Source organism: Synechococcus sp. CBW1108, from assembly GCF_015840335.1.
Taxonomy (GTDB): Bacteria; Cyanobacteriota; Cyanobacteriia; order PCC-6307; family Cyanobiaceae; genus Cyanobium_A.
Genome location: NZ_CP060395.1, coordinates 602674 through 713255, shown reverse-complemented (window position 1 = coordinate 713255; position 110582 = coordinate 602674). Strand labels below are relative to the sequence as shown.

Below are 110582 nucleotides of genomic sequence, written 5' to 3'. Positions count from 1 at the left end.
CGGTTGCGGTTGTCGGTGAAGGCCTCCACCAGCACCGCCACGCCGCCGGGGCCGTAGCCCTCGTAACGCACGGCTTCAAAGGCTTCGCCGGAGCCGCTGCCCTGGCCCGAACCCTTGGCGATCGCCCGCTCGATGTTGGCGTTGGGCATCCCGGCGGCCTTGGCCTTCTCGATGGCTGTGCGCAGCTGGAAGTTGCCGGTCGGATCGGCACCGCTGCGGGCTGCCACCGTGATTTCCCGCCCCAGCCGGGTGAATACGGCCCCCCGCTTGGCATCGACCACGGCCTTGGTGCGCTTGATCTGGGCCCACTTGCTGTGGCCGGCCATCGGAGTGGGGGGGAGAATTGAGCGAGGGGGCTGGTCTGGTTCAGGTGGGCTGGTTCAGCCGGTCTGGTTCAGCCAGCAGCGTTGAACACCAGCTTGGGTTGCAGCAGGCCTTCACCTCTGGCGCGGGCCATGCCGGCCAGGTTGCCATCCTGGCTAAGCACCACCACCGCTTGTCCGGCCTCCAGGGGCAGGATCTGGCCGATGGCCCGCCCGCAGCGCCAGTCCGCCTGCTCCGCCTCGGCCAGCTGCCGGCGGGGTAGATGGGCCAGGGCCGCCAGGGGATCCAGTAGGGGCGGCAGGGGGAGCTGATCGAGGCATGCCAGGGGCACGGCCTGCTCCAGGTCAAAGCCCAGGGCCCCGGTGCGGCGCAGGCTGGCCAGGGCACCACCGCAGCCCAGGGCTTCCCCCAGGTCCCTGGCCAGGGCGCGGATGTAGGTGCCGGCCGAGCAGGCCACCTCCACCTCCAGGGCTCCACTGGCGGGATCCCAGCCCAGCAGTTCCAGGCGATGCACCGTCACCGGCCGGGCTGCCAGTTCCAGTTGTTCCCCCTGGCGCACCCGCTTGTAGGCCCGTTGGCCGTCTACATGCACGGCCGACACCTGGGGAGGCACCTGCTGGATCTTGCCCCGGAAAGCCGCCAGGGCCGCAGTGAGATCCCCTGCCTCGAGGACAGGCACGGCGGCTCGGGCCAGCACCTCCCCCTCGAGGTCGTCGCTGACGGTGCGCACCCCCAGTTGCACCACGCCCCGGTAGGTCTTGTCCCCCTCCAGGTAGGGCAGCAGCCGGGTGGCGGGCCCCAGGGCGAGCGGCAGCACCCCGGTCACGGCTGGATCGAGGGTGCCGCCATGGCCCACGCGCTTGAGCTTGTAGGCGCGCCGCACCCGGGCGACACAGGCGTGGGAGGTGAGGCCCGCGGGCTTATCGAGCACCAGAAAGCCGCAGGGCTGGTCAGGCATGGATGGGAGCGTCAGCCTTGCAGGGTCCCATGATCCGCTTCGATGACCCTGCAGCAGCGCCGGGACCTGACGTTTTTGGTGCTGGCCGGGATTTTCCTGGGCACCATGGGCATGCTCAATATCCTCGGTCTCACTCGCTTTCTCCAGCTGGGCACGATCGGCTCCTGGCCGATCGTGGTGGCGGTGGGGGCCCTGCCCTATCCGGTCACCTTCCTGTGCACAGACCTGATCAGTGAGCTGTGGGGTGAGCAGAAGGCGGGCCAGCTGGTGTGGGTCGGGCTCGCCCTCAATGGCTGGATCGTGCTTATTCTTTGGCTTGGCGGCATCCTGCCGGGGGTTGCCGGTGCGCCGGACGCCACCTTCTTCGAGGTGCGTCGTCTGGCATTTGGGGCTGTCGGGGCCTCGATGGTCGCCTACCTGGCGGCCCAATTCACCGATGTGCGGCTGTTCCATTTCTGGAAGCGCTTCAGTGGGGGCAAGGCCCTCTGGCTGCGAAACAACGGCTCCACCCTGGTGAGCCAACTGGTCGATACCAGTGCCGTGGTGCTTATTAGTCACTACGCCAGCCATGTGTTGCCGGTGCGGCCCGGCGAGCCCGTCTGGCCCCAGCTGGTTTCTTTCATTGCCAGTGGCTACCTGTTCAAGGCCCTGGCCGCTTTGGTTGACACCCTGCCCTTCTACGGCCTGGTGGCCTGGTTGCGCCACTGGCTGGAGGTGCCCGAAGCGGGGGCCGAGCTGCCTGACTGAGCGATGGGGCTTCCGCCCCCTGACCCTTAGCTTGGCCCTGCACTGCTCAGGGTGACTTTGGCCATGGCGGAGACGGGGCTGGGGGTTGGGCGCTTTCTGGCCGATGGTTTTGGCCTGCGCGCCCAGCTGGCCGCCTTCCTGGCGATAGCGCCCGAAGAGCTTGAGGGCCGCCTGCCCAGCAGCACCGACGATCTGGCCGCCCTCCATCCAGGCTCCTTCGATCCCGAGCGGGTGGAGCAGTTCTATGAAGATGCTGTGGGCACCGGCCACCTGCTGGAGCTGGCGGCCTGGCACCTGGGCAGTGCCGACTACATCGCCGACACCCTGCGCCTGCAGCAGCTCTTCGCCCAGGGGCAGCTGCTGGACTTCGGCGGCGGCATCGGCAGCCATGCCCTGGCGGCGGCGGCCCTGCCCCAGGTGGAGCGGGTGTGGTTCGTCGATCTCAACCCCCACAACCGCGCCTTTGTGGAGGCCCGGGCCACCGAGCTGGGCCTGGCGGCGAAGCTGGGCTGCTACCGGGATCTGGCTGATCCGGCTCTACCGCGGTGCTTCGACACGATCGTGTGTCTGGATGTGCTCGAACATCTCCCCGATCCCTCAGCCCAGCTGGAGATCTTTGCAGACAGGTTGGGCCCGGCGGGGACCGCCCTGCTCAACTGGTATTTCTTCAAGGGTTTTCAGGGGGAATACCCCTTCCATTTCGACGCCCCGGAGCTGGTGGAAAGCTTTTTCCGCACCCTCTCTGGCCGTTTCCTGGAGGTGTTTCACCCCTTCTTGATCACTACCCGGGCCTACCGGTTGGCCTAAGCCGACCTTTAGGCGACGGCGATGTTGATGCGTTTGCGGTTGCGCAGGCCGCGCTTGATGCTTTCGAATTTCACTACCCCAGCCACGAGGGCATAGAGGGTGTCGTCCGAACCCCGGCCGACGTTGACGCCGGGCAGCACGGAGGTGCCGCGCTGGCGGATCAGGATCGAACCGGCGCTGACGGTTTCACCGCCATAGCGCTTGACGCCGAGGCGCTTGGAGTTTGAGTCGCGACCGTTGCGAGTGGAGCCTGTGCCTTTCTTGTGGGCCATGGATCGGAGAAATCAGGGGGAATGGAAATGGAAACTTGCTTCAGGCGATCGGCTTGCCGCTGACGCTGATCGACTCGACCATCACCCGGGTCAGTTCTTGACGGTGGCCGTTTTTACGCCTGGTTTTCTTTTTGGGGCGCATCTTGTAGACGATGATTTTTGTGCCGCGGCGATGGGCCATCACCTTGAGCTCCACGGTGGCCCCTTTGACGTAGGGCTGGCCCAGGGTGGTCGCCTTGCCGTCGTTTACCAACAGCACGTTGTCGATGGTTAAGGTGCCGTCCACCTCCAGGGCGATCCGGTCGAGGTCGTAGTAGCGGTTGGGTTGCAGCCAGAACTGCTGACCTGAAGTTTCAACAATGGCGTAGGGGCCGGTTGGGGCCCCAGCAGCTGGGCTGGGCAGCTCGGCTGTGGACGTGTTTTCGGACGTGTTTCCTGGAGTTGAGCTCATGGCGGCAAGGGCGTGGCCAGGCTGACGGAGGCTCCTTGACTAGCGAAGGAGCAGGCCGTCATTGGGCCTGGCGCACAAAATGGGAAAACAAACAACAATCTTCCCGTTTCGGCCTTCCTTTAGTCAACATTTGGTGGCCTTTGCTGCGGGTTGTCCCGCCGTTGAAGCGGTCCATGCCCGAACCGGCTCTCACCATTGCTTCGCTGATCCGCGATTCTTCTCTCCAGGAGGCTTGCGGCCGCTGGCTCGCCGGCGGCCGCTGGCGGATGGTGTGGCTCGATCCCGACGCCAATCCTGTGGCGCAGCTGGAGCTGCGCCGCGAGGAGTTTGATGCCCTGGTATTGGAGGAGGGCGCCCTGGAGAGCCAGGCCTATCAGGCCCTTTCAGACCTGGGCCTGCAGCTGCCAGCAGTGGTGATCGGTGCGGTCAGCGGTCAGACCGAATTCCATCAAGCGGAGGTGCACCTGCCCCCAGATCAGCTCGAGCAGCTCAGCTACAGCCTCGATGCCGCCATCTCTCGGGTCCTCCAGCGCGGCCCTAGGGCTGGGGCTAGCCCGCCCCTCGGGCAGACCAAGCCCGAGACCCCGGAGGGCTGGAAGCTGGCCAATCGGCTGAAGGGCCGCCTGGGCTATGTGGGAGTTTTTTACAAGCGCGATCCCTCCCGCTTTTTGCGCAACCTGCCCGAGCTGGAACGGGAAGAGCTGTTCCATTCGCTCGAACGCACCTACCGAGACCTGCTGCTCAGTTACTTTCGGGATCCGGCTGCTGCCAACCAGGCCCTGGAAAGCTTTGTGAATACTGCTTTTTTTAGCGATTTGCCAATTACAAAAACTGTTGAGATTCACGTGAATCTCATTGATGCTTTCTCGCAGCGCCTCAAGCTGGAAGGACACAAGAACGATTTTCTTCGGGACTATCGATTAGCCCTCCTTGATGTGATGGCCCATCTCTGCGAGATGTATCGCCGCTCCATCCCACCCGATGCTCCCTTGGCAGCCATCCCGCTCCAGGCAACCGGCCAGCCCACAATGGTTTGAACCAGGACGCTCCTGAAACATGACTCCCCGCAAGACCTACATCCTTAAGCTTTACGTGGCGGGCAATACGCCAAACTCGATGCGCGCCCTCAAGACCCTGCGCAACATTCTGGAAACGGAGTTTCTCGGCGTCTATGCCCTCAAGGTGATAGATGTGTTGAAAAACCCCCAGTTGGCTGAAGAAGACAAAATTCTGGCCACCCCCACCCTGGCCAAGATCCTGCCCCCCCCCGTGCGCCGCATCATTGGCGACCTCTCAGATCGGGAGCGGGTGTTGATCGGCCTAGATCTTCTCTATGAGGAGCTCAGTGAAGATGGCTCGGACGAGCAGGGGCCAGAGGAAAATCCAGCCTGAGCCCCGCCCACGGCTCCTATAGATCTTCTCCCTTCTCATGGGCCGCTGCCTTGAGTAGCTTTTGATCAGACCCTAACTGTCGATGCAGGAACCAAGCCCTACCAGTAATGCCCTGATGCAGGTTCAGAAGCTCCCGACTGGGATCGAGGGCTTCGATGATGTCTGCCATGGGGGCCTGCCCATTGGCCGCTCCACCCTGATCAGCGGTACTTCCGGCACCGGCAAGACAATTTTCTCGCTCAATTTTCTCTACAACGGGATCCGCCAGTACAACGAGCCTGGCATTTTTGTGACATTTGAGGAATCGCCTCTGGATATATTGCGCAATGCGGCTAGCTTTGGCTGGGATCTTCAGAGCATGGTTGAGCAGGATAAGCTGTTTATTCTTGATGCCTCGCCGGATCCCGAGGGCCAGGATGTGGCCGGCAGTTTTGATCTCTCGGGCTTGATCGAGAGAATCAACTATGCCATCCGTAAATATAAGGCAAAGCGGGTTGCGATTGATTCGATAACCGCCGTTTTTCAGCAATATGATGCGGTTTCGGTAGTGCGGCGTGAAATCTTCAGGTTGATTGCCCGGCTCAAGGAGATTGGCGTCACTACGGTGATGACCACCGAGCGAATTGATGAATATGGTCCGATTGCCCGCTACGGGGTGGAAGAATTTGTTTCAGACAATGTTGTGATTTTGCGCAATGTGCTCGAGGGTGAGCGGCGGCGGCGCACGGCTGAGATTTTAAAATTGCGGGGCACCACCCATATGAAGGGTGAATTTCCCTTCACCATGGGTGGCCATGGCATCAGCGTTTTCCCCCTGGGTGCCATGCGTCTCACCCAGCGATCTTCCAATGTGCGCATCAGCTCCGGGGTGCCCAAGCTCGACGAGATGTGTGGTGGCGGTTTCTTCAAGGACTCAATCATTCTGGCCACTGGTGCCACCGGTACGGGCAAGACCCTGCTGGTTTCCAAGTTTGTTGAGGATGCATGCCGCAGCAGGGAGCGGGCGATTTTGTTTGCCTATGAGGAATCCCGGGCCCAGTTGCTGCGCAATGCGACCAGTTGGGGCATTGATTTTGAAAAGATGGAGCAGGACGGCCTGCTCAAAATCATCTGTGCCTATCCAGAATCGACTGGCTTGGAAGACCATCTCCAAATAATTAAAACGGAGATCAGCCAGTTCAAGCCCTCGCGTATGGCGATTGATTCGCTCTCCGCTCTGGCGAGGGGTGTCAGTCACAATGCCTTTAGACAGTTTGTTATCGGTGTGACTGGCTACGCCAAGCAGGAGGAGATCGCCGGTTTCTTTACGAACACCTCTGAGGAGTTCATGGGCAGCCACTCGATTACCGACTCCCACATATCCACCATTACGGATACGATCCTGTTGCTGCAGTACGTGGAGATTCGCGGTGAGATGGCCCGCGCCCTCAATGTGTTCAAGATGCGGGGCTCCTGGCACGACAAGGGTATCCGTGAATTTGTGATCACCAGCAATGGCCCTGAGATCAAGGATTCCTTCTCAAACTTCGAGCGGATCATTTCCGGTGTTCCCCACCGCATCACCACCGATGAGCGCAGTGAGCTCTCCCGCATTGTGCGGGGAGTTGCTGACGATGCGCTCTAGTGTGCCGTCCCGGAGATTTGCGAGCAAAGTCGCTGGAGCTTCTCCAGGATTGAGTCGGCGTGGGCGGTCCACTTGAACGGCACCTTGGTCTTGTCGTAGGCCGCCACGAACTGCTCGATCTTGTTGATCAGCTCTTTGACGCTCGAGAAGCTGCCGCGCCGAATCGCCTTCTGGGTGATGATCCCAAACCATCGCTCCACCTGGTTGAGCCAGGAGGCGTAGGTGGGGGTGTAGTGGACGTGGAAACGAGGCCGCTGCGCCAGCCAGGCCTTCACTTTGGTGTGCTTGTGAGTGCAGTAGTTGTCGACGATCAGGTGCAGATCGAGCTCCTTGGGCACCTCCTTGTCGATCCTTCGCAAGAAGCTGAGGAACTCCTGGTGCCGGTGCCTGGGCTTGCATTCGGCGATTACCGCACCGGTGGCCACATCCAGTGCGGCGAACAGGGTGGTGGTGCCGTGGCGGATGTAGTCATGCGTCACACCTTCCACGTAGCCCAGGCCCATGGGCAACAGCGGCTGAGTGCGGTCTAGGGCCTGGATCTGCGTCTTCTCATCAACGCAGAGCACGACAGCGTTCTCGGGTGGATTCAGGTACAGGCCAACGATGTCGCGGACCTTCTCAACAAAGAACGGATCGGTCGGCAATTTGAAATGCTTCTGCCGATGCGGCTGGACCGAGAAGGTCTGCAGCCAGCGGTGAACGGTGGTTTTTGAAATTCCTGTGGCGGCTGCCAGAGAACGCGCTGACCACTGGGTGCTGCCATCGGCGGGCTTGGTCTGCAGGGCCCGGTTGATCACCTCGGCAACCTTGTCGTCCTCGTAGGTGCGCGGCCGGCCGGGGCGGAGCTCGTCGTGCAGACCTTCCAAGCCCAGCTCCCGATATCGCTTGCGCCATTTGCCAACGGTCATTCCGGTCAGGCCCATCCGTCTGGCGATAGCGGTGTTGGTTTCACCAGCGCCGCAGGCCAACACGATCTGGGCGCGCTGCACGATCGAATGCGGCAGGGATCGGGAATGGGCAAGGGCCTGCAACTGCTGAACTTCGTCCCCTGTGAGGACCAGCGGCGGCATCGGACGGCCGACGGCCATGGAAAGACTCCCCCGGGAGACACTTCATATTCTATCAGTTATTTGCGGGACTGAACACTAGGAGTTGGCTGGCTCCAGCTGGTCGTAACGCCGTCGTTCGGAGAGGAGTCGAAGTTCGTCGTTGTCGGAACCCTCAAGCGGCAGGTCGAACCAAAAGGTGGAGCCCGTGCCCGGTTCGCTGGCCATGCGCACCTGGGTCCCATGTTTTTCGAGAATGCCCCGCACGATCGAAAGGCCCAGTCCTGTTCCAGCTTCGGTGTGCACCGCGTTTTCGACCCTGTAGAAGCGCTCGAAGATGCGCTCCTTATCGGCCTCGCTGATGCCACAGCCGCTGTCGGAGATTTCGATGCGCAGCCTGGGCAGGGGTGAGGTCAGCTCACAGCTCGGACTTTCGCTATTCGGTTCGGTGCCTGGGGTGAGCTGGCAGAGATCTGGCCAGGGATAGGCCCGCAGCTGTAGCCTGCCACCCTTGGGGGTGAATTTGAGGGCATTGCCCACCAGGTTGTCGAACACCTGCAACAGCAGGTCCCAGTTGCCCAGAATCCGAGGCAGTTGGGGGTCGGCGTGAAAGTCCAGGGCCACCTCCTTTTCATCCGCATTGAGCCGATAGGTACGGAGGGTCTGTTCGATGGCGGCAGTCAGCTCCATCGGTTCGAGGGTCCAGACCCGTTCCGATTCCAGCCTGGAGAGGTCGAGCACGTCGTTGACGAGCCGGGTAAGTCGATCGGTTTCATCGTTGGCGATGCCCAGAAACTCCTTTTTTTCCGCTTCTGTGAGCTGGTCGCCCAGGTCGTGGAGGGTTTCCACGTAGCTCTTGATATTGAACAGGGGTGTGCGCAATTCGTGGGAGACGTTGCTGATGAAGCGGCTCTGGGCGGCGTTCAATTCCACCTCGCGGCTGAGGTCCTGGATGGTGACGGCGATTCCCTTAAGGCTTTCGCCGGTGGCATCCCGCACTGATTGCAGCACGATCCGCAGGGTGCGGGGCGGTTCGCCAAATCGGCAGCGCACATCAGCACTGTCGCGGGCGCTGCAGATCAGACTCTCCAGAGCTGACTGGAGCTCCATCGCCAACCTTTCGGGCAGTTCGGCGATCAGGTCGCTGCCTTCGAGCTTGCGGCCCTCCCAGCGGAACAGGCGGCGGGCGGTGGGATTGGCCAGCACTATTGCCCCTTCGGCATCGAGCAGTACGGCCCCATCTGCCATGGTGGCAATCAGGGATTCCTGCTTCACCTGGGCCGCGGTCAGCTCCTCGATGTTGGCGGCCTTGTAGTCCTCCAGCTGGGCCGCCATGGCGTTGAAACCCTCGAGCAGCTCGCCAAGCTCACCGCCCACCGGCAGGGCAAGCCTGGTTTCAAAGTTGCCACCGGTGATTGAGCGCACCCCCTGGAGCAGCTCCTTGACCGGGCGGGTGATGGTGAGGGCGTTGAACACGGCCCCCAGGATCACCAGCACCCAGATCGAAATGAACACCGCCACGGTCACCTCCCGGGTGAGGGCAGCACTGGCCAGCAGGGTCTCATTGGGGTTGATGCCCAGGGCCATCACCCCCAGATATTTCCCCTCACTCACCATCGGCACGAAGACGTCAGTCACCTGGCCATCTGGGCTGAGGTGCTGGCGAATCAGGGGGGTGTCCGGGCGCTTGCGTAGATCCTCCGGCAGCTCCAGCCTGCGGCTGAGCAGCAGTTCGCTGCTGCCCGAGCTGGCACCGATGGGGATGCCCAGGTAGATCACCCCCTCAGGGTCGGCAAAGAAGACATACCGAAGGCTGCGGCTGGAGCGCCAGAAGCGATCGGCGACTGCCGCCAGCTCCCGGTCATTGCCCTCCGCCACCAGCGGGGTCACGTTGGCGGAGAGCAGCAGGCCCAGGTCACGGGCGTAGCGGGTGTCACCCAGCTGGGCGTCCCGTTGAATGCCGTTGAGGGCCAGGAAGGTGATGCCCGTCATCAGCAGGCTGACCACCAGGGTCGCCACCGCCAGCAGCTTGGTCTGCAGGCTGAACTCCTGCCACCAGCGATTCAGGGCCTGGCGCCAGCTCATAGGCTGCGCACCTGGTGGCCGATGTCCCGCCGGTAGGTCATGCCCTCAAAGTGAACCTGGGCCAGGCCGGCGTAGGCCTGCTCGAAGGCGGCATCAAAGCTTTCGGCCTGGGCGACCACGGCCAGCACCCGGCCGCCACTGGTTTGGCAGCTGCCGTCGCCGCTGCGCCGGGTGCCCGCGTGGAACAGTTGCAGGCTGTTGCTGCTAACCAGTTCACTGCGCACCACATCGCCGCTGCGGATCTCGCCGGGGTAGCCCGCGGCGGCGGCAATTACACAGGCGCTGCAGCCGGGATGGATGGTGAGTGGCGGAGCCTGGTCGAGCTGGCCGTTGGCACAGGCCAGCAGGATCTGGGCCAGTTCCGGCCCGAGTAGCGGCATCAGGGTCTCGCATTCCGGATCGCCGAAGCGGCAGTTGAATTCGATCACGCTGGGCCCATGTTCGGTGAGCATCAGGCCGGCATAGATCACCCCGCGGTAGTCGATGCCCCGGGCCCGCAGGGCGGCCACGGTGGGTTCGAGCACCAGGCGCTTCACCTGCTCCAGCCCCCCCCCATCCAGCAGCGGCGCCGGTGCATAGGCGCCCATGCCGCCGGTGTTGGGTCCGGTGTCGCCCTCACCTATTCGCTTGTGGTCCTGGGCGCTGGGCAGCAAAACCAGCCGCTGGCCGTCACAGAGCGCGAACACCGACACCTCGGGCCCATGGGTGCGTTCCTCAAGCACCAACCTGGCGCCGCCGCCCTCGCCGAAACGACCGGCAAAAATCTCCTCAATCGCCGCACGGGCCTCTTCCAGGCTGGCAGCCACGGTCACCCCCTTGCCAGCGGCCAGGCCATCGGCCTTCACCACCAGCGGTCTGCCTGCGGCCTCCAGCACCTCCAGGGCCTCCTCCCGGCTGCTCGCGCTCCAGTAGCCGGCGGTGGGTATCCCGACCTCCAGCATCAGGGCCTTGGCCCATTGTTTGCTCGCCTCGAGCTGGGCCCCATCTGCCCCGGGCCCGAACACCGGGAAGCCGGCTTCGCGCAGCCGGTCCGCCAGGCCGGCGGCCAGAGGTGCCTCTGGGCCCACCACCACCAGCTCGACGGCGTGGTCACGGCAGGCGGCGAGCAGGCTCCCAGGGTCGGATTCGGCGATTTCCAGCTGGCTGCAGCCTGAAATTTCAGCAGTGCCCCCATTCCCCGGTGCGATCCAAACGGCCTCCACCCCTGGGCAGCGGGCCAGGGCCCAGCCCAGGGAATTTTCGCGCCCGCCAGAGCCGACCACCAGGATCCTGGTGGGAGCTGGGCAGGGAGAGGGGCTGGGAGCTGGAGCCATGGGGCCTGGACGTTCCGGAATGGGGGTGGATTGACGCAGAAGCTCTTCTAGGTTGGACCTTGCCTGATGGGTCCGTGGGCCCAGCCCCAGCAGATGCCGGCAAGCCCAGCGCCATTCTCCCCCCGCGCCCGGGCGCTGCTGGCGGCTCTGGCCTCGGTTTCGGTCTCGCTGGCCCTGGTCCTGGTTGGGTCCGCCCCCAGTGGGGCGGCTGTCAAGCCAGTGGAGCTTGATCCTGCCCTTAAGACCCTGCTGGCCAGTGGGAACCTCAGTGATTTTGACGGGGCCTGCGCCACGGCCGTCGAGCAGGGAGATGGGCCCCGCCTGCGCTTGCTGCAACAGCGGTTGCTCGGCCTCCATCCCGCCCCCCAGCCCCTGGCTGTGGTGTTTGCCAATGCAGAGGTTCTGCTGCGCTGCGAGGCCCCGGATGGGGCCCTGCAGGTGCTCGCCCGGATCAGCCCAGCAGCCGGTGCCGAGCGGATCCAGTGGCTGGTGATGCAGTGGCGGGCTGCCCAGGCCGGCCTGAACCACCAGGTGGCGGCCAATGCCCTGCGGCGACTCGCGGCTGGGAACCTGGCCCAGCTGGAGGCACTTGAGCTGCCGGTGAGCCGGCGGCAGGACGGCACCGCGGTGACGCGCTCGGCCCTGGATCTGCTGGCGGGCCACCTGGAAAGCCTGGGCCAGCGGCAGCGGGCCGCCCAGGTGTTGCTGAGTGGAACCCAGCCGGGGGCCGTCAATGCGGCGCGCCTTGCCCAGGCGGTGGCGTTGTTCGATGGGCTCCCAGCCGTTGAACAGGATCGGCTGCTGGAACTCGCCCTGGAGCAGGCAGCCACCGCCGGGGCCTGGGGCCTGGTGGGCCAGATTCTCGATCAGCAGCTGGCCCTGGGCCAGGGCACCCCGGAGCGGACCGAGCGGGCGGCGGAGCGGCGGCTGCGGCTCAGCCGTGGCATCGACGATGCCTACGCAGAATGGCTGCTGGGTCGTACGGCCCAGTCCCGTCAGGCCGAGTTGGAGCGGCAATTGCGCTCGCCGCGCTCCCCTGGCGGCCATGCCCCCCAATCGTTCTCCGATCCCCAGCCATGACGGCCTACTGCCTCGGTTCGCTTCTATACGAAGGCAAGGCCAAGCGGGTCTATGCCACCGATCGCCCCGACCTGGTGGCGGTTGAGTTCAAGGATGACGCCACGGCCTTCAACGCCCTCAAAAAGGCCGAACTGGCGGGCAAGGGGGAGCTCAACTGCCAGATCTCGGCCCGACTGTTTGAGTACCTCGCCGCCCGTGGGGTTCCCACCCACTATCTGGGCGTGGGGGACACCCGCTGGATGCTCGTGCGTCCGGTGCGGGTGATTCCAGTTGAAGTGGTGATCCGCAATGTGGCCGCCGGATCCCTTTGCAAGCAGATGCCGATCGAGCTGGGCACCTGTCTGGAGCCCGCCTTGCTGGATCTCTATTACAAGGATGATGCCTATGGCGATCCCCTGCTCACCGAAGCGCGGCTGGAGCTGCTTGGGCTGGTGAATGCCGATCAAAGGCGCCGCCTCGAAGAGTTGGCTCGCCAGGTGAACCGGGAACTGATAGCCCTGTTCAGCTCAATCGGCCTACAGCTGGTGGATTTTAAGATCGAGCTGGGCTTTACTGCCTACGGTGAGCTGGTGGTGGCGGATGAGATCAGTCCCGACACCTGCCGGCTCTGGGACCGGGCCGTGGCTGATGTCAGCGACCGCATTCTCGACAAGGACCGATTCCGCCAGGATCTTGGCGGCGTTGTCGAGGCCTACGGGGAGGTCTGCAAACGGGTCCAAGGGGCATGTCCCCAACCCATGGTCTACGGGTAAGGTCGTCGGCATTTGCGGCCTTGCCGCTCTGCCCCCCCATCACATGGCTGGTTTGCTGGGTCTAAAGGCTGCGGTGTCCCTGCTGGGCTTTGCCCTGTTCGCTGCTGGTCCGGCCCTTGCCCAGTCTGGGGATGCAGCGCCGCCAGGCGGGCAACCCCAGCCCGCTGCTCAGCAGCTGGACAACCCACTGGCCGATCCTGCGTCCCCAACCCCAACCCCAACCCCAGCCCCGGCCCAAACCTCCCCAGCCGAAACCTCCCCAGCCCAGCAGCCGGCCGCCAGCCCCGCGCCAGCTGCCAGCACCGAGCCAGCACCCAAGGCCGAACCCAAGGTCCTGATCGCCGAGGTGGCGATCGAGGGGCTGCAGGACCATCCCGAGCGGGAGCGGCTCGAACTGGCGGCCTATGCGGCCATGGCGGCCACCCCGGGTTCCCTGGTCACCCGCACCGAGCTGCAGACGGATCTCTCGGCGATCTACGCCAGCGGCTGGTTCTCCGATGTGCGCATCCAGCCTGTCGATGGCCCCCTGGGTGTGCGTCTGGTGGTGGTGGTGGTGGCCAACCCCGTGCTCCAGCAAATCAAGCTCGATCCGGCCGATCTCAAGCTGCCTGCCCAAGTGGTTAAGGACACCTTCGCGGCCGACTACGGCAAGACGCTCAATCTCAACACCCTGCAGTCCCGCATGCAGGAGCTGCAGCGCTGGTATGCAGACCAGGGCTATTCCCTGGCCCGCATCACCGGCCCCAGCCGGGTCAGTCCCGAAGGTGTGGTCGAGCTGTTGGTGCGCCAGGGCACCGTGGAGGGCGTTGAAGTGCAGTTCCTCAATAAGGAGGGCTCAGCCACCAACGACAAGGGTGAGCCGATCCGCGGCAAGACCAAACCCTGGGTTGTGACCAGGGAGGTGTCCCTTCGCCCGGGCCAGGTGTTCAACCGCCGGGAGCTGGAAGAGGACATCAAGCGGATCTATGGCACGGGCCTTTTCAGCGACGTCAAGGTGACCCTCAGGCCGGTGCCAGCTGAGCCCGGCAAAGTTGTGATCATGCTGGGCATCGTCGAGCAGTCGAGCGGCTCCCTATCTGGTGGTATTGGCTATAGCCAGAGCCAGGGTGCATTTGCTCAGATTCAGTTGAATGACAGCAACCTCTTCGGCCGCGCCTGGGACCTCGGCACCAATATCTCCTACGGCCAATACGGTGGTCTCGGTGACATCACCTTCACCGACCCCTGGATCAAGGACAACAAATATCGCACCTCCTTCCGGGCTCGCGTTTTCTTCAGCCGGGAAGTGCCCCAGCTCTTCCAGAGCGAAAATTCATCGTTTAGCTATCAGCTGCAAAACTATACCGGCTCTGATTTCGACGTAGTTACCTCGTTTGATGAGAACCCTGCAGGCTCTAATCAGGGCACGGGCACAACGAACTTTGACACGGTTGCAATTCAGCGAGTCGGTGCAAACGTGCAGTTTGTGCGGCCGCTTAATCGTGGTAACCCCTTCAAGAAAGCTCCCTGGAATCTGATTCTCTCCTTTGGTGGCCAGGAGGTCACCCCCATGGATTTCTCTGGGTCCAAGTATTCAAGGGGCGTGGTGGGCAATCTTCAGCCCGATGGGGGTTTTAACACCAGCAACGGTGCTTCGGTGATTTGCCTGGCCTACAACTGCGCCTCGGAAAACCAGCTGGTGAGCTTCCGGGTTGGAGCCACCTACAGCACCCTCAACGATCCCCGTAATCCCACTAAGGGCAATTTCCTGAGCCTGGGCACTGAGCAGTTCATCTCGGTGGGTGAGAACTCCCCCACCTTCAACCGACTGCGGGGCAGCTTCACCCACTACATCCCTGTGGAGTGGTTGAAGATCTTCAAGGGCTGCCGGCCCAAGCCCGGTGAAACCAAAGACTGCAAGCAGGCCCTGGCTTTCCAGGTGTCGGCAGGAACCCTGGTGGGTAGCGATATTCCTCCCTATGAGGCCTTCTGCCTTGGAGGCGGCAACTCGGTGAGGGGCTATTACGACTGCGATCTCGGGGTTGGCAAGAGTTTTGCCGAGGCGACGATTGAGTACCGCTTTCCTATTTTCAGCATCATCAGCGGCGAGATTTTCTTTGATGCAGGCACCACTTTCGGCAGCCAGAGCGGTATCCCAGGTAACCCGGGTGGGCTGCTTGGTAAATCAGGTGAGGGCTATTCACCTGGGGTCGGACTGATTGTCACCACCCCGGTGGGCCCCCTGCGCCTGGAGGTTGCCACCCAGGATTTCTCCAGCGAGTGGCGCTTCAACCTCGGTGTGGGCTGGAAGTTTTAGATGATGCAGTGGCCCGCCGATTACTCCGGCCGCTGGACCATTCAAGACCCGGTGGAGCGGCGGGGGGTTGGTCTGCACGGCGGTCTTGAGACCACAGTTCGGCTCCAGGCCTCTGAGCGTTCCGGCTTCTGGGTCGGCTGGCTCGACGCTCCCAAGCTGCCCCTCTGTCGCCTCACCCCAAGCCAGGTTAGTGATACCCGCCTGTGTACGGCCCTGCAGCTGGATCAAAGGCGTCTGGCCACCGTGGAGCATCTGCTGGCTGCTCTGGCCGGCACCGGGGTTACCCAGGCCGAAATCCTGGTCAACGGCGAGGAGATTCCCCTGCTGGATGGCTCAGCCCTCCCCTGGGTGCAGGCTTTGGCTGAGGCGGGGCTCCAGGTCCTGCCAGGTAGCTCCGGGGGACTGGAGCTGGACGCGCCCATCACTGTCTGCAGTGGGACCAGCTTTGCAACTGCCCTTCCCCATGCGGGGCTGCGTCTGGGCGCGGCCATTGAATTTGCCGATGCGGCGATCGGCCGCCAGTTGTTTTCCCTGGACCTGAGCCCCACCAGTTTCGTTGAGCAGATCGCTCCGGCTCGCACCTTCGGTCTGCGCTCCCAGGTGGACCAGTTGCGCTCAGCGGGCTTGATTCGGGGGGGGTGCCTGGAGAATGCCCTGGTATGTGACGGCGATCAGTGGCTCAATCCACCCCTGCGCTTCGTCGAGGAGCCGGTGCGCCATAAAATTCTGGACCTAATGGGGGACCTTGCCCTTGTGGGCCTGCCAAGGGCCCAGGTTTTCGCCTATCGCGGTTCCCATGGGCTCCACACCTCGATGGCGGCTGTTCTGGCTGGTCTGCCGGCAGTCAATTCCCCCTCCAGCCCCAATTCCGCCCATCCCTCTCCCGGTTGATGCCCTTGTCTGAATCCAGCGCTCCCCAGCCCCCTTTATCTCCAGCCGACACTGAACTTCCAGCAACCAGCGGGGTGATTCTGACCAACGAGCAGATCCAGGGCTTACTTCCCCACCGCTATCCCTTTGCTCTGGTCGACCGGGTGATTGAGCATGAACCGGGCAAACGGGCCGTGGCCATCAAGAACGTCAGCTGCAACGAGCCCCAGTTTCAGGGGCATTTCCCCGGTCGCCCCCTGATGCCAGGTGTGTTGATCGTCGAGGCGATGGCCCAGGTGGGTGGGTTGATCGTCACCCAGATGCCCGATCTGCCGAACGGCTTGTTTGTCTTCGCGGGAATTGATGGAGTGCGTTTTCGCCGGCCCGTCGTGCCTGGCGACCAGTTGCTGATCAGCTGTGAGCTGCTCAGCCTCAAGCGCAGGCGCTTTGGCAAGGTGAAGGCTGCAGCCACCGTGGAGGGCAAACTTGTTTGCTCCGGAGAACTGATGTTCTCGCTGGTGGACTGATGGCGACGTTGATCCATCCCACCGCCGTTGTGGATCCCAGGGCCCAGCTGGCCGATGGGGTTGAGGTGGGCCCCTACGCCGTGGTCGGCCCGGATGTGGAGATCGGAGCCGGTTGCTGGATCGGGCCCCATGTGGTGCTCGACGGTAGGGTGCGTTTGGGTAGGGGCAATCGCATCTTTCCAGGGGCCTGCATCGGCCTAGAGCCCCAGGACCTCAAGTACACCGGCGATCCCACCGAGGTGGTGCTGGGCGATGACAACACCATCAGGGAGTGCGTCACCATCAACCGCGCCACCACCGGCAACCAGCAGACCCGCCTGGGCAGTGGCAACCTGCTGATGGCCTACACCCATCTGGGCCACAACTGTGAGCTGGGCGATCGGATCGTGATTGCCAATGGGGTCGCCGTGGCCGGCCATGTGGTCATCGGAGATCGGGCTGTTATCGGCGGAGTGCTCGGCATTCACCAATTTGTTCACATCGGCACCCTGGCGATGGTGGGGGGGATGAGCCGCATCGAGCGGGATGTGCCCCCCTTCACCCTGGTGGAGGGCCACCCCGCCCGGGTGCGGGCCCTCAACAGGATCGGTTTGCAGCGCAGTGGTTTGATTGACCTCGATGGTGGCCAGGAGTTTGAGCAGCTCAAGCGGGCCTGGACCTTGATCTATCGCCGTGGGCTCACCCTTGCCGAAGCCTTGGGGCAACTCACCCTGGAGCCCCCCCGGGGCGCCGTCGCCCAGCTCTGTGCCTTCCTGGAGGCCTCCCTGGGCCCCTCCCGCCGCGGCCCGATTCCGGGGGGGCGCTGATGCTGCGCCTGCTGGTGAGCACGGGCGAGGTGTCTGGGGATCTGCAGGGAGCGCTGTTGGTCAAGGCACTGCACCAGGAGGCCAGCCGCCGCAAGCTGGATCTGGAGATCGTGGCTCTGGGCGGCGAGCGGATGGAAAGGGCCGGTGCGGAACTGCTGGCCAACACGACCCGGATGGGGGCCATTGGCCTGCTGGAGGCCATTCCCTTTGTGCTGCCCACCCTGAGGTTGCAGCGCCGCCTGAAGCGCTGGTTCAGCACAGACCCGCCCGATGGGGTGGTACTGATTGATTATATGGGCCCCAATGTGAGCCTGGGCTTGCGGCTCAAGCGGCGCTTTCCCCGGGTGCCGGTGACTTATTACATCGCCCCCCAGGAATGGGCCTTCAAGTTTGGCAATGGGGGCCGCTCCAATCTGATCGGCTTCACCAACCAGATCCTGGCGATTTTCCAGGAGGAAGCCCGCTTCTATCGCTGTCGCGGCGCCAAGGTCACCTACGTGGGGCACCCGCTGGTAGATACGCTCGGCGAGCTCCCGAGTCGCCAGGAGGCCCGCCGCCAACTCGGGCTGCTCGATGCTCCGGTGCTGTTGCTGATGCCTGCTTCCAGGCGCCAGGAAATCCGCTACATGCTGCCCCACATTGTCGCTGCTGCTGCGGAGCTGCAACGCCAGCGCCCGGAGCTCCAGGTGGTGGTGCCGGCTGGGCTGCCCGGCTTCGAAGCCCATCTGTCCCTGCAGTTGAGCCAGGCCGGGGTGCGCGCCGAGATCATCCCCGCCTGCGACTCCGATGAACTCAAGGCCTGTCTTTGCGCAGCTGCCGATCTGGCCTTGGCCAAGTCGGGAACGGTGAACCTGGAGCTGGCCCTGCGGGGCGTGCCCCAAGTGGTTGTATACCGGGTCAGCGCCGTCACCGCCTTTGTGGCCCGCCACATCCTGCGCTTCAGCGTGCCCCACATTTCGCCGGTGAACCTGGTGCTGGGCGAGCGGCTGGTGCCGGAACTGCTCCAAGAGGACCTCTCGGCAGCGGCGATCGTGCGGGAGGCCCTGCCCTTACTTGATGGCGGCAATGCAGCTCGCCATACCATGCTCGAGGGCTACCGCAGGCTGCGGCTGGAGCTGGGCGAGCCCGGCGTGACCCAGCGGGCGGCAGTGGCCATCTTTGACCAATTATTGGCAGCCGGATGAAGCGATGGGTGAGGCCGATGGCCTGGCTGCTCGGCCTGGTGCTCTTGCTGGCCAGCTGGGCGCCAGCTCCGGCTCTGGCAGCACCTACTCAGGAAGCCGTGCTGGCGGGGGGCTGCTTCTGGTGCCTGGAGCACGACCTCGAGGTTCTTGCCGGAGTGCTGGATGCCCAGAGCGGTTACAGCGGTGGCTCGCTGGAGAACCCCACCTACGGCCAGGTTTCGGCGGGGGGGACCGGCCACCAGGAGGTGGTGCTGGTGAAGTTTGATACGGCCCGGATCAGCTACGGCGACCTATTGCGGGCCTACTGGCGCAATATCGATCCCCTTGATGGGGGCGGCCAGTTCTGTGATCGCGGCAGCTCCTACAGCCCGGTGATCTTTGTCAAAGGGGATCAGCAGCGGAGCCAGGCCCAGGCCAGCCTGCGTGCGGCTGCAGCCGAACTTCGGCGACCTGCTGAGGCGCTGAAGGTGCAGATCAAACCCCTCAAGCGCTTCTGGCCGGCAGAGAACTATCACCAGGATTACGCCGAGCGCAACAAGGTCAAATACAACTATTACCGCTGGGCCTGCGGCCGCGATCGGCGCCTCGACTCAGTGTGGGGCTCCCGGGCCCGCAGTGGCAGGGCCTGGATCGTGCCAACGGCTAAAACCTGACACCCACCTAGGGCTTGCGGCCCGGATAGCCCCGCAGCAGGCCGCTTTCGATCATCAGGCCCACGCCCGCATTGATCAGAATCAGGCCGAAGGTGCCATACCAAAACCAGGGGCCGGGTGTGGTCAGGGTCTCAACCTTTCCCGTCGCCGCCAGCACCTGGACGCCCTTGCGGATCACGGCCTCACCGAACAGGCAGAGCCCGGCCGGCAGCAGCAGCACACCGAGCTGGGCTTTGACGTACCAGCGGATTTTCTGAGCGGCCATCAAAGGAGCTGGGAGGCAAGGCCCCAAACCTAGGCCGCGGTTCCGGAGGTCGCTCCGGAGCAGATCCAGTGCACCAAAGTGCGCACCCCAAACCCCGTTGCGCCGGCTGGATCCGCGCCCCGGCCCTTGTCGCTCCAGACGGTTCCGGCAATGTCGAGGTGGGCCCAGGCCAGCTTCGGGGTGACGAAGTCCTGCAGGAAAAGGGCGGCGGTGATTGAGCCCCCCGGGCGGGGGCCGGTGTTCTTGAGGTCGGCGTACTGGCTTTTAAGCCCCGCCTTGTAGGAGGAGCGCAGCGGCATGCGCCAGAGGTCCTCCCCTTCCGCCTGCCCCGCAGCCAGCAGGGCATCGGCCAAGCCATCACTGTTGGACCACAGGCCGGCCATCTCCTCGCCTAGGGCGATCACGCAGGCCCCGGTGAGGGTGGCCAGATCGACCACCGCATCCGGTTCGAGTTTGCAGGCGTAAACCAGGGCGTCGGCGAGGGTGAGGCGGCCCTCGGCGTCGGTGTTGTTGATCTCGATGGTCTTGCCATTGGAGGCGGTGAGGATGTCGCCGGGGTGCACGGCGCCGCCGCTGATCATGTTTTCGCAGGCGGCCACGATCACATGCACCTCCACCCCGTCGGGCTTCAGCTCGGCGAGGGCCCTGGCGGCCCCCAGCACCGCAGCGCTGCCGCCCATGTCGTATTTCATCATTTCGATCTGGGAGCCCGCCGTCTTGAGGTTGTAGCCGCCGGAATCGAAGGTGAGGCCTTTGCCCACCAGCACAACCCGGCGCTGCACCGACCCGGCGGGCCTGTAGGTGAAGTGGATGAATTTCGGGGCCAGGTCGGAGCCCTGGGCAACGCCGAGGTAGGCCCCCATGCCAAGGGCTTCGCAGTCGGCGCGCTCCAGCAGCTTCAGCTCCCCGCCAAAGTCGCGCGCAATGGCGGCGGCGGTGTCGGCCAGGTGCTGGGGGGTGGCCACGTTGGGTGGGGCGGCCACCAGTTGCCGCGCCAGTTCAACTCCGGCGCAGATGGCCCCCACCCCGGCCAGTGATTGCTCGAAGGAGGCGGCCACCCCGATCAGGCTGATGGTTTCGGGCAGGGTGCGGGGCTCGGTCTCGCCTTTGAAGCGCAGGTCGCTGTAGGGGGCCAGCCGGGCTGCTCCAGCCATCGCTTGGGCGGCAGCTCCCGCCTCCAGGGCCTCGAGGGGCATGGCCAGGGCCAGATGGCGGCAACCTGCCGCAACGGCCGCCTGGCTGGCGGCGGCGCAGGCCTGGCGCAGGTCGGCGAGGCAGAAACTGGCCGGTTTGCCCAGGCCCACCAGGATCAGGGTTTGGGGTGTGGCTCCCAGGCGATCGAAGCTGAGCGATTCCCCCGGCTTGGCCTTGAATCGTCGCCGCTCGAGCGGCTCGGCCAGGGACTGGCCCAGGGCAGCTGTCAGCTGCTCGAGCTGGGGCTGGTCAGGCCCGTCTTCAGACCCCTGGAACAGGCCTACGGCTAGGCAGTCGCCCTGCCAGTGCTCAAGGGCTGTGGGCAGGGCGTCGGGGATGCAGCGAAACTCCATGGGCCGGCCGGGGTGAGGGGGGATCGTAGCCAGCGCCGCTAGGCCGGATCGGCCTGGAAGGGTGTGGCCCAACGGCTGCGGGTCTCCTTGTTAAAGGGCGGCAGCCAGCGGCGGATCAGCGCCTGTTCGAGGGCGCGGCGAGCTCCTAGGGCGCTGGGCACATCCAGCCAGAAGCGGATGCTGAGCTGGCACACCAGGTTGGCCTTGAGCAGGGCTTCGCCGTAGGCGGCCAGGTAGGCCTTGCAATCGTGCTCGCCTTTCCAGCGCTGGTCGGCCCGGCCGGTTTCACCCACGTAGAGCAGCAGGGGCTGGCCCAGGCCTGCTGGCCGATCGGCCACGAAATAGAGGGCACAGCCGTGCTGGGGGGCGGCTGGCCAGCGCCAGAAGCTGAGGGGTTGGGGCTGGAGGCTCAGGGGGTTGAAGTGCTCGGCTTGCTGCTCGGCCGTGTCGCCCCTGCTGCCGAATAGGGAAATCTGTTCGGCAGCAGCCTGCTGGTTGGCGAACAGGGGCCCTTGGTGGCAGGCCAGCCGCCCCTGCCATTGCTCCAGTTGGTGGGCCAGCAGGGGGATGGCCCCGGTCCCTATCTGGCCCACTTCACCAAGCTGCGATCTCCCAAATAGTTCTCCCTGACGTGCCATCGGCCTAGGGCCCCTTACTGGCCGCTCCTTTAGCGGCGGGCGGCAAGATAGGTCCGGCGGGGCCTGGACTGAACTGCACCCGGCCAATCCAGCTCTCCACCAGGGCGGCCGGAAGCTGGAGCCGCTGTTGCAGATCGGCCAGGTCGAGGAAGGGAGCGCGGTTGCGTTCGAGCAGCAGCCGGCCCAGCCGTTGGCTGTCAAGGCCCAGCGATTGGAGTTCCCCCGCCGCTGCCCGATTGAGATCGATCCGCTTGGCGGGCATTGCTGGCGGGGCGGGCTCGCTGTACCAACGGAACTCCAGCAGCGGTAGCCAGGTTTGCACCAGGGATTCGGGCAGCTCCAGCACCCGCTGCAGGTCTTCGCTGCAGCTGAGCTGGATTCCACTTGCCTGGAGGCGCAGCAACAGATCCACCTGGGAGGCCGCCATCCCTGGCAAGCGCAGCCAGTCGGAGGCGGTGGCGCGGTTCACATCCAGGCGCCAACCCAGGGCAGAGGCCCGCTGCACCGCATTGGCATCGTTAAGCCGCAGGCCTGGATTCTGCTGCAACTTGAGGGCGAGCAGCTCACGCTCTACCTCCTCTAAGGCCAGGGCCTCAGGCTGGGTGGGTTCGCCCTGGGTTGGCCTGGTCTGGGTTGGTTTGGTAGGGCTCCCTTCGGGAGGGTTGGGCTGCCGCGCTGCCGCTGGAATTTGACCGGTTGCCCGTAGCAGCTGACGCGCCAGGGGGTCCAACCAGTGCCTCTGGGCCATGGCGGAACGCTGCCGATTCGAATTGCACCGAACTTAGCTGGGGTCTTAGTCGTTCGGCCAGTCGATCAGCCCCAGACGCAGGCCAAGCACGGCCGCGTGGGTGCGATCCCGGGCCCGGAGCTTGGCGCTCAGATTGCGCAGGTGGGTTTTGACCGTGTTCCATTGTTGTTGCGCCACGGACTGTAATGATGGAGGGAGTTCTGGGGTGCTAATGCCATCGACACGGCAGCGCCGGACGGCTCCGTTTGTGACGGTTGAGAGTCTGGCGGCGCCCGTCGCTTTCAGTTACCAGCGGGTCAGCAGTGGCCAGCAGGTCGTCGGCCATGGCCTTGATCGGCAGGCTGATGCAGCGGCGCTCTGGTGTGCGGCCAACGGCCACCAGCTCGATCAGCAGCTGGCATTTTCTGATCGCGGCAGGAGTGCATACAGCGGCCGCCACCTCAAGGGTGCTTTGGGGCACTTCCTGGAGCTGGCGCAGTTCGGGCAGCTCGGTCCCAGTCCCGTGCTGCTGGTCGAGGCCATCGACCGGCTCAGTCGGCAGGAACCGTTGGATGCCATTGAGACGATCTTGAGCGGGCTGGTCGGCAGCGGCGTGCGGGTCATCACCCTGGAGGACCAGCAGGAATACAGCCGGGTCACCATTGCCGCCGATGCCAGCAAGCTTCTGGTGCTGGTGGTGAAGATCCAGGCGGCGCACGAGTTCAGCAAGCGCAACGGGATGCGCAGCAAGGCCAACTGGGCCAAGCGCTATGAGGCCATCAAGGCAGGCCAGAAGGACCCATCGCCACGTTGCAGGCCGTTCTGGCTCGACTGGGATGGCGCTGCTGGCGACTTCAAGTCCAACGCCAGCACGGCGATGGTGCAGCGGTGTTTTCAGCTCAGCGAGCAGGGGCTGGGTCACGCCGCGATTGGCCGACAGCTCACGGCTGAGGGTTTCACCAACACCGCCGGCAGCACAGTGACGGGCGCCACCACTGGCCTGCTCCTGAAGGATCGCCGGGTGTTGGGGGAGCGTGAGATCACTGATCCAGACGGCAACACCGAGACGCTGCAGGGTTACTTCCCGGTGATCGTCAACCTCGGTCAATTCGACCGCTGCCGTGCTCTGGCCACGGCGAGAGATACGGCACCAGGGCGAGATCGCAACTCGATGCGGGTGCGCAACCTGTTTGCCGGGGTGCTGAGATGCCCCTGCGGCCTGCCATTGGGGCATCGCGCCAGCCATGGCGGCAGGTACGAGAAGCTTCTTTGCCAGGGACATCTCGATCTGCGTTGCGCCGAGCAGGTCGGTTGGCTCAACTACGACGAGGAAGCGTTGCTGCTGTCCTTCATGGCGCAACGGTGGGACAAGTTCTTCAGCGTTAAGGCCGATACGCGCCAGCAGCGGGAGCTTGAGGGGCAGCGCCTTACGCTGCGGACCACGTTGGCCAAGCAGCAGCAGCAGGCCGCTAACGCGGAGGGGAACGCTTCACGGCTCCTTCTCGATGGCCAGCTGGGTAAGGACACGGCGGACATGTTGGCTAGCACCGTGCGGAAAGCCACGGCAGCCGCAGATCAGACCAAGCGCCAGCTACTGAAGGTGGATGCAGCGCTGCAGGCGTTGCTGTCTAAGCCCAGCGGCAAACAGATGGGCGAGCAGATCAAGACCAAGGTGAAGGCCTTCCTGGCGGATGGTCGTCAAGATCCTTCGGAGCGGCAGCGATTCAATGGCTGGTTAAGGAATCTCGGTGTGCGGATGAGACTCCAGGGCCGACACCTCAGCTGCCTCAGCTGGCAGGAAGGCGACCGTTGGGGTGAGGCTCACGTCTACCGGGCGGGGGCGGGAAAGGTGGTTTCTGACGAGACCCTCGCTGACATGGCCGTCCTTGGCTTCAGCGAGGTCGATAGGGAAGTGCGGTTGGGGGAGATCAAGGCTGAGAAGCAAATGGCCGCAAAGGTTGGCCGGCCGCGACGGCAAGCCAAGCCTGTTGCGCATTCTGTGGGGATGCTCCAAGGCAAGGCGGTAAAAAATGCAGCCCAGGTCTCCAGTCCCACGTCATCACCGTGACCGCGGCCCGACAACGGCCTGGGTGCCCGCCTACCTAATTGTCGCCGTGCAGGGACTGTCACACCGCTGGCGAAGGCGTTTCTGCAGGGGCTAGGCAGTTTAAAGGCCGCTGCTGCGATTGAGCTGCTCGGTACTGCCTTTTTTTTTGGGGGGGGGATTGTCTGAGCTATCGCTTCTCGGCTTACAACCACCTGCCCAACAGCAACGCCAGCTGTGCTTGGCGCACCTGGTTCGCGATCTAACGGCCATCGCCGAACGCCCGGGCGCCGGCGCTCAATTCGGAGCAAAGCTGCTGGACCTAGAGCAGCAGCTGTTTGGCCACTGACACCGCTACAAGAAGGAAAAGATTGACTGGTCCTCCTTGCAGCAAAGCTGCCTGCCGATTCGCCGTGCATTTGAGACCACGCTGCAGCAGGTAGTGGTGCTGGGGCTACCAGCACGGCGAGCTGACGTCTTGGGCCAGCACAGTGCGGAAATGCCAGTGGCTCCAGAAGGTTACAGGCGGCCTCTGGACCTTCCTGGAGACGGGGGAATCGAGCCCACCAACAACGCCGCAGCCGCCTACTGACGGTTACCGCCACCCTGCGGCAACAGGGCCGCGACGTCTGGGAGTTCCTCGAGCAGGCCTGGATCGCCCATCACCGCGGCGGGGTGATGCCGTCACTGCTGCCAGATCCCTGAGAGCAGAAGAAAGTGCCGCAATGCATCTTTGCCCACTCAGGGATAGCTATGAGGCGCGTATTCGCGCGGCGTAGCGACCCGACCCCTGAATGCTTACAGGAATTTATCGGGGTGGCCATAAGCTGAGCCTTGACATCGTCATACAATAAGAGACAGCAGATGGCTTTCAGCTTTATGCCTTTACTCGTCTTTGTCATCGCAGTAATCTTGATTGGTTTGCCAGTAGCCGGCACGCTTATACATGCCAAGAATGTACGAGCTGCCAAATCCATTTTGCCCAGTCTCCGGCAGACATTTGTAGGATTGCATGGGATTCAGCAAACTGACCAAGTAAGGTGCATTCGGATCGATGAAATTGGCATAAGTGAATTTCCACAAGGGACAGATGTAGGCACAGACTTCTTGACACTCTTTTGCTCAGTCATCGAGCCTGATCTTGGTCAATCAAATGAATTAGTGAATTTCACAACTGCAACTGGAGGCGTCCTCGGCGGTCGCTTTTCATTTAGAATTGAACCAGGGCGATGGCATTTAATCGACTTAAGCTTCTTAAGTTTCCCCCCAATTAGAAGGTGGCCTTCTATTCCGCTATTCAATGCAAGCCTGGATAGGTTGTGTCGACAAGGCTCTGTCTCTTTTTTTGGACAAGGCTCACTTGACGCGGAGGTATGTAGTCTGATGTTTCTTAATCTTCCCGAAGCTCAATGGGCGTGCAAAGCAGCAGCAGAGCTGGAGGCCACGCTTGAGCCTATAACTGCTACATATTATGCATCATTATCAAATGAGCTGCTTTCGGGAAATAGTAAGCAATTGCTAAAGATGATCAATGTATTGCAAGCTGAACACGAATCGCTATGCGCCTATGCCAGAGAAGCGCAAGATGCCATGAGAAAGGCGCACGAGTATTTGTCGGTTCCAAGCATGCTTAAAGATTTAGGGGCAATCAATATAGACAGTCTTAGAGTTTACTCGAGAAGAAAACACATAAGAGATGCGTTTAATTCAAGCGTTGCTACCAAGGCTGAATATGACGAACTTCGGAGCAGCGCATTGTAAATCAAAGTTCGCTCTCTAGGGGTGAAGGATCTCTGGATATGTGACACTATTCATGATAGGTCCAATGAAGCCTTGGTACTCCACCCGTGTATGCCCCCCCCCCTAATAAAAAAACTTAGCGGCCCTGGCTGGAGAGAAGCCAGAGGTCTTCCTGGACGTCTCCAGACATCTCCGGAGATGGCTCTGGTCCCTGCTCCCAGCCAGCCTCTTCCCCCGTTGCTGGAGGAGCCCGAGGAGGACCAGGAGGCTCCGGAGGAGCTGGTGGCCGCGGCCGTCTCCCACCTGGATGGTCTGCTCTCCTTCCTGACGAAAGCGGCCCGAAACAGCTGGGAGCTTCCCACCTCCCAGGTCCAGCTTCTGGTGGGGGCCAAACCCCGCGGGACCACCTTCTCCAGGTATGGGTTCAACTTCCGGCCGGCTGGGAAACACGGCCAGGAGACCAGCTTGCCCGGTGTCAACTACGAAGGCGCCCGCCTACCTAATTGTCGCCGCGTAATTAGCTGGAGGGTAGAGCGGTGAGCTTTAAGGCCTTTCGGGCAGATGTCCGCCGCTGCATGGTGGTGAACACTCCCTGAGCTGCCGAGTAGGCACTGACCCCCCCGCCGCGAGGCTTCTCTTAACCGCACCACCCCCCATGAAACGTCTCCCTCTTTCCATAGCTGGCCTGGCGCTGGTTTCGGTCCTGACCGCCTGCGGTGATCCCTCCACGACCAACTCGAGCGACACCGGCGCTTCGGCCCCGTCGTCGCTGGCGACCAGCAGTCACAAGGCTGATATTCCCGACTACGTCCTGAGCCCCTACACCGCAGACCAGTACCCCAAGCTGTTCGCCGCCTTCGGCAGCCGCATTGACGACGTGGAGCGCCTGCGTCGCGCTGCCGCCGAGAAAGCCGCAGCGTCACCGACCTGTGATCGCGTCGAAGTCGTCGAGCTTTCCCAGGTTCGCAGCAGCCTGAGCGACCTGAACTACTTCGTGGACTGCGCCAACAGCACCCGATTCCGTTTCTCCGAGACAGAACTTGCTAGTGCCGGCCCTGTTGCTTCTGAGACCCAGAAGGCTTGGGGCGAGGCTGAGGCCCGCAGCGCCTGCGAAGAACTGATCCGCCAGAGCGCCTCGATCCCCACCAGCGTCAAGGTTCATAGCTTCCTAGGTACAAGCGTCTACAAGGCCCCGAGCACAGGCAACGTGGTCGTTACCTCTGACTTCGATGCCAAGAACGCCTTCGCCACAGAGATCGGATATCGCGCCAAGTGCTACTTCGAGCCTGGCGTAGCCACAGGCAAAGTCGAGATCAGCCAGCGCCTCAGGTAGGGGTGGCCGGAGATCCTTGATCGGGATGGAGAGCAGTGGAGCGGTAAGACAGGAAGACGATCTGATTTCTGGAGGGCGTACCTGGAGAGGCAAGGAGAATTTTCTCCAGGGCCAAAGGATCCTCCACTTATTGGCCAGCCTGGGGAACCCTCTCTTTCGTGTGATCCCCCCCCCCCCCTGGCGCAGCAGCGGCCGCAGCAGGTCGCCGTCGTTGATCCCGTGCTGGCGCAGGCGATTGCCGCTGACCCGCATGTAAAAGGTGCAGACCGGGTTGGGAACCAGAGCAGCATGGAGATCTAGGTCCTCAGCGAATGAGTCCTGGCGGTAGGGGACAGGTTCGCCAATGGGCAGGTCGGCCAACATCCAAGCTTCGGCAGCAGTACGGCTGTTCTACTCCTGGTGAGGGTCGGCATGGCGCTGATCTGGAGCCGCTAGGAAGCAGCGCGGACTGACATACATTCCCGGAGCTTGCGCTGATGCCATTGCTGGCCGCGGTTGTGCCATTGGTTGCGCGGCCCTGTCGCCTTCTGCGCTGGCGGAGCGGGCCGGCGCGATCAGGCTGGCGGGCAGCACTTTCAGCCAACGCCATGCTCCGCATCCACTGCGATCGCAACAGCCTGCTGGCAGCCCTTGCTGCCCACTGGGTCGACCAGCAACTGCAGATCCCGCCTCCGCTCAGGCCACAGATGCGGCCGATCCGCCGCCTGCCAGGGCCGCTGCGCTGAACAGGCTGCAAGCCATCCGCGAACGGAGGTGCCAACCTGGATGTCATCAGTCCTTTAGTTGGAGAGCGCCGGTGGGAATCGCGATCGAGCTCAGTGACCAACAGGCCCAGGCCTTGAGCGAAACAGCACGTCGGCTTCACGTCAGTGAGGCCGATCTCGCTTCTGCTGCAGTGCGGGATCTGGTTGCTCGGCAATCGGTTGATTTCCAGGCCGCTGCGGATCGGGTGGTCAACAAGAACCAGGAGCTCTATCGCCGGCTGGCCTGAGCCTGGCGGAGGCATGCCCGGTCTGCGGGACCTGGGCCTGCTGGAGTCCTCCATCGCCCAGCCCCACCAGAGCTTTGGCGGTGTTGATCTTTACCCAGGACTGAATGCCAAAGCAGCAGCGCTGGGGGTCTCCCTGATCCAGAACCAGCCCTTCGTGGATGGCAACAAGCGGATCGGCCATGCCGCCATGGAAACGACCCTCGTACTGAACGGCGTCGAGTTGATCGCCACAATCGATGCTGCAGAGGGCGTTGTTTTGGCAGTGGCCAGCGGCGAGCTTGATCGCGAGGCCTTCTCGCGCTGGGTCGCAGATAACCAGCAGACGACCAAACCGCTCTGATCCGTATCAGCAGCAGGTTAAGGGCGGACTTGATTACCCAGCTCGCTCCGCGCACCGCGAGCCTGGGCCGTAGACTGGTACGCACATACCAGTTCAGTCATGGCGCGCAACGTCATCCAGTTCCAGAAAGGCCTTTCACTGCCTGACTTCCAGCGGCTCTACGGCACCGAGGAGCAATGTGAGGCTGCTTTGGAGAAGGCGCGCTGGCCCGGTGGGTTCCGCTGTCCCCGCTGCAATGGCCATGAGCATGGGCTGGTCTATGGCCGCAGGCTCAAGTGTCCGCCGACAATGAAGTTGGCCGGTCGGCGACAAGCTCGTTGGCCGGTGGGGTGAGTGCTGGAGACCCTGGTGCCGATGCGCAGGGACCAGGGGATGCCGGCACCACTGACAAGCCACCAACGCAACCTGTTCATGACGAAACGACGAGGCGGCAGCAGCCAGGAGGCTGCTGCCGCGGCGGCGGGCATCTCAGTGCGCAGTGCTCGCCGGATTGAATGCAATCAGCTGCAGCCGCGGGCGAACCAGCCCCGTGGCCGCACCCGCCCCGATCCGCTGGTGGGGGTATGGGAGGAGGAGCTGGTGCCGTTGCTGCAGCGTTCACCCGCGCTGACGCCGATCACGCTCCTGGAGCATCTGCAGCAGCAGAAACCTGATGTGGACTGGATTCCGCTACAGCGCACCCTGCAGCGTCGGGTGCGGGAGTGGAAGGCACTGCACGGCCCGGCGCCGGAGGTGATCTTCCCTTTGAGCTATGAGCCTGGCGAAATTGCCTTCTGTGACTTCACCCAGCTCAAGGGGGTGGAGGTGACGATCGCCGGCCAGGTGTTCCCCCATCTGCTGTTCCACTACCGCCTGGCCTGGAGCGGCTGGAGCTACGCGCAGGTGGTCCAGGGCGGCGAGAGTTTTGCCGCCCTCTCCGAGGGTCTGCAGAACGCTCTGGCTGCCTGCGGCGGGGTGCCAGGTGAACTGCGCACCGACCGGTTATCAGCAGCGTGCCGTAACCGCAACGGCAGTTTTAGCTCCGACATCACCCGCCGTTATCACGCCCTCTGCAGCCACTACAGCCTGGCCTACAGCCGCAACAACCTGGGGGTGGCGCATGAGAACGGCCGTGTGGAGAGTCCCCATGGCCATCTCAAGCGGCGGATCGAGCAGGCGTTGCTGCTGCGCGGCAGCAGTGATTTCGAGACGCTGGCTGAATACCAGGCTTTTCTGGCCGCGGTGATTGACCAGTACAACAGGCCGCGCCTGATCCGGCTGGAGCAGGAGCAGGCGGCGCTGCGGCCACTACCGCGGTTTCGTTTTGCCGACTACGACATTGAACAGCTCACGGTGCGGCGCACCAGCACGATCGAGGTACGCAGAGTCGTGTATTCGGTGCCGCCGCGGCTGATCGACCAGCGGCTGACGGTGCGGATCTTCCACGACCGGCTGCAGCTGCTTCTGGGCCGGCAGATCGCCTGCGAACTGGAGCGGCGCCACGGCGGTGTCGAGCGTCATGGGCGGGCGTGGAGCATCGATCTGGAGCACCTGATCGATGCGCTCAGGCGCAAACCCCGGGCATTGCTGCACTGCAGTTACCAGCGGGAGCTGTTCCCCGATGAGCGCTGGTGGCAGCTGTGGCAGCAGCTGCGCAATGGCGGTGACCGTGACGCCGCCGCCCGATTGATGGTCGAGGCGCTGTATGTGGGCTGCCGCCTGGCGGGCTACGAGCCAGTGCTGGTTTGGCTCGAGAAGGCCCATCAACGGCAAGGGCTGTCGCTGGCGGCGCTGCAGCAACGCTTCCGGCTGCCGCCCCATCGCCCCCACCCACCGCAACGCATTCCCCAACACAGCCTGCAGAGCTATGACGACCTCCTTGCCCTCCATCCCGCGGCCCCAGGCGGCGGAAGCCGCCCTGCCGATCCTGCTGCGACAGCTGCGGTTGGCATGGATCCGCTGCCACTGGCAGAGCATCGCCTCGCATGCTGAGGGCGAGGGCTGGAGCCCCAGTCAGTTTCTCTATGCCCTGTGCGAGCAGGAAATGGAGCAACGCCAGCAGGCCCGCCAGCACCGGCTGCTGCGCGCGGCCCAGCTGCCCTGGAGCAAAGCGCTGGCGGACTACGACCATGGCGGCCGGATCGAGGCGCACCGATGGCAGGAACTGGAGGCCTTGAGCCGCCAGAGCGAGTGGCTGCAGCGGGGCGAGAACGTGCTGCTGTTCGGCCCCAGTGGCGTCGGCAAGACCCATCTGGCCATCGGCATCGCCCTGGCGCAGATCGGCCTGGATCAGGCCTGCCGCTTCTATCCCGCCACGAGCCTGGTGCAGGAGCTGCAGAAGGCCCGCGCCGAATACAACCTGCCGGCAGCGCTGGAGCGGCTGGATCGCTACCCGCTGCTGCTGATCGATGACATTGGCTATGTGCGGCGGGATGAACAGGAGAGCAGCGTGCTGTTTGAGCTGATCTGCCACCGCTACGAGCGCCGATCGCTGCTGATCACCGCCAATCAGCCGTTCACCGCCTGGGATGAGATCTTCCCCAGCAGCTCAATGACCGTGGCGGCGGTGGACCGGCTGGTGCACCACTGCCACATCGTCGAGATCAGCGGCGACAGCCACCGCCGTGCCCAGGCAAGCCGGCGCAGCGGCAGCAAATAGCCACAGCAGCCGTAGAGAAGCGGAGAACAGCCCGGGAGATTGTCGTCCGGCGACAACCTGGTGCCGATGGTGCCAGACCCCGGCGGGGAGCTCCGCGCTGCCGGCGGACCGTGGGTTCCGCCGGCTCGTGCGCTCCGCGAGAGGTTGGGGCGGAGGGTTCAGCAGTGATCCCAGCAGCCAACCGGCCAACGTGGTTGTCGCCTGGTGCCGATCAGAGGAAGTCAGTGCTGGCAATCAGTTCCCCTCACCGGCCAACTTGATTGACGCCAAGCGGCCAAGGGGCTTGACGCGGGACACTCAAGCGCTATCAGTGCCGCAGCTGCGGCCATCAGGCCACGCTCACGGCTGGCACGATCATGCAGGCCACGAAATTGCCTCTGACCACCTGGTTTCTGGCCTTTTACATGATCGGGCAGGCCAAAACAGGGATCTCCTCGCTGGAGCTCAGCCGCCACCTGGGCGTGAACTACGACACCGCCTGGCTGCTGCACCACAAGCTTCTGCGGGCGACGGCTGATCGGGAGGAGGCTTACCTGCTGCGGGGGAAAGTCCAGATCGATGATTCCTACCTCGGCGGAGAACTGCCGGGCGGCAAGGCAGGTCGGGGTTCAGAGAACAAGATCCCCATCGTCGCGGCCGTCTCCTTGAATGAGGCGGGCCGGCTGATTCACGCCAGGATCACAGCCGTGAGTGGCTTCAGCTCAGAGGCCATCGCTGAGTGGGCCAAGCGCCATCTGGCGCCCGGCAGTCAGGTGCTCTCCGATGGCCTGGCCTGCTTTCGTGCCGTGACCACGGCAGGCTGCAGCCATCAGGCCATCGTCACCGGTGGGAAGCACCCAAACGACTTGCCGCAGTTCCGTTGGATCAACACCGTGCTGGGCAACCTCAAGACCGGCTTCAACGGCACCTTCCACGCTTTCAATTTCGACAAGTACGCCAGGCGCTACCTGGGCGGCTTCTGCTTCCGGTTCAACCGGCGCTTCTCGATGGTTGCGATGACTGATCGCATTGCCAATGCGGTCTGTTGCTGCATGCCCTGCACGGAGCGGGATCTCAGGGTTGCGGAGGCTTATGGGTAATCAAGCAGGCTTTTGACCGCATCTGTCGAGGATTTATTTGAAGCCTCAATTAGAAGATCTGTCTTGATATTCTGATTACGAGCCGACTCGCACTGCTCCGCAATCAGGCTTGATACTCTTTTTACCTCTATAATTAACTCTTCAAGGTTCCTAGCCAAACCATCATCCCGTCTTGCGGGAACTATTGGCAATCTATTCAGGTCTGACTGAAGGTTCTCAAGCTTAATGGCAGGAGAACTTGCTATTGCCCTAATCCGATTTGCGCTCAAGGTAGCATTAAGATCTGCCAAGGCAAATTTGCCGATATTGCCAATGCCGGTTATTGACTTGAATGATTCTGCTATTCGCTTAAGTGCCGTTGATGATTGATTAACGCACTCATCAGCCAGACGCTTGAAGTACTTTGCATCGCTCTCGCTTGCAATGCGTGCGATGTTTTGCGCTGGCTGCCACTTACTATCTTCTAGTTTAATTACTTGGTCGCCTGAAGCATACCAGGCCATCTCTGACTCGTTAAACCTTAGATACTTACCAGCAATTTTCCGTACATCTTTTGTGCTCAGCTCAGTGGCATCAATACTGTGCCCATTTTCATATTGCATATTAATGTCATCATCATCGCTAGGTCTTTTCGCTTGATTGGCTGCAAATTGCTTGACAAAGTCCTCAGGACTAACGCCAGCATCTCCCAGCGCTGATTCAAAGGCGACCAAGGAGCCAGCCAGGAATGGCGGAAAGAGCAATACGCCAAGGCTGCTTGTCGTAATTGAAATTGGATTGTGGCTTGGTAGTTCAAATGGCATTGCTCAGATCCGGCTATCCGAATTAATAGGTCAGACAGAACGTGCGAGTGGATTCCCAGGCTTCAAGATAAAGGTCCATCAATTGGACTGGCTAACGCTGCCCCTGAGTGGCAGGCAGGAGCTGCATAGCGCGAGCAGGTTAATGGTGGTGGCCTGTCTACTCAAGGGGCTTGTTAGATTTACGTCAGAGAGGTTTTGGGTAACTTCAGAACTTCTTTAACAAGCTTCTCTAGAGTAGTCTCACCTCGAAGAATTGCGTTCAGTAACTCGACTCGCTGCAGGTCAAATCGGTTATTATTGATTGGGCTACCCATGGGCGCAATCAACAGGTTGTAAGGACTCACATATCTCATGCGAAGCTTTGCTTCTCCATTCATTTGGACAACTTTTCCGTCAGAAACGGTAGAGCCATCATCGTATTCAGCTCTTGTAACCAAACTTCCCTTATAAATAGCATACTCCTCATAGGCATACCCACATACCTCAATCTGTTCCGCCTCCGACACGGAATCGTAAAGCCCTGTCCTTTCAGAAGGTCTTGCTTTAATGTAAACAAAAGACTGATAGTATTCGCCTGCATTCACAGCCGCGATTTCGTCAACAACTAGCTCTTTGGTATCAAGAAGAATAGTGTCAGGCGCGAGAGTCTCAAACCTGCTGATATGCATCTCTCCAGTTCGCCACCACCAGATAGGAGTAGTCTCGCGAAATGCAATAGGTTGGCGGAACAGGATGTTTAAGCGTTCCACTGCCTCGAATGGATCCGTAAACCAGTGAATGCCTCGTACACCAGGAAAGGCATCACTGAATCGGCTACTGAAAAATACTGTGTTGCTCTGACCATGTAAGGACGGCAACTTATCTGCATCATCATTGGCAAACGGACTCCTACCAAGTACAGGCTTTGGCCTTAAGGGGATGCCAAAAAGCTCATGGAGTAGCTCTTTCACTTTTTCAGCAAAAGCGCTGTTATCTGTGAAGTCTATGTATGCTCGCCCACCCAAACAAACTGGTGTCTTGCATGAACCGCTTACTTCTCTAATGCATGGAATAAACTTGGTGGTATCTTGAGAAGAAAGTAGTTCAGAAGTAAGAATATTCTTTTCATAGCCAGCCCCCCCCCCAGCCCTTCGTTGGACTTGGTGTTGTAATTATCCGTGCATACAACCAGCACTCGATCCGCGTTCGTCAAGCCCTTTTCCATAAACTTGTGAATATTGGAGCCGAGCTGTATATCCCATTGATCCAAGGTAACCTCTACCCCATTCTTTACAAGCTCGCAAGCAAGCTGGTAGACCCAGTCCTTATGGGAATCGCTGTCGTGAGAATAGGAGATGAAAACCGAGGGATTTTGCATTGGATTAAAATTCGAAATCTAACGCTGCCCCTGAGTGGCAGGCAGGGAGATTGGGGTGGCGCAGCAGAGATCGAGCGGTGGCCTGTCCACTCGAGGGGCTTGCTCGAAGGTGGCTTATATCAATAATCCAGGATAATCAACACTTGAATGAGCAACACGAGAATCTCTCAATTTTCAGCCTAGTTGCCGCACAAAACTGTCTTTCAAGCACGATTGATTGCGCTTCAGCGGCTTATGCCAGAATCTATATTCCCAAGATTATTTGAATATTGCCTTTCGTAAAGCTATAAATGACGCCTATCAGCTTCCTTCCGTTTTCAATAATTTTGCGTAAGCCCCCTCTGATTCACGTATTAAGCTCTGATGGCGGCCTCGCTGGACGACCACGCCACCATCGAGAACAAGAATAAGATCAGCATCTTGAATCGAACTAAGACGATGAGCGACGACAATCTGTGTGCAGGATCTGCATCGCAGTGCTTCTTCAATACGCCATTCTGTATCGGCGTCAAGAGCACTCGTAGCCTCATCCAGAATTAAGATTGCGGGATCTTGAAGAAGTGCTCTTGCAAGTTCCAGGCGCTGCCTCTGGCCGCCTGAGAGATTTCGGCCTCCCTCTTGCAAGACGGTGTTGAGACCCCCGGGCAGCGTTTCAATGAACCAATCAAACTGGGCCTCTCTGCATGCTTGTAATAGCTGTAAATCTGTGAGATCCGATCGCCAAAGCCGAAGATTCTCTCGGATGCTCAACCCATAAATGGTGATGTCCTGCTGCACCATCGCCAATGAACCAACTGCAACATTCCTGGGGATGGCAGTGAGTGGATAGCCATCAAAGAGGATGGAACCGCTGCTTGCTGGCAGAAGCCCCGCGATCAGCCTCGCTACCGTGCTCTTCCCAGAGCCACTTTCTCCGACCAAGGCCACTCGCATACCCGGAGAGATTGTGATACTTAGATCACTGATCACAGAGGGGCGAACAGGAGAAAAGCTGAACCCTAGATCTTTAATTTCTACAAGCCCTGATAGCTGTTGGCGTTCGGCAGGCCATGGCGACAACTGTGCCGGTGTGGCGTATTGCAACAAAGGATCAATGGGGTGACTCAGCACGTCGTCAAGACGTAGAACTGCTGTTTCGACCTCAGGAAGGTCGGCCACAAAACCAACTAGTCGGTCTACTTCTCCCTTGAGGCCAGAAGCCACCTGCTGGGCGGACAGCAGCATCCCAAGGGTAAGACGACCATCAACTACGAGCAGGAACCCCACTATTAACACGCCCAGGGTGTTGAGCTGGCTGAGCAGGTTGGGCCAGAGGCCGAGCGCTGCCTGCCGCAGCGATAGACGATGTAGGAAAGCCTGGGCCTTTCTCTGGTAGCCATCAAAGCGCTGCATCACATCCGTCTCGATGGCCGTGCTTTTCACCATTTCGATCTCCATCAGGGCAGCCGTCAGGGTGCCCTCTGCCTTACCGGAATCCTTCTCCAGCTGCTGGGTGGCATCCCGCTGTTGTCGCAGGCTCACCATCACAAGCAGAGCATTGAGGGCCGTGGTGATGGCCACCACCAGCCCCAGCTTCGGGCTGTAGCTCAGGGTGAGCAGCAGGTACAGCACCAGCAGCAGGCCCCCGTTGATGAGGGGCAGGAGCTTCTGCGCGATGAAGTCGGCCACCGTGCGGTTAAGCGACTGCCGCTGGCTGATGTCGCCGGCGTAGCGCTGGCGGAAGAAGCCATCCGGCAGATCCAGTACATGGCGCTCGAAGGCCAACGCTCCCTGGCTCTCCAGCCTTTGGCTCAGGTGGCGGATGCCCAGTTGCTGAAGTTGGCTGCCGATGGCCTGCACAGTGATCGCGAGCGCCATGGCCCAGAGCATGGGCTTAAGCCAGTCCCGCAGTGAGGATCCCCACACATCGTCGATGTAGATCTGGGTAAAGACCGGCATCGCCAGCTGAGGCAGGAGCAGCAGCAAGCCAGCCAGAAGAGTGAAGAGGGCTGCGCGCCATTCCTGCTGGAGCCTGCCCCCCACCAGCCTCCAGGCCTTGGTATCCCTGCCACCCTGCTGGAAGGATGGCCCGGGCACCAGTTGCAGCACGACCCCAGTGAAGCCTGCACTGAAGGTTTCCAGACTCACCCAGCGGGGCCCCGTGGCCGGATCGTTGAGGGCCACCCGGTTGCCTTGAAACCCTTCGAACACCAGGAAGTGATTGAACTCCCAGAAGAGGATCAGAGGCGGGCGCTGTTGCAGCAGAGCCTCTAGATCCATCCGGTAGCCCTTGCCCTCCAGCCCATAGAGCGCGCCAGCACGCAGCAGGCTGGCGGCATTGCTGCCATCACGGGTCACGCCGCACACCTTGCGAAGCTCCAACAGGGGCACGACCCGGCCATAGTGGCGCAGCAGGATCCCCAGGCAGGCCGCCCCGCATTCGCTGGCTTCCATTTGCAGAACGGTTGGGGTGCGGATCCTGCCCATGTCAATAGATGCCGCTGATGTCCCGCAGAAGGGGGATCACATAGCTGATCGGCTGGCGTTGCTCCACAAGAACTGACACGTCCGTGCCTGTGCCGGGGCTGAGGATCAGGTCGGGCCCAGGGCCCCCACCCCAATCAAAGCCGCTGCGGGTGCGGGGATCGCGTTGGAGGCTGGTCACCGCTTCAATCAGGGGTTCGTTGCCGTTGTTGCTGCCAGGAGGCTGAACCGTTTGCACCAGGGAATCGAGGCCCAGCCGTTGGCGCAGGGCCTCCCGGCTTACGGGCAGGGTGCGTAGCCCAAGAATCTTCCCGCGGATACCGCCATGGCGCTGGGCCCGGGTGGTTGTGGGAGTGATGCGCACTTCCTGCCCCGGTCTGAGGCGTTTGCCGTCCTGGCTGGGGAAGTAGACCAGGCTCACGATTTCTTTACGCCGGTCCCGGCGGTCCAGGGAGAAAAGCGTGCTGCCGGCGTTCACCACCGCGCCCGGTTGTACCAACTGCTCCACTATGCAGCCCGCCACAGGAGCGACCACCAGGGACCCCCGCCGGTATTCTTCCTGTTGTCTGGTAAGTGCGAGCAGTTCGTCATTGATGCCCTGCCGGCGGGTCTGGTATGCAGCCAGCTGCTGACTGTCAATCCGTTGCAGCTGGAGTTCCTTGTCGATGAAGGTTTCCTCGGAGATCGCGCCGCTGGCCCGGTAAGGCAACAAACGCTCCAGGTCGCTCCTTGCCAGACTCCTTTCACGCTGGGCCTGGAGCGTCGCCAGGTCGTTTTGGCGGCGCAGTTGCTGGAGTCTTCTGCCACCGGCTTCCAGCACCCCCCGAAGCTGGACCAGATCAATGCGAGCCATGACATGGCCTGCTTTTACGCATTGCCCCTCCTTCACCAGGATCTCCTGCAGGGGTCCACTGCTGGGACTTTGCACCGGTACCAGTGCCTCTGGCAAAAGAAGCAGCCCCCGGCCCTGGATGCGAACGGGTAGCCTGCCCAGGATCGACCAGAGGAGAACGGCCCCAGCAAACAAAACTAACCCGAGGAGCGTTGCCCAATGGCTCGGGCGGAGCAAGGGAAGTGGTTGATCAAGTTGTTCGGGCGAGGAGAGGGACTCGAGGGCTTCTTTGCGGAACTGGATCATGCGGTGGGTTCCTGCTGGCGGTGCATCAGGTCGGCGAAGGGACCCGGCATGTTGCTGAGTTCGTTGAAGGATCCTTGCTGCACGATCTGTCCCGCCTCCATGACGACGATGCGGTCGGCGTGGCGAATAGTGCTCAGCCTGTGGGCGATCACCAGTCGTGTCAGACCCATTTGATGCAGGTTGCGGCTCACCTCAGCCTGGCTGCGGTTGTCGAGGGCGCTTGTGGCTTCATCAAGTAGCAAAAGGGCTGGTTGCCGCACCAGTGCCCGGGCGATGGCCAGCCGCTGCCGCTGACCTCCCGAGATGTTGCCTCCTCCCTCAGAGACAACGGTGTGCAGGCCCATCGGGAAGGACTGGATGTCGGTGGCGATGGCGGCTTGCTCTGCGGCATGCCAAACCTGCTCCGGCGTGATCTGGCTCCCACCGGCTATCACGTCTTGGATGGTGCCTGCCAGGAGGGCGGCATCCTGGGGCACCACGCCGATTTGCCGGCGCACCAAATCCAGCCGCAGGCGCTCTAGTGGCCTGCCATCAATGAGGATGGCGCCCTTCTGGGGCTGTACCAGCCCAAGAAGCAGGCGCAGCAGGGTCGACTTACCGCTGCCTGAGGAGCCCACCACTGCCACGAATTCCCCGGGCTGGATGCGGAGCGTCAGGTCGTTGATCACCCAAGGACCATCGTCCCCGTAGCGAAATTGAATGCCTTCGTAGGCAACCCCTCCTCGCAACGGCCCTGGGTCCACCCTTTGGAGCTCAGCGGATTCGGGGATGGCGCTGAGGATGGGTTTGGCCCGCTCCAGCAGTACGGGCAGCTCAAAGGCTTGAACCATCAGCCCAGCGCTGCTGGCAACGGCACCGATAAAGGTGGTAAAGGCCGAGAAGAAGCCCAGGAGCTGGCCGACGTTCGGAGCCCGCAACGCTGGTTGCAGGGCGGCATCGGCCACCAGCCGGGTGATGAGCAGGATCAAAAGCAGCACGCCCAGATTGGGCACCACGCCCTGAAGCACGGACACCAGGGCGGTGCGCGCCTCCACTGCGGTGCCCGTGTGAATCGCCTGGCCATAGGGCTCCCACCAGTGCCGCAGGGCGGCAGCTTCCACACCCGCCAAACGCAACTTGGAGACGCTGTTGATCAGTTCCAGGTTGCGGCTTCCCGCCTCCGCCAGTAGCTCTTCCCGGCGGCGTTCCAACCGCAGGCTGCCCCGGCCAATGACCAGTGTGATCCCCACCAGGAGTAGGGCGAGCACCACCGCCAGGAGAGTGAGGACGGCGCTGATGCGGAGCATGAAAAGTAGAAACACGGCGCTCAGCAGAGCCTGTAGCGCTCCGCCGCTGAGCAGTGACTGGATCTCCTGCTGTACGTCCTCGATCGATCCGAACCGCAGACTGAGCTCTCCGGCTTTGTAATCCTGAAAAAACGACATCGGGAGCTGCAGCAAGCGATGAATGGCGGCCAGCCGCAGCCGATGTCCACCCCTTTGCTGCACGCTCAGCAGGCTGCGGGTCTCGCTCCAGCGCAAACCCACATCGGCGAGGGCGCCGGCGAGCAGAAGGCCCGCCATCTGCAGGATCAGCCCACTGTCCTTGTCGGGGAGAGCCTGGTTGGTGAGCACAGTGTTGAAGGTGGGCACAAGCAGGCCGAGCAGCGTGCTCAGCAGGGCCGTGATCAGCGCTGGCCTGAAGGGATCGCTTAGCAGTGCAAGGCCAGCCCCCAGCAAGAGGCCCACGCTGCCGAGACCGGCGATCCATCGAGCCGCGCCTACCTCCTTGCCGATAGCCAGCAGAAAGCCAATCGCCAGGCCAAGAATGGCAGAGGCGATCAGCACAGCGGCTTGCTGGGTCGCTGGCCCGTAGCTGAAGTGAACGAGTGCCGTTGCCGACACCTCATCACCTGTTAGGGCGGGGCTGACGCCTAAGGCCTGCCATGGTGCCGGCGCTTGGGGCAGATCAGATCGGTGCAGCCGGCGGGCTGGCTGCCTGGGGGCTGACGGGTCGCGCACCTGATAGCCCCGGGGATCGGAGAGCAACAGGAGGGGGCCGTTATCGGCAAGCAGGATCAGATCGCCGCAGTCGTTCTGTAGATCCGTTGGACCAAGACTGAGTAGAACCCAGATCAAACCTGCTTGCTCCAGCAACCCCTTGAGGTGCTCTAGATGATCGGCTGGTGCAAAGGCCAGGGGGGTATAAGCAGTGCCATGGCGTTCCGCAAGCCATTGCACGAGAGGGCGGAGGTTCTGATCGACGACCATGACGTCATGGCGCGCATAGACGGGCATTCACTTAAACACCTTTGAAAATATGTCTAGCTTTCAAAGCTCCAATGGAATGACATCCATGCCTCTACGCTAAGACTTGCTTGGTTAACTCTAAGCTCAGTCCCTGCTTTAAATGTCTTGTATCATATGCATTGTTATATCTAGCAATAATAAGTTTAGAGCATCCAAGGTCTTGGTGGGTGAACGTAATTTTAGCTTCGAACAATCTGCGACGAATTGTCGGATTTTTAGTCAGCTATCATTCATGTCAAATATGGCTACAGGTAAACTGGCATCGCGTGGCAATAATACATAGCATAACGAGTCATAAATGGCAAAAAAAAAGATGAGCTATAAACTCATCTTTTGCATATAAAAACAGTGGAGCATCTTGCAATAATCTTGACTACTTGATGCAAGATGATAAATATTGAATTGGGACAAAAAGGCTAAAGCATCCCAAGTCTGGCACGCGCTTAAGAGTGTTGTTACCACCTCAACTGAGTACGGCTTTCCACTTTTGCTCTCCAATTATTGTTGCCAAATTTCCACATCATGCTGACGCCCCACATTAGTGCTGCTCCAGCCAAAATGAAAGCACCTGTAACAAGGAATCCTCCTTGAACCTCATCTAAATCTTCCAAACCCAATTCAACGATTTGAGTTGCGCCGGATGATGTCATTAAGAATGCCTCTCGGAACAGCAAATTTACTATAGGGTAATGACCTAAGCCCCATTGCAGCCGCGGATACACAATGCAACAATATAAGAATAACTTATGACATGGTGGCAACCTATAAATTTAATCTATACTTTTACCCGTTCTTTTCGCTGATTTGCTTATGCGGATCTACAAAATTGGTGAATCTTAGTATAATAGGACACTCACCGTAGGCCAGTTGTGGCAGTGAGGTGGAGACCCACAGCACCGCCACGGTGCAGAGGCGCCGGGCCTGGAGCTTGCGGGCCCATAAGTGAGCGCGCTCAGCCGGGATGAAACGGGGCTTCTTGACCGGCTTGCCGCGGCGGCCATAGAAGACCGTGATGCGCTCGGCATCGGCGGCCTTGATCCCACCGGGATAGACGAACACCGCCAGCTGGCGGATTTCGCAGCGGGGAGAGAAGGAGGCCATCACGAGGAAGGCGAGGGACGCCCGCGATCAGCCCCGGCTTGCCCCAGGAGGCAAGGACCGCGCAGCTGCTCGGCCTGATCCTTGCCGCCTGGGGCGGGCTGGGGCAGCGGTGCTCAGGCCCTCGCCGACCGTGAGGCTCCGTACCCCGCGCGTGCTGACCCTCTGCAAGTGGCATCGTTCGTCCCGGTGGATCGCCGGCCTGCTGTCGTCGCCTGGCCGGACGATTGGCCTTGGCGGTTGCGACCAGCAGAAAGGCAGGGCCCCAGGGGAGCCCCGCCAGGCCGCTGGCCTCAGAAGGGAATGAGCGCCTCGATCACTGGATCAACCGGCATTGCTGGGGCAGCTGCCTGCTGATCGAACAGCACTTGGGCCGCCAGCTCAGACACTCGTGACCAGCGCGCACTGCCGAAGTCCAGATCTTCCAGCACCTGCCAGGAGAACTAGCTCCTGCTTCTGCGATCGTTCGATCGCTAAATGGGAGGATCCTCTTTAAAAAATAGCCAGGTCCCTGTTGGACCGCATAAGAATCCGAAGTCATTACCAGTTCAACCCTAAACCCATTGCGTGGCAATCACTCTCGAGCAGATGGACCCTCAAGCCTGGTTCATATACGGATCCGCATAAGAACCCTTGCCCCTCGCCCTGGCCGACCTGCCTGCCTGCCTGGATGATCTGACTGGAACCATGCAGATCCTGCATAACTTTCCCCTCGGCCAACCACGGGTTCTGGCAATGGTTGAGACCCCACCAGCAGCCAGTGCCCACCACCCGCCGCAGCAGGACAACCACCGCAGCAACTTTCTCTTCAGTGTCCCAGCCCCCTAACCAACCCCCCTGGCTGGAACACCCCACCCTCGCTGGCCTGAGAGACCGCCTGCAGCTGGTCTACGACTGCTGGACCCTGCTGGAGCTCCCCGACGGCACCAGCCGCCGGCCGGTCTACCTCCCCCACGGCATCGAGGAGCCCGAGACCTGCTACCTCAAGCGACTGGAAGCAGCCCGCCCCACCGGCTTCTACCGCGATGCCCTACGCACCTACGCCGGGATGCTGTCCCGCCTGAGCTGGCAGGAGCTGCCCGACTCGCTGAGCCGGGTGGCCACTGATGTCGATGGCCAGGGCACCGACCTGGGGGTGTTCCTGTTCCTGGCCGATCTGCTCACCCTGCGCGATGGCGGCTGCCTGATCCTGCAGCTGCCACCCCAGCACCGCTGGCCCTCAGAAGGTGACCGGCTGGAAGCCCTCGCCAAGGGTGACCGGCTCTCCCTGCCGCGGCTGCAGCTGGTGCCCCGAGGCGACCTCCTCAACTGGCGCCTGCCTACCGATACCGCCAGTGCGGCTCCGGCGTCGGGCCCGGTGGAGATCGTTTGGCGGGAGCCGCGCCGCCAGGCACTGCCGCCCCGTTTCGCCACTGGTAATGCTGCTGTACCAACCGTGCTGATCGACGCCCATGGCGGCCTGGTGCCGGACCCGCAGGCCTGGCTTTACCGAAGCCTCTCGGTGACGGATGACGGTCTGGTGCTGCGCAGCTGGCAGGCCAATCCCAATCCTGGCGCCGTTGATGGCTACGACGTGGTGCCGGTGGGGGAGCCTTCGCTGCTGCCGCAGCGCTTTGACCTGCCGGCTCTCTGGTACTCAGTAGATGGCAGCGCCTTTGGTGAGGGGGATCTGCCCCACCTGGGTCTGGCCCACCAATACCTCAACCACTACCGCTGCCGCAGCGATTACGAGGATCTGTTGTCACGCACCGCGCTGCCGGTGGGCGTACGCACCGGGCTGGTGGATGCCTACGGCTTCCGGCGCAGCGATGGCGCTCTGGGATCTCCGCAAGGAGCTGGAGCCGGGGATGCCCAACGCCCCCAGCGCCTGGTGCTCTCCACCTCCTCCTTTATGGACCTGCCGGAGGGTGCCAAGTTCCAGTGGGTCGAAATCGAGGCTCGTTCTCTGGCGGAGCACCGGGCTTACCTGCAGCAGCTAGAGGAAGCCATACGCCGTGACGCCTTGATCCCGGCGGGACACCCGGCCGGCGGCCATGGCCCAGCCCGCACCGAGCTGGAGATTTCGCTCACCGCCGGCCAGAGCTTTGCGGTGCTGCAGTCGCTTGCAGGCCAGAAGAGCTCGATGCTCAGCACCCTGCTGCGCCAGTGGACCCGCCTCACCGGCGAAAAGCTCTCCGACACGCCGGCCTGCAGCGTGGAGATCTCCCCACTGGTGCCGCCCCAGCCCCCGCGCAAACCCCAGCCTTCGGTGCAGGAGTGGCTGGTGCTGCATGAGCGGGGGGTGATCGACGGGGCTGAGCTGCGTCAGCAGCTGGGGCTGGGCGAGCCCAACGTGGCCAGTGGCGGTTGAGCTGGCAAACGAGGGCATGACCCAGCTCTCCCCACCCATCTGTTCCTGGCGCCCCGGTGACACAGAAGCCCTGCGCATCGCCCTCTCCATCTCCGTCACCAGTGCTGCGCTGGCGGCGTTGAACCGGGAGATGGCCATGCTCCAGACCCACTACCCCACGGGGGTGTGCACCGCCCAGAGCCATCTCAATGCGATCGCCGGCCTCGATCAGCAGCTAGCAGTGCTGACCCCAGCCGAGGTGAACAGCCCGGTCCGCAGCAGCCGCAAAGGCGTGGCCGGTGGCGTCGTGCCCAACCCGCTGCCGCTGAGCAAGTTGGCGGTGGTCGATTACGCCACCGAGCTGCTGCTGGAGGAAACCGAAAGCGAGTGGAACCCAGAGGGCCCATCACCGGCGTTGGTGCTGAACCGGCACAGGAGCCAGCACATCGGCCAGCTGGCGCTGCTTTTGCCGCGGCTGCAGAACTGGCGCCAGTGCAACCCCGACCCCTTCCAGGGATCTCTGGTGCGGGGTTGAGCAATGGAGCAGCCCCTCTCGCCGCTGAACCAGGGTCTAAACCCTGTGCGGGCTGCAGGGCAGTGGGGGCAACTGGTGGGATTGCCGGCGGCATCACCAGCGCTCGACAGCCGGGTGGCACTGCCCGTGGCGGCGCCTCTATGGCTGGCCTTGCAGCCCTACGCCAATGCCCGACTCTGCTTGTTTGAAGTGGACCGGCCCGAAAGCCGCAACCCCATCCCGATCCGCCGACACGTGATCGACTGCTTCCTCGAGCAAGGCGGCATCGTGGGCGGCTACAACGACACCGCTCTCACCGATCCGGGGGATGTGCTGCTGCGCGGTTACCTCTGCCGTGCGGCAATCCTGCCGATAAGCACCAGCAACACCTTTGACTGGCTGGCGGCTGAACTGCCCTGGGCCACCCCAGGCTTTCGCGGTGAGGCACCGCTGCCCTGGGATCCAACGCTGCTGGGCACGGTGCAGGCCCCCTGCCAGGGGGTGATGTGGCTAGGGGACCTAGCCCAGCTGTCGCCTCAGGGTGGTCTGCCATCAGGAGGTCGGGCCCAATTCGCCGGCTGCCTGGTGCAGCACTTCGGGGCGGACTACGGCCCTGGCGGCATCGGTTTATTGGTACAGCCGCTGCTGGGGGAAGCGATCCAGCTGGTGCTTAGGCCCCACAGCGTGCTGGTGCTCAGAAGTGGCGACACCTTGAACTTGATAGCTGAGCGCTATGGCACCACCGTGGCCACCTTGCGGCGGAGCAACCCCCAGCTGGAAAGCACCCAAACGATCACCGCAGTCGAGGGTGACTCGCTTGCGGTCCTGGCCGGCCGCCATGGCACGACTGAAAGCAAGCTGCGCAGCCTCAACCCGGTGCTGCAGCAAAGCGAGGCCTACCTCACCAGTGAGGGGGAAACCTGAGCAGCGTGGCGGCCGAACAGAATCTCACTCTTTCTCTGCTGCGCGAGTTCAATCCGGAGCTGAGCAGCTGGCCATGAGAGGAACATCTGCCGGCTGGCACCACCCTGCTGCTGCCCATCTATCACTCCACCACGCCGATCCCGGCCGGGATGCAACTGCTGGTGCCGGGTTATCTGCCCTCCACTCCCTTACCTGCTGGCGAGTGGATCTACCTGCCGGCGAGGCGCTCTGCTCCTGTGATGGATGAGCTGCCTGAGCAGGGCTTTTGAAGAGCTGGCAACAGCAGATGCGAGCGCAGCCCGGACGGGGCGCCCGCAACACCACAGCCGTGATGGGTGATGTCCTTCTCCTTCTTTTCAACCCCTGCTTCTCAGTCCCCTGCTCCCGCCGTGCCTTGGCAGACCTACCGGCAGCAGCAGCAGCAACCCAACCAGGGCCCTGCTGCCTCCCTGGCTCCACTAGCTGCTGAACTTGACCCCCTCGACGAGGCCGACGATGAGGCCAGCGGCCACGACGTCGGCACCGGTGACGACAGCTTTGACACTGCCCCTCCCCAGGACCCAGGTGTCAGCGGCAGCAGCGACAACGACGACGCTCCTGGTGCCACCACCAGCAATGCTGAGCCGCTGCGGGCTGAACGACGCCGCAGCAACCAGCTCGAAAAAGAGCTGCGCAAGGCCCGTGCCCAGCTGTCCCGTTTTTCGGAGATCAACCCCGATGAATACGCCCGCCTGCAGGACGCCGAGCGCAAGCGCGAGGAATTTGAGCGTCAGGTGGGCGACCGCGAACGCCAGCTCAATGAGGCCAACATCCGACGAGTGCGCAGCGTTGAAAAGGAACGGGATGAGGCCCGCTCCCAAGTGCAGAACCTGCGCAAGGAGCGCTTGCTGGAGCGACTTTTCTCAGAAGCCGAGGGCCGCGTCGGCGGCGACGAGCGGGGGACGTTCTTTGACACCTTCGTGACGCTGTGCGGTGGTCACTTCCAGCTAGAGGATGTGGACGGCCGCGAGCGGCTGCTTCCCGTCGATGGCAAGGGCCAACCCCTCACTGCCGATGGGGTCGCCCTCTCCGATGGCGATTACATGGAGGAGCTGCGCCGTCACCCGGTGTTCAGCTTCCTTTTCCAGCAGCGCAGTGGCTTGTATGCAGGCACGGTTGCTGAGGCGGGCCATGACCACAGCGCTGTTCCCAATCTGCAGACGCTGAGCACCGCCGAGCTCTACCTAGGGCTTGCTGAGGAACCAATATCCATTGCGCTGCAGTTGATTCCAGGGGTGGTCTCACGTTAAAATGAGCCAAATGTAGCCATTCCTGGCTTAGAACAATCTGCTGACACGCCAATGTACGTTTTTCAGCACGCAGGTCAGCTATCGATCGAGGAGTTTTACACGCCCTTCGGCGGCAAGCTGGATGCCAATAATCGCTGGGTTCTGCTTCGTAACCTGATTCCATGGATGCCGCTGGAAGGCCAGTATGCACCCCAATTCAGTGCCAAGACAGGAGCACCGGCCAAGCCGTTTCAGATGGCGTTCGGTGCGCTCTACATCCAGCAACGCCTGGGAGTGACAGACCGCGAAACGGTTCAGCTGATCACGGAATCACCGTATCTACAATTTTTCATTGGCTTGAGTGCGTACCAGGCAATGCCACCGTTTGATCCATCGATGATGGTGCATTTTCGTAAGCGCATTGGCCCTGATCTGGTCAAGATCTGCAATGACATGACCAAGGCCAATGGCATTGCGATGATTAAAGAGATGCTGGTTTCGGCGGAGGAGGATGATAGCGAACAAGAAGAGGAGCAACAGCTTGCTGCCATCGACGAAGCGCTAGGGGTGAAGCCTGCAACGTTGGATCCTGAATGTAACTGGGGTACTCTGATTCTCGATGCAACCTGCGTGCCTGATGACATTCCCTACCCAGTAGATCTGAGGTTGCTGAACGAAGCGAGAGAGGCGACTGAGAAGATCATCGACGAACTGTTCAAGCAGTTGCAGGGAAAGATCAATCGCAAACCCCGCTGCAACCGGGATAAAGCTCGGAATCGGTTTCTGGCCATCATCAAGAAGAAAAGGCCCAAATGCGCAGAGATCCGGGAGGTCAAGCGCTTTCAGCTCAACGAGATCCGGAGAAACCTCAGAGCAATTGATCAGATGATCCATTGCGGTGCAATGCTTTTGGAGCTTGGAACCCAGCTCTACCGCAAGCTGCTGATCACCAGTGAACTGTACCGGCAGCAGCAGGAGATGTATGACGCTGATAGCCGGCGCATCGACGATCGAATTGTCAATTTGTCAAAACCACACGTGCGGCCGATCGTGAGGGGCAAGGCAGGAAGGCGAACAGAGTTCGGTGCGAAGATCTCAATATCAGATGATAATGGTTTTGTAGATGTGGATCGAATCAGCTGGGACAACTACAATGAAGCCAACGACCTGATCACACGTGCCAAGCAATACAAGGAAGAGCGAGGGTACTATCCAGCACGAATCTGTGCCGATTCAATCTATATGACATTAGGCAACAAGAAGTTCTGCGCAGAAAATAACATCAGGCTCAGTGGCCGTCCACGCAAGAAGCAGGTAGAGGCCGAGGTGCAGACAGCAGAGCAACAAGAGCTTTTTAAATCAGACTTGAGAAAGCGTTCCGTGATCGAAGGAAGAATCGGAACGAGCAAACGGAAATATGGACTGGATCGGATCATGACCAAGCTGATTGAAACATCAAGAACGGTGATCACGATGGCGTTCTTTGTGATGAATGCCGAGAAGGTTCTCAGGCTACTGCGCCTCTTATTCTCTATTCTTGTCTCTGTGTACATCCTGATGCTCTATTTGCTCGCCTCCTGGCGCCGTCCAGCGCTTCTGTGGGCTGCTTAGTCGGCTTCTAGGAGTAAAATTGAGGTCACCAGCGCTTGGCGCTGCAGGCTGAGATCGCGGCCCTTGGCGCGGACGAAAAACCCGCGAATGAAATTCAGCAAGCCCTAAGTACTGCTTCGAGACAGGCTGCAGCCATAGAGGTTGTTCTAGCTGGATTGCCCTCAATCGTGTCAGTTAATTATGTCTTATTTGCTTAATGGGTCCTTCCTGGGTATATAGCATGCGAGGTAATTAGAACCGCACCGGCAGGCCAGGCACAGGGCAGATGTTTTGGGACGTCGACTCAAATCGGCTAATGTGGCTATAGCAATTCCTACCTGCCTCCCCTGGGCCAGGAGCCCCCCTCATCGCTTATCAGGAGCCCCCAATGGAAGTGAGCATCACAGAAGCATCGATAGCGCTTGGCTTTCGGAGCCGCAGCACGATCTACAGGCTGCTCAAGAGCGGATCATTGAGTGAGTTCGAGCGCACCAGCCCATCCGGTGCACGCTGCCTTGAACTCGACGGACTGGCGGACACGGTGAGGCGATTGCTGAGGAGGCAGGTCAACAGCGCCACCCCGGTGCCAAGCGTTGCTCCTGCTCTGGACTGGTGGGGTGATGTGGCATCTAGCTGTAACCGCTACCTCGATGTTGACTGCTGGGGGCCACCGCCATGGAGCCCTCTGCAGTGGTCAGTGCTGGTGGGGGTAGCCCAAATGGCTGTTGAGGAGTTGGGCAATGCAGGCTGAAGTTCTTGGCTGCTCCAGGGCCCAGGGGCACCTCCGCCTCCGCAGTGCCATACGCACTGCTGATGCCGCCTACCGGGCGGGCCAGGCGTACCTCAGCGACGTTGAATTTGATGGGCTGGTGGCAGAGCTGCAGCAGCTCGACCCCTCTGCACCAGAGCTGCTTACTCCCGGCGGGGGCAGCAAGCTGTTGAGCCTCGACAAACAGGAATTGAGCGACTGGCTGGCGGGTCTTGGTGCGGCCGCTGCTGGCCGCTTCTCGGTGACCCCCAAGCTCGACGGGTGCGCCATTGCTCTGGAGTACCGCCAGGGCCTCCTCACGGCCGCGTGGACACGCAGCGGCGCGGACGCGATGCACCTGTTGCCCCTGGTTGAAACCGTGCCGCCCAGGCTCGGCGCACCGATAAGTGTGCAGATCCGCGGTGAGCTGTACGGCCTCGATGGACGCCAGAGCACACCCGCTGCGGCCCTGCGCCGCAAGGTGCCCAGCGGTAAGGGCCTGGTGTTCGCTGCATTTGAGGTGATGCAGAGTGCGGCCGATCACGCCATCCAGCTGTTGGCGCTGGAGCGCTGGGGTCTGCCCATCCCCCCATACCTGCTTTGTGGCGCCCCACAGCTGGCACGCCACCACCGCTTATGGCTGCAGGGCCAACTGTGGAGCGAGTTGCCCACCGATGGGCTGGTAGTGCAGCTGGATGACGGCCAGCAGCGCAGAAAGCTGGGTGTCAATAGCGTTGCGCCCCACTACGCCCTGGCCCTGAAGCGCTGAGTCGGCCGTGTTTTCAGGGGTAGGGGCCTAATTCAGGCGATCACGAGAATGCACCTCTAATCGCCAGATCCATTCTGGTGCATGGGTTTTGCCCCGATCACGTCTCGACGTGGGGCGAGGCTCGTGGGATCCGTTCGTTGCTCTGCTGCGGTCGGGCGTTCTTCTTGCTGACCTAAGATTCACGGCTGCTACAACCACATTTGGAGGGGCCCTGGCAGGGGATATCTGTACCGACCGCTCCAGGTGTCAATAGGACGAAAGCTGAGGATCAACGGCAGCCGGACGGGTCTGTTGCTCGAGACGAATCAACTCAAACCCTCATGGCAGCGTGCGTGCGGGTTGGGTTGATGGGTGGGAGCCTGCATTACTTCCGGCGTTTCGCGGCGCAGGCTTGACACACATTGCGTTTGAGTCGTAGGAGCGGGTCCCTTATTAATTAGTGCCAGTTCAAGTATTAACGGTAAGTTTCTCCGTCAGAGCTGGTTGCGATTTTAGTCCTTCGCATAAACCTCGGCCCAGTTGTTTCCACGTGCGCCAAGTTCAGCCAGGACCCTGATCGGCCGCATTCCTTCGTGGGGAGCCCAGTCAAACTGCAGAGCCTTCAGGATCGCGGCTTCGATTTCTGGGGCGTCGGACTTCGGCACGCTGAAAACCAATTCGTCATGGATGAACATGCGCAGCATGGGAACGATCTCCACCGGCAGTCGCAGGATCCCTTCGACCATCAGATCACGGGCGCAGCCGCAGCCCACCAGAGCCGGGGCCTGGGTGTAGGCCCGCTCCGGGTTCACGCGCATCATGCGGCCGAAGCCGTTGTCCAGGGGTACCCCCTGTTCGCCCTTCTTACGGACCGTCTCCTGCCATTCGCGCAGGCGGGGGAAGCGGCGAAAGAAGGTTCCGAGCGTGCGGACGGCTTCTAATTCGCTCTGACCGGTGACCTTGGCCAGGGTGCTGGCCGCCATGCCGTAGTTGATCCCGTGGTTGATCGGCTTCGCGTCGCTGCGGCGGGCGGGATCGCCCCAGATGGCTTTGGCCACTTCGGTGTGGATGTCGCGGGGCAGGCCGGTGGCGGGGTCGATGTCGAACAGCGCCATATAGGCCGGGTCCTGGGAGTGGACCGCCACGGCCCGGGCGTCGATCTGCGACAGGTCGCAGGCGATCAGCACGTGGTCGTCGGAATCAGGCAGGAAGATGGCCCGTTCGGCGACCTTCCCGCCACGCTTACCTAGGTTGGTCATGCCGGGGCGCACGCTGAAGCGACCGTTCAGCTGGCAGGCGAACAACTCCGGGTGGATCCGATCGCCCTGAAGGTGGTTCAGGACCATCTGGTACACAGTGCGAATGCCGTTCAGGCGCTGGATTGCTTCAGCCAGTCGTATAACCTCCGGGCTGCTGCCGGCCGATTCGATTAGCTCCTTCATGGTTTCGTTGGACGTGCTGACATTGCCCTTATCTGTGAGAGGCAGGGTCACGCCCATGTCGGCGAAGGCGCGGCAGATGGCGTCTTTCCCGGCCTGCGTGGCGGCGGGGTTCTTCGCCCGTTTCCCGTCGGCGGTAGTGGTGGGCAGGTCGTAGGTCTCCACCAGCCAGTGCAAGCATTCGTCCTTAGCGCGCTGGCCCTCGGCGATGCGCTGGTGGAGCAGATCCACGTCAACCCGGAAGCCGTTCAGGGTGATGCTTGCGGCTAGGCGGGCCATCAGCCGCATCTCTCGCTGCTGGTAAGGGGTGAGCCGGCCGCCGGGTGCGAAACGCTCGAACAGGCCCTGGGCGATAGCGACGTCCTGGCGGCAGTAGTCGATGTAGGCAGGATCGTCGACCGGTATCTGATCAATGCCGCCGTGCTGTTCGCCTAGTCGCACGACGTTGTCGGATTTCGGCTGGCCCAGCAGCTGTTCTCCCAAGCGATCCAAGGACCAGTTCTTCATGGCTTTCTCGCCGTCACCGCCGACGGGGGGCAGGGCCAGGGCCGCCAGGACCATGGTGTCGATCAGCTGTCCCTGTTCCCCTGCCTGGAGCAGGTCGAAGCCGTGATGACGGGCCAGCACCAGGAAGTCGAAGCCGAAGCCGTTATGGGCCACCAGGACGCCGCCATGGCCCAGCACCACTTCGGGGTCTGTGGATGTAACGATGCCATCTGGGCTGGTATGGCCGATCAGTCGCACGAAGCCCGTCACTCCCGGGGCAAACCGCTGGTTGGCGCTGCGGGTTTCCAGGTCAAAGACCATCGGTACCTCAGATCCCAAAATTGCCGACGGAGTGGCGGTAGTCGGTAGTTCTGGGCTGGGAACCGCCGACCGGGCGACTTCCTTGTCGGAGAGGGGGTTCGGGGCTTCTGTCGAAGACGCTGGTCGGCAGTTTTCAGGGGGGTCGGCAGTTTTTTCGCACCCTGGCTTAGGGAATATTTCAACCTCTGTCGGTGAGATATGTCCCTCAGAGGGGGTTAGGGAAAAATCGCCGACTGGCCCCAAAACTGCCGACTGTGCCCCCCCCGCAGGCCCAGAACCTATGCCGCCACTGGGATCTGACCCGTCGACAGTTTTTCCGTTGTCGTCGCCAGCACCGCCCCCAAAACCACCGACACGGTCGTCGCCGCCTTCGTCGTCTTGGGTTTCCGGGTCAATGACCTTCAAAGCGAAGGACTTCGACCCCCCTTTCGGAGTGAATTCATCGACCCCGCAGCTACGGACCTTTTCAAAGAACCCGTTCCTGCCGCCGGGGTTGTAGCCGTTGTCTTGGGCCCAGGACTGCCAGCTGGTCCACACGATCGCCCTGGGAGTCCCTTCGGGTCGTTCGACTGGCCTTGTCATCTCGTCCAGGTACTCTTTCGCCCTGTTGGACTGCCGGCTGAAGTTGGCCCTAGTGACGTCGTCGGTGCCGATGTAGCCGCCCCGCTCCCGATGGGCCCGCAGTGCCCGTATAAAGCGGTTCAGGATGCCGGGTAGCTCCTCCATGATCGCGGCTTCAATTCGTGGGTCTTCCTTCCCCAGGAACTGGCTGGAGAAATGGAACGGCATCGCCCGTTCCTGGTACGCCCCTGTCGGGTCGTTCACCGCGGGGACGTCATTCGCGCTGAACACCATCAGGGCCTGGTTGGTGAAGTTGAACTGAACCCCGTACTTCCGGTTTGCGGTCAGCTGGTCTTCACCGGTCAGCATCTTCAGGTTCGACAGATCCCTCACGTCCCTGGACGACAGGTCTGCCGCCACGTTCAGAACCTTCCCGTAGAGGTTCGCGCTGGCGAAGCGGTCGTCCGACAGCTGGTGAAGTGTGACCGAACTGGTGTTCTCCTTACCTACCAACGCGATCGCGATCCGCTGGTACGTCGACTTCCCGGAGCGCGGCGGGCCGTACAGGAAGATGAACCGTTGCGGCGTCCTGGTCCTGTCCAGCACCTGGCAGGACACGTCTTCCAGGGCGGCCATCTGGCCCGGCAGCCGTTCTTCCAGCCAGGCTTCGTACTTCGGGCAGGTTGCTTTCGGGTCGTACGACACCGGTACCTGGAACAGGGTCAGGATGTCCGGGTCGTGGGGCAGCAGTTCGCCGGTCATCACGTCGACCAGCCCATTGCGGCAGTTCACCAGCAATAGATCCATCCGCTCCGGGATCACGCGCCCCGCGGCGGTCAGTTCGTTCAGGGCGATTTCTGTAACAAGATCGATGTAGCCCAGGGCGATCTCTTCTCCCAGCGCCCGACAGATCGACAGCTGGAAGAGCCGCGATTCGCCGTTCCGGTAGACGCCCGCTTCGTAGACGACGACGGCCCCCTTCATGGCCTTTTCAGTGCTCCTTTCCCGGGTGATCGCCATCGGCTGCTGGTCGACGAGGTAGTTCCACATCGTCACCGGCAGGAAGCGCTCTTCACGGTTGAAGAACCCCTGGGCTGTCCGCGCCTTCGGCCATGCCGGAGCCCTCCCGGGGATGCGATCCGGAGTCGCCTTCTGGATCAGCCGCAGCATGATTTGCTGCCGATTTTCAGCCGGATGGCCACCCAAGATGTCGTCCAGGCCGTCCTTCCCGCTGCGGCCCGACAGGATGAACAGCACCTGGCGCACCAGGAACTCCGTGGTCAGTGTTTCGGCTAGCTGGGTGGCGGCGTCGTGAACTTCTCGGTTCGTCGTCACGTCAGCGTCGAAGGCGATGAAGACCTTTCGCCCGGCCAGCGGGATCTCATGAAGGCAGGGAATCGGCCGCCCGTCCTTCAACCAGCCCCTGCAGCCGCTGATCCCCACCACTGCGTAGCGGTCGGCCCCTTCCGCCCCGGCCAGTGCCGATGCTGCGGCCAGGTGCTGCTTCGTTCCTTCTACGATCAACAGGGGCGCGCCAGCGTCCATGACCAGGTCCCGGCACCCGGGCGGCACCGACAGAACCATCGTCGAGTCCTTCGGGAACCTGTAGCCCTTCTTTTTGCCGTCCTGGCCGGTGGGCGGTTTGTCCAGCCGGAGCTGAGGTAGAACGTCACCGGTGACGGTGGTCCAGGAGAACAGGATCGCGCCTTTATCCGCGTCCTTCCTCAGGTGGGCCAGCGATTCGGGCAGGTCCGACGGCTCCAGGACGGAGCGGATGCCTTCCATCCGCTCCACGTCGATGGCGGCGTCGGCCAGGAACCGCCGGTGTTCTGGTGTCAGGGGGGCAGTCGATGGGTCTGCGCTGTCTGCCCTTCCGGTGACGGAGAGACTGGTATTAGCCGATGGCATCGGATTCCGGTCCGGTCGATCGATCCAGCTCCCCTGTTCGTTGCTAGTGCGAGTACAGGGGGCTGGGTTTACGGAAGAGCCACCTGCTGCAACCGGTCAACGTCGCAGGCCAACCGGACGGGCCGCGATGGGTGGAGCGTGGGTGTCATGAGTGCCAGGAACGGCGGGCAGACACACCATCTTCCGAAATCTTGCGGCTGTAAAGCATTGATCTGACTGAGCTAATGGCGCATTAGCGAGGGGACTTCACCGTGTCAGTGGCGATGAACAGCTGCTGGCCGATCTCCCCATTGGTCTCGCCGCGCGCCACCAGTGTCAACACATCCCTTTCGCGCTCGCTGAGGGCTTCGATCGGCCCCGTTGCGCCGGGCCCCTGGCGGAACAACTCCTTGAGGCTGCGGTCGATGTAGACCCCGCCGCCGCTGATGGCGTGCAGGGCGGCGGCGGCGCTGCCCAGCCCCAGGCGCGATTCCACCAGCAGGCCATCACAGCCGGCCTGGATTGCCTGCTGGATCGGGGCCTGCCGGTGCTCCTGGGTGATCAATAAAAGGGTGTGGATCGAAGGCCAGCGACTCTTGATCTGCTGCACCAGGGCAATCCCCGAGCCCTGCTCCAGGGTGTCGCTCAGAAACACCATCGTGGGCTGGTGTCGCTCCACCAGGGCCAGGCCGCTGGCTTCGCAGGTGGCCGCGCCCACCAGCTGTCTCTGGCCGATCTGGCTGCCCACAAAAAGGCTGAGCATGGCCCGGTTGCCCAGGCACACCACCAGCCGGGCGTCCCTCAGCAGGTTGTCGATCTGGCCGGTGTTCTGGCGGATCTGCTCGAGCCTTGGGGTGAAGTCCATGGGGGGATTCGCGGTGACAACGCATGGCCCCATGCTGATCAAGCCCAAGCAATTACGCCTATCCGCACTCCCCAGAACTGCCTGGATTCACCAGAATCGACTAACCGCAACGCTGCCCGGCTCCATGGCGTTCTTTGAATCCGAGATCGTTCAAGACGAGGCCAAGCGTCTGTTTGGCGATTACCAGCAGCTGATGCAGCTGGGCAGTGAATATGGCAAGTTCGATCGGGAGGGCAAAAAGCTCTACATCGAAAAGATGGAAGACATGATGGAGCGCTATCGGGTGTTCATGAAGCGCTTTGAGCTCTCCGAGGATTTCCAGGCCAAGCTCACCGTCGAGCAGCTACGCACCCAGCTGGGCCAGTTCGGGATGACACCCGAAACAATGTTCCAGCAGATGCACCAGACCCTCGAACGGATGAAGAGCCAGCTGGATGCTCCCGCCTAGATGCTGCTCCCGCCCAGTGGCTGCCTACGATCCCGCCACATAGTCAGAGCGGGTAGCAGTTCTAATGACAGCAGCCCATTTGCCCGCAGTTCATCCATCAGCAGCCCAGCCATCAGCAGCCCAGCCGCCGGTCGGGCAGATTCCCCTGCCGGCCTGGCTTGAGCGGGGCATGGCGGACCTCTTTCCCGCTGGTATAGCAAGGGATCCAGACCAGCAGCTTGCCGCCCGCCTGGAGGGGGCGCAGACCAGCGGTGTGCCGTTGAGGGTGAAGCTCGGCATCGACCCCACCGGCTCCGCCATCCACCTGGGCCACTCGATCCTGTTCCGCAAGCTGCGGGCGTTTCAGGACGCGGGCCACACGGCGGTATTGATCATTGGCGATTTCACCGCCCGCATCGGCGATCCCACCGGCAAGGGCACCACCCGGGTGCAGCTCAGCGAAGCGGCGGTCGAGGCCAACGCCGCCACCTATCTGCAGCAGCTGGGCCAGGGGCAGGCCCCCGAGCGCGCCCTGCTGGATTTCACCACCCCCGGGCGGCTGGAGGTGCGCCGCAACAGCGAGTGGCTCGCTGGCCTGGATCTGCCCCAGGTGATTGAGCTGCTGGGCATCAGCACTGTGGGCCAGATGCTGGCCAAGGAGGACTTCGCCAACCGCTACGGCTCGGGCACACCGATTGCCCTGCACGAATTTCTCTATCCCCTCCTGCAGGGCTACGACTCGGTGCAGGTGCGCGCCGATCTGGAGCTGGGTGGCACTGACCAGAAGTTCAACGTGGCCATGGGCCGCGACCTGCAGCGCCATTTCGGCCAGCGGCCCCAGTTCGGGATGCTGCTGCCGATCCTGCCGGGCCTCGATGGGGTGCAGAAGATGAGCAAGAGCCTGGCCAACACCGTGGGCCTCTCTGAAGACCCGCTCTCGATGTATTCCAAGCTCGAGAAGGTGCCGGATGGGGTGGTGGACGACTACCTCACCCTGCTCACCGATTTGGATCTGGCGGCTCTGCCGGACAATCCGCGGCAGCGCCAGCAACTCATGGCCCTGGAGATCACCAGGGCCCGCCATGGGGCGGCGGCGGCCGCGGCGGCCCAGGCCGATGCCGCATCCCTGGTGGGCGGCGCTGCAGGTGCCGGTGCGGCAGAGGCCGAGGTGCCAGAGGCCTCGCTGGCGGTGGTGAACTTCCCGGCCAGGGCCTTCTATCTGCTCAGTGCCGTGGGGATCTGCGCCAGCAGCAGCGAAGCTCGCCGCCAGATCCAGGGCGGCGGCGTCAAGCTCGACGGCGAAAAGCTCGCCGATCCCAACCAGGAGTTCGCCGGCCCTGAAGCCCTCGCCGGCAAGGTGCTGCAGCTGGGCAAGAAGACCTTCCGGCGCCTGGTCGTGGGCTAGCGGCTGCCTAGCAGGTCTTCCCAGCTCGGGGTCTGGACAGCTATTGCATCCCCGGAACTGCAGGGAATGGTGATGACGGCATCGCCCATGGGGTGCCAGGCAGGCAGGGGGCAGCATGGAGCCGGCTCCAGGCTGAGGGTCACCGGCAGGGGAGTGGACTCGGAGAAGGCCATGGCCACGGCTCACGCCAGACCAGCCTGGGCGGGGGGATCGGGTCCCTGGTGCAGTCCTGATGCCATGGCGATGTCGCCTGGACGACGCGATCCCTAACCTGCAGCCACGCTGCTGGCGGCCCTTGCCCGAGCCCACCGACCGAATCATCGTGGCCCTCGATGGCATGGCGCCGGAGCAGGCCCTGGCCTTTGCCGCGGCGGTGCCGCAGCTGTGTTGGGTGAAAGTGGGTCTGGAACTGTTCGTAGCCGGCGGGCCGGTCGTGGTGCAGCAGCTGCGCGATCAGGGCAAGCGGGTGTTCCTGGATCTCAAGTTCCATGACATCCCGGCCACTATGGCCGGCGCCTGCCGCAGTGCGGCCCGGCTCGGCGCCGAGCTGATCACGGTGCACGCCTGCGCCGGCACCGAGGCCCTGGGTGAGGCCCAGGCGGCGGCGCTGGAGTCGGCCGCGGCGGTGGGCCTGCCGGCGCCCACCCTGCTGGCGGTAACGGTGCTCACCAGCTGGGAGCAGGCCCATTTTGCTGCTGAGCTGGCGATTGGGGAGCCGCTTGCCGCCTACGTGCCCCGGCTGGCCCGGCTGGCCGTAGCGGCCGGCATCGGCGGCTGCGTCTGCTCACCCCTGGAGGTGGCGGCCCTGCGCTCTGCCCACCCCGAGCCCTTTGCCCTGGTGACCCCCGGCATTCGCCCGGCTGGAGCGGCCCATGGGGATCAGCAGCGGGTGCTGACGCCCGCCCAGGCCGTCGCCGCCGGTGCCAGCCAGCTGGTGATCGGTCGGCCGATCACGGCGGCGCCCGATCCTGCCGCGGCTTTTTCGGCCTGTTGCCGGGAGCTGGAGCTGGCCTCAGGCCACCAGTGAACCCTGGGGCACCAGCTGGTCGTAAAGCGCTTCAAGGGCGTCGATGTTTCCCTCCAGGGTGTAGCGCTCCAGGGCCCGCGCCCTGGCTCGACGGCCCAGCTCAGCGGTGAGCACCGGCTGGTCGCGCAGCACCGGGATCAAGGTGCGCAGTTGGGTGGTGACTCCCTGGGTGCTGATCACGATGCCCGCCCCCCCCTCCAGCACCTCGCCATCGGCGCCGGCATCGGTGGCGACGCAGGCAGTGCCGCTTGCCATCGCTTCGAGCAGTGCCAGGCTCAGCCCCTCCACCAGCGAGGGCAGCAGGAATACTTCCGCCAGCTGCTGGAAGGCCACCCGGCGCTCGAGACTGGGCTCGTAGCCCCACCACACCAGGTCTGGTTCGGCGCCGGTGGCCTGCAGGGAGCTGCGCAGGGGGCCATCGCCCACGATCACCAGCACGCAGCCCGCCGGGCGCACCAGCCGCCAGGACTTGATCAGGGCCTCCACGTTTTTTTCAGTGGCCACCCGGCCCATGTAAAGGAAGACGCGCCGGCCGGCAAAGCGCCGGCGCAGGTCTTGTAGTTCGGGGCTGGCGCTGGGGTCAAGCGATGCTGGCCGCCACATGGTGGTGTCGACGCCGTTGGGGATCACGGCCAGTCGCTCGGGCCGCACCCCCAGGCGCTGAAGCATCTCGGCCTGTAGCTCCGAAAAGACAATCACCCGGTCGAATTTGGCCAGGGTGGGCCCATATAGCTGGTAGGTGAGCTGCTGGGTGCCAGCAGACAGGTTGCGCAGGCTGGCATCGAAGGCCGGGTGGAAGGTTGCTACCACGGGCAGTCCGAGCTGCTGGCAGAGGTCGGGCAGGCGGAAATCGAGCGGGGAGAGGGTGAGGCTGGCGTGTACCAGGTCGGGTTTGAGCCGCTCCAGGGATTCGCGCAGCTCCCGCTGGGCCCCCAGGGAGGGGATTGTGTACACCTGGGATTTCACCAGATAGGGCAGGGCCACCTCGGGGCCGCCGCCATTGCTGTCGCCTTGATTTTCAACCTCTGGCAGGCCATCAGGGGAGCGGGCCAGGCTTCCAGGCGGGGTATCGAAGTGGATGAAGCTGATCCCGTGGCCGCGCCTGCGCAGCGCATGGGTGGTATTCAGTCCGTAGGTGACGTTGCCGCAGAACGGGGTTTTTTTGCCCAGCCAGGCAATGTGGACCACCGGGGCGCGTGCATTCTGCATTTCACGCTAACAGCGCTGCCACGGACGCTCCAGCAGGGCTGCCACAAGGGCGATGGCAGCCAGGGCCCACAGCACCGGCAGCAGGCCGTAGCGGCTCACCACCGCGCCTGCCAGCACCAGTGGCAGGCTCAGGGCGATGTTGATCAGGTTGTTCTGCAGGCCAAAGACCTTGCCGCGCAGGTCCTCCGGCGTCTGTTCCTGGATGGTTGTCTGGGCCGGGATCGCCAGCAGGGCCGAGCCGACCCCCAGCATCCCGCAAAGCAAAAGGGTCAAGACAAGGTTGCCGCGCAATTGGCCCAGCAACACCAGGCTCCAGCCGATGGTGCCCAGTCCCGTGGCGGCCAGGCGGCGGCGGTTGAGGCCCTGACCCAGCTGGGCCACCGCCAAGGCGCCGATGGCCAGGCCCAGGCCGCTCATCGCCAGCAGGGTGCCGAACTGGGTGGGGCCCAGGCCCGGGATGGCCGAGGCCAGGCTGATCGCCAGCACATATAGGGCAGCTAGGAGGCTGTAGAGCAGCACCAGCTGCACCATGGCGCCCCGTACCCGCGGCCGTTCTCGCAGCACCTGGAGGCCTTCGCCGATTTCCTGCCACACCGAGCTGCGACTGGCGGCCCGGGGTTGCTCCTGCCAGCGGATCCGGCTGATCGCCACAGCCGCCAGGCCGTAACAGAGGGGTAGCAACAGAAATTCGCCGCCGTCGATGCCGATGCGGCGCAGGCCCAGATGGAGCAGGCGCAGGATTGGGTCGCCCAGGGCGAAGCCCACGATCGTGGCCGCCATGCTGGTGGCCTGGTACAGAGAATTGGCTGCCAGCAGCTGGTCTGAGGGCACCAGTTGGGGGATGGCGGCCTGTTCGGCCGGTGCGAAGAACTGGGTGAGCACCGACTCCAGGAAGGTCATCAGCACCAGCCCCCAGTAGCCCCAGCTCAGGCCCAGCCACAGGGGCTCCTGCACCAGACAGAAGGGCGCCTGTAACACCAGCGCGGCCCGCAGGCCGTTCGAGGCCACCATCACCGAGCGCTTGGGCCAGCGGTCGGCCCAGACGCCCGCCACCGTGCCCAGCAGCATCGCTGGAATTGTGTTGGCCACGTAGATCCCCGTGGCCAGCAGGGTGATCATTTGGGCCCGGGTCTCAGGCAGGTCGAGGCGAATCGCCGAGGCGGCTTCAGCCAGGGCGGGATTGGCTTCCGGCGTTCCCCTCACCCAGGTCTGGGCGATCAGAAACACCATCAACACGATGTAGAACTTGTCGGCCAGCTGGGAAAAGATCTGGCCCACCCAAAGACGCCGAAAATCGGGCAGGGCCAGTACGCCCTGCAAGCCCGTGGTGCGAGAACTGCCGCTCAATTTTGCCCGCACGCTCCACTCAATCCCATGATGGCGCAGGGCTCGTGCTGAGGCTGGAGCGCAGCATGTTCAGGGCCCGGGGCCGGCGGCCCAGATGCTCCTGGCACCAGTGCTCCACCAACTCGAGCAGGTGTAGCCACACCGCCAGGGGCCCCATCAGTTCGCCATCGCGCCGGCGGGGCAGGTTGGGCCGCAGCAGCCGCTGCAGCAGGGCCAACTCCGAGGCGTTGAGCACCACCCGGGCGCCGGCGACAGCGCCGATCACCAGACCCTCGCTGGGGATCAGACTGCAGCGCCAGTCCCAGTTGCCCACGGGGGGCTCGAGCGGCTCGCCACTGCGGGCGCAGCGGCCTAGGGGCAGGGCGTAGCCGCCGAGGGCAAGCAGGTGGACGCTGCCCTGCACAGCAATTGCCAGGGCCTCAAGGTCGCAGCCCCGTTCCCGCACCAGGGCATCTAGACGGCCCAGCTGCATCAGCAGATCCGCCAGCACTCCCGGTGCCGGGGCCTCGCCGGGTACCAGGGCCAGGCAGAGCTCGCTGAGGGCCTGGGCGGCGGCGAGGGCCTCCAGCTGCTGGGCCAAACCGCTGTAGCTACGCAACACCTTCAGCTGTCGCACCCGCCGCAGGCCGCTGCCCCCGCCCACCAGCAACTTCAGGTGGCTAAGGGGGACGGCGGCGGCCAGGCTGCTGCGGGGTTTGCGCGCCCCGGGCACCGCAAGCCGGATCACGCCCTGGTCTTCGCTCAGCAGGGTGAGGAGGCGGTCGTTTTCGCCGAGGGGCTTACAGCTCAGGGCCAAACCTTCGAGGCTCTGTTCCGGCACGGCTGGATCAGCCCCGCAGCGCCTGGGCCAGGGCCACGCCGCGGCTGGTGCCCAACCGGGTGGCACCGGCCTCCACCAGGGCCAGGGCCTGCTCGAGGCTGGCGATGCCTCCGGAGGCCTTGATGGCCGCGCGCCCCCTGGCCAAATCCCGCAGCTGCCCTACCTGCTCCAAGGTCACCGGCGGCCCGAAACCACTGCCGGTCTTGAGGAAGCGGGCGCCGGCATCGATGCTGATCTCCACCAGCAGGGCCAGGGCCTCGGGATCGAGCCGCCCGACCTCCAGGATCACCTTCACCGGCAGGCCCAGCTCGCAGATCCCGGCGAGTTCGTCGTGGATCGGTGTGCTGCTGCGATCCGCCAAAGAACCGAAATCGGGCACCACGTCGAGTTCGTCGGCACCCGCTGCCGCCGCGGCCTCAGCCTCAGCCTGCTTCACCCCTGCCGGCACGGCCCCAAAGGGGAAGCCCACGACGGCAATCAGTTGGGGGGTATGGCCCTTCCCTTCCCGGGGCAGCTGGTCCCTGGCGGTGGCCACCCAGCGGGAGGACACGCACACCCCGGCAAAGCCGAAGTGGCGCGCTTCCGAGCAGCACTGCAGGATTGCGGCTGTGCCCTGGTGGGGGTCCAGCAGGGCATGGTCGATCAGGGGGGCCAGGTCGGGTCGTTCTGCCCTCATGCCTCCTTGGCCTGGATCACGCCGAACCCCCCGTGGTTGCGGTGATAGGCCACCTGGATCTGGCCGCTGGCTGAGTCGCGGAATACGTAGAAATCGTGGTCGATCAGCTCCAGCTGGTGCAGGGCGTCATCGAGGCTCATCGGCGGCATGGTGAAGTACTTGCGCCGTACGCCCGGGCTGGGCAGTTCCGGCTCCTTGCCATCCACCAGGGTGCTGCCGGGGGGCGGCAGATTGGCGGCGGCGCCTGCCTCCTCGTCGCGGGCCGAGCGGTGCACGGGCCCCTGGCTCTGTTCCTGGATGCGGTCCTTGTAGCGGTGCAGCTGGCGGCTGAGCTTGCTGGCCACCAGGTCGATGCTGGCGTAAAGGTTGTCGCTGCGCTCCTGGGCGCGGATCACGGTGCCGTTGGCAAACATCGTGACTTCGACCGTTTGCTGCGGCACCCGGGGGTTGCGGGCCACCGACAGGTGGACGTCGGCCTCCTTGACGAGGCCCTCAAAGTGGTGAATGGCGCGGGTCAGCTTGGTTTCGGTGTACTCCCGAATGGCGGGAGTGACGTCAAGATTGCGGCCATGGATCAGCAGTTTCATCAGCTGGCAACAGCCTCCGGTGCTCTGGTGCACCAACGCTAAGAACGGCTTGTGATAACTCCCAACCTCGATGCAATCCTTTTTGAAGCGACGGGTCCGGTGCCGTTCGAGCGGGCCTGGGCGGCCCAGCGCCAACTGCAGCAGCGGCTGCTGGACCGGCCCGAGGGCCCCGACGCCGTGCTCCTGCTCGAGCATGAGCCCTGTTACACCTTGGGCCGCGGCGCTTCTGAGGCCTTCCTGCGCTTCGATCCCGCCGCACCACCCCTGCCCCTGCATCGAATTGACCGCGGTGGCGAGGTGACCCACCACGCTCCGGGCCAGCTGGTGCTCTATCCGGTACTCAATTTGCAGCGCCATGGCGCTGACCTGCACCTGTACCTGCGCCAACTCGAGCAGGTGGTGATCGATGTGCTGGCAGGCCTGGATCTCCACGGCGAGCGGATCGATGGGCTCACCGGGGTCTGGCTGGAGGGCCGCAAGGTGGCGGCGATCGGGGTTGGGGCCCGGCGCTGGATCAGCCAGCACGGCCTGGCCCTGAATGTGGATGGCAACCTGGCCGGCTTTGCTGCGGTGGTGCCCTGCGGCCTGGGCGATCGCGGCGTGGGGCGCCTGGCGGATTGGCTGCCGGGGCTCAATTCCCAGCAGCTGCGCCGACCATTGCTGGAGGCTTTTGCCAGCCGTTTTGGCCTGGTGCTGCGGCCCCCTGGCCCCCAGGAGGAGGTGTTCAAGCCGTGACTGCTGAGCTGGCCAGGGAAATTATTTTTCGCAGCGGCGAACACCTTGTTCTGGTGGCTTCCAGTGTGGCGCTGGCCCTGCTGATCGCCCTGCCCCTGGGGCTGGCGATTCAGGCACACCCCCGCTGGCGCCGCCTGGTGTTGGGGCTGGCCAATGCCGTGCAGACCATCCCCAGCCTGGCGATCTTCGGCTTGCTGCTCACCGTGCCCCTGCTCGGTGGCATTGGTTCCACCCCGGCGGTGGTGGCCCTCACCCTCTACGCCTTGTTGCCCCTGATGCGCGGAATGCTCACCGGGCTCCAACAGGTTCCGCCCGGGCTGAAGCAGGCCGGGCAGGCCCTGGGGCTCAGTGGCGGCCAGGTGCTGCGCCATGTGGAGCTGCCCCTTGCCCTGCCCAGCCTGATGGCGGGCCTGCGGGTGGCTGCCGTGATCGCCGTGGGGGTGGCCACGATCGGCGCGGCGATTGGTGCCGGTGGGTTGGGGGTATTCATTTTCCGAGGTATTGCCACGGTGAACAACACCCTGCTGCTGGCCGGGGCTCTGCCGGCGGCGGCCATTGCCCTGGCTGCCGATGCTTGCCTGGGTGCCCTCGAGACACACCTCACCCGGGGATCGCGGCAGCCACGCCCCATGCCATGGCTCCGGCGGCGGTGGGCCCTGGCGACGGCCCTGCTCGGCGCGGCCCTGCTTGCCATCGTCCTCGGCTGGCATCAGCTGGCCAGTCCAGGCCCTGCTGGCTCGGTGGTGATTGGGGCCAAGGGTTTTACCGAACAGCAGTTGCTCGGTGAACTGCTGGCCCAGGAGATCGAAGAACACACTTCGCTGCAGGTGCGGCGCGAATTCAGCCTTGGCAGCACCTTCCTCTGCCATGAGGCCGTGCGCCAGGGCCGGGTCGATGGCTACGTCGAATACACCGGCACGGCCTGGTCGGCGATCCTCAAGCAGCCCTCGGGCCCCGGCGCCAGCGACCGCACCAGCCTCTGGAACCGTGCTCGCCGGCTTTACGCCGAGCGCTACGGGCTGCGGATGTTCCCCTCGCTTGGCTTTGAGAACACCTTTGCGATTTTGATCCGCCGGGCCCAGGGGCAGCAACTCGGGCTCCGGACCATCAGCCAGGCGGTGCTGCCGGCCCGCCGTTGGCGGGCCGCCTTCGGCTACGAGTTTCTCAACCGGGGCGATGGCTACCCGGGGCTGGCGAGCCGCTATGGCCTGCGTTTCGCCTCGCCTCCGACGGCCATGGATCTGGGCCTCACCTACCGGGCCCTGGCCGACGGCCGGGTGGATTTGATTGCAGGAGATAGCACCAGCGGCCTGATTCCCGCCCTGAAGCTGCAGGTGCTGCTGGACGACCGCCACTACTTCCCCGCCTATGACGCGGTGCCCGTGTTCAACGCCGCAAGCCTGGAGCGTCATCCGGAGCTGGTGCCGGTGCTGGAGAACCTGGCTGGCCGCATCTCGGCCGCCACCATGCAACAGCTCAATGCAGCGGTGGATCTGGAGCACCAGAGCCCCGAACTGGTTGTGCGCCGCTGGCGGCAGGATCACTGAACAGGCCCCTTCCAGGCAGGATTGCGTGCGCCCCAGGGGTGTTAACACTGCGGCAAGCCCTACCGATTCCACCGCCGTGGCCCGCCCCATCCCCCCTGCCGAGATCCACTGGAGTGGCAGCCGCCGCGATCGCCGCGCCCTGGCCCGGCGCGACGACTGGAGTGGCATCACCGGGCTGGAGCAGCTCTGGCCCGTGCTGGCCGAGCGCCACGGCGATGCCCTGGCCCTGGAGGCCCCCCACGCCGCCACGCCTGATCAGTTCAGCTACCGCCAGCTGCACCAGTGCATCGAGCAGGCTGCAGCAGCCTTCGCTGGCCTGGGGGTGGTCGGCGGGGATGTGGTGGCCCTTTTCGCCGAAAACAGCCCCCGCTGGCTCCAGGTTGACCAGGGGTTGATGCGGGCCGGTGCAGCCGACGCAGTGCGGGGCAGCGCCGCCCCTGTGGAAGAGCTGCGCTACATCCTGGAAGACTCCGGTGCCAGCGGCCTGGTGGTGGAATCGGCGGCCCTGCTCGCCAAGCTCGCCCTCGCCGCTGAGGTGTGGGCCCGGTTGCGTTTCGTGTTGGTGCTGGAGGGGGAGCGGGGCGACGGGGTGCCGGCGGTGCCTTGCCTGGGCTGGGGCGAGCTACTCGAGCGGGGGGCGACGGCATTGGCCTGCGGCCGGCCGGCTCCGCCCCCGCCACGGGATGGGGCCCGCCTCGCCACCATCCTCTACACCTCCGGCACCACGGGGCAGCCCAAGGGCGTGCCCCTGAGCCAGGCAAACCTGCTGCACCAGCTGCGCCACCTGGGGGTGGCCGTGGCCCCCCGGCCCGGGGAGAGGGCAGTGAGCGTGCTGCCGATCTGGCACTCCTACGAGCGCAGCGCCGAATACTTTCTGCTTTCCTGCGGCTGCCGGCAGACCTACACCACCCTCAAGCAACTGCGCGCCGACCTGCAGCGGGTGCGCCCCCACTATCTGATAAGCGTGCCGCGACTGTGGGAGGCCCTGCTCTCCGGCTTCGAAGATGCCCTGGCGGCCATGCCGGAGTCGCGGCAGCGGTTGCTGCGAGCTGCCCTCGCCAACAGTCGCGCCTTCGGCCAGAGGCGCCGCCAGGCACTGGATCTCACCCTCACGCCGGAGAGCTGGCCGGCGCGGCTGGGCGCGGCGGCGGCGGCCCTGCTGCGCTGGCCCCTGCACCGGCTGGCGGCAGCGCTGCTGTGGCCCAAGCTGCGCCAGCAACTGGTGGGCGGCCGGCTGCGTACGGCGATCAGCGGTGGGGGCGCCCTGGCCCTGCACGTGGATGGTTTCTTCGAGGCGATCGGTATTGAGCTGCTGGTGGGCTATGGCCTCACCGAAACCAGCCCGGTGCTCACCTGCCGCCGCAGCTGGTGCAATCGCCGTGGCAGTGCCGGCCAGCCCCTGCCGGACACTGAACTGCGGATCGTGGAAAGCGAAACCGGCATGCCTCTGCTTCTGGGTCAGCGGGGCCGGGTCCTGGCCCGGGGGCCCCAGGTGATGGCTGGCTACTGGCACAAGCCCGAGGCCACCGCGGCGGTGTTTGCCAAGGACGGCTGGTTTGACACCGGCGACCTGGGCCGGCTACTGGCCGATGGCTCCCTGGTGCTCACGGGCCGGGCTAAGGACACGATCGTGCTCAGCAGTGGCGAGAACATTGAGCCCGGCCCCCTGGAGGAGGCCCTGGTGGCCAGCCCCCTGATCGAGCAGGTGATGGTGGTGGGGCAAGACCGCAAGCAGCTCGGCGGCCTGCTGGTGCCCAGGGCCGAGGCCCTGGCGGCCTTCGCCGCCGCGGCTGGCGATCCGGGCGATATCGCCCTGTTGCGGGCCCTTGCGCGCGAGTGCAACCGGCTGCTGGCCTCGCGCCCAGGCTCCCGGCCTGAGGAGCGCCTGGCCGGCGTCGCCCTAGTGGAGCCCTTCACGCTGGAGAACGGCCTGCTCACCCAGACCCTCAAGCAGCGCCGCGATCGCATCGCCGAGCGGGATGCCCGCTGGATCGAGGCTATCTACGGCCCCCGCTGAGGTGCGGCCAACCGGCCGTTGACCCAGGTGCGCCTGGCTGACAGCCTGGGCGTTGATTAGCACTTTCCATGGCCGACGCCACCCTCACGATCAAGCGCAGCATCACCGTGCGGGCAGTGGTGACTCCCCGCTGGAAGGAGGACGCCGAGCGCGAGCTCAGCAATGCCATCGCCAACGTCGATGGCCAGCTTTCCCAGCTGGAGCAGGAGGGCCAGCAGCTGATCGATGAGATTCGCCGCCAGAGCGCCAATCCCCTCGACCCCCGGGTGCAGGAGCAGGTGGGGTCGGTGCAGGAGCAGGTGGCCAGCAAGCGGGCTGAACTGGAGGAGCAGAAACGCCAGATGCTCGAGCAGCAGCGTCAGGTGCGCGAACTCGAGATGGAGCAGATCGTCGAGCAGGGGCAGATTGAGAGTTTCTGCGAGGTGCGGGTGGGCGACAACCTGGTGGAGAAACTGCAGGCTGCCGTGCTGGTGCGCGACGGTTTGATCGAGGCGATCGAGGCCAGCTGAGCCCGATCACCCTTGACCTGCCTGGGCGCCGTCACCCTATTTCTTACTGCCCTCCAGATTGGTGTCGGAGCTGTTCTGGTGGCCGTTGATGTGCTTCTCGCAGGCACTCGCGCCCAGACCCATAAAGACGGCCATGGCGCTCAGGGCAAGCAGAAGCAGGCGTTTCATCGTGTGGCTAGGAGCTGGTGGGAGCCTATCGGCAGATCGGTAATTGTGCCCGGGGTGTGCGGGGGGTCCCACCGGTGCTTGGGCGGCAGACCGCTTGTGGAGCTTGCCTTTGTGGGGTTTTCACGGCGTTTTAGAGTCCCCCCACACCCCGGCTCTGACCCATCTCCCCTGTTGGAGAAAAGTTGGCACAAGGGTTGGAACACCTCTTTAAAAGGCAAGCGGGCACTGGTTTATGGCAACCCACGAAATCTTCATGCCGGCCCTCTCCTCCACCATGACGGAGGGCAAGATCGTGGAGTGGCTCAAGCAGCCCGGCGACAAGGTGGAGCGGGGCGAGTCCGTGCTTGTTGTCGAGAGTGACAAGGCCGATATGGACGTGGAGTCTTTTAACGAGGGTTACTTGGCCGCCGTTTTGATGCCTGCCGGCGGCACGGCTCCGGTGGGCGAGACCATTGGCCTGATCGTGGAGACGGAGGCCGAGATTGCCGCCGCTGCTGCTGTTGCGCCTGCATCCGCGCCTGTCCCAGTGGCGGCCCCAGCAGTTGCTCCGGTAACTCCCCAACCAGTTGCTCCAATAACGGCTCCAGTAGTTGCTCCCGTAATTCCCCCAGTACTGGCGGCGCCGGTCGCCACGGCCAGTGGCCGGGTGGTGGCATCGCCCCGGGCCAAGAAGCTCGCCAGCCAGCTCGGCGTGGACCTGGCCGGCCTGCGCGGCAGTGGTCCCCATGGCCGCATCCAGGCCGACGACGTGCTGGCAGCCTCCGGTCAACCGATCACGGTGCCCCGTGTGGCCGAGGGATCCGGCCCGGCTGTCGTGGCTGCTGCGGTCGGAAATGGCGCCAGCTCACCGGCGCCTGCGCCCGCCGGTGAGGCCTTCGGGCGCCCTGGCGAGAGCGTCGGCTTCAACACCCTCCAGAACGCAGTCAACCGCAACATGGTGGCCAGCCTGGCGGTGCCATGCTTCCGGGTGGGTTACACCATCACCACCACCAAGCTCGATTCCCTCTACAAGCAGCTCAAGCCCAAGGGCGTCACCATGACTGCCCTGCTGGCAAAGGCCGTGGGCGTGGTGTTGGCCCGCCATCCCCAGGTGAATGCTGCTACCACGGCCGATGCCAGCGCCATGGCCTATCCCGCTGGTGTGAATGTGGCAGTGGCAGTGGCCATGGAGGACGGCGGCCTGATCACACCGGTGCTCGCCAACGCTGATACAACCGACATCTATTCGCTGGCTCGCAGCTGGGCCGATCTGGTGGCCCGGGCCCGCAGCAAGCAGCTGCAGCCGCAGGAATACAGCACTGGCACCTTCACCCTCTCCAACCTGGGCATGTTTGGCGTCGACCGCTTCGACGCGATCCTGCCCCCCGGCACCGGCGCCATTCTGGCGGTGGCTGCCTCGCGGCCCACGGTGGTGGCGGGTAAGGACGGCTCGATCCGGGTGGCCAGCCAGATGCAGGTGAACCTCACCTGCGACCACCGCGTCATCTACGGCGCCCACGCCGCCGCCTTCCTCAAGGATCTGGCCCAGTTGATCGAAACCAATCCAGAAAGCCTTGCCCTCTGAATTTGATGGGATTCAGGCAGGTACGCAAGAGCATCAGCCTCGCACTGGTGGGCAGTCCCCTGCCCACCAGTGCGGCCCATCAGGAATGCCTGCCAAATCCGCAGGCGATGGCCGTGCTCTCATCCGATGCGTTGTCATCGGTCGCCTACGCCACTGATCAGACCCTGGCGGTGTTGATCCTGGCCGGCACCGCGGCCTTGAGCTGGTCACTGCCGATCACCTTGGCCGTGATCGCCCTTGTGGCGATCGTGGTGCTTTCCTACCAACAGAAGTGCATGCCTACCCAGAAGGCGGCGGTTGTTACATCGTGGCCCGCGCCAACCTCGGCATCACCACGAGTCTGGTGGGGGCAGCAGCGCTGTTGATCGACTACTCACTCACAGCTGCCGTGAGCCTGATGGCGGGCACCCAGGCCCTCACCTCCTATCTGCCCGCCTTGCTTCCCTGGCAGGTGCCCATCGCCCTTGTGCTGCTGGTGTTCGTGGGCTGGATAAACCTGCGCGGCATGAGCGAATCGGGCCGCCTGTTCTCCTTGCCTGTCTATGCCTTCATAGCCATGGTGGCGCTGCTGGTGGGCTTTGGTCTCGTGGATCTGGTGTTGCGCCATGGTTTTGTGCCAGAGCCCACGCCACCGGTGCAGGCGATCGCTCCCCTCTCCCTGTTTCTGGTGCTGCGAGCGTTTTCTTCAGGCTGCTCAGCCATGACCGGCATCGAAGCGATTGCCAATGGTGTGCAGGTGTTCCGAGATCCCGCTGCGGCTAATGCAAGAGCCACCATGGCGGTGATGGGATTGATCCTTTCGCTGATGTTCCTGGGCATCAGTCTGCTGGCCTGGATTTATGGCGTGGATCCTTCCTCCAATCAGACCACGATGGCGATTTTGGGCGAGCGGATCTTTGGCGCCTCCAACCCGCTTTACCCCGCTCTCCAGCTGTTCACGCTGCTGATCTTGATGTTGGCGGCTAACACCGCCTTTGCCGATTTCCCGCGGTTAGGGGCCATGCTGGCCAGCGACAGCCATCTGCCAAGGCTGATGGCATTCCGGGGAGATCGGCTCGTCTTTCAGAACGGCATCCTCGTGCTGATTGGCCTCGCTGGCCTGATCATCCTGTTCTGCAAAGGGGACACCACGATGGCGATCAATCTCTATGCCTTAGGGGTGTTTCTGGCTTTCACAATCTCCCAGAGCGGCATGGTCATCTACTGGCTGCGTCAGCGCGGCTCGGCCTGGCGTTGGCGAGCGCTGATGAACGGTTTTGGGGCCCTATTCACGTGCCTGGTGTTGGCTGTAGTGGTGTTCAGTAAGTTCAGCAGTGGTGCCTGGTTGGTGGTGCTGCTGATCCCCTCTTTGGTGTGGATTTTGGCCCTGATCAAAAAACGCTATGGGCGCCTTCAGCATGCCCTTGATTTGGATGAATCCGCCGAAGTGATCGAATCGGTTCTGCCGCTGCATTCAGAGGTTTCAATCCCCCCTACAGATCCTGGTCAGGGGCCAATTGTGGTTTGCCTTGAAGCATTTGACCGTGCGGCGATTGCTGCGGTGCGCCAGGCGTGCAGCATGTCGCGTCAAGTGAGTGTGCTGTTTGTTTATACCTCCCATCACAACCCCCAACGGATCAGGGAGCTTTGGGATCGGCAGATCGGCCAGTCTCTGGGAGTAGCCCTAACCCTCAAAGAGAGTCCCTACGCCTCCTTTATTGATCCGCTGGTGGAGTTGGTGCATGCAATTGAGCGCGGTGCCATTGACGGCAGTCAGCCCGATCAGCGACTCACGGTGCTGATGCCCGAGGTCATCAGCACCGGATGGCTGGATGGCCTATAACTCAACCAGAGCGTTGATCTGGTGTCGGCTGCCCTGCGCGATCGAGGCTCCCGCCTCTTCAGCCGCTATCGCTACTACCTTCAGGTCTGATCCTGTGAGCGTTGATCCAGTCGATCGGCTGCTATCGAGCTACGGCTATGGCCTGCCGAGTGAACTCATCGCCCAGCGGCCGGTGGAGCCCCGTCACGACGCCAGGCTGATGATCGTCGATTCCAGCGGTACAGGGCCTGCGCCCCATGCCCGCCACCTCAGGGTGTGGGATCTGCAGCACGAGCTCAGGGCGGGTGATCTGCTCGTGGTCAACGACACCCGGGTGCTGCATGCCCGGCTTGAGGTCCGCCGCGCCAGCGGCGGAGCCGCAGAGCTGCTGGTGCTGGAGCCCTGGCAGCCGTCTGGGGCAGATCGGCAGGCGGTCGATGTCCCCGGTGCAGCCCCAGGGCGTTGGCTGTGCTTGGCCAAACCCGCCAAACGGCTCAGGTCCGGCGACAGCCTGGAGCTGATCGCCCCAGGGCAGCCGCCGCTTTTGGTCACGGTGCTGGGTAGCGATCCTGAAACCGGTGGCCGCATCGTGCAGTTCCCTGCGGCGTGTAGCGATGCCGCGGCGTTGGAGCCGTTGCTGCTGCAGTACGGCGCGATCCCGCTGCCGCCCTACATCCACGGGCACGAAGCTTCCGACCATGACCGCTACCAGACCCGCTTTGCCGCCCGACCGGGAGCCGTCGCGGCGCCAACGGCTGGTCTGCACTTGAGTGATGAGCTCCTCGCGGCAATCCGGGGGCGCGGCGTGGAGCTGGCCACCACCACCCTGCATGTGGGTCTGGGCACCTTCCGGCCGGTGGAAACCGAAGACCTGAACCAGCTGCAGCTGCACAGCGAGTGGGTGGAGGTGTCGCCCGAGCTGGTGGCGGCGGTGGCGGCCTGCAGGGCCCGGGGCGGCCGGGTGATCGCCATCGGCACCACTTCGGTGCGCAGCCTGGAGGCGGTGGCCCAGCTGCACGGGGGCGAGCTGCGGCCCCATACCGGCCCGGTGAATCTAGTGATCCAACCGGGCTATCGCTTTGCGGTGGTGGAGGGCCTGCTCACCAACTTCCACCTGCCGAAAAGTTCCCTGTTGCTGCTGGTGAGTGCCCTGCTCGGCCGCCAGCGCCTGCTGGCCCTCTATGCCGAGGCGATTTCGAGGCAGTACCGCTTCTTCTCCTACGGCGACGCCATGTGGATCGCGCCCCAGGCGGTGCTTGCGGAGGCACGGCCCTTCAGCTGAACGGCGTCAGCGGGCCGGTTCATAAAGGAACCGCTGGAAGCCGTAGCTCAGCCTCATCCTTCACGAATTCGGGCAGCTGGCCGTAGAGCAACTCGATGAACTGCTGGGAGCTCATCGGCCGCCCATCGGGATGCCAGAAGCTCGTGACCAGCATGTGCTGGATTGAGCGCTCCTTGCGATCGCCCAGCTTGATGCGGGCCTTGGTGGGGCGCGCCTTGGGCCCCTCTGGATCATCGGCTGTCTCCTTGGCAGGCTCGGGTGCGCCAACAGGCACCACAGTCTTGAGCTCAACCGGCTCAGGCTCAAGGGGCTCCCCATCCCACTCCGGATCGCTGAAGTGGTGGTGGGCCTTCACGAAGTCGTAGATGGTGAAGTAATCCTTGCCGTCGTACAGGCGGGTGCCACGGCCGATGATCTGCTTGAACTCGATCATCGAATTCACCGGTCGTAGCATCACGATGGCGCGCACGTTGCGGGCATCCACGCCGGTGGAAAGTTTTTGCGACGTGGTAAGGATGGTGGGGATCGTCTTCTCGTTGTCCTGGAAGGCCCGGAGCCAGGTGTTGCCCAGCTCGCCGTCGTTGGCGGTGACCCGCTGGCAATAGTTGGGCTCCGTGCTGCTTTTGAGCTGGTTGATCAGGTCGCGGATGGCCAAGGCGTGGTCCTGGGTGGCGCAGAACACGATCGCCTTCTGGCGCTGATCGATCTGGGCCATGAAGATCTCCACCCGTTGGCGCTCCCGCTGCTGGATCTCGATGATCTTGTTGAAGTCGGCCTCCTTGTAGAGCTTGCCGGCCTCGATCTCCCCTCCCACCACCGTGTCATCGGGGGTCTAGACGTATTCATCGAGGCTCCGGGTCGGGGCACCTTTTTCGAAAAACAAGACCACCGTTTTCACGCCCGCCCCCTGGAAGGTGCCGCCGGGGCAGTCAGCACCGTGTGCAGGTTGCAATCCGTCAGCAACTTCTGGCGCAGGGCCACCGAGGCGTTATCGGTATTAGAGAGAAACGTGTTCTTGATCACCACGCCGGCGCGGCCGCCGGCCCGCAGCATGCGGATGAAGTGCTGGAGAAACAGAAAGGCGGTTTCACCGGAGCGAATCGGGAAGTTCTGCTGCACCTCCTTGCGTTCGCTGCCACCAAAAGGTGGGTTGGCGAGGATCACATCGAAGCGGTCGCGCTCCTGCACATCACTGAGGTTTTCGGTGAGCGTGTTGGCGTGGATGATCTTCGGCGCCTCGATGCCGTGCAGGATCATGTTCATGATCGCAATCACATAGGCGAGGCTCTTCTTCTCCTTGCCGGTGAAGGTGCGGCACTGCAGCGTGTCCAGATCGGCAGTGCTGAGCTGCGCCCCGGTGGATCCGCCCTTACGCATGAACTCGAACGCTTCGCACAGGAAGCCTGCGGAACCCACCGCCGGGTCGTAGACCGACTCGCCGATCTGGGGGTTCACCACCTGCACGATGGCGCGAACGAGCGGCCTTGGCGTGTAGTACTCACCGCCGTTGCGGCCGGCGTTGCCCATGCGCTTGATCTTTTCCTCATAGAGCATCGAGAGCTCATGCTTCTCCGCCTGGGAGCGCAGGCGCAGGCCATCGAGCCCATCGATGATTTCGCGCAGGTTGTAGCCGCTGCTGATCCTGTTGCGCAGTTCGCCGAAGATCTCGCCGATCTTGTACTCGATCGTGTTCGGCCCGCTGGCGCTCTGCTTGAAGCGCTCCAGGTAAGGGAACAGGCGCACGTTTAGAAGTCGCGCAGGTCGTCGCCGGTGAGGGCGGCGTGGTGATCTAGCTGGCCGCTGGCGTTCTTCGGCGCCGCCCAGCGGCTCCAGCGGTAGGGATCCTCCAGGATCGGGCTGTACGTGCGGCCCTCCAGGGCAGCCACGGCGGCCCGGTCGTCTTCGAGCCCGTCTAGGTAGGGCTTGCTGAGGAACCGATATCCATTGCGCCGCAGTTGATTCCAGGGATGGTCTCACGTTAAAATGAGCCTAATGGAGCCATTCCTGGCTTAGAACAATCTGCTGACACGCCAATGTACGTTTTTCAGCACGCAGGTCAGCTATCGATCGAGGAGTTTTACACGCCCTTCGGCGGCAAACTAGATCCTAATAATCGCTGGCTTCTGCTTCGTAACCTGATTCCATGGATGCCGCTGGAAAGCCAGTATGCACCCCAATTCAGTGCCAAGACAGGAGCACCGGCCAAGCCGTTTCAGATGGCGTTCGGTGCGCTGTACATCCAGCAACGCCTGGGAGTGACAGACCGCGAAACAGTTCAGCTGATCACGGAATCACCGTATCTACAATTTTTCATTGGCTTGAGTGCATACCAGGCAATGCCCCCGTTTGATCCATCGATGATGGTGCATTTTCGTAAGCGCATTGGCCCTGATCTGATCAAGATCTGCAATGACATGACCAAGGCCAATGGCATTGCGATGATTAAAGAGATGCTGGTTTCGGCGGAGGAGGATGATAGCGAACAAGAAGAGGAGCAACAGCTTGCTGCCATCGACGAAGCGCTAGGGGTGAAGCCTGCAACGTTGGATCCTGAAAGTAACTGGGGTACTCTGATTCTTGATGCAACCTGCGTGCCTGATGACATTCCCTACCCAGTAGATCTGAGGTTGCTCAACGAAGCGAGAGAGGCCACTGAGAAGATCATCGACGAACTGTTCAAGCAGTTGCAGGGAAAGATCAATCGTAAACCCCGCTGCAACCGGGATAAAGCTCGGAATCGGTTTCTGGCGATCATCAAGAAGAAAAAGCCCAAATGCGCCGAGATCCGTGAAGTCAAGCGCTTTCAGCTCAACGAGATCCGGAGAAACCTCAGAGCAATTGATCAGATGATCCATTGCGGTGCCATGCTTTTGGAGCTTGGAACCCAGCTCTACCGCAAGCTGCTGATCACCAGTGAACTGTACCGGCAGCAGCAGGAGATGTATGACGCTGATAGCCGGCGCATCGACGATCGGATTGTCAATTTGTCAAAACCACACGTGCGGCCGATCGTGAGGGGCAAGGCGGGAAGGCGAACAGAGTTCGGTGCGAAGATCTCAATATCAGATGATAATGGCTTTGTCGATGTGGATCGAATCAGCTGGGACAACTACAATGAAGCCAACGACCTGATCGCACGTACCAAGCAATACAAGGAAGAGCGAGGGTACTATCCAGCACGAATCTGTGCCGATTCAATCTATATGACATTAGGCAACAAGAAGTTCTGCGCAGAAAATAACATCAGACTCAGTGGCCGTCCACGCAAGAAGCAGGTAGAGGCCGAGGTGCAGACAGCAGAGCAACAAGAGCTTTTTAAATCAGACTTGAGAAAGCGTTCCGTGATCGAGGGAAGAATCGGAACGAGCAAACGGAAATATGGACTGGATCGGATCATGACCAAGCTGATTGAAACATCAAGAACGGTGATCACGATGGCGTTCTTTGTGATGAATGCCGAGAAGGTTCTCAGGCTACTGCGCCTCTTATTATCTATTCTTGTCTCTGTGTACATCCTGATGCTCTATTTGCTCGCCTCCTGGCGCCGTCCAGCGCTTCTGTGGGCTGCTTAGTCAGCTTCTAGGAGTAAAATTGAGGTCACCAGCGCTTGGCGCTGCAGGCTGAGTCGCGGCCCTTGGCGCGGACGAAAAACCCGCGAATGAAATTCAGCAAGCCCTAGGTACTTGAGGAACAGCAGCCAGGAGCTCTGCTCGGTGTAGTCGAGCTCGGTGCCGCAGCCGGCCTCCTTGCGCAGGCAGTCGTCGATGGCGCGGAACGCCTGCTCAAAGGAACTGGGGGCCGAGGCGGTGCGGGTGCCCCGTTGGGGGCGCGGGTGCGGGGGGCCTCCGAGCCATCCGCCAGGGCCACCGAGCCGCCGCGACCCCGGCCTGGCACGATCAGCCGGCGGCTCAGCAGCTCGGCTTTGACGGCGGCGTAGGTGGCCGCATCCCACTCGAGCACTTCGCGCAGGCGGCCGTTGCCGGCGGAGCCCCCCAGGGCCGCCAGGGCTCCCAGGAATTCATCGCGCAGAGGGCTGTCGGCGGTGAAGGACAACGGAGGGGCTTGAGATGAAGCCCACCCTGCCACTTGATCCGCAGCTGCGCCAAGGCAGCTGTTGTCGTTTTGATAGCCATTCACTGGCTGCATCAAAAAGCCCCCGGGGTTATTCGGGGGCTTTGCTTCTGCTGGGGCAGAGGGGAGCCCCAAACCGGTTTCAGGCCGCAGCCAGGTTGGCTGCTACGAAGTCCCAGTTCACCAGCTTCTCGAGGAAGGTGGTCATGTAATCAGGGCGGCGGTTCTGGTAGTCGAGGTAGTAGGCGTGCTCCCACACATCCATGGTGAGCAGGGCCTTTTGGCCGTGGGCCAGGGGCAGGTCGGCATTGGCGGTCTTGGTGACCTTCAGGGTGCCGCCATCGAGCACCAGCCAGGCCCAGCCGCTGCCGAACTGGGTGGCACCGGCAGCCTTGAACTGCTCAACGAAGGCTTCGAAACTGCCGAAGTCTGCGTTGATCTTCTCGGCCAAGGCGCCGCTGGGCTGGCCACCGCCACCGGGCTTCATGCACTGCCAATAGAAGCTGTGGTTCCACACCTGGGCGGCGTTGTTGAATACGCCGGCCTTGCCAGCGTCACCGGCCACGGCGGTGATCGTGTCTTCCAGGCTCTTGGCCTCGAGATCCGTGCCGGCCACCAGATTGTTCAAGTTGGTCACGTAGGCGGCATGGTGCTTGCCGTGGTGAAACTCGAGGGTGGAGCGGGAGATGTTGGGCTCGAGCGCATCGAGGCCGTAGGGCAGCGCTGGCAGCGTATGGGCCATGGATGGGGAGAAGGCAAAGCCGGAATCCCCATCTTAACGATCGACTCCTGGGGCTCAGCCGCCGATCCGCACCAGCTCCACCTCGAAGGTGAGGGTGGCGTTCGGCGGGATCACGCCGCCGGCACCCCGCTCGCCGTAGGCCAGGTCGGGAGGAATCACCAGCTTGCGCGTACCGCCGACTTTCATGCCGGCCACGCCCTCATCCCAGCCCTGGATGACCCGGCCAGCGCCAAGGGGGAAGGAAAAGGGGCCGCGGCCGTAGCTGCTGTCAAATTCGGTGCCGTTGGCCAGGGTGCCCCGGTAATTCACCACGACCGTTTGTCCGGTAGTGGCCTCGGCTCCATCGCCCACCACCAGATCTGTAATGCGCAGGCCACTGGCGCTGGTGCGCTCCTTGGGGGCGTTGAGCTCGCCGCCCAGGCCGGCGGCCTGGGCGATGTCGTTGTCGGTGGCCATGGCAAAGAGGGTGGGGTTGGGGTCGTCAGGATCGAGTTCCAGGCGGCTGTTGCCGATCGCAGGGCGCGATTCGGGGGCCGCCAAAAATCCTGGGGCAGGGGCCGCGTTCACCGTGGTGGGGTTGACCAGCTGGCTCACCAGGGCCAGCAGCAGACAGGCCACGCACACGGCGGAGCTGATCAGAATGTCGCGCATGGGAAGCTGCGGATCAGCCCGATTCTGCCGTCTGATCAGTCGGGAATGTCCAGATCGGATGCTCCCTCAGCTCCCGAACGCTGGCGCAGGCCCCGCTCCAGCCGGTCGATGCGGCCCCTCAGTTCATCGAGTTCCTTCTGGCGGGCCAGGCCTAGGTCCTGCAGGAGTTGGTCCTTGTTGCGTTCCAGCTGGCGCTCCGCCTGCTGCTCGAGTTCCGGGGTTTCGCCGCGCAGGGCCTTGAGCACGTCTTCAACCAGGGCAGGGGCCTGGCTGGGGTCGAGCTTGCCGCTGCGCACCCACGCCTGGGTGACCGTACGCAGCCGCTCTGACACCAGGGAGGTGGTGCCCAGGCCGCGCAGCAGCAGTTGTTGGAGCGGGTTGTTCGGATCCATGGCGGCAACATTCCTGGCTAAGCCTGGCTCTTCCTAGGGTCTGCTGCTATGGGCAATAACCGTCTAGGCAGGTGGTGGCTGGCGGGAGCCGCGGGTCTGCTCGCCGGTCTGGCCCTTCCCCCCCTGGGCCTGCCGCCATTGCTATGGCTGGCTTTGCTGCCGCTTTGGGCCCTGCCGGGCCTGGCCCATGGGGTTTGGGGTGGGGCCCTCTGGGGTGCCGCGGCGGTGCTGGTTAGTCACCGCTGGTTGCTGGGCCTCCATCCCCTCGACTGGATCGGTGTGCCGGCCCGTCTGAGCCTGCCCCTGGCCTGGTTGCTCCTGCTCAGTTGTGCAGCGGCCGCCTCCCTGTTGGTGGCCCTTTGGGTGGGGTTGGCACGCCGCCTCAATCCCCGCCGCTTCAGCAGTGCCCTGCTGCTCAGCGGCCTCTGGGGGCTGGTGGAGGTGTTGCTGGCCAAGGGCCCGCTGTTCTGGCTGGGCCTGGGGGCGGTGGCCCTGCCCGGCGACCGGGCCCTGGCCGGGCTGGCCAGCCTGGGGGGTATGGGCCTACTGGCGATGGTCCAGCTGCTGCTGGGCTGGTGCCTGTGGCGCTGCTGCAGTGGGCCCGGCCGGCCCGGCCGGCCCGGCTGGATCGCGGCCAGCGCCGCTGCGGTGTTGATGAGCCATGGCCTGGGCGCTGCTGCCCTGCTGGCGCTTCCCCTGGGGACCAAGGCAGGCCCAGGGCCCGGTGATGGCCGCAACGTTGAACGGGTGCTGGTGCTGCAGCCGGCCATCCCTACCCGCCAGAAGTTCCAGTGGGTCCAGCAGGTTCGCCTGCAGCAGCGCCTGGCGGCTGCCCTGGCGGAGGCAGAGCAGCGCAGGGTGGATCTGGTGCTCTTGCCCGAGGGCGCCCTCGGGCTGGAGTCTGAGCTCTCCCCCCAGCCAGCGGTCGAGCTGATCGGGGGGGGCTTCCGCTGGCAAGAGGTGGCGGGCGAACCACAACAACGCAGTGCCCTGCTGCGGTTCGCCCCTGGGGAGGCCCGGGCCAGCAGCTGGTTGGACAAGCACCGGCTGGTGCCCCTGGGCGAATGGGTGCCCTTCGCGAGCGTGGGGCGCTGGAGCGGCCTCTCCGCCGTGGGTGGCCTCCAGCCCGGAGCTGCATCGAGGCTGTTGCCCAGGCCGGCGGGTCCCATCGCCGGGGCCATCTGTTACGAGCTCTCCGATGGCGCTGCCTTGGCGACGGCCGTGCGCAACGGGGGCGGTTGGTTGCTGGCCAGTGCCAATCTGGATCCCTACCCGGCGATGCTCCAGCAGCAGTTCCAGGCCCTAGCCCAGCTGCGGGCGATTGAAACGGGGCGCTGGCTGGTGAGCGCGGCCAATACGGGGCCGAGCCTGTTGGTGAATGCCCGCGGCAAGGTCATCGCCGCCCTGCCAGCTGGCAGGGCCGCCAGCGGTGTATTCGAGCTGCCGCGTCTGCGCTCACTCACCCCCTACGACCGATGGGGGGAGGGCCCCCTTTTGTTGGGTCTGGCGGCGGCGGCAGTTTGGCGCTGGCGGCAGTGATCCAGCTGCTGCCGATGGCGTACCCCAGGGCCACCAGCGCCAGCCCGCCGCAGAGGCTCGCCAGCAGAACCAGCCCTGCTGCCCAGCCATGGCCGGCCAGCAGGGCCCGGGCCAGCTGCAGCATCCAGGAGGAGAAGGTGGTGAGCGATCCGCAAAAGCCAATACCGGCCCACAACATCAGCCGTTTGCGCCGGTTTGCCTGGGCCAGAACCACCCCGATCAACAGGCAGCCAATCATGTTGGCGACGAAGTCGGCCGCCACCAGGCCGCGCAGGCCACCCACCCCGGCGGTGCCAATACCCTCAAGGCGCCAACGCAGCAGGGCGCCGGGGATGGCGCCAGCAGCCACCAGGCCCAGATCGCGCAGGTCGCTGTGCAGGCTCCGGGCTGGGATCCCACCACTCCCATTCTTTATCCCACTCATGCTCCTGCTCCCAGGGAGAGGCCCAGCAGCATCGCCACCAGGCCGCCGGCCACCGATCCGCCAGCCAGCACGGCCGCTTCGCGCCAGTTACGGGAGTTCAACTCATGGCGCAGTTCGGCGCTGAAGGTGGAGAAGGTGCTGAAGCTGCCTAGGAACCCCGTGCCCAGCAGCAGCAGCAGCCGGCGAGATCCCTCGCCGCAGCTCTGCTCCAGGCCCACCATCAGGCCGAGGGCAAAACAGGAAATGACGTTGACGCCGAAGGTCCCCCAGTGTCTTCGGGGCAACACCGGCTCGAGATGATCCACTACCCGGAAGCGCAACCAGGCCCCGGGAACGGCCCCGATGGCCACCAATAGGGCCTCTCCCCCCGGGGTCCCTGCGGCCATGGACGTGCGGCAATGCTGGGCAAGTCTCGGTCTCAGCGCTCGCTTTGGCAGGCCGAGGGGTCCTGGCGGCGGAACAGGCCATCTAGATAGTGGCGGGCGACGGCCCGATCGGGGCAACCCTGTTGGAACAGGAAGCCGGCCAGGGCTGCCTGCATCAGTCGGTATTGGTCCCACTGGGGGTGGATCCGCACGAACTCACGCATGGCGTCGTAGAGGTCCTCGGGAAACTGGTTCTCGACGGAAACGGAGCTGGGTGCGTGATCTGGGATCTGAAGCATGGAGCCAGTGACTGGAGCTCCATCACCCCACGGGACCGCAGGATCCGTCAAAGGTGGTTCCACCAGGTGGGTCTGGTAAGACCCGCAGGGTCCCCATCCTGTTGTTGGGCTTTCTGGTGCCAGGGCTTGGGGCCGGAAGTCGTTCAAGCGGTGCCGTCAAGGGGGCCGGCCTTTTCCCCTGAGCCGCCGAAGCAAACCTGCTGCAGATGTCGATCCGCCACCGCTGCCCTGGGGAAAAGCCAGGGTGGAGCTGGGGAGAAGGGTGTCGAGGTGGGGAAAAGCCCATTGCTCAGCAGTGGTGATCAATCCCAGGGCCACTGGCGGCAGCGGCTTATGGACCGCTGGGTAAACCTTGCTTCAAGGTCTGTTACAATGACTTGACGTTTCGTAACCAACGAACATCCATGACTGAATCCACCCCCCGTTTCGGTTTCGTTTCCTTTGCTGAAACCTGGAATGGTCGTCTGGCCATGCTCGGTTTCGTCATCGGCCTCGGCACTGAACTGCTTACCGGCCAGGGCATCCTCGGCCAACTGGGTCTGGGCTGAATCCGCCTGACCTAAGCTTCAATCGAGGCCTAATTGAGCCCCGGCGGTTATCCTGCTGGGGTTTTTGCTTGGCTCAGCTTTTTGTGGCTATCAAGGCAAAGAAAGGATCGCCCTTGCCGCCGATCCACCCCAGGGGGCCCGGCGCCCGGGTTTCCTCCGCAACCTGCAGTGGCCTGGGCCAGCCCTGGGCCAGGAGCACCCGCTCTACGTAGGCCAGGTGGTCCCTGTCGCTGCCATCAGCCCAGATCTGGGGAGCCTTCTGAATGAACATCCGGTTGCTGAAGGCCACGATCAGCTCTCCGCGGGGACGCACCACCCGCAGCAGTTCGGTGGCTATGGCTTCCGGATGTTGCAGGTACTGCCAGCCGGCCACTATCAGCGCCACATCCACGCTGTCATCGGGCAAGGGCAGGCCCAGGTCGGTATTGAGGTTCTGCAGCCAGTGGCGGTCAAGCCTGGGGTTGGCTGCCAGCTCCTGGGCGTTGAGCCCATGGCCAATCACCTGCTCGTAGCTGACATCATCCGGCAGGTGGCTGACCCAGCTGCTCATCAGGTCGAGCACCACCGCGCAGGCGGGAATGCGCTGGCGGTAGAGCAAGGTCAGCCGTTGGCGGAAGCTGGCGTCAAGGTGCTGTACGAAGCGGGGTTCGGCGTAGAAGAGGGCGTCGTCGGAGCGGTCGAGCTTGTCGCGCTCGGCCTCACTCAGCACCGGCACGGGGACAGGACCGGGCGGAATCATGGGGCGGGGCGGCTGCTTTGAGCTCGATTATCAAACCGTTCGTTAAGGGGCTAGAGTCTGCAAAGTTCCTTAACAATTGGGATTGAAAGCGCATGTTCACGCTCGAGAAGGCCTCCCAGATCTTTCCAGAAACTATGTCGGCCGACGTGGTGCCGGCGATCACAGCCCGCTTCCGGCTGCTGAACGCAGAAGACCAACTGGCCCTGATCTGGTACGCCTACCTCGAGATGGGCAACACCATCACCGTGGCTGCCCCCGGTGCCGCTCGAATGCAATTTGCCGAACCGGTGCTCAACCAGATCAAGGCGATGTCCTTCAGTGAGCAGAGCCAGGTCATGTGCGACCTCGCCAACCGCACCGACACCGCCGTCGGCCGCACCTATGCCTGCTGGTCGGTGAACATCAAGCTGGGCTTCTGGTACCAATTGGGCGAGTGGATGGCAGCTGGCGTGGTCGCCCCGATCCCTGACGGCTATCAGCTTTCGGCTAACGCATCGGCTGTCCTGAGCTCGGTCAAGGGTGTCGACCAGGGGCAGCAGATCACCCTGTTGCGAAATTTCGTGGTGGACATGGGCTACGACCCCGCTAAGGGCGAGGGTCAGCGGGTGATGGAGCCGATTGCCGCCCCCACCCCGGAGGCCCAGCGCAAGAAGGTGTTTATCGAGGGGGTGATCAACCCCACGGTGAACAGCTACATGGATCTGCTCAACGCCAACGACTTCGACAACCTGATCGAGTTGTTCCTGCCCGACGGTGCCCTCCAGCCACCTTTCCAGAAGCCAATCGTCGGCCGCGACAACGTGCTGCGCTTCTTCACTGAAGACTGCCAGAACCTCAGGCTGTTGCCCGAGCGGGGTTTCGCCGAGCCCACCGAAGGCAACTTCACCCAGATCAAGGTCACCGGCAAGGTACAAACCCCTTGGTTCGGTGCCGGCATTGGCATGAATGTGGCCTGGCGCTTCCTGCTCAACCCCGACGGCAAGATTTATTTCGTGGCGATCGACCTGCTGGCATCGCCTGCCGAGCTGCTCAAGTTTGGCCGTTGAGCTACCCCAGCCGCACTGGGCTTCTGCTCGCTGCTGGGCTGATGCTGGGCTGGCTGGCCTCCCTGGTCGGCCTGCTCGGTCTCGATCTGGGCCAGCTCTCCTGGCTGGCCCTAGCCGCTGCCCTGGTGGGCCGCACCGTGCTGCAAACCGGACTATTCATCGTTGGCCATGACGCCATGCATGGGGTGCTCCTGACGAGGGGGGGCAAGTGGAACGATCGGATCGGGGCCCTTGCTTTGGCCTGCTATGCAGCTCTGCCCTATGGACCCTGCCGGCGTAACCACCGAAGCCATCACCAGGCGCCGGCCAGTGCGGAGGATCCCGATTTCCATGCCGACCCCCATGCGGGGGTGTGGGGCTGGTACGGCAGGTTTATGGCCGGCTACCTCACCCCCTGGCAAATGACGCGCCTGCTGGGCGGCTGGGTGCTGCTGGCCCTGCTCGCCTCAGCCTTCAGCCCTACAGGCTGGATCAACGTGCTTCTTTTCTGCACCCTGCCCCTGCTGCTCAGCTCGCTGCAGCTTTTCTTGGTAGGCACCTACCTGCCCCATCGCGGCCAGCGGCTTCCCCTCTGTCGTGCCAGGCCAGAGAGCCTGAACCTGCCCAGTTGGCTTTCCCTGCTGGCCTGTTTCCACTTCGGCTATCACCGCGAGCACCACGAACGGCCTGATCTCGCCTGGTTTGAACTTCCAGCTGAGCATCGCCGCAGGCCCCCCAGCTGGAGTGATGACCTCGCAGCAGCATGACGATCCGTGTAGCGTCCCCCCATGCAGGCCCTAAACCTATGATGGAAACAATGCTTGAGGGTTGGACAGTATCTGAGCAAGCGATTGCTCGAGAAGCGTTCGACCGGGCCTACGGCCGTGCAGTTGACAAACTCGTTGTAGAAGTGCGCAGCAAGTCTGAACTTCTTGATTCTGCCGAAACCGTATGGCAGCTGCACGATTACCTCAGCATCGAGCGACACACAATCGAAGGCCGGTTTGATTTCCGCCTCGATGGAATCCTGTTCATTTTCGCCAGTTTGGTTAAGGACCACCTCCTGCAAATTCAAGAGTTGGCGGGGCTGGATGCCGAAAAGCTGGCCAAGATAGAGGCGATGTCACGCTTTTAGGCTTTGCCTTCCCGGTGATTACCCAGTGGCTTGAGCCACCGGGGCCTCTAGGGCCTTGAGGGCCGAGCGGCTAAACGCTTGAGCCGGCTGCTGTTGGGGTGAGGGGGAAAGCGGGGCAGCCATCTGGGGACGGCAGAGAACCCCACCCCCACCGGCCGGCCGCAGGGCAGTGGCAAGGACGCTCTCCAGGGGCGCATGGCCCGATCCTTGACGCAGCGCGAGGGCTGGACAAGGGATTCAGGTGGGTGTTTGACGGCTCGGTGGCGACCAGCCCCCTCGCTCAGCGCTAGCTGAGTAACTCCTCCACCGAGATGCCGATGTCTTTGTTAATTTGACGTAGCAGCGGCGGTGCAGCAGCCCGAGATTTCTATCCCCACATGGGCTTTGACCCATCGCCCCAGTGACCCGAACACGTTGCTCCTGTGGCTGGTCGATGTAGCAACAGCCCTAAAAGCCTGAGCAGAATTGAGTCCATTGGTCATTCCCTCCCCCAGCCCAGGAGGTCTTGGCCCTCCTGCGTTCACAGCAGAAAGAGTGGCAGCAGTGCTTCCGAATCCAACACATCGACCTGTTTGGTCCTACTGCCCGCAAAAAGGCCATGGCAAGCAGCGATGGGGATGGGTGGGTGAGCTCGACCCCCTCACCCCCTTCGCCACTCCCTTCGCCACAGTGCAGCTGAAGCAGGAACGGGAGGAGCTGCTGCAACTGCCCGTCGATCTGGTGCGCCTGCGGGTGAACCTCGCCCTCTGGAACACCGAGGAATGAAGCGATAGGGAGCCATGCACCAAACCGTGCACCAAAGCATTAAAAAACCCAGGCCAGGCCTGGGCTTTGAGGATGGAGCCAAGCGGACTCGAACCGCTGACCCCCTGCATGCCATGCAGGTGCTCTACCAGCTGAGCTATGGCCCCATTGAAACGCTTGGGCGGCGGGGCGCTGGTCGTCCCGCCTTGGCCCGCAGGCCTGCTTGGCGTTGCTGGAGTTTACAACGCCGTTTGCTCAAACCTGGCGCCACACCGCCACCAGCTTGCCTTGAACGGTGACCTGCTCAGCCGGAAGCACGATGGGTTCGTAGGCGGGGTTGGCCGCCTCGAGGGTGACCGTGGCGCCGCTGCGGTGGAAGTGTTTGAGGGTGGTACCGCTGCCGGGCACCAGGGCGCTCACGATCGTGCCGGCCTTGAGGTTGCTGGGGTCTGACACGGGTTCGAGCAGCACCACATCGCCATCGGCAATGTGGGCATCCACCATGGAGTCGCCATTCACCGTCAGGGCAAACAGGCCGCGCGTGTCGAGCACCGGGGCTAGGTCGAGGCGCTCCTGCACGTCGTCAAAGGTTTCGACCAGGCCGCCTGCAGCCACGGCACCCAGCACCGGGATGCCGCTGGCCATGCCGCCGAGGAGTTGCAGGGTGCGGGCCTGGCCCTCCTGCCAGGTGATCCAGCCCTTCTGCTGGAGGTGACGCAGGCGGCTCTGGATCGGAGCGGGGGAGCGCAGGCCCATCGCCTCCATCATCTGGCGGATCGACGGGCTGTGGCGCTGGGCGCCGATGTAGGTGGCCAGCCAGTCATAGAGCTCCTGCTGGGCGGAGGTGAGCTCTTGCTGACCGCTGTGGAAGGACTGGGGGCTGGGCCGGGGCATGGGCGGGGCATTGCTGATACAGATGTACCGCCTCTGGGCGATTTTGTCTAGCCCTGTCGGGGCAGCTGCTGCCTATGGGAGTGGCGGCAGGTCGGGCGGCGGTGGAGTCCCTGGCAAGGGTTTGCCTGGCAAGGGCTGGCTTGGCAGAGGTGGGCCTGGCAGCCCCCCAAACAGGTCGGCCAGGCCGCTGAGGCGCTCCGCTGCCGGTTCCGGGCCCAGGCTCCAGAGGCTCTCGAGATAGAAGAAGGCAACCCCCAGGCCCTTGGCCCGGTTTGCCTCCACTTTCTGGCGGATCAGGGCCAGCGGGGTTGGGCGATTGCGCTGGCCGCTCATCACCGCTACAGCTGTGGGAATAAGGCCCAGGCTCTCCTGCACCTCGGGTTTCTCCAGCTGGGGGAGGTAGCTGGCCAGATCGGGCCGGTAGATCTGGATCAGCAGCTCATCGGCGATGCCCCGCTGCACCCAGCTGCGCCAATCCTGCAGTTGCAACTTGTAGGCGAAGTCGTAATAGTTGGGTGAGATCGAGATGATTGCGCCAGGTCGGGCATTGCGTACGGCTTTTGCCAGCTGTTCCATGAAGGCAGTGATGCGATCGGCCCGCCACTTCACCCAGCTGGGCTCTGCCTCGTTGGCGGGTGGTTCGTGCCCGGTTTCCTTGCGATAGAGGGCCACCGTGAAGGGGTCGTAGCCAAATTCCCGCGGCAGGCTCATGTGGTCGTCGAACTGGATGCCGTCGGCGCCGTATTGGCTCACCACCTCCAGCACTAACTCCGTGATCAGTTGCTGCACCTCCGGCCGGAAGGGGTTGAGCCACACCACTTCCCCGGCGGCGCTGATCGAGCTGAGGCCGCCATCGCGTTTCTGGGTGAGCCAGCTGCGGTGGCGCCGGGCCAGCTCCGAATCGGGCGGTGCCATGAAGCCGAATTCAAACCAGGGCAGCACCACCAGCCCGCGGCTGCGGCCGGCGGTGATCAGCTCGCCGATCACGTCCTGCCCCTGCAGGCCCCGGTAGGTGAAATTCTGGAACTGGCGGCCCTCGCTCACCTGGCTGGGGTAGTAGGCCATGCCGCCGTTCCACACCACCGCGTAGAGCCGGTTGAATCCCAGATCGGCCAGTTGGTTCACCGTGGCCTGCATGCGGGTGCGAGCCCGCAGCACCGGCATGTCGTTGGCGGTCAGCCAGACGCCCCGCAGCTCGAGGGTTTGGGGATTGGCCGGCTGGGCGCCCACCTGTTGGGGCCACTGCAGCGCTGCCGCCAGCAGCAGGGGCAACAGTTTGGCTAGGCCCATCGTCGCTTCAGATTCCGCCTAGCAGCGCCGCCAGCAGGGCCTGCTGGGCGTGCAGGCGGTTTTCAGCCTGGTCGAAGATGCGGCTGCTGGGCCCCTCGATGGCACCGGCGCTGATTTCCAGGCCCCGGTAGGCCGGCAGGCAGTGCAGCACGATCGCCCGGGGATCCGCCTCGGCAACGAGCTCCTCGTTCAGGCACCAGCCGGCAAAGGCGCGCTCACGCTCGGCCTTTTCCTCCTCCTGGCCCATCGAGGCCCACACATCGGTGTAGAGGGCATGGGCACTCCGCACGGCCGCCACCGGCTCGTGCAACACCGCCACGCTGCCGCCGTGGGCCGCCGCCAAAGCACGGGACTGCTCCAGCACTGCCCCATCCGGCTCGAAGCCCAGCGGACACCCGATGCGCACGTGCACCCCCAGCAAGGCACCACACAGCATCAGCGAGTGGGCCACGTTGTTGCCATCGCCCACATAGGCGAGGGTGAGTCCCTCGACCTGACCAAACGCCTCCTGGAGGGTGAGGTAGTCGGCCAGGGCCTGGCAGGGGTGCTCCAGGTCGGTGAGGGCGTTGATCACGGGGACCGTTGCCCAGTGGGCGTAGTCCTCGAGTTCGGTCTGGGCAAACGTCCGGATGGCCAGGGCGTCCACGTAGCGGCTCAGCACCCGGGCCGTGTCCGCCACCGGCTCGCCCCGGCCCACCTGGGTCACCTGGGGGTTGAGATCCAGGGTCTGGCCGCCGAGGCGGGTCATGGCCACCGAGAAGCTCACCCGGGTGCGGGTGGAGGCCTTGGTGAAGATCAGGCCCAGCACCTTGCCGGCCAGGTTGATCTCCAGGCGCCTGGCCTTGAGATCGGCGGCCAGCTGGAGCAGCGCCCGGGTCTGGTCTGCGCTCAGGTCGGCTGAGGAGAGCAGATCGAGGCCCTGGAGCTGGATCAGGGCCGGATCTGGATTGATGGCAGCCATGGCTCCATCTCTAAAGATCCCTTATCCGCGATCAGGTGCCCCGGCGTCAAGCATTGCGAGACTGGCCTGCATGGAGCGACAGATGCACAATCACTATTGGCGCCGTTGGCTCAGCGGTGAACCTATCGCGGTCATAGAGCTCGCCGGTGGTGCTGATGACGGTTCCTATGGGATAGTTCAGAAGGCAGGTGACTGGGCCTTGGCTCGCTCGTGCAGCCAGCCCCAGAATGAATCGCGCAGGGCAAGAGCCTTGCGCATGCCTTTTGCCAGGTCGGCGCGGCCCTGGGGTGTGGCGGCAAAGTCGATGGCGATGGCCTTGAGGGTGGCCTGGTGGTGGTCATCAACAGCGGTGTGTAGTGGGAAGAACACTGCGTCTTGCGGCTCCAGGGTGCCGAGCCGTTCAATCGCGTCGACAAAAGGCTGATAGATGGTCTGCACGATCGCCTCTGTCCCCAGGCCCAAGGCACCGAGAGCTTCGGCGGGCGACCCGTGGGTCAGGATTGAGAGAAACAATTCTCGCCAGCACACCACTTCAATGTGATCGTAGGCCGCGTCAGTGTTGACGACTCCCAGAGCAAGGCGAAAGCGCTGAAACAGCTGCGGATGGGGAATGCCGATGATCCATTCGGGCTGTACAGCGCACTGCTGCAGTTCGGCCAGTTCCTCGTCTTCGTATTGACCGGACTCCTCGGTCAGGTTCTCCAACAGCGCGGCACGGTGATCGGGGCGTTCGAGTTTCGAGATGAGGGCTGTCAGATAGCGGGGGAAATGGGCCGAGTAGCCGTAATAGTGCTGGGCAAAGTCGGCCAGGGCTGAGCGGGTGTCGGGCAGATCTCCTGTGGTAAGCGCCTGCAGGTAGGGGTGATTAACAGCGCGGTGCTCCAGCGCTTCAAGGGCCAGGGCCTCGACGATCTCACTGTGATCGCGCTGATCCTTGGCTGCCTCATCTTGAAGGCGATTGCGCTGCAGTCCAGCGAGCCCTGTTATCAGTGCCTGGAGATCCAGCGGATTGCTGCTGAGCTGTTGAAATGTTGCTTCACGCTCAAACGCCAGCACAGTGCAGGGGCTGCTGGCGACCACCGTGGCCGTGCGTGGCCGATTGTCGAGAAAGGCCATTTCCCCGACAACCTCGCCTGGATTGAGCCTGATTTCGACGGCTGCTCCGTTGACCGTTGCTGCAACGTCCAACCCACCACTTTCGATCAGATAAAGGTTGTTGTCGCACGCACCGTGGTGGATCAGCACCTCGTAGGCCTGCAGCTCTCGACGTTGGCCGATCTGGCGCAGCTTCTGTTGCAGGCTTGGCGTCAGCGTGGTCAAAAAGGTCAACGCTTCAGGTGCTCAGGGGGTCTGTAGAAAAACTATCGATACCGCCGTCTTTGAGCCGGGTCCTAGTGTCGTAATCACCGAGGACTGCTGAGGTCAGACTGAAATCGGTAACTGCCAGGATTTTAAGAGGTTCGGTGGTCGATCGGTTGCGGCTCTGGTGCACGACCCAGCGGGGCACGTAGGCGATATCTCCCTGATCCAGCGGTGCGATCTGACTGCCGATCTGGAGGTCGGCGCTGCCACTTAGCACAATAAAAATCGATTCATGGGCATGGCGGTGCTTTTCGTTGCAGGCGCCTGGTGCGATCACCACCAGCCTCGGGTCCATAACCTGCAGGGCTGCAAACGGCAGCTTTTGAACGTTGAAGTCAATGTCTAGGCGAGGGTTTCTGTTGCTGTAGAGAGACGGCCCAGTGTTTAATGTTGACGCTGATACAAAGCATTCGGCAGCATTGGGTGCTTCAACCCGATGCTGCTGAATCGCTTCGAGTAGGGGCTCAAGGTCCACCAACAGAAGAGCGGTTGAGCATCATCCTGCTCTGGGCCAGTAGCTTTGGCAAACGTGAGGTTTGCCTTTGACGAGTAGGTCAAGCCAGCGCCGTGGCTTCCTCGGGCATCGCGCTGCTGGCGAGGAGCTCCTTGAGGTTGTCTCCCTCAATCACCTCCTTTTCCAGGATCTGCTGGGAGATGCTCTCCATCAGGTCCCGGTTGTGGCGCAGGATGGCCAGGGCCCGCTCGTGGGCGTTGTCCACCAGGGTGCGGACCTCCTTATCGATCGCCTGGGCGGTGGCATCGCTGACAGAGCGGCGGGGATTGTTGCCACCGCCCAGGAAGCGGCTGCCGCCCTGCTTGTCGTAGGCCAGGGGGCCGAGGGTTTCGCTCATGCCGAAGGTGCCCACCATCTGCTCGGCGATGTCGGTGGCGCGCTGGAGGTCGTTGGCGGCGCCGGTTGTGACCTCGCCGAAGACGATTTCTTCGGCGCTGCGGCCGCCGAGGAGGGTGGCGATCTGGCCCTCCAGGTCTTCCTTGGAGTTGAGGAAGCGCTCCTCGGTAGGTAGCTGCAGGGTGTAGCCCAGGGCGCTCATGCCGCGGGGCACGATCGAGATCTTGGCCACCTTGCTGCCGCCGGGCATCAGGTGGCCCACGATGGCGTGGCCCACCTCGTGGTAAGCCACCACTTTCTTCTCGTCGGGCTGGAGCACCCGGCTCTTCTTCTCCAGGCCGGCCACCACCCGTTCGATCGCCTCATTGAGGTCGCCCTGTTCCACCTCGGTGCGGTAGGCGCGGGCGGCTAGCAGGGCCGCCTCGTTGACCAGGTTGGCCAGGTCGGCGCCGGCGAAGCCACTTGTGGCCTGGGCGATCTTGTCGACGTCGACGCTGGGGGAGAGCTTCACCTTCTTGGCGTAAATGTCGAGGATCAGCTTGCGACCAGAGAGGTCGGGCCGATCCACCAGCACCTGGCGGTCAAAACGACCGGGCCGCAGCAGGGCGGCATCGAGGGTTTCGGGTTGGTTGGTGGCGGCCAGCACGATCACCGGTTTGTCCTGGCCGGTGAAGCCATCCATTTCCGTGAGCAGCTGGTTGAGGGTCTGCTCCCTTTCGTCGTTGCCACCCACCACGCCCATCGAGCCGGAACGGCTCTTGCCGATGGCGTCGAGTTCGTCAATGAAGATGATGCAGGGCGCCTTTTTCTTGGCCTCTTCAAACAGGTCACGCACCCGGGCTGCACCGGCGCCCACGAACAGTTCGACGAACTCCGAGCCGGAGATGATGAAGAAGGGCACTTCGGCCTCCCCTGCCACTGCCTTCGAGAGCAGGGTTTTACCGGTGCCGGGAGGGCCTACCAGCAGCACCCCTTTGGGGATGCGGGCGCCGATGGCGGCGTAGCGCTCGGGTTTCTTGAGGAAATCGACGATCTCGGCCAGTTCGGCCTTGGCCTCATCGACGCCGGCCACATCGGCAAAGGTGACCCGGGATTCCTCATCGGGCACATACACCTTGGCCTTGCTCTTGGTGAAACTCAGGGCCCCCTGGGCGCCGCCACCCATGCCGCTGCGGCGGGCGAAGAACTGGAGCACCAGGATGAAGATCAGCGGTGGCACCACCCAGCTCAGGGCCGTAGTGATGAAATTGGGCTTTTGGGGTGGCGCTGCAGCGAATTCCACCCCATGCTGCTCCAGCCGCTGGGGCAGATCCATGTCGAAGATCGGGGTGGTGGAGAGCAGGGTGGGTGCCCCCTCCTCCGAAGCCTCCTTGAGCTCGTAGCGGATCTGGTCGGAGGTGATGTACGCCCGCTTGACATTGCTGTCGTTCACTTGGTCGATGAACAGCGAATAGGGCACCCGCGGCACCTGGGCGGCCGGGTTGGGCAGGAAGTTGCTAAACAGGAGCAGCAACCCGAAGCCGATCAACACCAGGTTGATGATTCCGAAGCGGCGGTTGGGGCGGTTGTCGTCCTGGCGGATCGCCATGGTGCGGCAGCCAAAGTTGCAACCAAGCTAGTGGAGCGCTTCCGCCAGCGATTCAGCGGCGGGTTGGGAGAACCGAACGCCCCCCAGTCCCCCCGGCGCCCAGTCCCAACCCATGTGTGGTCAATTTTCCCTCGTGGCCTCGCTCGAGAGCCTGCGCCCCCATCTGCAGGGTCCCTTGCCGCCGGGGCTGGATGCCCACTACGCGCCGCGGGCCCAGGTGCGCCCCGGCGAGCCCCTGCTGATCCAGCGGCAGGAGCACGGCCGACTACAGGTAGCCCTGGCCCTGTGGGGGCTGCTGCCCGAGTGGGTCAAGGACCCCGCCAGCGCCCACCGCTGTCTCCATGCCCGCGCCGAAACCGTGGCGCTCAAGCCGAGTTTTCGCGGCGCCTGGCGCCACCGCCGCTGCCTGATCCCCGCCGATGCCTTCTGGGAGAAGGGCCGCTGGATTCGGCGTCGCGACCGCGAGCTGTTCTGGCTGGCGGGTCTGTGGGACCGCTGGATCGGCCCCGATGGCAGCGAGCTGGAGACCTGCTGTGTGCTCACCACCGCCCCCAATGCCCTGCTAGCGCCGATCCATCGGCGCATGCCGGCGCTGATCCCCGCGGGACTGGAGGCGGCCTGGCTCGAGCCGGCCGATGGTCACCTCCTTCGGGCCCTGGAGCCCCTATTGCTTCCCTGGGACCCGGCCGATTGGCAAGTCGATGGCCAGCCGGTGGCGTTAGACCAGCCCCAGTTGAAATTGGACTTTTGAGCCTCGAGCAACTGGATGCCTTTCTGGCCCATGCCCGTCAGACCCCTCAGCTGGCAATTCGGCTGGCGGAACCGCTCGAGTTGCAGGCCTTTCTGGATTTGGCCCGCGGCGCCGGCTATCCCCTCGAAGAGGCTGATGTGATCGCCGCGCAGCAGCGCCAGGAGGCAGGCCTCAGCGATGCGGAGCTGCAGGAGCGGGCTGGAGAGGAAGGTCGGCGGCTACGCAATTTCATCCATGCCTGAACTGGTGGCCGATTACCCCCGGCCGCCGGCGCTGGTCGAGAGCGCCGAGCAGGTGCGGGTTGAAGCCTTGGGCCAGTTGCTCTGTGAGACGGGGCGCAGCCTGAGGGTGCTGGAGACCTTCCACCCGCCCACCTACTACCTGCCGCCCCAGGCGGTGCGCCAAGAGCTGCTTCAGCCCAGCGCCGGCTCCAGCTATTGCGAGTGGAAGGGGCTGGCCCGCTATTTCGATCTGGTGCTCGATCCCACTGCTTCGGCCGGCGCCCGCCCGGTTGAGCGCCGCCTGCGCCGGCCTGTCTTACGCCGAGCAGTGTGGACCTACCCCCAGCCCAGCGAGGCCTTTGCTGCCCTGGCTGGTTGGTTTGCCGTGTATCCGGCCCTGATGGATGGCTGCTGGGTTGACGGAGAGCTGGTGACGCCCCAGCCCGGCGGCTTCTACGGCGGCTGGATCACCTCCCGGGTGGAGGGGCCGTTCAAGGGCGATCCCCAGCATCCGGAGCTGAGATAGCTAGCCGCTCGGCAATGACAGTCCGGGTCGGGAAGGGCATGGAGGCTCCGGCCTGTTCCACGACCGCCCCGATCAGCAACAGCACCCGTTGGCGCAGGGCCCAGGCGTCCTGGATGGTGCCACTGGCGGCAAAGCAGAGCAGGCGCAGGTTGAGGCTGGATTCGCCGTAATCGACGAAGTGCACCAGCCTGTCCTTGGCGGGATCAACCCCGGCCAGGTGCTCGAGTTGCTCCTGCAGGCTGGTGGTGATGGTGTCAATGCGGTCCCGGTCGGCGTAGCTGAGGCCAAATTCGATCCAGATGCGGCGGTTGTCGATCTGGGCCACGTTCTGCACGGCCTGGCTGGTAAACAGCCCATTGGGGATGTAGATCCGCTGCCGATCCGGATCCCGCAGCTCGGTGTAAAACCAACCCACCGCCTCCACCGTGCCCAGCAGCTGGGGGCCCGGCAAGTTGATCGTGTCGCCCAGGGTGAAGGGCCGGTTGATGTAGAGGCTGAGGCCGCTGAGGCCGTTTTCCACGATCGTGCGGGCACCGAAGGCCAGGGCCGCTGCCCCGAAGCCCCCGGCGGTGATCAGCACCCCTGCCGACACCCCCAGCAGGTCCAGGCCCATCAACAGCACCACCAGCACGGCGGCTGTGCTCAGCAACTTGTCGAGCACGTCGAACAGAAAAAGCTGGTCTTTGCTGGAGAGGTGGGGTAGCAGCTGGGCCCCGTAGTGCTCTGCGCGCTGCTTGAGTTCGCTGCGCCAGCGCAGCAGGGTCCAAACCACACCAACGGTGAGTAGCAGGTTGCGCAGCTCCCGGCCCTCAGCCTGGCCCGCCAGCCACCAGCCGATGCCGCTGATCAAGATGGCGGTGGCGATGCTGAGCCGACCGCTGAGCAGCAGGGCCCGGCCGAGGGAGCCCATGGGGCAGCGCCTGCCCAGCCGATCCAGCATTAGCCAGGCAAATAGGGCCAGCAGTGCCCCCACCAGGGGGATCTGTAGAGCGAAGGGCAGGCCGGCGGTGGGCATGGCTAGGGCGCCATGGGCGCGGCAGGCGCGCTGAGTCGCCAGAGCAGGTCTGGGCCCAGGGTCTGCACTGGCTGGCTGCTCCAGTTGGGCACCTCGGCCATGGCCGTGAACCCCAGCTCCCCCAGGGGGGTGCGGGCCGGTTGGCCGCCCAGCAGTTTCGGGGCGATTACGGCGGCCACCTCCTGCACGCAGCCCTCCCGCACGGCCGCGGCGGCCAGCTCCGGGCCGCATTCCCACAGCACCTGGTTGCAGCCGCGCCGGGCCATCTCTTCCAGCAGGGCCCGCGGGCCGCAGGTGGCAAGGGCCAGGCGGGGGACGCCCTGCTGATCGAGCTGGAAGCGGGCTTGGCTGGGGGCGTCGTAGCCATGGACCACCAAGGTGGGGCCGGTGGCCTGATTCCAGAGCTGGGCGCTGGCCGGCAGGTCCAGGCTGCGGCTGAGCACCACCCGCAGCGGCTCAGGCTGGCGCAGACCGCGGCTGGTGAGCAGGGGATCGTCGGCGCGCACGGTGCCGCCGCCGACAATCACCGCATCACAGCTCGCCCGCAACCGGTGCACCCAGGCGCGGGCCGCCGGGCCGCTGATCCACTGGCTGGCGCCGTTGCTGAGGGCGGTGCGTCCGTCGGCACCCATGGCCCACTTGAGGATCCCCAGGGGCCGGCCGCTGGCGATGCGGTGGCAGAAGGCCCGGTTGAGGGCGCGGGCCTCAGCTTCGGCCACCCCGCAGATCACCTCGATGCCGGCGGCCGCCAGCTGGGCCAGCCCGCCGCCGGCCACCTGGGGATTGGGATCGGCCATGGCCACCACCACCCGGGCCAGCCCCGCGGCGATCACGGCCTGGCTGCAGGGCGGCGTGCGGCCGTGGTGGCAGCAGGGCTCCAGGGTCACCACCAGGGTGCCGCCGCGGGCCCGCTCGCCCGCCTGGGCCAGGGCTCCCACTTCGGCGTGGGGCTCGCCGGCGCGGGCGTGGTAGCCCTCCCCCACCAGCGCCCCGCCGGCATCGAGCACCACCGCCCCCACCAGGGGGTTGGGGCTGGTGCGGCCGGCGCCCAGCTCCGCTAGCTGCAGGGCCCGCTGCATCCAGGGGCGCCAGGGGTTAGGTGCGGGGCTGGATAAGGGGGGTGGCACTGAACAGGCGTGGAAGGGCAACAATTAGGGCAGAGAAAATAGAGGGGAGAAAATAGAGCTGGGAAAACCAAAAAGAGATATTCAGCCGTTCCCATATGGTGCTTGATCTATCCGTTGTTTCCCTGCATTCATCATTTCCGTGTAAGACAGGGCCCTGGGGCGTTCCTGATCAAATGAGACCGTCCTCAGATCCTCGCCTTGAGGGCGAGCCTTTCCATTCAGGTATTTTCTCACCATACAGCCGATGGACAACGAAAAACCAAGAACGACTAGTATGCCCATCGCTTCATGATGGCGTAGATATGCATTAGTGCAATCCACGGTGCAATCCACGCGATGTCTTGGCTTCACTGCGCGGCTGCCGATGGTTTTGCCTCGTCTGTGACTGACACAGGAGGCAGGGGGGGAGGACCTTGAAGGGTTTCAGAAGGCGGGGCAGGCAGAGAGGGAGTTGCGGGAGACTGAGTGGAGGGAGACTGGGATTGGGGGCTTTGGGCGCCATTTTCGCGGCCTTTGAGGTCTTTTTGAAGTTTCTCAATTAAAAGCCGCTGGTCTCTTATTTGCCCATCCATGCCATCAAAGTATCTCACGGCAGCCACGGCACCAACCGCAATGGTTGTCAGGCTTGCAACAACCGCGATGCTCTTAGAAAAACTAACCATGATGCCATCCTCGTGCACAATGTTTTCGTGATTCTACCTTGGTCAATCCAGTCACGCCTGGTGGGGCTGGCCAAGGGGTAAGAGCATTCACCCATCGGCCCATGGACATTTAGCAATTGAGACTCGTTGATCTTTAGAGGAGCTGTTGTTGACAATCCTGGCTAGGTGGGATTACCGAAGGCTCCTGTTGGTTGAGCCGCGGCAAGCGGCAGGCTGCGCCATTGCGCCACCACAAACGGCGGCACAGGCAACTCCACAAACACCCCCGGCAGCGCCAGCCGCAGGGGCCGGTCTTGGTGCAGGTCGGCCAGCAGGGGCGCCAGGTCGAACTCGGCGGCGGCGCTGCGGCCATCTCCTGCCAGCTGGGGGTTGGCCAGGGTCACATCGGCCAGCTGCCAGCTGAAGTGGCCGCTGCGCACCTGCAGGGCCGTGGGGTGGTCGAGCCGTACCTTGCCGGGGTAGCCCACAATTCGCAGCTTCAGGGGGCCGCCCGGAGGGCCTTCGCGGTAAGCCACGACCTGCCAGCTCTGGTAGTCGAGGTCGCGCAGGCTCTCGAGGCTGCGCACCACCGGGGTGCCGTTCTCGTCGTTGTGGGCGTGCACTAGGGCCTGGGCGGCAGGGGGCAGCCCCAGCCAGAGCGCCAAGGCCAGCAGGGGCGTCAGCAGCAGGGTAAGCAGGGGTTTCATGGCTGTTGCTCAGCACCCGGTTGGCGTTCGGCCCCAGGGATGGCCTGCCAGTCGGTGTGGGTGGCCCACAGGGCCCAGATCGCCATGGCCCGCAGGTAGTGGCAGGCACGGAAGGTGTTGACGCCGGTGATGGCTTCAGGGGTGCGGAACTGCAGGCCGCCGCCGTACACCTGCTCCACCACGGCGCCGCTGATGGCGAAGGCCGTGCTGGTTTCGCCCATCAGGCGGTAGTAGGCGGCCAGGCCGAAGTTGATGCCGGTCCACACCTCCAGCGGGTGGGTGCCGTTGGGATCGAGGGGGGTGCCGTCGCGGCGCAGGCCGTTGGCCACCCCGAGCTTGCCGCCCTGGAAGCCCTCGAAGCAGGCCTGCTTCACCGCCTTGAGGGCACTGCGGGCGCGCACGTCGGCCACGACGGCGGGCAGTCCCAGCAGGCGGGCGTAGAAGTCGCCGCAGAGCTGGTCGGCCATCACCACAGGTGTGCCGCTTTCGGCATCGATCTTGTAGTACTCCCCGTTCCACAGCAGGGCATCGAAGTTGGCTCGGGACTGCTCCAGCCAGCTGCCGAATTGCCGCTGCTCGCCACTGGTGTCGAGCCCCAGCTCCAGCTGCAGCCGCTGGGCCATGGCCAGGGCCGCCTCCAGGGCGGCGATCCAGAGGGCACCGCAGTAGGCACTCACCCCCTGCAGCGGCCAGTCGTCGAAGGTCTGGTCGGGGGCGCCGCCGTTGTCGGGCAGGCCGTCGTTGTTCACGTCGAAGCTTTTCAGGTAGGTGAGGGCCTCAACGGCCGCTGGCCAGCACTCGGCCAGGAAGCGCAGGTCTTCGCCACTGGGAGCGAGCCGGAAGGTGCGCCACACCTGCAGCACGTAGTCGCTGGCCAGGTCTTTCCAGAGATTGCAGTCTTGATAGGCGGTGTAGTTGGTGGCATCCCAGGGCCGCTCGTTTGGGGCGCCGAGGTCGTGCGGGGTGGCGCCGGCGACCTTGCGGGCCGCCTCCACCCGGCCCTTGCCCTGGGTGAAATACCAGCCGATCGGCCTCGGGGTGGGGTCGGCGGCGGGGATGGCGCGGGCGAAGCTGCGCAGTACGGCCTTGTCGAGTTCGGGCCAGAGCTGCAAAAGGGCGAAGGAGCCGTAGAGCCGCACATCGAGGCTCTCGTACCACGCGTAGTCGAGACACTCGAGCACCCCGAAGCGGCCCACCGGGTCGGCGGGGCTGGCGGCACTCCAGAGGCTGCCGCCACTGGCCAGGTCGTAGAGCTCGTTGAACAGGGCCATCCGCAGCGGCTCGGGCAGATCGCTGCGCTCCAGCACGGGCTGCTGCCAGGCTTCGATCTGGTTGTGCCAGTCGCGCCAGTCGCGCAGGGCCTCGGCGGCGATGGCGGCGGCGTTGGTGCCTTCGGTGCCAAACACATCGGTGTAGCGGCGCAGGGTGCGGGTGCCGCTGGCAAAGGTCGTGACCGGCAGATCCCAGCTGATCACCAGGGGGATTTCGAGGCTGGCCCCCGGCTCAAGGTGGCATTTCACCGCCAGGGCGGCGCTGGCGGGGTCGTTGGCTCCGCTGCGGCGGTCGTTGTTGCTGTTGGGGATCGAGCCATCGCGGGCGAAGGGCTCCCACAGCTCGGCGCCGCTGCCGTGGGGGTTCCAGCGGCTGCAGCGCTGCACGTCCAGGTGGTTGGGCGCCGCCAGGCACCATTGCCCCTGGCCCTCTGCGATTGGCTTGGAGCGGCTGCCCTCCAGCAGCACCCCCTTGAGGCCCGCCTGATCCACCCAGAGGTTGCGTTGGCCTTCGCTGCGGCCGATCGCGGGCAGGTAGTTGTGCTCCGGACTGCCGTCGTCGCGGAAGGTCACGGCCGCCGTGGGGTCGGTGTTGGTGAACCAGCCGGTGGTGTTGCGCCAGCTCAGCAGCAGGGAGAGGTCCAGGGGGCGGTCGGTGGGGTTGGTCAGCGTCCAGACGAACACCGCCACCGGGTAGCTGGTGCGCCGGTAATCGCCGGGGAGGATCGGGCTGAAGGCCTGGCAGCTCACCTCGGCTTGGAACACGCCCGAATAGTGGGTGCTGCTGAGGGGATAGCGGGCTGCATAGGTGCCGGTGGCTTGCTCGGCGGTGCTGGCGGGGTACCAGCTCCAGGCGCTGAGGGGCTCGCCGGCCTCGGGGCGGGAGGCATCCACCGGGGGTTTCACCGCCAGGGCATGGGCGCGGCTCTGCTGGCCGTCGCTCTCAAACAGGGCGAACTGGCAGTCGGGCAGGGTGCCGAACCAGTGCTCACCGCCATCGAGGTGCCAGAGGTTGAAGCTGCCATCGGGGGCCCGGCCGATGCAGCCGGCACCGAAGCCCCCCAGGGGCATGCCGTGGTTGGGGCCGTCGTCGAGGTTGCTGGCGTAGCGCACCGTGTAGGGCTTGTCCCAACCCATCCCGAAGGGGCGGCTCCAGCTGGCCGCTGGGGCATTCGCTTGGCCAGTGCCACGGCCCCCCTTGCCCTGAAGCAGCGAGGTCAGGGCAGAGAGGCCGAAGCGCGCCATGGGGCCAGAAAAGGTGCGCCCAGCTTGTCAGAGGTTGCTGGGCCCTGGGTCGGGGCTCCCTGGAGGTGCGCCTACGGGATTGGAATGTGTTCCTCGAATGGTCAACATGAGGTAGTGATCGCCCGCAGCCGCGATCTCATCACGAAGTACATCAACCATTTTCCCATAAACGCATACAGCTTCAGAATTTCGCATGTAAAGCTATGGGCTTCCGGCCAACGATTTGAAAAATCCCTATACCGGCGCGGTGATAACTGAGCAGGCGCTCGAAATGTTCGAGTCCGCCAACGCCAAGGTCATCAATGCCCTCATCGCAAAGCAGGCATGGGCGAAGATTCGGCAATCCGCTCGACCCGCAGACCGAGCTGGGACCGCTCTACGGCGGGCCCGCAGCCATAAATTATCTTATGGAACTTGTGGAAGATGCTGTCGCCTCGGGCGCCCGCATCGAGACCGGTGGCATCACCTTTGAGAAGGACGGCTTCACTTTTTTGCGTCCGACCCTTATTACAGGGGCTACCACGCGGATGCGTGTCATGTAGGAGGAGACATTCGGACCGGTTCTTCCGGTGTCCGGGGTCGCCAATGATGAAGAAGCTCTGTACCCGTTCAGGGGTCGGGATGCACCGCCGCGCGAATGCACGCCTGATTGCTCATCGCTGAGCGGGCAAAGAAGCCGTGCTGCTTTTTGCTGTTGAACTCAGGGATCCGGCAGCAGGGACGGCATCACCCCGCCACGGTGATGGGCGATCCAGGCCTGCTCGAGGAACTCCCAGGCATCCCGGCCCTGTTGCCGCAGGGTGGTGGTGACCGTGAGCAGCCGGCTGCGGCAGATCGCACCTTGGCGGGATTGCATTCCATGGCTGATTTTGCGCTGAATCACCGACTGGCGCAGGGCTCTTTCTGCTGCGTTGTTGGTGGGTTCGATGCCGGGGTGATCCAGAAAAGTCCACAGGGCTTCTTTGCGTTGCAGGAGTTGCTGGCAGGTGCGCACGGTCTGGGCCCATGGCGTTCGCTCCTTTCGCGCAAAGCCCAGATCCACCACTCGCTGCAGTGTGGCCTCGAACTGGAGGCGGATCGGCCGGCAACTCAGCTGCAACGTGGGCCAGTCGATCGTTCCGTCCTTCCACTGGCGCCACTGGGCAAATAGCTGCTGCTGCAGGCCCAACAGCTCCGCTGCGAACTCCGCGCTGGCGCCTGGGCGTTCGGCGATGGCGGTGAGATCACGGATCAGGTGCGCCCAGCACAGCTGACGCTGCTGGATGGGCAGGTGGTTGTATGCCGAGAAGCGATCGCTCACCACAATGCCGCCAAAGGCACTGCCGAGCAGCTCGATGGCGGCGGCCCCCGATCGACTCAGGCCTTGGATGAACACCGTCACCACAGCGGTCACCATGACCCACTGCCAGCCACGCTTGCCGGTGGGATTGCCGCCATCGGCGTTGCCGATGGGTGCGCCGGTTTCATCCACGTAGGCCACCGGTTGCTGACGGGCGAAAGCGATGGCCTGATGCACGGGCTGCTCCAATGCTGTGCTCAAGCGCTGGCGGATTGCCGCAATGGCGCCGCGACTAATCTCCACCCCCAGCAGCTGATCGAGCAGCGCCTGGGTTTTGGTGAAACTCAACGGGAAGGCGCTACCGAGCAAACCCACCAGGGCACTGAGCCTTGGGCCGTACTGACTGGCTTCCACATCCGCCGGTAACGGGGCACAGGTGCTGGTGGAGCAGCAGGGGCACACCAAGCGATGCAGCCGATGCTCGATCACCAGCGGCGTGATCGGCGGGACCTCAATCACCTGGTGGCGCAGGCTGCGGATCCTCTCCCGCAAGCAAAGTGCCGCAGCGGCGGCAGGCATCGGGATGATGCTCCACCACCTCATCAACCCGCTCGATCGGCAGCAGCTCAGGGCCTGATCCAGGGTGGCCCGGCTGAGCGCCGCGCTTGCGGCCACTGCCCTTGCGCCGTTCCGGCGGCTTAAACCCAGGGCCATCACTGGAGGGCGGTTTGGAGGAATTGCGCGAGCTGCGGCCGATCCGCTCACGCAGCTGGGCCAGCTCGGTGGCCAGGGCGACGAGCTGGTTGCGGTGCTCCTCAATCTCCTGCTGTTGAGCCACGATGAATGCCTTGGCAGTGGCTGGCCACAACAACCAGTCTGCTTCTGGAATCCCGGCCGGAGGTGCGCTCATCACAGGCGGTCTCTGCCTGAGATGCAACCGGGAATCAAGCCGCCGTCAAGGGTTTAGCAGGAACCATGTGCGCAATGACCCGTCCCGCCCCCTGAACGGTTACGAAGCTCTTGGCCTAAGAGTTTGCTGAAAAACCAAGCCTGCGCGAAAATGGATTAACCGCCCAGCCCAGATGCGAGGTCACCGGGAGCGCAGCGGCTCCCTGTTCTCCTACGTGTCGATTGAGGAGCGGATCCCGGCCAGTCATCCGCTGCGGCGGATCCGGAAACTGGCGGATCAGGCCCTCGATCGGCTCAATCCCACCTTTTGCGCGCTCTACGCCGCAGAAGGCCGGCCCTCGGTGCCGCCAGAACAGCTGCTGCTGGCCTCGTTGCTGCAGGCGTTCTACGGGATTCGCTCGGAGCGGCTGTTGCTGGAGCAGCTCCACTACAACCTGCTGTACCGCTGGTTTGTGGGCCTGAGCCCGGATGATCCGATCTGGCACCCCACCACATTCACCAAAAATCGGGAGCGGTTGCTGAACGAGCAGGTCATGGGGCGCTTCCTGGAGAAGCTGATGGGTGCTCCGGAGGTCAAGCCGCTACTCAGCGACGAACACTTCTCAGTGGATGGCACCCTGCTGCAGGCCTGGGCGTCCCATGCCTCACTGGAGCGGACCGATGGTCAGCAGGACCCACCGCCACCGTCGTCAGGCCCTGGCGAGGGCTTTGGCGCTCCAAAGCCCGGTAAGAAGCGGGCCAAGGGTGACTTCCGCGGCATCAAGCTCAGCAACAAGACCCACCGCTCCAGCGTCGATCCAGACGCCTTGCTGGCCCGCAAGTCCAATTCCCACCCGGCTCAACCCAGCTACCGAGGCCACGTGCTCATGGACAACCGCCATGCCCTGATCGTCGATTGCCGCGTTACCCAAGCAGTGGGTACCGGGGATGTCAGCCGCCAAAGCGATGGCGGCTGACATCCCCGGTGCCCACCAAAAAACCATCGGTGCCGACAAGAACTACGACACCAAGGGCTTTGTCGCCGAGATGCGTCGCATCGCCGTGACGCCGCACGTCGCTCAGAACACCGCCCGCTCTGGTGGCTCCGCCATTGATGGCCGCACCACGCGCCACGAGGGCTACGCCAAGTCGATCAATGCCCGCCGCGGTATCGAGAAGGTGTTTGGTTGGATCAAACAGTGGGGCGGTCTGCGCCAATTCAAACTGCGCGGCACCGACAAGGTGAGTGCGGTGTTTGGCCTGCACGTGATCGCCTACAACCTGATCCGGCTGGGCAACCTGCTCAAACCGGCGATGGCGGCGGCATGAACAGGTGGTTGCCCAGAGGTGTGCCAATGAGGCGGCCTCCAGGAAGCCCCAACGGGGCAAAACGCCTGAAATCGGGCGTTCTGAACCGCTGAAACGCATCATTTCAGCCCGAACGGAGCACAATCAGCTCTCTGGAGGGAAAAACGCGGCCTTTCAGGCAGTTTTTCCGCAAACTCCTAATTAACCACCCGCTGTTCGGATTGACGACTTCGGTTTTCACCCATAATCCTGCACTTCAGGAACGCATCCTTGAAGAGGCCCGGTCGGGCACCGTCTATTTCAACTGGTGTAACGACGTGCATCCGGAGGTCGCCTGGAGCGGCTGGGGAAGGTCGGGCAACGGTATGGCTGCCATGTCAGAGCTCGGCTTCCAATCCCTGACGCGCGCCCAGTCGATCGTCAAAGCTCTCCCGTGCGCTTGACCGTCTTGGGACGTTCACGGCGCTGCGGTCGCAGATCACTTACCGAGGCGATGGCTTCGAACAGACGGCGGATGGCGGGCTCCTTCTTGCCCTGGTTTGGTCTGGTCTGGTCTAAATTGTGATCTTTTCTGTGTTCTCGGCAAGATGGCAAGTCATTCGGCCGCTGGCGGCGGTGGTCGTCGCATGGTCAACATGCTGGAGGCCAAGACCCACCTCTCACGCCTGGTGGAGGCGATCGAAACAGGTGCGGCAAGCGAGGTGGTGATCGCCCGCAACGGCAGGCCGGTGGCGCGACTCACCGCCCTGCAGGAGCCTGCGCCGCCCCGGAGCCTGGGAGTGGCCCGCGGTCAGTTCACGGTTCCCGATTCGATCGATACCGCCAATCCGCTGATCGCCGAGCTGTTTGAGCAGCCCTGATGCGCCTCCTGCTCGACACCCACGCCTTTCTCTGGGCGATCAGTGATGAGCCCAGGCTGGGCCCGCGCAGCCGCGATCTGATCACCACCGAGGCCAGCAGCGTGCTGATCAGCCATGTGTCGCTCTGGGAGATCGCCATCAAGCACGCCCTGACCCGCAGCGACATGCCGCTCTCTGCCGCCCAGGCGATCCCATGGGCTCAGGAGTGCGGCTTCGAGCTCCTGCCGCTTGATCTTCCCCATCTGCTGACGCTCGAGCAGTTGCCCCTCCATCACCGCGATCCGTTTGACCGCCTGCTCGTGGCCCAGTCGATCAGCGAATCGCTGCTGCTGGTGAGCGCCGATGGGGCGTTTCATGCCTATGGCTGCCCGTTGCAGGATGCTCGCCGCTGAAGGAGAGCTTGCGCAGGGGCTCGATCGCTGCAGCCGTTTTCCCCATGGTGATCGAACCACTGCAGCGGCCCCAAGGCTGAGCAGAGCCTTCAGGGCTCCTGGTGGGCTGGGGCCGCTGGCGCCTGGAAACCCCCATTCACCTCCTGGTCCACCAGGGCGTCGAGGGTGACGGCGGAGCGCACCAGGGCCTGATAGCGCTGCACCACCCGGCGGTTGCGCTCGATCCAGTTGCCAGGATCACCGCTGGGCAGGCCCGTGCCATCCCCCGCCAGCAGCTCCAGGTCTTGTTGCTGGGCCAGCAGGGCGAGCACCAGATCGTGGATGCGCTGGCGGCGGTCGCTCATGGACGGGCGGGGGTTCACTCGGCTGGGCATCATGGCTCCATTGGCAAGGACACCCTGGCGGAGTTGGCCGTGTTGGAGGTGATCGGCACCGATGCCGGTGGCGTGGCCGGCTTGGTGCCCCCCAGCCTGGCCCTGGTGCGGGCTGCCCAGCTGCTGGTGGCTCCGGCCCGGCTGCTGGCGGAGCTGGAGCCCTGGTGGCGGGCCGAGCAGGCGGCCGGGCGCATCTCAGCGGGGAGCCCTTGCCCCCAGCTCCTGGCCAGCGACCGGCCGGAGTTGATCTTCGGGGCCGTGGAGGAGGCCCTAGCGGCGGGATGCCCGGCGGTGCTGCTAGCCAGCGGTGACCCGCTCTGGTTTGGCATTGGCCGGCTGCTGCTGCAGCGCTTCGGCGCCGGGCGGCTGCGCTTCCATCCGGCCCCCAGCTCCCTGCAGCTGGCCTTCGCCCGCCTCGGCCGCCCCTGGCAGGACGCCAGCTGGATCAGCCTGCATGGCCGCGACCCCGAACCCCTGGCGGCGGCCCTGCAGAAACGGCCTGCCGCCCTGGCGGTGCTCACCGACCCGGGCCGCGGCGGCGCCGAGGAGGTGCGGCGCATCCTGGCGGCCTCGGGCCTGGAGGCGGCCTATGCCTGTTGGCTGTGCGAGCGGCTGGGGCACCCCGAGGAGCGGGTGCAGCGCCTGGCTCCCCAGGCGCCCCTCCCCGGGGATTGCCATCCCCTGCACCTGGTGCTGTTGATCGCCGAGCCGCCGGCTGCGCCCGCCGATCCCGCGTCCCTGCCCCTGTTTGGTCTCGACGACGGTCTGTTTCTCCAGCACGACGACCGCCCCGGCCTGATGACCAAGCGGGAGGTGCGCATCCAGTTGCTGGCCGATCTGGAGCTTCCCGAGCGCGGCGTGCTTTGGGATATCGGCGCCGGCGTGGGTTCGGTGGGGTTGGAGGCGTTGCGGCTGCGGCCGGCTCTGGCGGGTTGGTTTGTGGAGCAGCGGGGCGGCTCGGCGGGCCTGATCGCCGCCAATGCCGAGCGGCTGGGCGTGCTGCCGGCGGGGCTGCTCGAGGGCCGGGCGCCGCAGGTGCTGGCCGAGCTGCCCGATCCGGACCGGGTGCTGATCGGCGGCAGCGGCCGCGAGCGGGCGGCCGTGCTGGCGGCGGTGCTGCAGCGCCTGCGGCCCGGCGGCATGGTGGTGATTCCCCTGGCCACCGTGGAGGCCCTGGCCGTGCTGCGCCCCCTGCTGGAGCAGGCCGGCTGCGCCGTCGCCGTGGCCCAGCACCAGGCCTGGCGCGGCGCCGCCCTCGCCGATGGCACCCGCCTGGCGCCGCTCAATCCGGTGTTGGTGCTGAAGGGGCGGCTGCCAGCCGCTGCAGGATGAGCAGGCGCTGCCACAGCGCCGCCCGGGGAGCTTCGATCGCCAGAGCCTGACGGCAGCGCTCCAGCCAGCCCTTGCGCTGCTGCACCCGCTCGAGGGCCTTGCTCAGGTCGGCACGCACTGCGTCGCCATAGGCCAGTTCGGCCTTGGTCAACGCCTGATCCCACACGGCTGGGGTCAGGGGCAGATGGGCCAGATCAATCAGATCGCGGTTCAACACCCCATCGTCGTTCCAGCGGTCGGAATTGGCCAGCAGCTTGCTGCAGATGAGATCGTTCAGCGTCAACGAGGCGATGCCACACACTGCTTTTTCCTTGCTGGGCATCTCCAGGCTGATCTCGCCCTGCCGCCGCCCAACAGGCAATGGTGCTGGCGCAGCAGCTGCGGATTGAGCTGCACCAGCAGGCTCGCAATCCGGCGGTGGTGCTCAAGCCGGAACATCGGGCTCCGGGATGGCGTGAGTCAGAGACGCGATCAGTTGGCGCTCCTGCGGCTGCAGCTCCTCCAGATCCAGCCACCTGCGATGGCGTGCATAGAGCCCAGCCGCTTCCGCCGCACCCGGCGTGCTCGTGCCTTGCACATGCCAGGCCAGTTGCCGCAGAAGGGGATAGTCAGCAAGTTCGATGCTCTCCGCTTTGGCGGCGGTTGCTGCTTCGGCGTCGGCATCCACCAGCTGGATCAGGGAGAGATCAAGGGCATCCAGCACATTCATCAAGGCCCCACCGTCACCGAGGAGGCTCCGGTTTCGATGCGGTGCAACGGCCTTGGGGGCCTGGCGCACCGGATGGCAAGGAATGCCTAGCTAGATGATTCCCATTCTGGTCATTTGCTTGCATTCTGGCGGTTACTTCAGGGTGCGGTCTGGCTCCCAAGGGCCTCTATCCGCACCGCCGTGCCCACCTGGATCCCCAACGCCTCGGCCTGGCCGGCGGCCAGTTCGAGCACGCCGTCCACCGCCTGGTCGGGGCCGTAGCTGCGGCAGGGCAGGCGCATGCAGGGGGCGGTATGGACCTCGATCGCCACCACCCGGCCGCCCTGCACAAACAGCATGTCCAGGGGCTCGGGGGTGCGGTGCATCCAGAACCTCGCCAGCGAGGGCGGGTTGTAGGGAAACCACATCCCCCGCAGGGACGGCAGGGGGGGGCGAAGTTGCAGGCCCTTGCTCTGTTTCTCGGGGGTGTCGGCCACCTCCAGGGCGATACAGCGTTCGGGTGCCAGGCACCACTGGGCCGTGATCGGCAGCCATTGGGGCGGGGGCGTGAAGCCGCACAGCATGGCCGCCATTCCGGGCAGGCTCAGGCCCGTCATCCAGGCACGGAAACCCATCAGCTGCGGGCCTCCAGCTGGGGTGACCGCTCGCTCAGGCAGTAACCCTGGCCCCGGATCGTATGAATCAGCCGCTGTTCGCCGCCCTCCTCCAGCTTGTGGCGCAGATAACGCACGTACACCTCGATCACATTGCTGGTTGTGCCCAGGTCGTCGTTCCACACCTGGCGCAGGATCAGGTCACGCCCCACCACCGTGCCCTTGCGCTCAAGCAACAGGATCAGCAGTTGGTACTCCCGTGCCGTCAGGCCCACGGACCGCGCACCCCGCTTGACCTGGCGGGTGCTGGGATTGACCACCAGGTCGCCCACCTGCAGCAGCTGGACGGGGATGTTGGTGCGGCGGGTGAGATCGAGGTGCAACCGCAGCCGCATCAGCAGATCGCTGGGGCCGAGGCTGGAGAGCCAGAAGTCGTCGGCGCCAGAACTGAGGCAGAGAACCCGGGCCTCCACCGTGTCCTCGCCCACATCGAGCAGCAGGGGCAGGTCGCCCCATTGGGCCCGCAACGCCGGGATGCGGCCGGCCTGGTCGGCGGAGAGCAGCACCGCATCGGGGGCCGGGTCAGCAGGGGCGGGGGCTGCGGCGCTGCAGGTGTATCCAGAGGCCTCCAGCCGCGCAGCCAGGGCTTCGGCCTCCTCTCCCACCAGCAGGATCAGCGTTTCACTCATGGGGCCATGCCGTTGCCGGGTTTGGCCACATGGGGCAACCCCCAGCCGAGCTTGTTGCGCAGCACCTGGAAAAACTCGTGGTCTGCCAGGCGCACAAAGCGGGCCGGTTGCTCGCTGCGCCGCACCAGCACCCGGTCTTCGGGCCAGAGGTAACTGCCGGCACTGCCATCGACCACCATCATCAGTCGCTCGGGGGTGGCTGGAAACACGGTCACCGGCTCCCGGTCGCTGAAGACCAGGGCCCGCGATGCCAGCGAGTGGGGTGCGATCGGCGTGAGCTGCAGCACGGGACAGTCGGGCGTGATCACCGGGCCGCCGGCGCTGAGGGCATAGGCGGTGGAGCCCGTTGGGGTGGCGAGGATCACGCCGTCTGCGGCGATGTCCACGGGGGCGTGGCGGCCAATGGCGATCTCGAAGTGGCACATCGAGGTGAGGGGCTCGCGGTGTAGGGCCATCTCGTTGAGACAGAGCACTTCCCAGCGGCGTTGCTCGCCGCGCATCACGCTGACGATCAGCATCGTGCGCTCCTCCACCGTCCACTCGCCGCTGAGCACCTGGTCCAGCGCCGCCTCCAGCTCGTTGAGGTAGGCCTCCGCCAGAAAGCCGAGATGGCCGGTGTTGACCGTGAGGATCGGCACGCCGATGGGTGCGGTTTGGCGGGCGGCCGAGAGCACGGTGCCGTCGCCGCCGAGCACCACGGCCAGGCTGAGGTCGGGGGCGAAGTTTGCCGGCACGCAGGCCGCATAGCCGCGGCTGCGCAGGTGCTGGTCTGGGTTGGCGAAACCCACCATGCCGCCGGAGCTGCTCACCCGCACCACGCCATAGCCGGCCGCCTTGAATCGGGCCTCGATGGCATCGGCAGTGGCCAGGGCCACGCCTTTGCCGTCATTCACGATCAGTCCGACGCGGGGCACCGATCGGGGGGCGGGGAGTTGCCTGAGTTTATGGGCCCAGTTTCAGCTAGCTCGCCCCAGGGCTCCTGTTGTCCTAGAACTGCTCCAGAAAGCGCAGGTCGCTGGTGTACAGGCGGCGGATGTCATCGATGCCGTGGCGCACCATGCAGAACCGCTCCACCCCCAAGCCCGCAGCAAAGCCGCTCCAGCGTTCCGGATCGAGGCCTATGCCGGTGAGCACGGCGGGGTCGACCATGCCGCAGCCCATCACCTCCAGCCAGCGGCCCCGCCACTGCACATCCACCTCGGCGCTGGGCTCGGTGAAGGGGAAGTAGCTGGCCCGGAAGCGCACAGGCAGGTCGCCAAAAAACTGCTGCAGGAAGGCCGTCACGGTGCCGCGCAGGTGGCTGAAATCCAGGCCCTCATCGATGGCCAGCACCTCCACCTGGTGGAATACCGGCGAATGGGTGGCATCCACCGGGTCGCGCCGATACACCCGGCCAGGGGCGACCACCCGCACCGGCGGCGGGTTCTGTTCCAGGTAGCGGATCTGCACCGGGGAAGTGTGGGTGCGCAGCAGGCGGCCCTCCCCCAGGTAGAAGGTGTCCTGCATATCCCGGGCCGGATGGTGCTCCGGGATGTTGAGGGCGCTGAAGTTGTAGTGGTCGGTTTCGATCTCCGGCCCCTCTGAAACCCGATATCCCAGCCCACTGAAGATGTCGACGATCTCTTCGATCGTGCTGATCAGCGGGTGGCGATGCCCCGCTGGGGTGTAGCTGCAGGGGGCCGTCACATCCAGGCTCTCCCGGGCGATGCGCTCTGCCATGGCAGCGGTTTTAACCGCTTTCAGCCGCTCGCCGAGCAGGCTTTGCACCTGCTCCTTGAGCACGTTGGCTCGCTGGCCGATCAGGGGCCTTTCGTCGCCGGGCAACTTGCCCATGGCCCCCAGCAGGCCGGAGAGGCGCCCCTTCTTGCCCAGCAGGCCCACCCGCAGCTCCTCCAACTCGGCGGCGGTTGTGGCAGCGGAGATCTCAGCTGCCGCCTCGCTTTCAAGCGCCACAAGCTGGTCGGTGAGCTGCTGCAGGGACACGGTGGCGCTCACGGCAGGTGCGGAGGGAGTCGAGACTTTAAGTAGGCGCCCCAGCGCTGGGCCGTTACGTTGCGGCGAGATCTCCCTGCGACCGATGGCACCGTTGAGGATCCTGATCAGCAACGACGACGGCGTTTTCGCCGAGGGGATCCGCACCCTTGCCAATGCAGCCCTGGCCCGCGGCCACCAGGTGAGCGTGGTGTGTCCAGACCAGGAGCGCTCCGCCACCGGCCATGGCCTCACCCTGCAGACCCCGATTCGGGCGGAGCGGGCCGATGAGTTGTTTGATGACGGCGTCCAGGCCTGGGCCTGCAGTGGCACCCCCTCCGACTGCGTCAAGCTGGCCCTCTTTTCCCTCCTTGATGAGTGGCCGGATCTGGTGCTCTCCGGCATCAACCACGGGCCCAACCTGGGCACCGACATCCTGTATTCCGGCACCGTCAGCGCGGCGATGGAGGGAACGATCGAGGGCCTGCCCGCCCTGGCGGTGAGCAGCGCCGACTTCCAGTGGCGTCAGTTTGCGGCAGCGGCCAGGCTGGCCCTGGATGTGGCCGAGGGCATGCTGGCGGAGGGTT

General features: G+C 63.8%; 115 protein-coding genes, 1 tRNA gene and 4 pseudogenes (2 of these 120 only partly in view). 59 read left to right on the top strand and 61 right to left on the bottom strand.

The window, feature by feature from the left end; genetic code table 11:
• Positions 1-326 carry the start of a YebC/PmpR family DNA-binding transcriptional regulator gene (locus H8F27_RS03785; protein ID WP_197151370.1) on the bottom strand. Its footprint begins 460 nt before the window's first position, so only the first 326 of its 786 coding nucleotides appear in the window; the start codon lies at positions 324-326; the stop codon falls past the left edge of the window.
• A gap of 68 nt (positions 327-394) precedes the next feature.
• Positions 395-1282, bottom strand: coding sequence for a tRNA pseudouridine(55) synthase TruB (gene truB, locus H8F27_RS03780; RefSeq protein ID WP_197151368.1), 888 nt, complete (start codon positions 1280-1282; stop codon positions 395-397).
• 42 nt (positions 1283-1324) lie between these two features.
• On the opposite strand from truB, the gene H8F27_RS03775 reads away from it, so the two are divergent.
• The gene (locus tag H8F27_RS03775; protein WP_197151367.1) at positions 1325-2029 is read left to right on the top strand and encodes a queuosine precursor transporter; all 705 of its coding nucleotides are present in this window, start codon (positions 1325-1327) and stop codon (positions 2027-2029) included.
• Between the two features lie 63 nt (positions 2030-2092).
• A complete protein-coding gene (locus H8F27_RS03770) occupies positions 2093-2836 on the top strand; it encodes a bifunctional 2-polyprenyl-6-hydroxyphenol methylase/3-demethylubiquinol 3-O-methyltransferase UbiG (RefSeq protein ID WP_197151366.1) in 744 nt (247 codons plus the stop codon).
• Between the two features lie 8 nt (positions 2837-2844).
• Here the strand turns inward: H8F27_RS03770 and rpmA are convergent, their stop codons facing one another.
• Both rpmA and rplU read right to left on the bottom strand, forming a co-directional pair.
• A complete protein-coding gene (gene rpmA, locus H8F27_RS03765; RefSeq protein WP_197151365.1) occupies positions 2845-3108 on the bottom strand; it encodes a 50S ribosomal protein L27 in 264 nt (87 codons plus the stop codon).
• A gap of 40 nt (positions 3109-3148) precedes the next feature.
• The gene (gene rplU, locus H8F27_RS03760) at positions 3149-3559 is read right to left on the bottom strand and encodes a 50S ribosomal protein L21 (protein WP_197151364.1); all 411 of its coding nucleotides are present in this window, start codon (positions 3557-3559) and stop codon (positions 3149-3151) included.
• 173 nt (positions 3560-3732) lie between these two features.
• Here rplU and H8F27_RS03755 point away from each other — a divergent pair, with 173 nt between their 5' ends.
• From H8F27_RS03755 to kaiC, 3 genes are all read left to right on the top strand, one after another.
• A complete protein-coding gene (locus H8F27_RS03755) occupies positions 3733-4596 on the top strand; it encodes a circadian clock protein KaiA (protein WP_197151362.1) in 864 nt (287 codons plus the stop codon).
• Between the two features lie 19 nt (positions 4597-4615).
• A complete protein-coding gene (gene kaiB / locus H8F27_RS03750) occupies positions 4616-4951 on the top strand; it encodes a circadian clock protein KaiB (RefSeq protein ID WP_197151361.1) in 336 nt (111 codons plus the stop codon).
• A gap of 82 nt (positions 4952-5033) precedes the next feature.
• Positions 5034-6575: a circadian clock protein KaiC gene (gene kaiC, locus H8F27_RS03745; RefSeq protein ID WP_197151359.1), complete on the top strand. Its 1542-nt coding sequence runs from the start codon at positions 5034-5036 to the stop codon at positions 6573-6575.
• Here kaiC and H8F27_RS03740 read toward each other — a convergent pair.
• Genes H8F27_RS03740 through purD form a run of 3 tightly spaced genes read right to left on the bottom strand, consistent with a single transcriptional unit; the run spans position 6572 to position 11019 of the window.
• Complete coding sequence (locus H8F27_RS03740) at positions 6572-7663, bottom strand: IS630 family transposase (RefSeq protein ID WP_197151357.1); 1092 nt, start codon at positions 7661-7663, stop codon at positions 6572-6574. The genes kaiC and H8F27_RS03740 overlap by 4 nt on opposite strands.
• 57 nt (positions 7664-7720) lie before the next feature.
• Positions 7721-9706, bottom strand: coding sequence for an ATP-binding protein (locus tag H8F27_RS03735; RefSeq protein ID WP_197151355.1), 1986 nt, complete (start codon positions 9704-9706; stop codon positions 7721-7723).
• Positions 9703-11019 (bottom strand): phosphoribosylamine--glycine ligase, encoded by a 1317-nt coding sequence (gene purD / locus H8F27_RS03730; RefSeq protein ID WP_197151353.1) that lies wholly within the window; start codon positions 11017-11019, stop codon positions 9703-9705. The genes H8F27_RS03735 and purD overlap by 4 nt, the downstream gene beginning before the upstream one ends.
• A gap of 66 nt (positions 11020-11085) precedes the next feature.
• Here purD and H8F27_RS03725 point away from each other — a divergent pair, with 66 nt between their 5' ends.
• Genes H8F27_RS03725 through msrA form a run of 8 tightly spaced genes read left to right on the top strand, consistent with a single transcriptional unit; the run spans position 11086 to position 19187 of the window.
• Positions 11086-12099, top strand: coding sequence for a hypothetical protein (locus tag H8F27_RS03725; protein ID WP_197151352.1), 1014 nt, complete (start codon positions 11086-11088; stop codon positions 12097-12099).
• Complete coding sequence (gene purC / locus H8F27_RS03720; RefSeq protein WP_197151351.1) at positions 12096-12851, top strand: phosphoribosylaminoimidazolesuccinocarboxamide synthase; 756 nt, start codon at positions 12096-12098, stop codon at positions 12849-12851. The genes H8F27_RS03725 and purC overlap by 4 nt, the downstream gene beginning before the upstream one ends.
• A 43-nt stretch (positions 12852-12894) precedes the next feature.
• Positions 12895-15147, top strand: coding sequence for a BamA/TamA family outer membrane protein (locus H8F27_RS03715; RefSeq protein WP_197151350.1), 2253 nt, complete (start codon positions 12895-12897; stop codon positions 15145-15147).
• The gene (lpxC, locus tag H8F27_RS03710) at positions 15148-16038 is read left to right on the top strand and encodes a UDP-3-O-acyl-N-acetylglucosamine deacetylase (RefSeq protein ID WP_197151344.1); all 891 of its coding nucleotides are present in this window, start codon (positions 15148-15150) and stop codon (positions 16036-16038) included.
• Positions 16039-16043: 5 nt separating this feature from the next.
• Complete coding sequence (gene fabZ, locus H8F27_RS03705) at positions 16044-16544, top strand: 3-hydroxyacyl-ACP dehydratase FabZ (protein WP_197151343.1); 501 nt, start codon at positions 16044-16046, stop codon at positions 16542-16544.
• On the top strand, positions 16544-17350 hold the full coding sequence (lpxA, locus tag H8F27_RS03700) for an acyl-ACP--UDP-N-acetylglucosamine O-acyltransferase (RefSeq protein WP_197151339.1): 807 nt from the start codon (positions 16544-16546) through the stop codon (positions 17348-17350). The genes fabZ and lpxA overlap by 1 nt, the downstream gene beginning before the upstream one ends.
• Complete coding sequence (lpxB, locus tag H8F27_RS03695; RefSeq protein ID WP_197151338.1) at positions 17350-18534, top strand: lipid-A-disaccharide synthase; 1185 nt, start codon at positions 17350-17352, stop codon at positions 18532-18534. Before lpxA ends, lpxB begins: the two co-directional genes overlap by 1 nt.
• A gap of 17 nt (positions 18535-18551) precedes the next feature.
• Positions 18552-19187 carry a peptide-methionine (S)-S-oxide reductase MsrA gene (gene msrA, locus H8F27_RS03690; protein WP_231596504.1) on the top strand — a complete coding sequence of 212 codons (636 nt, stop codon included), beginning with the start codon at positions 18552-18554 and terminating at the stop codon, positions 19185-19187.
• A 7-nt stretch (positions 19188-19194) separates the two neighbouring features.
• Here the strand turns inward: msrA and H8F27_RS03685 are convergent, their stop codons facing one another.
• Genes H8F27_RS03685 through H8F27_RS03665 form a run of 5 tightly spaced genes read right to left on the bottom strand, consistent with a single transcriptional unit; the run spans position 19195 to position 22562 of the window.
• The gene (locus H8F27_RS03685) at positions 19195-19452 is read right to left on the bottom strand and encodes a hypothetical protein (RefSeq protein ID WP_197151335.1); all 258 of its coding nucleotides are present in this window, start codon (positions 19450-19452) and stop codon (positions 19195-19197) included.
• Between the two features lie 29 nt (positions 19453-19481).
• Positions 19482-20999 carry a leucyl aminopeptidase gene (locus tag H8F27_RS03680; protein ID WP_197151333.1) on the bottom strand — a complete coding sequence of 506 codons (1518 nt, stop codon included), beginning with the start codon at positions 20997-20999 and terminating at the stop codon, positions 19482-19484.
• A gap of 38 nt (positions 21000-21037) precedes the next feature.
• Complete coding sequence (locus H8F27_RS03675; RefSeq protein WP_197151332.1) at positions 21038-21637, bottom strand: GIY-YIG nuclease family protein; 600 nt, start codon at positions 21635-21637, stop codon at positions 21038-21040.
• Positions 21638-21641: 4 nt separating this feature from the next.
• Positions 21642-22385, bottom strand: a complete 744-nt coding sequence (locus H8F27_RS03670) for a hypothetical protein (protein WP_197151331.1) — start codon at positions 22383-22385, stop codon at positions 21642-21644.
• A 45-nt stretch (positions 22386-22430) separates the two neighbouring features.
• Positions 22431-22562 carry a LuxR C-terminal-related transcriptional regulator gene (locus tag H8F27_RS03665; protein ID WP_197151330.1) on the bottom strand — a complete coding sequence of 44 codons (132 nt, stop codon included), beginning with the start codon at positions 22560-22562 and terminating at the stop codon, positions 22431-22433.
• 70 nt (positions 22563-22632) lie between these two features.
• Here H8F27_RS03665 and H8F27_RS03660 point away from each other — a divergent pair, with 70 nt between their 5' ends.
• From H8F27_RS03660 to H8F27_RS03615, 11 genes and pseudogenes are all read left to right on the top strand, one after another.
• Positions 22633-24432: a recombinase family protein gene (locus tag H8F27_RS03660; protein WP_197151329.1), complete on the top strand. Its 1800-nt coding sequence runs from the start codon at positions 22633-22635 to the stop codon at positions 24430-24432.
• Between the two features lie 840 nt (positions 24433-25272).
• Complete coding sequence (locus H8F27_RS03655) at positions 25273-26169, top strand: hypothetical protein (RefSeq protein ID WP_197151328.1); 897 nt, start codon at positions 25273-25275, stop codon at positions 26167-26169.
• A 177-nt stretch (positions 26170-26346) separates the two neighbouring features.
• Positions 26347-26688, top strand: a complete 342-nt coding sequence (locus H8F27_RS03650) for a hypothetical protein (protein WP_197151327.1) — start codon at positions 26347-26349, stop codon at positions 26686-26688.
• 115 nt (positions 26689-26803) lie between these two features.
• Complete coding sequence (locus tag H8F27_RS03645; RefSeq protein WP_197151326.1) at positions 26804-27481, top strand: hypothetical protein; 678 nt, start codon at positions 26804-26806, stop codon at positions 27479-27481.
• Positions 27482-28068: 587 nt separating this feature from the next.
• On the top strand, positions 28069-28206 hold the full coding sequence (locus H8F27_RS03640; RefSeq protein ID WP_197151325.1) for a hypothetical protein: 138 nt from the start codon (positions 28069-28071) through the stop codon (positions 28204-28206).
• A gap of 71 nt (positions 28207-28277) precedes the next feature.
• Positions 28278-28472, top strand: coding sequence for a hypothetical protein (locus H8F27_RS03635; protein ID WP_197151323.1), 195 nt, complete (start codon positions 28278-28280; stop codon positions 28470-28472).
• Positions 28473-28485: 13 nt separating this feature from the next.
• The gene (locus H8F27_RS03630) at positions 28486-28812 is read left to right on the top strand and encodes a type II toxin-antitoxin system death-on-curing family toxin (RefSeq protein WP_197151321.1); all 327 of its coding nucleotides are present in this window, start codon (positions 28486-28488) and stop codon (positions 28810-28812) included.
• A gap of 99 nt (positions 28813-28911) precedes the next feature.
• A pseudogene (locus tag H8F27_RS17440) lies at positions 28912-29079 on the top strand (transposase); the annotation flags it as partial.
• A gap of 66 nt (positions 29080-29145) precedes the next feature.
• Positions 29146-30783 carry an IS21 family transposase gene (istA, locus tag H8F27_RS17435; RefSeq protein ID WP_231596503.1) on the top strand — a complete coding sequence of 546 codons (1638 nt, stop codon included), beginning with the start codon at positions 29146-29148 and terminating at the stop codon, positions 30781-30783.
• Positions 30737-31450, top strand: coding sequence for an IS21-like element helper ATPase IstB (istB, locus tag H8F27_RS03620; protein ID WP_231596502.1), 714 nt, complete (start codon positions 30737-30739; stop codon positions 31448-31450). Before istA ends, istB begins: the two co-directional genes overlap by 47 nt.
• A 299-nt stretch (positions 31451-31749) precedes the next feature.
• Positions 31750-32529 (top strand): annotated as a pseudogene (locus H8F27_RS03615) (IS1595 family transposase); the annotation flags it as partial.
• Here the strand turns inward: H8F27_RS03615 and H8F27_RS03610 are convergent.
• From H8F27_RS03610 to H8F27_RS03570, 9 genes are all read right to left on the bottom strand, one after another.
• On the bottom strand, positions 32520-33332 hold the full coding sequence (locus H8F27_RS03610; protein ID WP_197151313.1) for a hypothetical protein: 813 nt from the start codon (positions 33330-33332) through the stop codon (positions 32520-32522). The pseudogene H8F27_RS03615 and the gene H8F27_RS03610 overlap by 10 nt on opposite strands.
• A gap of 179 nt (positions 33333-33511) precedes the next feature.
• A complete protein-coding gene (locus tag H8F27_RS03605) occupies positions 33512-34282 on the bottom strand; it encodes a hypothetical protein (RefSeq protein WP_197151312.1) in 771 nt (256 codons plus the stop codon).
• Between the two features lie 80 nt (positions 34283-34362).
• Positions 34363-34689 carry a toll/interleukin-1 receptor domain-containing protein gene (locus H8F27_RS18180; RefSeq protein WP_197151311.1) on the bottom strand — a complete coding sequence of 109 codons (327 nt, stop codon included), beginning with the start codon at positions 34687-34689 and terminating at the stop codon, positions 34363-34365.
• 300 nt (positions 34690-34989) lie between these two features.
• Positions 34990-37155 (bottom strand): NHLP family bacteriocin export ABC transporter peptidase/permease/ATPase subunit, encoded by a 2166-nt coding sequence (locus H8F27_RS03595; RefSeq protein ID WP_197151310.1) that lies wholly within the window; start codon positions 37153-37155, stop codon positions 34990-34992.
• Position 37156: 1 nt separating this feature from the next.
• Entirely contained in the window at positions 37157-38080 is a 924-nt protein-coding gene (locus H8F27_RS03590; protein ID WP_197151309.1) for an HlyD family efflux transporter periplasmic adaptor subunit, read from the bottom strand.
• A gap of 206 nt (positions 38081-38286) precedes the next feature.
• Positions 38287-40566, bottom strand: coding sequence for an ATP-binding cassette domain-containing protein (locus H8F27_RS03585; RefSeq protein WP_197151308.1), 2280 nt, complete (start codon positions 40564-40566; stop codon positions 38287-38289).
• A 467-nt stretch (positions 40567-41033) separates the two neighbouring features.
• Positions 41034-41228, bottom strand: coding sequence for a hypothetical protein (locus H8F27_RS03580; protein ID WP_197151300.1), 195 nt, complete (start codon positions 41226-41228; stop codon positions 41034-41036).
• A 133-nt stretch (positions 41229-41361) separates the two neighbouring features.
• Positions 41362-41679 (bottom strand): hypothetical protein, encoded by a 318-nt coding sequence (locus H8F27_RS03575; protein WP_231596500.1) that lies wholly within the window; start codon positions 41677-41679, stop codon positions 41362-41364.
• 290 nt (positions 41680-41969) lie between these two features.
• A complete protein-coding gene (locus H8F27_RS03570; RefSeq protein ID WP_197151298.1) occupies positions 41970-42107 on the bottom strand; it encodes a hypothetical protein in 138 nt (45 codons plus the stop codon).
• Between the two features lie 380 nt (positions 42108-42487).
• On the opposite strand from H8F27_RS03570, the gene H8F27_RS03560 reads away from it, so the two are divergent.
• From H8F27_RS03560 to H8F27_RS03530, 7 genes are all read left to right on the top strand, one after another.
• Positions 42488-44026: a DUF4055 domain-containing protein gene (locus tag H8F27_RS03560; RefSeq protein ID WP_231596499.1), complete on the top strand. Its 1539-nt coding sequence runs from the start codon at positions 42488-42490 to the stop codon at positions 44024-44026.
• Positions 44027-44042: 16 nt separating this feature from the next.
• Complete coding sequence (locus tag H8F27_RS03555) at positions 44043-44540, top strand: hypothetical protein (protein WP_197151296.1); 498 nt, start codon at positions 44043-44045, stop codon at positions 44538-44540.
• A 3-nt stretch (positions 44541-44543) separates the two neighbouring features.
• Positions 44544-45443: a LysM domain-containing protein gene (locus H8F27_RS03550; protein ID WP_197151295.1), complete on the top strand. Its 900-nt coding sequence runs from the start codon at positions 44544-44546 to the stop codon at positions 45441-45443.
• Between the two features lie 338 nt (positions 45444-45781).
• Positions 45782-46732: a hypothetical protein gene (locus H8F27_RS03545; RefSeq protein ID WP_197151289.1), complete on the top strand. Its 951-nt coding sequence runs from the start codon at positions 45782-45784 to the stop codon at positions 46730-46732.
• A 51-nt stretch (positions 46733-46783) separates the two neighbouring features.
• Positions 46784-48322 (top strand): IS5 family transposase, encoded by a 1539-nt coding sequence (locus tag H8F27_RS03540; RefSeq protein WP_197151288.1) that lies wholly within the window; start codon positions 46784-46786, stop codon positions 48320-48322.
• A gap of 373 nt (positions 48323-48695) precedes the next feature.
• Positions 48696-49052, top strand: coding sequence for a hypothetical protein (locus H8F27_RS03535; protein WP_197151287.1), 357 nt, complete (start codon positions 48696-48698; stop codon positions 49050-49052).
• Positions 49042-49818 (top strand): hypothetical protein, encoded by a 777-nt coding sequence (locus H8F27_RS03530; RefSeq protein WP_197151286.1) that lies wholly within the window; start codon positions 49042-49044, stop codon positions 49816-49818. Before H8F27_RS03535 ends, H8F27_RS03530 begins: the two co-directional genes overlap by 11 nt.
• A 491-nt stretch (positions 49819-50309) precedes the next feature.
• On the opposite strand, the gene H8F27_RS03525 is transcribed toward H8F27_RS03530, so the two are convergent.
• Together H8F27_RS03525 and H8F27_RS03520 are read right to left on the bottom strand one after the other, a co-directional pair.
• Positions 50310-54389: a phage/plasmid primase, P4 family gene (locus H8F27_RS03525; RefSeq protein WP_231596498.1), complete on the bottom strand. Its 4080-nt coding sequence runs from the start codon at positions 54387-54389 to the stop codon at positions 50310-50312.
• Between the two features lie 355 nt (positions 54390-54744).
• A complete protein-coding gene (locus tag H8F27_RS03520) occupies positions 54745-55356 on the bottom strand; it encodes a response regulator transcription factor (RefSeq protein WP_197151278.1) in 612 nt (203 codons plus the stop codon).
• 124 nt (positions 55357-55480) lie between these two features.
• On the opposite strand from H8F27_RS03520, the gene H8F27_RS03515 reads away from it, so the two are divergent.
• Together H8F27_RS03515 and tyrS are read left to right on the top strand one after the other, a co-directional pair.
• Positions 55481-55804, top strand: a complete 324-nt coding sequence (locus H8F27_RS03515; protein ID WP_197151277.1) for a DUF1825 family protein — start codon at positions 55481-55483, stop codon at positions 55802-55804.
• Between the two features lie 169 nt (positions 55805-55973).
• Complete coding sequence (gene tyrS, locus H8F27_RS03510; protein WP_231596630.1) at positions 55974-57188, top strand: tyrosine--tRNA ligase; 1215 nt, start codon at positions 55974-55976, stop codon at positions 57186-57188.
• Here the strand turns inward: tyrS and H8F27_RS03505 are convergent.
• A complete protein-coding gene (locus H8F27_RS03505) occupies positions 57185-57361 on the bottom strand; it encodes a hypothetical protein (RefSeq protein WP_197151275.1) in 177 nt (58 codons plus the stop codon). The genes tyrS and H8F27_RS03505 overlap by 4 nt on opposite strands.
• Before the next feature lie 122 nt (positions 57362-57483).
• Here H8F27_RS03505 and pyrF point away from each other — a divergent pair, with 122 nt between their 5' ends.
• A complete protein-coding gene (gene pyrF / locus H8F27_RS03500; protein WP_255517732.1) occupies positions 57484-58215 on the top strand; it encodes an orotidine-5'-phosphate decarboxylase in 732 nt (243 codons plus the stop codon).
• On the opposite strand, the gene H8F27_RS03495 is transcribed toward pyrF, so the two are convergent.
• Genes H8F27_RS03495 through hpf form a run of 5 tightly spaced genes read right to left on the bottom strand, consistent with a single transcriptional unit; the run spans position 58201 to position 62854 of the window.
• Positions 58201-59403: a glycosyltransferase family 4 protein gene (locus H8F27_RS03495; protein ID WP_197153342.1), complete on the bottom strand. Its 1203-nt coding sequence runs from the start codon at positions 59401-59403 to the stop codon at positions 58201-58203. The two genes, pyrF and H8F27_RS03495, sit on opposite strands and share 15 nt — an antisense overlap.
• Positions 59404-59430: 27 nt before the next feature.
• Complete coding sequence (locus H8F27_RS03490) at positions 59431-60771, bottom strand: MFS transporter (RefSeq protein WP_197151272.1); 1341 nt, start codon at positions 60769-60771, stop codon at positions 59431-59433.
• 19 nt (positions 60772-60790) lie between these two features.
• Complete coding sequence (gene recO, locus H8F27_RS03485) at positions 60791-61591, bottom strand: DNA repair protein RecO (protein WP_197151271.1); 801 nt, start codon at positions 61589-61591, stop codon at positions 60791-60793.
• Between the two features lie 7 nt (positions 61592-61598).
• Positions 61599-62267, bottom strand: a complete 669-nt coding sequence (gene deoC / locus H8F27_RS03480; protein WP_197151269.1) for a deoxyribose-phosphate aldolase — start codon at positions 62265-62267, stop codon at positions 61599-61601.
• A complete protein-coding gene (hpf, locus tag H8F27_RS03475) occupies positions 62264-62854 on the bottom strand; it encodes a ribosome hibernation-promoting factor, HPF/YfiA family (protein WP_197151267.1) in 591 nt (196 codons plus the stop codon). The genes deoC and hpf overlap by 4 nt, the downstream gene beginning before the upstream one ends.
• Positions 62855-62908: 54 nt before the next feature.
• Between hpf and lipB the strand changes: the two genes are divergently transcribed.
• The 4 genes from lipB to H8F27_RS03455 all read left to right on the top strand — a co-directional run bounded on the left by lipB (position 62909) and on the right by H8F27_RS03455 (position 67662).
• Positions 62909-63589 carry a lipoyl(octanoyl) transferase LipB gene (gene lipB, locus H8F27_RS03470; protein ID WP_197153341.1) on the top strand — a complete coding sequence of 227 codons (681 nt, stop codon included), beginning with the start codon at positions 62909-62911 and terminating at the stop codon, positions 63587-63589.
• Positions 63586-65136: a glycine betaine ABC transporter substrate-binding protein gene (locus H8F27_RS03465; RefSeq protein ID WP_197151264.1), complete on the top strand. Its 1551-nt coding sequence runs from the start codon at positions 63586-63588 to the stop codon at positions 65134-65136. Before lipB ends, H8F27_RS03465 begins: the two co-directional genes overlap by 4 nt.
• A gap of 76 nt (positions 65137-65212) precedes the next feature.
• Complete coding sequence (locus H8F27_RS03460) at positions 65213-67153, top strand: AMP-binding protein (RefSeq protein ID WP_231596497.1); 1941 nt, start codon at positions 65213-65215, stop codon at positions 67151-67153.
• A 68-nt stretch (positions 67154-67221) separates the two neighbouring features.
• Entirely contained in the window at positions 67222-67662 is a 441-nt protein-coding gene (locus H8F27_RS03455) for a YlqD family protein (protein WP_197151256.1), read from the top strand.
• Positions 67663-67698: 36 nt separating this feature from the next.
• Here H8F27_RS03455 and H8F27_RS17935 read toward each other — a convergent pair whose 3' ends face one another.
• Positions 67699-67830 (bottom strand): hypothetical protein, encoded by a 132-nt coding sequence (locus H8F27_RS17935; protein ID WP_255517731.1) that lies wholly within the window; start codon positions 67828-67830, stop codon positions 67699-67701.
• A 232-nt stretch (positions 67831-68062) separates the two neighbouring features.
• On the opposite strand from H8F27_RS17935, the gene H8F27_RS03450 reads away from it, so the two are divergent.
• The 4 genes from H8F27_RS03450 (at position 68063) to queA (ending at position 72477) form a co-directional block, all read left to right on the top strand.
• On the top strand, positions 68063-69394 hold the full coding sequence (locus H8F27_RS03450) for a dihydrolipoamide acetyltransferase family protein (RefSeq protein ID WP_197151255.1): 1332 nt from the start codon (positions 68063-68065) through the stop codon (positions 69392-69394).
• A gap of 5 nt (positions 69395-69399) precedes the next feature.
• Complete coding sequence (locus H8F27_RS17430; RefSeq protein WP_231596496.1) at positions 69400-69759, top strand: hypothetical protein; 360 nt, start codon at positions 69400-69402, stop codon at positions 69757-69759.
• Positions 69702-71216, top strand: a complete 1515-nt coding sequence (locus H8F27_RS03445; RefSeq protein WP_231596495.1) for an APC family permease — start codon at positions 69702-69704, stop codon at positions 71214-71216. Before H8F27_RS17430 ends, H8F27_RS03445 begins: the two co-directional genes overlap by 58 nt.
• A gap of 94 nt (positions 71217-71310) precedes the next feature.
• Positions 71311-72477: a tRNA preQ1(34) S-adenosylmethionine ribosyltransferase-isomerase QueA gene (gene queA / locus H8F27_RS03440; protein WP_197151253.1), complete on the top strand. Its 1167-nt coding sequence runs from the start codon at positions 71311-71313 to the stop codon at positions 72475-72477.
• Between the two features lie 307 nt (positions 72478-72784).
• On the opposite strand, the pseudogene H8F27_RS18175 reads toward queA, so the two are convergent.
• The 3 genes and pseudogenes from H8F27_RS18175 to H8F27_RS03425 all read right to left on the bottom strand — a co-directional run.
• A pseudogene (locus H8F27_RS18175) lies at positions 72785-73330 on the bottom strand (helicase-related protein); the annotation flags it as partial.
• Between the two features lie 41 nt (positions 73331-73371).
• Positions 73372-74220 (bottom strand): class I SAM-dependent DNA methyltransferase, encoded by an 849-nt coding sequence (locus H8F27_RS03430; protein ID WP_197151251.1) that lies wholly within the window; start codon positions 74218-74220, stop codon positions 73372-73374.
• A gap of 2 nt (positions 74221-74222) precedes the next feature.
• Positions 74223-74363, bottom strand: a complete 141-nt coding sequence (locus H8F27_RS03425; RefSeq protein ID WP_197151246.1) for a hypothetical protein — start codon at positions 74361-74363, stop codon at positions 74223-74225.
• A gap of 147 nt (positions 74364-74510) precedes the next feature.
• On the opposite strand from H8F27_RS03425, the gene H8F27_RS03420 reads away from it, so the two are divergent.
• Positions 74511-76049, top strand: a complete 1539-nt coding sequence (locus tag H8F27_RS03420) for an IS5 family transposase (protein WP_197149060.1) — start codon at positions 74511-74513, stop codon at positions 76047-76049.
• A gap of 103 nt (positions 76050-76152) precedes the next feature.
• Here H8F27_RS03420 and H8F27_RS03415 read toward each other — a convergent pair whose 3' ends face one another.
• The 4 genes from H8F27_RS03415 to H8F27_RS03400 all read right to left on the bottom strand — a co-directional run bounded on the left by H8F27_RS03415 (position 76153) and on the right by H8F27_RS03400 (position 78333).
• A complete protein-coding gene (locus H8F27_RS03415; protein WP_197151245.1) occupies positions 76153-76530 on the bottom strand; it encodes a hypothetical protein in 378 nt (125 codons plus the stop codon).
• A gap of 160 nt (positions 76531-76690) precedes the next feature.
• Positions 76691-77290 carry a superoxide dismutase gene (locus H8F27_RS03410; protein ID WP_197151244.1) on the bottom strand — a complete coding sequence of 200 codons (600 nt, stop codon included), beginning with the start codon at positions 77288-77290 and terminating at the stop codon, positions 76691-76693.
• 54 nt (positions 77291-77344) lie between these two features.
• The gene (locus H8F27_RS03405; protein WP_197151243.1) at positions 77345-77941 is read right to left on the bottom strand and encodes an FKBP-type peptidyl-prolyl cis-trans isomerase; all 597 of its coding nucleotides are present in this window, start codon (positions 77939-77941) and stop codon (positions 77345-77347) included.
• A gap of 35 nt (positions 77942-77976) precedes the next feature.
• Positions 77977-78333, bottom strand: a complete 357-nt coding sequence (locus tag H8F27_RS03400; RefSeq protein WP_197151242.1) for a phasin family protein — start codon at positions 78331-78333, stop codon at positions 77977-77979.
• A 48-nt stretch (positions 78334-78381) separates the two neighbouring features.
• Between H8F27_RS03400 and lnt the strand changes: the two genes are divergently transcribed.
• Positions 78382-79872 (top strand): apolipoprotein N-acyltransferase, encoded by a 1491-nt coding sequence (gene lnt, locus H8F27_RS03395; protein ID WP_197151241.1) that lies wholly within the window; start codon positions 78382-78384, stop codon positions 79870-79872.
• On the opposite strand, the gene H8F27_RS03390 is transcribed toward lnt, so the two are convergent.
• The 3 genes from H8F27_RS03390 to H8F27_RS03380 are packed head-to-tail and all read right to left on the bottom strand — an operon-like array spanning position 79793 to position 80960.
• Complete coding sequence (locus tag H8F27_RS03390; protein WP_197151240.1) at positions 79793-80296, bottom strand: CrcB family protein; 504 nt, start codon at positions 80294-80296, stop codon at positions 79793-79795. The two genes, lnt and H8F27_RS03390, sit on opposite strands and share 80 nt — an antisense overlap.
• Positions 80293-80682, bottom strand: coding sequence for a CrcB family protein (locus H8F27_RS03385; RefSeq protein WP_197151239.1), 390 nt, complete (start codon positions 80680-80682; stop codon positions 80293-80295). The genes H8F27_RS03390 and H8F27_RS03385 overlap by 4 nt, the downstream gene beginning before the upstream one ends.
• A gap of 32 nt (positions 80683-80714) precedes the next feature.
• Complete coding sequence (locus H8F27_RS03380) at positions 80715-80960, bottom strand: DUF2811 domain-containing protein (RefSeq protein ID WP_197151237.1); 246 nt, start codon at positions 80958-80960, stop codon at positions 80715-80717.
• 404 nt (positions 80961-81364) lie between these two features.
• On the opposite strand from H8F27_RS03380, the gene H8F27_RS03375 reads away from it, so the two are divergent.
• The gene (locus H8F27_RS03375) at positions 81365-81508 is read left to right on the top strand and encodes a chlorophyll a/b-binding protein (protein WP_197151236.1); all 144 of its coding nucleotides are present in this window, start codon (positions 81365-81367) and stop codon (positions 81506-81508) included.
• 73 nt (positions 81509-81581) lie between these two features.
• Here H8F27_RS03375 and H8F27_RS03370 read toward each other — a convergent pair whose 3' ends face one another.
• Positions 81582-82247, bottom strand: coding sequence for a class I SAM-dependent methyltransferase (locus H8F27_RS03370; protein WP_197151234.1), 666 nt, complete (start codon positions 82245-82247; stop codon positions 81582-81584).
• Positions 82248-82339: 92 nt separating this feature from the next.
• Between H8F27_RS03370 and H8F27_RS03365 the strand changes: the two genes are divergently transcribed.
• From H8F27_RS03365 to H8F27_RS03350, 4 genes are all read left to right on the top strand, one after another.
• The gene (locus H8F27_RS03365) at positions 82340-83293 is read left to right on the top strand and encodes an orange carotenoid-binding protein (RefSeq protein ID WP_197151232.1); all 954 of its coding nucleotides are present in this window, start codon (positions 82340-82342) and stop codon (positions 83291-83293) included.
• A gap of 41 nt (positions 83294-83334) precedes the next feature.
• Complete coding sequence (locus H8F27_RS03360; protein WP_197151230.1) at positions 83335-84039, top strand: fatty acid desaturase; 705 nt, start codon at positions 83335-83337, stop codon at positions 84037-84039.
• Positions 84040-84080: 41 nt separating this feature from the next.
• Positions 84081-84407 (top strand): hypothetical protein, encoded by a 327-nt coding sequence (locus H8F27_RS03355; protein WP_231596493.1) that lies wholly within the window; start codon positions 84081-84083, stop codon positions 84405-84407.
• Between the two features lie 621 nt (positions 84408-85028).
• Positions 85029-85172, top strand: coding sequence for a hypothetical protein (locus tag H8F27_RS03350; RefSeq protein WP_197151222.1), 144 nt, complete (start codon positions 85029-85031; stop codon positions 85170-85172).
• A 73-nt stretch (positions 85173-85245) separates the two neighbouring features.
• Here H8F27_RS03350 and H8F27_RS03345 read toward each other — a convergent pair.
• The 7 genes from H8F27_RS03345 to ftsH form a co-directional block, all read right to left on the bottom strand.
• Positions 85246-85318: transfer RNA gene (locus H8F27_RS03345), tRNA-Ala, on the bottom strand.
• Positions 85319-85406: 88 nt separating this feature from the next.
• Entirely contained in the window at positions 85407-86045 is a 639-nt protein-coding gene (lexA, locus tag H8F27_RS03340; RefSeq protein ID WP_197151221.1) for a transcriptional repressor LexA, read from the bottom strand.
• 72 nt (positions 86046-86117) lie between these two features.
• Positions 86118-87335, bottom strand: coding sequence for a family 10 glycosylhydrolase (locus tag H8F27_RS03335; RefSeq protein WP_197151217.1), 1218 nt, complete (start codon positions 87333-87335; stop codon positions 86118-86120).
• Positions 87336-87342: 7 nt separating this feature from the next.
• Entirely contained in the window at positions 87343-88296 is a 954-nt protein-coding gene (gene argF / locus H8F27_RS03330) for an ornithine carbamoyltransferase (RefSeq protein ID WP_197151210.1), read from the bottom strand.
• Between the two features lie 177 nt (positions 88297-88473).
• Positions 88474-89625 carry an iron-containing redox enzyme family protein gene (locus tag H8F27_RS03325; RefSeq protein WP_197151209.1) on the bottom strand — a complete coding sequence of 384 codons (1152 nt, stop codon included), beginning with the start codon at positions 89623-89625 and terminating at the stop codon, positions 88474-88476.
• A gap of 4 nt (positions 89626-89629) precedes the next feature.
• Positions 89630-90133, bottom strand: a complete 504-nt coding sequence (locus tag H8F27_RS03320; RefSeq protein WP_197151208.1) for a cupin domain-containing protein — start codon at positions 90131-90133, stop codon at positions 89630-89632.
• A 79-nt stretch (positions 90134-90212) separates the two neighbouring features.
• Complete coding sequence (ftsH, locus tag H8F27_RS03315; RefSeq protein ID WP_197151207.1) at positions 90213-92096, bottom strand: ATP-dependent zinc metalloprotease FtsH; 1884 nt, start codon at positions 92094-92096, stop codon at positions 90213-90215.
• A gap of 112 nt (positions 92097-92208) precedes the next feature.
• Here ftsH and H8F27_RS03310 point away from each other — a divergent pair, with 112 nt between their 5' ends.
• The 3 genes from H8F27_RS03310 to H8F27_RS03300 are packed head-to-tail and all read left to right on the top strand — an operon-like array spanning position 92209 to position 93594.
• The gene (locus H8F27_RS03310) at positions 92209-92847 is read left to right on the top strand and encodes an SOS response-associated peptidase (RefSeq protein ID WP_197151205.1); all 639 of its coding nucleotides are present in this window, start codon (positions 92209-92211) and stop codon (positions 92845-92847) included.
• A complete protein-coding gene (locus tag H8F27_RS03305) occupies positions 92844-93089 on the top strand; it encodes a Nif11-like leader peptide family RiPP precursor (RefSeq protein WP_197151204.1) in 246 nt (81 codons plus the stop codon). The genes H8F27_RS03310 and H8F27_RS03305 overlap by 4 nt, the downstream gene beginning before the upstream one ends.
• Complete coding sequence (locus H8F27_RS03300; protein ID WP_197151202.1) at positions 93082-93594, top strand: DUF427 domain-containing protein; 513 nt, start codon at positions 93082-93084, stop codon at positions 93592-93594. The genes H8F27_RS03305 and H8F27_RS03300 overlap by 8 nt, the downstream gene beginning before the upstream one ends.
• Here the strand turns inward: H8F27_RS03300 and H8F27_RS03295 are convergent.
• The 4 genes from H8F27_RS03295 to H8F27_RS03280 form a co-directional block, all read right to left on the bottom strand.
• Positions 93560-94609 (bottom strand): mechanosensitive ion channel family protein, encoded by a 1050-nt coding sequence (locus H8F27_RS03295; RefSeq protein WP_197151201.1) that lies wholly within the window; start codon positions 94607-94609, stop codon positions 93560-93562. The two genes, H8F27_RS03300 and H8F27_RS03295, sit on opposite strands and share 35 nt — an antisense overlap.
• A 2-nt stretch (positions 94610-94611) precedes the next feature.
• The gene (ribD, locus tag H8F27_RS03290) at positions 94612-95688 is read right to left on the bottom strand and encodes a bifunctional diaminohydroxyphosphoribosylaminopyrimidine deaminase/5-amino-6-(5-phosphoribosylamino)uracil reductase RibD (RefSeq protein ID WP_197151199.1); all 1077 of its coding nucleotides are present in this window, start codon (positions 95686-95688) and stop codon (positions 94612-94614) included.
• 871 nt (positions 95689-96559) lie between these two features.
• Positions 96560-97084 carry a DUF3122 domain-containing protein gene (locus H8F27_RS03285; RefSeq protein ID WP_197151198.1) on the bottom strand — a complete coding sequence of 175 codons (525 nt, stop codon included), beginning with the start codon at positions 97082-97084 and terminating at the stop codon, positions 96560-96562.
• Positions 97081-99600 carry a GH116 family glycosyl hydrolase gene (locus tag H8F27_RS03280; protein ID WP_197151197.1) on the bottom strand — a complete coding sequence of 840 codons (2520 nt, stop codon included), beginning with the start codon at positions 99598-99600 and terminating at the stop codon, positions 97081-97083. Before H8F27_RS03280 ends, H8F27_RS03285 begins: the two co-directional genes overlap by 4 nt.
• Before the next feature lie 302 nt (positions 99601-99902).
• On the opposite strand from H8F27_RS03280, the gene H8F27_RS03275 reads away from it, so the two are divergent.
• Complete coding sequence (locus H8F27_RS03275; protein WP_197151191.1) at positions 99903-100142, top strand: aldehyde dehydrogenase family protein; 240 nt, start codon at positions 99903-99905, stop codon at positions 100140-100142.
• A 158-nt stretch (positions 100143-100300) separates the two neighbouring features.
• Here the strand turns inward: H8F27_RS03275 and H8F27_RS03270 are convergent, their stop codons facing one another.
• Positions 100301-101431, bottom strand: a complete 1131-nt coding sequence (locus H8F27_RS03270) for an IS66 family transposase (protein ID WP_231596492.1) — start codon at positions 101429-101431, stop codon at positions 100301-100303.
• Entirely contained in the window at positions 101391-101789 is a 399-nt protein-coding gene (locus tag H8F27_RS03265; RefSeq protein WP_197151187.1) for a DUF6444 domain-containing protein, read from the bottom strand. Before H8F27_RS03265 ends, H8F27_RS03270 begins: the two co-directional genes overlap by 41 nt.
• A gap of 172 nt (positions 101790-101961) precedes the next feature.
• On the opposite strand from H8F27_RS03265, the pseudogene H8F27_RS03260 reads away from it, so the two are divergent.
• The 4 genes and pseudogenes from H8F27_RS03260 to H8F27_RS03245 all read left to right on the top strand — a co-directional run bounded on the left by H8F27_RS03260 (position 101962) and on the right by H8F27_RS03245 (position 104327).
• A pseudogene (locus H8F27_RS03260) lies at positions 101962-103096 on the top strand (IS5 family transposase).
• 122 nt (positions 103097-103218) lie between these two features.
• Entirely contained in the window at positions 103219-103518 is a 300-nt protein-coding gene (locus tag H8F27_RS03255) for an aldehyde dehydrogenase family protein (RefSeq protein ID WP_370594487.1), read from the top strand.
• A 144-nt stretch (positions 103519-103662) separates the two neighbouring features.
• A complete protein-coding gene (locus tag H8F27_RS03250; RefSeq protein ID WP_231596491.1) occupies positions 103663-103935 on the top strand; it encodes a type II toxin-antitoxin system Phd/YefM family antitoxin in 273 nt (90 codons plus the stop codon).
• Entirely contained in the window at positions 103935-104327 is a 393-nt protein-coding gene (locus tag H8F27_RS03245; RefSeq protein WP_197151184.1) for a type II toxin-antitoxin system VapC family toxin, read from the top strand. Before H8F27_RS03250 ends, H8F27_RS03245 begins: the two co-directional genes overlap by 1 nt.
• Positions 104328-104416: 89 nt before the next feature.
• On the opposite strand, the gene H8F27_RS03240 is transcribed toward H8F27_RS03245, so the two are convergent.
• Positions 104417-104671: a hypothetical protein gene (locus tag H8F27_RS03240; protein ID WP_197151183.1), complete on the bottom strand. Its 255-nt coding sequence runs from the start codon at positions 104669-104671 to the stop codon at positions 104417-104419.
• A 69-nt stretch (positions 104672-104740) separates the two neighbouring features.
• On the opposite strand from H8F27_RS03240, the gene cbiE reads away from it, so the two are divergent.
• Positions 104741-106033 carry a precorrin-6y C5,15-methyltransferase (decarboxylating) subunit CbiE gene (gene cbiE, locus H8F27_RS03235; protein ID WP_197153338.1) on the top strand — a complete coding sequence of 431 codons (1293 nt, stop codon included), beginning with the start codon at positions 104741-104743 and terminating at the stop codon, positions 106031-106033.
• On the opposite strand, the gene H8F27_RS03230 is transcribed toward cbiE, so the two are convergent.
• The 6 genes from H8F27_RS03230 to pheS form a co-directional block, all read right to left on the bottom strand.
• Positions 105984-106394, bottom strand: a complete 411-nt coding sequence (locus tag H8F27_RS03230; RefSeq protein WP_197151182.1) for a nucleotidyl transferase AbiEii/AbiGii toxin family protein — start codon at positions 106392-106394, stop codon at positions 105984-105986. The two genes, cbiE and H8F27_RS03230, sit on opposite strands and share 50 nt — an antisense overlap.
• A 63-nt stretch (positions 106395-106457) precedes the next feature.
• Entirely contained in the window at positions 106458-106742 is a 285-nt protein-coding gene (locus tag H8F27_RS03225; RefSeq protein ID WP_197151181.1) for a hypothetical protein, read from the bottom strand.
• A 137-nt stretch (positions 106743-106879) separates the two neighbouring features.
• Positions 106880-107356 (bottom strand): DUF192 domain-containing protein, encoded by a 477-nt coding sequence (locus H8F27_RS03220; protein WP_370594461.1) that lies wholly within the window; start codon positions 107354-107356, stop codon positions 106880-106882.
• Positions 107356-108024: a response regulator transcription factor gene (locus H8F27_RS03215; RefSeq protein ID WP_197151180.1), complete on the bottom strand. Its 669-nt coding sequence runs from the start codon at positions 108022-108024 to the stop codon at positions 107356-107358. Before H8F27_RS03215 ends, H8F27_RS03220 begins: the two co-directional genes overlap by 1 nt.
• Entirely contained in the window at positions 108021-108938 is a 918-nt protein-coding gene (locus tag H8F27_RS03210) for an NAD(+) kinase (protein ID WP_197151179.1), read from the bottom strand. Before H8F27_RS03210 ends, H8F27_RS03215 begins: the two co-directional genes overlap by 4 nt.
• Positions 108939-109011: 73 nt before the next feature.
• The gene (gene pheS / locus H8F27_RS03205) at positions 109012-110019 is read right to left on the bottom strand and encodes a phenylalanine--tRNA ligase subunit alpha (RefSeq protein ID WP_197151178.1); all 1008 of its coding nucleotides are present in this window, start codon (positions 110017-110019) and stop codon (positions 109012-109014) included.
• A gap of 82 nt (positions 110020-110101) precedes the next feature.
• Here pheS and surE point away from each other — a divergent pair, with 82 nt between their 5' ends.
• A protein-coding gene (surE, locus tag H8F27_RS03200; RefSeq protein ID WP_197151177.1) for a 5'/3'-nucleotidase SurE crosses the window boundary here: on the top strand, positions 110102-110582 show its 5' portion. Its footprint extends 332 nt past the window's final position; 481 of the gene's 813 nt are visible here — the first part of the coding sequence; it begins with the start codon at positions 110102-110104; its stop codon lies off the right edge, out of view.

Bases quoted from the DNA above. Each gene is read 5' to 3' on its own strand.
- rpmA (WP_197151365.1), bottom strand. From the start codon at position 3,108: ATGGCCCACAAGAAAGGCACAGGCTCCACTCGCAACGGTCGCGACTCA.
- deoC (WP_197151269.1), bottom strand. From the start codon at position 62,267: ATGAGGGCAGAACGACCCGACCTGGCCCCCCTGATCGACCATGCCCTG.
- H8F27_RS03770 (WP_197151366.1), top strand. From the start codon at position 2,093: ATGGCGGAGACGGGGCTGGGGGTTGGGCGCTTTCTGGCCGATGGTTTT.
- H8F27_RS03575 (WP_231596500.1), bottom strand. From the start codon at position 41,679: ATGGCCTCCTTCTCTCCCCGCTGCGAAATCCGCCAGCTGGCGGTGTTC.
- hpf (WP_197151267.1), bottom strand. From the start codon at position 62,854: ATGAAACTGCTGATCCATGGCCGCAATCTTGACGTCACTCCCGCCATT.
- H8F27_RS03555 (WP_197151296.1), top strand. From the start codon at position 44,043: ATGACCCAGCTCTCCCCACCCATCTGTTCCTGGCGCCCCGGTGACACA.
- H8F27_RS03640 (WP_197151325.1), top strand. From the start codon at position 28,069: ATGCTCCGCATCCACTGCGATCGCAACAGCCTGCTGGCAGCCCTTGCT.
- truB (WP_197151368.1), bottom strand. From the start codon at position 1,282: ATGCCTGACCAGCCCTGCGGCTTTCTGGTGCTCGATAAGCCCGCGGGC.
- H8F27_RS03655 (WP_197151328.1), top strand. From the start codon at position 25,273: ATGGCTTTCAGCTTTATGCCTTTACTCGTCTTTGTCATCGCAGTAATC.
- H8F27_RS03740 (WP_197151357.1), bottom strand. From the start codon at position 7,663: ATGGCCGTCGGCCGTCCGATGCCGCCGCTGGTCCTCACAGGGGACGAA.
- H8F27_RS03515 (WP_197151277.1), top strand. From the start codon at position 55,481: ATGGCGTTCTTTGAATCCGAGATCGTTCAAGACGAGGCCAAGCGTCTG.
- H8F27_RS03380 (WP_197151237.1), bottom strand. From the start codon at position 80,960: ATGCTTCAGATCCCAGATCACGCACCCAGCTCCGTTTCCGTCGAGAAC.
- kaiC (WP_197151359.1), top strand. From the start codon at position 5,034: ATGCAGGAACCAAGCCCTACCAGTAATGCCCTGATGCAGGTTCAGAAG.
- H8F27_RS03595 (WP_197151310.1), bottom strand. From the start codon at position 37,155: ATGGGCAGGATCCGCACCCCAACCGTTCTGCAAATGGAAGCCAGCGAA.
- H8F27_RS03530 (WP_197151286.1), top strand. From the start codon at position 49,042: ATGCAGGCTGAAGTTCTTGGCTGCTCCAGGGCCCAGGGGCACCTCCGC.
- H8F27_RS03385 (WP_197151239.1), bottom strand. From the start codon at position 80,682: ATGGCCGCAGGGACCCCGGGGGGAGAGGCCCTATTGGTGGCCATCGGG.
- H8F27_RS03220 (WP_370594461.1), bottom strand. From the start codon at position 107,356: ATGGGTTTCCGTGCCTGGATGACGGGCCTGAGCCTGCCCGGAATGGCG.
- ftsH (WP_197151207.1), bottom strand. From the start codon at position 92,096: ATGGCGATCCGCCAGGACGACAACCGCCCCAACCGCCGCTTCGGAATC.
- rplU (WP_197151364.1), bottom strand. From the start codon at position 3,559: ATGAGCTCAACTCCAGGAAACACGTCCGAAAACACGTCCACAGCCGAG.
- H8F27_RS03685 (WP_197151335.1), bottom strand. From the start codon at position 19,452: ATGGCCGCTCAGAAAATCCGCTGGTACGTCAAAGCCCAGCTCGGTGTG.
- H8F27_RS03525 (WP_231596498.1), bottom strand. From the start codon at position 54,389: ATGGAAGGCATCCGCTCCGTCCTGGAGCCGTCGGACCTGCCCGAATCG.
- H8F27_RS03410 (WP_197151244.1), bottom strand. From the start codon at position 77,290: ATGGCCCATACGCTGCCAGCGCTGCCCTACGGCCTCGATGCGCTCGAG.
- H8F27_RS03680 (WP_197151333.1), bottom strand. From the start codon at position 20,999: ATGGAGTTTCGCTGCATCCCCGACGCCCTGCCCACAGCCCTTGAGCAC.
- H8F27_RS03310 (WP_197151205.1), top strand. From the start codon at position 92,209: ATGTGTGGTCAATTTTCCCTCGTGGCCTCGCTCGAGAGCCTGCGCCCC.
- H8F27_RS03670 (WP_197151331.1), bottom strand. From the start codon at position 22,385: ATGGCCCAGAGGCACTGGTTGGACCCCCTGGCGCGTCAGCTGCTACGG.
- H8F27_RS03280 (WP_197151197.1), bottom strand. From the start codon at position 99,600: ATGGCGCGCTTCGGCCTCTCTGCCCTGACCTCGCTGCTTCAGGGCAAG.
- tyrS (WP_231596630.1), top strand. From the start codon at position 55,974: ATGGCGGACCTCTTTCCCGCTGGTATAGCAAGGGATCCAGACCAGCAG.
- H8F27_RS03610 (WP_197151313.1), bottom strand. From the start codon at position 33,332: ATGCCATTTGAACTACCAAGCCACAATCCAATTTCAATTACGACAAGC.
- H8F27_RS03540 (WP_197151288.1), top strand. From the start codon at position 46,784: ATGTACGTTTTTCAGCACGCAGGTCAGCTATCGATCGAGGAGTTTTAC.
- H8F27_RS03275 (WP_197151191.1), top strand. From the start codon at position 99,903: ATGCCCTCATCGCAAAGCAGGCATGGGCGAAGATTCGGCAATCCGCTC.
- H8F27_RS03300 (WP_197151202.1), top strand. From the start codon at position 93,082: ATGCCTGAACTGGTGGCCGATTACCCCCGGCCGCCGGCGCTGGTCGAG.
- H8F27_RS03375 (WP_197151236.1), top strand. From the start codon at position 81,365: ATGACTGAATCCACCCCCCGTTTCGGTTTCGTTTCCTTTGCTGAAACC.
- H8F27_RS17935 (WP_255517731.1), bottom strand. From the start codon at position 67,830: ATGAAACGCCTGCTTCTGCTTGCCCTGAGCGCCATGGCCGTCTTTATG.
- H8F27_RS03250 (WP_231596491.1), top strand. From the start codon at position 103,663: ATGGCAAGTCATTCGGCCGCTGGCGGCGGTGGTCGTCGCATGGTCAAC.
- lnt (WP_197151241.1), top strand. From the start codon at position 78,382: ATGGGCAATAACCGTCTAGGCAGGTGGTGGCTGGCGGGAGCCGCGGGT.
- H8F27_RS03365 (WP_197151232.1), top strand. From the start codon at position 82,340: ATGTTCACGCTCGAGAAGGCCTCCCAGATCTTTCCAGAAACTATGTCG.
- H8F27_RS03755 (WP_197151362.1), top strand. From the start codon at position 3,733: ATGCCCGAACCGGCTCTCACCATTGCTTCGCTGATCCGCGATTCTTCT.
- H8F27_RS03225 (WP_197151181.1), bottom strand. From the start codon at position 106,742: ATGAATGTGCTGGATGCCCTTGATCTCTCCCTGATCCAGCTGGTGGAT.
- H8F27_RS03285 (WP_197151198.1), bottom strand. From the start codon at position 97,084: ATGAAACCCCTGCTTACCCTGCTGCTGACGCCCCTGCTGGCCTTGGCG.
- H8F27_RS03580 (WP_197151300.1), bottom strand. From the start codon at position 41,228: ATGACATCATCCGGCGCAACTCAAATCGTTGAATTGGGTTTGGAAGAT.
- H8F27_RS03735 (WP_197151355.1), bottom strand. From the start codon at position 9,706: ATGAGCTGGCGCCAGGCCCTGAATCGCTGGTGGCAGGAGTTCAGCCTG.
- H8F27_RS17430 (WP_231596496.1), top strand. From the start codon at position 69,400: ATGGGATTCAGGCAGGTACGCAAGAGCATCAGCCTCGCACTGGTGGGC.
- H8F27_RS03215 (WP_197151180.1), bottom strand. From the start codon at position 108,024: ATGAGTGAAACGCTGATCCTGCTGGTGGGAGAGGAGGCCGAAGCCCTG.
- ribD (WP_197151199.1), bottom strand. From the start codon at position 95,688: ATGCAGCGGGCCCTGCAGCTAGCGGAGCTGGGCGCCGGCCGCACCAGC.
- H8F27_RS03355 (WP_231596493.1), top strand. From the start codon at position 84,081: ATGGAAACAATGCTTGAGGGTTGGACAGTATCTGAGCAAGCGATTGCT.
- H8F27_RS03450 (WP_197151255.1), top strand. From the start codon at position 68,063: ATGGCAACCCACGAAATCTTCATGCCGGCCCTCTCCTCCACCATGACG.
- H8F27_RS03675 (WP_197151332.1), bottom strand. From the start codon at position 21,637: ATGGCACGTCAGGGAGAACTATTTGGGAGATCGCAGCTTGGTGAAGTG.
- H8F27_RS03245 (WP_197151184.1), top strand. From the start codon at position 103,935: ATGCGCCTCCTGCTCGACACCCACGCCTTTCTCTGGGCGATCAGTGAT.
- H8F27_RS03420 (WP_197149060.1), top strand. From the start codon at position 74,511: ATGTACGTTTTTCAGCACGCAGGTCAGCTATCGATCGAGGAGTTTTAC.
- H8F27_RS03550 (WP_197151295.1), top strand. From the start codon at position 44,544: ATGGAGCAGCCCCTCTCGCCGCTGAACCAGGGTCTAAACCCTGTGCGG.
- H8F27_RS03455 (WP_197151256.1), top strand. From the start codon at position 67,222: ATGGCCGACGCCACCCTCACGATCAAGCGCAGCATCACCGTGCGGGCA.
- H8F27_RS03650 (WP_197151327.1), top strand. From the start codon at position 26,347: ATGGCTCTGGTCCCTGCTCCCAGCCAGCCTCTTCCCCCGTTGCTGGAG.
- purD (WP_197151353.1), bottom strand. From the start codon at position 11,019: ATGGCTCCAGCTCCCAGCCCCTCTCCCTGCCCAGCTCCCACCAGGATC.
- H8F27_RS03240 (WP_197151183.1), bottom strand. From the start codon at position 104,671: ATGAGCGACCGCCGCCAGCGCATCCACGATCTGGTGCTCGCCCTGCTG.
- lexA (WP_197151221.1), bottom strand. From the start codon at position 86,045: ATGCCCCGGCCCAGCCCCCAGTCCTTCCACAGCGGTCAGCAAGAGCTC.
- H8F27_RS03505 (WP_197151275.1), bottom strand. From the start codon at position 57,361: ATGGCCTTCTCCGAGTCCACTCCCCTGCCGGTGACCCTCAGCCTGGAG.
- H8F27_RS03715 (WP_197151350.1), top strand. From the start codon at position 12,895: ATGGCTGGTTTGCTGGGTCTAAAGGCTGCGGTGTCCCTGCTGGGCTTT.
- msrA (WP_231596504.1), top strand. From the start codon at position 18,552: ATGGCCTGGCTGCTCGGCCTGGTGCTCTTGCTGGCCAGCTGGGCGCCA.
- argF (WP_197151210.1), bottom strand. From the start codon at position 88,296: ATGGCTGCCATCAATCCAGATCCGGCCCTGATCCAGCTCCAGGGCCTC.
- H8F27_RS03335 (WP_197151217.1), bottom strand. From the start codon at position 87,335: ATGGGCCTAGCCAAACTGTTGCCCCTGCTGCTGGCGGCAGCGCTGCAG.
- H8F27_RS03630 (WP_197151321.1), top strand. From the start codon at position 28,486: ATGCCCGGTCTGCGGGACCTGGGCCTGCTGGAGTCCTCCATCGCCCAG.
- lpxB (WP_197151338.1), top strand. From the start codon at position 17,350: ATGCTGCGCCTGCTGGTGAGCACGGGCGAGGTGTCTGGGGATCTGCAG.
- H8F27_RS03400 (WP_197151242.1), bottom strand. From the start codon at position 78,333: ATGGATCCGAACAACCCGCTCCAACAACTGCTGCTGCGCGGCCTGGGC.
- kaiB (WP_197151361.1), top strand. From the start codon at position 4,616: ATGACTCCCCGCAAGACCTACATCCTTAAGCTTTACGTGGCGGGCAAT.
- H8F27_RS03390 (WP_197151240.1), bottom strand. From the start codon at position 80,296: ATGAGTGGGATAAAGAATGGGAGTGGTGGGATCCCAGCCCGGAGCCTG.
- H8F27_RS18180 (WP_197151311.1), bottom strand. From the start codon at position 34,689: ATGCAAAATCCCTCGGTTTTCATCTCCTATTCTCACGACAGCGATTCC.
- H8F27_RS03360 (WP_197151230.1), top strand. From the start codon at position 83,335: ATGCTGGGCTGGCTGGCCTCCCTGGTCGGCCTGCTCGGTCTCGATCTG.
- lpxA (WP_197151339.1), top strand. From the start codon at position 16,544: ATGGCGACGTTGATCCATCCCACCGCCGTTGTGGATCCCAGGGCCCAG.
- H8F27_RS03265 (WP_197151187.1), bottom strand. From the start codon at position 101,789: ATGAGCGCACCTCCGGCCGGGATTCCAGAAGCAGACTGGTTGTTGTGG.
- H8F27_RS03545 (WP_197151289.1), top strand. From the start codon at position 45,782: ATGTCCTTCTCCTTCTTTTCAACCCCTGCTTCTCAGTCCCCTGCTCCC.
- H8F27_RS03775 (WP_197151367.1), top strand. From the start codon at position 1,325: ATGACCCTGCAGCAGCGCCGGGACCTGACGTTTTTGGTGCTGGCCGGG.
- H8F27_RS03370 (WP_197151234.1), bottom strand. From the start codon at position 82,247: ATGATTCCGCCCGGTCCTGTCCCCGTGCCGGTGCTGAGTGAGGCCGAG.
- H8F27_RS03405 (WP_197151243.1), bottom strand. From the start codon at position 77,941: ATGCGCGACATTCTGATCAGCTCCGCCGTGTGCGTGGCCTGTCTGCTG.
- H8F27_RS03295 (WP_197151201.1), bottom strand. From the start codon at position 94,609: ATGCCCACCGCCGGCCTGCCCTTCGCTCTACAGATCCCCCTGGTGGGG.
- H8F27_RS03725 (WP_197151352.1), top strand. From the start codon at position 11,086: ATGGGTCCGTGGGCCCAGCCCCAGCAGATGCCGGCAAGCCCAGCGCCA.
- H8F27_RS03645 (WP_197151326.1), top strand. From the start codon at position 26,804: ATGAAACGTCTCCCTCTTTCCATAGCTGGCCTGGCGCTGGTTTCGGTC.
- H8F27_RS03585 (WP_197151308.1), bottom strand. From the start codon at position 40,566: ATGCCCGTCTATGCGCGCCATGACGTCATGGTCGTCGATCAGAACCTC.
- lpxC (WP_197151344.1), top strand. From the start codon at position 15,148: ATGATGCAGTGGCCCGCCGATTACTCCGGCCGCTGGACCATTCAAGAC.
- purC (WP_197151351.1), top strand. From the start codon at position 12,096: ATGACGGCCTACTGCCTCGGTTCGCTTCTATACGAAGGCAAGGCCAAG.
- H8F27_RS03520 (WP_197151278.1), bottom strand. From the start codon at position 55,356: ATGGACTTCACCCCAAGGCTCGAGCAGATCCGCCAGAACACCGGCCAG.